Consider the following 110,912-nt stretch of genomic DNA (forward strand, 5'->3'; position numbering starts at 1 on the left):
GCTGAAGCGGCGGGTGGCCGAGTTCGCCCATCGCCGCCGCTTCTGGCAGCGCTTCGCGCTGGCGGCGTGGGCGGACCCCGACCGCACACCGGTCGCGGCGGACTTCGAAGCGCTGCTGGAGAGCGCGCCGGAGGTTCCGGGCAGCGTCACGCTGGTCGGCGCCGGCCCGGGCGATCCCGAGCTGCTGACGCTGAAGGCCGTCCGCGCGCTGCAGTCGGCGACGGTCATCCTCTACGACGAGCTGGTCGGCCCCGAGGTGCTGGAGCTGGCTCGGCGTGAGGCGCGGCGGATCGCGGTGGGCAAGAAGGGCCATGGGCCGAGCTGCTCGCAGCGCGACATCAATCGGCAGATCGTCGAGCTGGCGGAAGCCGGAGAGACGGTGGTGCGCCTGAAGGGCGGCGACCCGCTGGTATTCGGCCGTGCGACCGAGGAGATCGACGCCTGCAAGGTGGCGGGCGTGCCGGTCTCGATCGTGCCGGGGATCAGCGCCGCGCAGGGCGCCGCCGCCGCGCTCGGTATCTCGCTGACTGAGCGTCGTTGGGCGCGGCGGATCCAGTTTGTGACGGGCCACGGAGCGGACGGCAGGCTGCCCGCCGACATCGACTGGGGCGCGATCGCCGACAAGGCAGCGACCACCGTGCTCTACATGCCGCGCAGGACGTTCCCAGAGTTCGTCCGGAAGGCTCTTGCCAAGGGCCTGAACGCCGACACGCCGGCGGTCGCCATCGCCTCGGCGACCTTGCCGACCCAGACGCGCTCGGCTGCACCGCTTCATTCGATCGTCGAGGCTGCCGCCGAGCTACCGGACGGTGCGCCGGTGCTCGTCATCATCGGCTGGATCGCGCGCGACCTGGTCGCACCGACCGCCGCCATCATCCCCTTCGAGCAGGCCCTCGCCTCATGAACGCCCCTTCCGCTTTCCGCACCCGTGCCCTGACCCATCTCCAGACGCTCGAAGCCGAGAGCATCGAGATCATGCGAGAAGTGGTGGCGGAGTGCGAGCGTCCGGTGATGCTCTATTCGGTGGGCAAGGACAGCGCCGTCATGCTGCACCTGGCCCGCAAGGCGTTCTTCCCGGCGCCGCCGCCGTTTCCACTGCTGCATGTCGATACCACGTGGAAGTTCAGGGCCATGTACGAGCTTCGCGACCGGGTGGCGGCCGAGAGCGGGATGGAGCTCATCGTCCACCACAATCCCGAGGCGCTCGCGCGCGGCATCAACCCGTTCGACCATGGCGCGCTCCACACCGATTTGTGGAAGACGGAAGGGCTCAAGCAGGCGCTCGACCGGCATGGCTTCGACGCGGCGTTCGGGGGCGCCCGGCGCGACGAGGAGAAATCGCGCGCCAAGGAGCGGATCTTCTCCTTCCGCTCGGCCAGCCACCGCTGGGACCCGAGGAACCAGCGCCCCGAGCTGTGGGACCTCTACAATGCCCGCAAGGGCCGCGGCGAGAGCATCCGGGTGTTCCCGCTCAGCAACTGGACCGAGCTCGACGTCTGGCAGTACATCGACGCGCAAGGCATCCCGATCGTCCCCCTCTACCTCGCCGCGCCGCGCCCGGTGGTCAAACGCGACGGGCTGCTGCTGATGGTCGACGACGAGCGCTTTCCCCTGCGCGCGGGCGAAGAGCCCGAGCTCCGCTCGGTCCGCTTCCGCACGCTCGGCTGCTATCCGCTGACCGGCGCGGTCGAGAGCAAGGCGGCGACGCTGCCGCAGGTCATCCAGGAGATGCTGGTCGCTACCACGTCGGAGCGGCAGGGGCGGGCGATCGACCATGATGGCGCGGGCTCGATGGAGCGCAAGAAGCAGGAGGGGTATTTCTGATGCGACGGCGCGCGTTCCTTCCCACCGCCCGTCATCCTGAACTTGTTTCAGGACCCACCTCGCCGCCACTCCCGCCGTCGCTCGCAAGGCCATGGGTGCTGAACCGCGTTCAGCATGACGGACAAAGGTAATGGCGACCTCGCCTGACCTTGCCGCCGCCACGACGGCCCGGGCCGAGCTCGACGTCTATCTCGCCCGGACCGCCAGCCGCTCGCTGCTGCGGTTCATCACCTGTGGCAGCGTCGACGATGGCAAGTCGACGCTGATCGGGCGGCTGCTCTACGACAGCAAGCTGCTGTTCGAGGACCAGCTCGCCGCGCTGGAGAGCGACAGCCGGCGGCAAGGCACGCAGGGCGAGAACATCGACTTCGCGCTGCTGGTCGACGGGCTCGCGGCCGAGCGCGAGCAGGGCATCACCATCGACGTCGCCTACCGCTACTTCGCGACCGACCAGCGCAAGTTCATCGTCGCCGACACGCCGGGCCACGAGCAGTACACCCGCAACATGGTGACCGGCGCCTCGACCGCCGACCTTGCCGTCATCCTGGTCGATGCGCGCAAGGGCGTGCTGACCCAGACGCGGCGACACAGCTATCTCGTCCACCTGCTCGGCATTCGCCAGCTGGTTCTGGCGGTGAACAAGATGGACCTGGTCGGCTTCGACCAGGCCCGCTTCGACGCCATCGTCGCCGACTACCGCGCCTTCGCCGAGCAGGCCGGCATCCAGCGCTTCACCGCCATCCCGCTCTCAGGCCTGACCGGCGACAACGTCACCACCCGCTCCGAGCGCATGCCCTGGTACGAAGGCCCCGCGCTGCTCGAGCAGCTGGAAGGCGTGCCGGTCGCCGCCCGAGTCACCGAAGCGGCGCCGCTGCGGATGGCGGTCCAGTGGGTCAGCCGGCCGCATCAGAATTTCCGCGGCTATGCCGGGCGGCTTTCGAGCGGCCGGGTACGCCCCGGAGATGCGGTGACCGTGTTCCCGTCGGGGCAGCGGTCGACGGTCCGGCGGATCGTGACGCTCACCGGCGACCTGCCCGAGGCGACAGTCGGTCAGTCGGTGACCCTGACGCTGGCCGACGAAATCGACATTTCGCGCGGCGACCTGCTGGTCGGCGGCGGCGACGCCGCGACTCCGGCCGACCGGCTTTCCGCCACGCTCGTCTGGATGAGCGACGAGGCGCTGGTGCCGCATCGCAGCTACTGGCTGAAGATGGGGGCGCAGACCGTCTCCGCGAGCATCGACGCGCCCGAGGCGATCGTCGACGTCAACACGCTCGAGCGGCACGGCGGCGCGACGCTCGAACTCAACGACATCGGCGAGGTGACGATCGGGCTCGACCGCGCCGTTCCCGCGGTGCGCTATTCCGACAACCGTCGGCTCGGCGGGTTCATCCTGATCGACAAGCTCAGCAACGCCACGGTCGCCGCGGGGCTGGTGCGCGACTCCAGCCTGCGCAACGCGCGGCACGCAGCGACCGAGGACGGCGGGATCGTCTGGGTGCTTGGCGAGAAGCGTGCCGACTATGCCGCGCGGGCGCAGCGGCAGCTGAAGGCGAGCGGCCGCGCCGTCGCCGTGCTGGACGAGCAGGCACTGGCAGGCTTCCCCGGAGCCGATGCGGCGCCAGCGGATCTTGCTCGCGAGGTGGCCCGTCTGATGAGCGCCGCCGGGGTGCAGGTGCTGATCGCACTCGACGTCGCTGGCGAGCAGGCGACCCCCGGGGGCCGGATCATGGCCAGCAGCGGCGACCCGCGCGGTGACGACGAATGGGTGATCTGAGCTCCCTCCCCGATCCTCTTCCAGCAGGCCGACCGATGACCATCCACGCTCCTCTTGCCGAAAGCTCGCTGACGATCGAGCAATGGCAGCATGTGGAGGCGCTCGCGCGCAGCGTCACGCCGGTGCAGGCGCGCTGGCTAAGCGGCTACTTCGCTGGGATCGACGCGGGGCTGCTGCGGGCTGGCGAGGGCGAACCGGTGGCAGCGGCGCTCGCGCGAACGCTGACCATTCTCTACGGTACCGAGACCGGCAATGCGCGGGATCTGGCCAAGCAGCTGGCGGCGAGCGCGACCGAGCGCGGGCTGGCGCCGAAGCTGGCCGATCTCGCCGACTACAAGGCGCGCGGGCTGAAGGACGAGCAGGACCTGCTGTTCATCGTCTCGACCGGCGGCGAGGGCGATCCGCCCGCACCGGCGATCGGCTTCTTCGAGTTCCTGGAGGGGCCGCGCGCGCCGAAGCTGCCGGACGCGCGCTTCGCGGTGCTCGCGCTCGGGGACTCGACCTACGAGCAATATTGCGAGGCGGGGAAGCGGGTCGACAGGCGGATGGAAGAGCTGGGCGCGACCCGGCTCGCCGAGCGGATCGACTGCGATATCGACTATGAGGAGCAAGCCGCGGCGTGGAGCGACGCGCTGCTCGACCGGTTGCTGGCGGAGCTGGCTGCTGCGGGCTCCCCGGCCCAGGCGTCGGCTCGCCCGGTCACGGCGGCTGCGAGCGCGACGCATGACAAGCGCAACCCGTTTGCCGCCACTGTGCTCGAGAACATCCGCATCGTCGGGCGGCACTCGACCAAGGAGACCCGGCACGTCGAACTTGACCTGACCGGGTCGGGGCTCGCCTACCAGCCGGGCGATGCGCTGGGGGTGGCGGCGCAGAACGGCGCGGGTGCAATCGAGGACCTGCTCGGCGCCTGTGGACTGGGCGGCAGCGAAGAGGTGGCCCTCAAGGGTGCCACCATGCCGCTCGCCGATGCGCTGAGAGATCGCTTCGAGATCAGCACCGCCTCACCCCGTTTCGCCGAGCAATGGGCGACGCTCAGCGACGCGGCGGAGCTCAAGGCGCTGGCGGCGGGCGAACCGCATGTGCGGCACGCCTTCCTCGAACAGCATCATGTCGCCGACATCGTCCGCCGCTTCCCCGTGCCTGGGGTCGGCGCGGACGCGCTGCTTGCCGGCCTGCGTCCACTTCAGCCGCGGCTCTACTCGCTCGCCTCCTCTCAGGCAGCGGTCGGCGACGAGGCGCACCTGACCGTAGCGCCGGTCCGCTACCAACTGCACGGCTCCGACCGCGGCGGGGTGGCGTCGACCCAGATCGCCGATCGGCTGGAGATGGGCGCGACCGTGCCGGTCTATGTCCAGGAGAACCCGCACTTCCGCCTTCCGGGCGACGAGGTTCCGGTAATCATGGTGGGGCCCGGGACCGGGGTCGCGCCGTTCCGTGCCTTCCTCCAGGAACGCGAGGCGCGCGGCGCACCGGGTCGCAACTGGCTGTTCTTCGGGGAGCGCAACTTCCGCTCCGACTTCCTCTACCAGGTCGAGTGGCAGGAGTGGTTGGAGAAAGGCCCGCTGACCCGCCTCGACGTCGCCTTCAGCCGCGACGCCGGCGAGAAGGTCTATGTCCAGCACCGCATGCTCGAGCGCTCGGCCGACCTCTACGCGTGGCTTGAGGAGGGCGCGCATTTCTATGTCTGCGGTAACGCCAAGGCGATGGCGGCGGACGTGCACGGGGCGCTGATCTCCATCGTCGAGCGCGCCGGCGGCCGGACCCGCGAGGCGGCCGAAGACTATGTCCGCGAGCTTACCGCCAACCACCGCTACAGCCGCGACGTCTACTGAGAAGACCCATGACCGACACCAGCACCATCGACCGCAGCAAGGACGTCAGCCAGCCCGTCGAGCGGCTCGGCCCGGACGAAGCCCTCAAGCTGCACAGCAACTATCTGCGCGGCCATATCGACGAGGACCTGCTCGACCGGATCACCGGCGGCGTGACCTTCGCGTCCAACAAGCTGATGAAGTTCCACGGCATCTACCAGCAGGACGACCGCGACATCCGCGACGAGCGGCGGCGGCAGAAGCTGGAGCCGGCGCACAGCTTCATGGTCCGGGTCCGCCTTCCCGGTGGGATCTGCACGCCCGAGCAATGGCTCAAGGTCGACGAGCTCGCTCGCGCCCATGGCGGCAACACGATCCGGCTGACGACCCGCCAGACCTTCCAGTTCCACTGGATCGTCAAGGAAGACATCAAGCCGACCATCCAGGGCTTGCAGCAGGTGCTGCTCGATACGGTCGCGGCGTGCGGCGACGACGCGCGGACGGTGATGGCAACCGCCGATCCGCTCGACAGCGACGTCCATGCCGAGGTGGCGGCCCTGTCCCGGCAGCTCAGCGACCATGTCATCCCCAAGACCCGCGCTTATGCCGAGATCTGGTACGGGCAGGAGAAGGTCGCGACCACCGACGACGAGGAACCTTTCTACGGCCGGACCTATCTTCCGCGGAAGTTCAAGATCGGCTTTGCGGTCCCGCCGTTCAACGATATCGACATCTACACGCAGGACATGGGGTTCATCGCCATCGTCGGCGACGAGGGCGTGGAAGGTTTCAACCTGACGATCGGCGGCGGCATGGGCCGCAACGACCAGGACTTGAACACCTATGCCCGGCTCGGCGACGTGGTCGGCTATTTTCCCAAGGAGCGGTTGCTTGCCGTCGCCGATGCGGTGATGAGCGTCCAGCGCGACTACGGCAATCGCGCCGAGCGAAGCCGCGCCCGGTTTAAATATACGGTCGACGACAAGGGCCTCGGTTTCATCGTCGCGGCCATCGAGGAGCGCAGCGGCGCCCCGCTTGAGCCGGTCCGGCCCTTCGCGTTCGAGAGCAATGGCGATGCCTATGGCTGGCGGGTCACCGACCGCGGCCTGTTCAACTATGGTCTTTTCATCGAGAACGGCCGGATCGCCGGGCGGATGATGGACGGAATCGCTGCGATTGCCCGGGTTCACTCGGGCCAGATCCGGCTCACCCCCAACCAGAGCCTGAACATCGCCGGGATCGAGCCGGCGCGAAAGCCGATCATCGAGGCGCTGCTGAGCGAATATGGGCTGCTGGGGAGCGATCAGGGCAGCGCTCTGCGGCTGAACTCGATGGCTTGCGTCGCGCTTCCGACCTGTCCGCTGGCGATGGCGGAGGCGGAGCGCTACCTCCCCGAACTCGTCACGAAGATCGAGGGCCTGCTCGCCGAGCACGGGCTCAGCGACGAGCCGATCACCATCCGCATGACCGGCTGCCCCAACGGCTGCGCCCGCCCCTATGTCGCTGAGATTGCGCTGACCGGCCGTGCGCCGGGCAAATATAATCTTTGGCTCGGCGCCGGTTTCCACGGCCAGCGGCTGAGCCGGCTGGTCGCGGAGAATATCGGAGAGGCGACCATCCTCGACATCCTCTCGGGCTATTTCGCCGCCTTCGCCGAGCGGCGCAAACCGGGGCAGCATTTCGGCGACTTCGTCGATTCCGAGCTCGACCGGGCGGCGGATCTCAGCGCCTTGACCGTGTGACGGCCGGGTGGGAGGGAACGGCATGTTCGTCCCGCCCGACCTTGCCGACTTCGCGCTCGAGCTGGCGCGGCTCGCGCGGCGCGAAACGCTGCCCCGCTTCGCCGCCGGCGTCGAGGCCAGCGACAAGGGTGGCCGCGAGTTCGACCCGGTCACGGAGGCCGACCGCGAGGCCGAGCGGGCGATGCGCGAGGCCATTGCTGCGCGCTTCCCCGATCATGGGATCCGCGGCGAGGAGTTCGGCGACCGGCCGGGCGACAGCCGGTGGAGCTGGTCGCTCGATCCGGTCGACGGCACCCGCAGCTTCATCTGCGGCCTGCCGAGCTGGGTGACTCTGATCGCGCTGTTGGACCAAGGCCGTCCTGTTCTCGGCGTGATCGACGCACCGGTGCTGAATGAGACCAACCTTGGCCATGACAAAACCGCGCGGGTCGGCGACCAGCCGGCGAGCACCAGCGGCTGCGTGCGGCTTGCCGATGCGCGACTGTCGACCACAGACCCCTGCATGTTCGGTGGTGCCGACGCGTCGGGGTTCGATGCCGTTCGCCGCGCGGCCAAGGTCGCCCGCTATGGACTCGACGGGTACGCCTACGCCCGGCTCGCGGCGGGGCGGCTCGATCTCGTCATCGAGAACCAGCTCAAGCCGCACGACTACAACGCGCTGATTCCGGTGATCCGCGCGTCCGGCGGACATATCGGCGACTGGCGGGGCGGCGAGGATTTCGGGTCGGGCGCCGTCGTCGCGGCGGCGTCCCGCGCGCTCTACGACGAGGCGGTGGCGCTGCTGCGCTCGGCGTGACGTTCGCGGAGGATGGCGACCACCTCCTCCCATCGCATCCCCTTGGCCTCGAACAGCACGGCGAGGTGGTAGAGAAGGTCCGCGGTTTCCTCGGCGATCCCGCGATTGTCGCGCGTGACTGCAGCGAGCGCGATCTCGACGCCTTCCTCGCCGATCTTCTGCGCGATGCGCTCGGGCCCGCGCGCGAGCAACTTGCGGGTGTAGCTGGTCTCGTCGGCCAAACCGGCGCGAGCGGCGACGATCGCGGAAAGCTCCGCCAGCCACGCCGGCCCGGCCGGCTCGCTCCCGCCGAAGCAACTCGCCGTGCCCTCGTGGCAGGTAGGACCGACTGGATCGGCGATGACCAAGAGAGCGTCGCCGTCGCAGTCCTCGTGCACGGCGACGAGGTTCAGCAGGTTGCCGCTGCTTTCGCCCTTGGTCCAGAGTCGCTGCCTGGAGCGGCTGAAGAAGGTCACCCGGCGCGTCTCCAGCGTCGCTGCGAGCGCGGCCCGGTCCATATAGCCGAGCATCAGCACGCGTCCGCTCGCCCCGTCCTGAACGATCGCCGGAAGCAGCCCGTCCATCTTCGCCCATGCGAGCGCGTCGAAGGCGTCGGCGCTCAGCGGCGCATTTCGATCCCGCATGAGACCAGATACTCCTTGAGGTCGGGAATGGCGATCAGCCGGTCGTGAAACACGGTCGCGGCGAGCGCGCCGCTGCAGCCGATCGCGAAGGCTTCGCGAAAATGCCCGGGCTTGCCGGCGCCGCCACTGGCGATGACGGGCACGGTCACCGCATCGATCAGCGCGGCGGTGTGGGCGAGGTCGTAGCCGGTGCGAACGCCGTCCTTGCTCATGCAGTTGAGGACGATCTCGCCCGCCCCGCGCTCCGTCGCCTCGACCGCCCAGGCAATCGCCTCGCGCCCGCTGTCGCGCATCGCATCGGGGCTGCCGGTGTACTGCTTGACGAGGAAGCGGCCGTCGGGTGCGGCGAAACTGTCGATCCCGAGCACGACGCATTGGCTGCCGAAGTCGCGCGCTAGTTCCTCAATCAGCGCTGGCCGTTCGAGCGCGGGCGAATTGACCGACAGCTTGTCCGCGCCATGATCGAGGCAGGCGGCGCCCTGGTCGCGGGTGCGGATCCCGCCGGCGACGGTGAAGGGAATGTCGATGACCTTGGCGACTTGCCGAACCCAGTCGAGGTCGAGCGTGCGGCCTTCCGCGCTGGCGGTAATGTCGTAGAAGACCAGCTCGTCGGCGCCCTCGTCGCGGTAGCGCAGCGCCTGTTCGACGATGTCGCCGGCGTCGCGATGGTCGCGGAACTGGACCCCCTTGACCACCCGGCCGTCCTTGACGTCGAGGCAGGGGATGATCCTAGGCGCGGGCAAGGCCGAGCGCCTCCGCAAGATCGAGCTGCCCTTCCCACAAAGCCTTGCCGACGATCGCGCCGTCGGTGCGCAGCCGGCGCAGGTCGTTCAGCGAGGTCACGCCGCCCGAGGCCTGCACCTTCAGCTGCGGCAGGCGTCGGGCAACCTCCTCGTAGAGGGCGAAGTTCGGGCCCTGCAGCATGCCGTCAAGCCCAATGTCGGTGAGCAGCAGGTGGACGGCGGTCGGAAAGCGCGCGGCGACATCCCACAGGCTGAGGCCGGTGTCCTCGGTCCAGCCGCTGACCGCGACCATCGGGTTGCCGCCTGCCATCCGGACATCGAGCGAAAGGGTGATCCGCTCGGGCCCGAACTCGTCGATCCAGGCGGCGACGGTGTCGGGCTGCTTGACCGCGAGGCTCCCGATCACCACCCGGCCGACGCCCGCGTCGACCATGCGTGCGAGCTGGTCGCGGGTACGGAAACCGCCGGCGACCTGGAGCTTGAGCGGCGCCGCGCGGGCGAGATCGGCGATGAGGTCGTGCTGGCGCGGTTCGCCCGCCCGGGCGCCGTCGAGGTCAACGATGTGCGCCCAGGTCGCATCCGCTTCGGCGAACCCGCGCAGCGCCGCGATGGGTTCGGCGGAATAGGTGGTGCGATCGTCGAAGCGGCCCTGGCGGAGCCGCACGGCCGAGCCGCCCATCAGGTCCATGGCAGGGTAGAGGATCACGACAGGAAGGCTTTCAGGAAACGCGCGCCGGCCTCGCCGCTGCGCTCGGGATGGAACTGCGCGCCGAGCCAGTTGCCGGAGCGGACGACCGCGCTGATCGGGCGGACGTGCTCGGCCGACGCGGCGGTCGCGGGACCGATGTCGGCGGCATAGCCGTGCGCAAAGTAGAGATAGTCGCCGGTGTCGAGGCCGAGATCCTCGTCGCTGACCGACACTTTGCTCCAGCCCATGTGCGGCACGGGCAAACCCGGCGCCGGTTCGAGCGCGCGCACCCGGCCAGGGACAATCCCGAGGCCCTCCGTATCGGCTTCCTCGCTGCCGTCGAACAGCAGCTGCATGCCGAGGCAGATGCCGAGCGCGGGTTGCCTGAGCGTCGGCAGAAGACGATCCAGCTCCCGCGCGCGAAGCTGCTCCATCGCATGTCCCGCCGCGCCGACGCCGGGGAGGAGGACGCGGTCGGCCGAGGCGAGATCCTCCGGGTCGCCCGTCAGCAGCGGCTCGACTCCGAACCGTCCGAACGACAGCATCAGCGAGCCGATGTTGCCGCAGCCATAGTCGACGATGGCGAGCTTCACAGCACGCCCTTGGTGCTCGGAACGTCCTGGCTGGCGCCCGCGCCCTCGATCCGCACCGCCTGCCGGAGCGCGCGGCCGAACGCCTTGAAACAGGCCTCGACCTTATGGTGGTCGTTCTCGCCCTCGACCTTCACGTGGATCGCGGCACCGAGCGCGTCGGCAAGCGAGCGGAAGACGTGTGGGGTCATCTCGGTCGGGTAATCGCCGATGTGGCTGGCCTCGAACGCGCCCTCGAAGCGGGCCAACGGGCGGCCGGAAAGGTCGATCAGCACCTGGGCTTCCGCCTCGTCCATCGGCAAAGCGAAACCGAACCGGCCGATCCCGCGCCGCTCGCCGAGCGCGTCCTTGAGCGCCTGGCCGAGCGCGAGGGCGCAATCCTCGACCGTGTGGTGGGCGTCGATCTCGGTGTCGCCCTCGCAGGACAGGATAAGGCTGAAGCCGGCGTGGGCGGCAATCTGGTCCAGCATATGGTCGTAGAAGGGGACGCCGGTGTCGATCCGGCGCGGGGCCGACCGGTCGAGATCCACCGCCACCGCGATCTGGGTTTCCCCGGTGTCGCGGGTGACCTCGGCGCGACGGCTCGCTCGTTCGCCGAGCGGGACGCCGAGCGCGGCGAGCGCGGCCTCGTTCTCCGCGTCGGTGCCGATCGTCAGCCGGAGCCCGCCCGGTGCGGCGTTGGGGCGGAAGCGGATGCGGATGCCGAGCGCGCGGAGTTTCGTGGCGAGCGCGGCCGGCTCGTCGACCTCGAAGAAGAGGAAATTGCCGCCGCCGTTGCGGATGTTGCGGACGATCGGCGAGCGTTCGAGCAGCCCGGCGAGGCGGTCGCGGTCGGCCTTGATGCGGGCGATCCGCTCGGCGTGAATGGCGCGGCGGGATGGGGAGAGGGCGAGCATCGCCGCCTCGATCGACAAAGTCGGCAGCGGATAGGGCGGGAGCGCTCGGGCGGCCATGGCGATGACGTCGGGCGTGCCGATCGCGCAGCCGATCCGCGCGCCCGCCAAGCCATAGGCCTTGGACAGGGTCTTGAGCACGACCAGGTTGTCGCGCCCGCAAGCTTCGGCGGCGAGGCTCGGGGTCGAGGCGAAGTCGAGATAGGCCTCGTCGACCACCACGATCGTGTCGGGCAGCGCCTCGGCGACCCGGACCAGCTCTTTTGGCGCGATCTCGTTGCCGGTCGGGTTGTTTGGCGAGCAGATGAAGGCGAGCTTGAGGTCGGCCTCGTCCTTCAGCGCCGCGACGAAGGCGTCGGCGTGGAAGTCATAGTCGGAGTCGAGCGGGACCTCGATCACCCGGCCGCCCTGCAGCTTCACGAAATGCTCGTAGGCGGAGAAGCTGGGCGTGCAGATCGCGACGGCGTCGGTGCCGGGGCGGACGAAGGCGCGGATGAGGATCTCGATCGCGTCGTCTGCGCCGCGGGTCACGACGAGGTTGTCCGGCTCGACCCCGTACAGCGCGCTCATCGCCTGGACGAGACGCGCGGGCTGCGGCTCGGGGTAGCGGTTGACCCTGGTCGCCAGCGCGCCGTCGAGCAGCGGCGGATAGGGGTTCTCGTTGGCATCGAGCTTGATCGCGTCGCCGCCGAACGCGGCATTCGCCTTGGCGGCGATGTCGAACGGCTCGAGCGCGAGCACTTCGGGGCGGGCGAGGCGGGTGGCGAAGCTCATGCCGCGGGCTCCAGCCGGCAATCGGCCGAGCGGGCGTGGGCTTCCAGCCCCTCCATCCGGGCGAGGGTCGCGGCCGGGCCAGCAATGCGCGCGGCGGCGGCGGGGGTCACGGTCTGCACGCTCATCGCCTTCATGAAGCTGTAGACGCTGATCCCGCCCCAGGCGCGGGCGGCGCCGTCGGTGGGCAGGACATGGCTGGACCCGGCAAGATAGTCGCCAAAGGTCTCGGAGGCCGTGCAGCCGGCGAACACCGCGCCGGCGTTGCGGATCGCGGGCAGCAGCGCATCGGGATCGCTCACCGCGAGGCTGAGATGTTCGGGCGCATAGGTGTTGGCGACCTCGGCGGCGGCGGCGAGATTGGCGGTGAGGACGAAGCGTGCGGCCTTCAGCGAGCGGCGCGCGAGATCGGCGCGGGGGAGCGTGGCGACCTGCTGTTCGACCTGTCCGCGTATCGCTTCTAGCAGCGGCTGCGACGGCGTGGCGAGCAGTACCTGCGCGGCGGAGTCATGTTCGGCCTGGCTGAGCAGATCGGCGGCGACGGTGCGGGGGTTGGCGCGGTCGTCGGCGATGACCATCAGCTCGCTCGGACCCGCGGGCATGTCGATCGCGGGACCGTGCGCCATGCTGGCGACGAGCCGCTTGGCCTCCGCGACCCAGGCGTTGCCGGGGCCGCAGATCTTGTCGCAGCGGGGGATTGGGCCGGCGCCGAACGCCAGCGCGGCGATTCCCTGCGCGCCGCCGACGGTCCAGACCGTGTCGACTCCCGACAGTTCGGCAGCGAGCGCGACGACCGGGTCCAGCCCGCCTTGAGCCCGCGGCGGCGTGATCACCACCAGTTCGCGCACGCCGGCAGCCTGGGCGGGAATGGCCAGCATGAGGAGGGTCGAGAAGAGCGGCGTCCTGCCGCCCGGGACGTAGAGGCCGACCCGGTCGATCGCGCGCCACAGCTTGCGGACGGTGAGCCCGGGCATCGTCTCGACCGCAATGTCGGCGGGGCGGCTCGCCGCGTGGAAGGCGCGGACGTTGGCGGCGGCGAGCTCGATGGCGGCGACCTGTTCGGCTGCGAGCGTGCGGCGCGCCTCCGCCGCGATCGGCGAGACCGTGACCGGGCGCGGAGCTTCGCCGTCGATCCGCTCGGCGATGGCGGCGAGCGCATCCCAGCCGCCATCGCGGACCTGGTCGACGATGCTGCGCACGCCGTCCTGCAACGCGGGGTCGCTGCGCTGCGCCGGACGAGCGAGCGCCGCCTCGCGCTCGGCCGGGCCGAGCTCTTCCCAGACCAGCGTCTTCACAGCATCATCTTCTCGATCGGGACGACGAGGATCGCCGAGGCACCCGCGCCCTTGAGCTTCTCCAGAGTCTCCCAGAACACGGACTCTTGGCACACCGCGTGGACGGCGAAGTGGCCCGGGCGGTCGCGCAGTGGAATCACCGTCGGAGCGTCGGCCCCCGGCAGCAGCGCGGCGATCGCGCGCAGGTTCTCGCCCGCGGCGTTGAGCATGATGTACTTGCTGCCCTTGGTCGCGAGCACGCCGTTGATCCGGCTCAGCATCTGCTCGGCGATGAAGGCGCGCGCATCGTCGAACGGCTTGGTCGTGCGGATGAGGACGGCCTGGCTTTCCAGCACCGTGTCGACCGCCCGCAGATTGTTCGCCTCGAGCGTGGCGCCGGTCGAGACGAGATCGCAGATGAAGCCGGCGATTCCCAGCCGCGGCGCCAGCTCGACCGCGCCGCTCATCTTGACCACGCTGGCCTTGATCCCGTGCCGCGCGAGGAAGGCGCGGGTGAGCAGCGGATAGGAGGTGGCGATCCGTGCCCCGGCGAGCGACTGCGGCCCGTCGTAGGCGGTGCCCTCGGGCGCGGCGATGCGCAGGCTGCAGCGGCCGAAGCCCAATTCGGCAAGCACCTCGTAGCCGGGCTCCTCCTGCCCCGCCGCGAACTCCTCCAGCACGTTCTGGCCGACGATCCCGAACTCGCATACGCCATCGCTGACGAAGGTCGGGATGTCGTCGTCGCGGACGAACATCAGCTCGGCCGGGAAATTCTCGACCCGGGCGGTCAGGCTGTTCTTGCCCGACTGGATGCGGAACCCCGTTTCGCGCAGCAGGTCGCGGCTCTGGTCAGACAGGCGCCCGCTCTTCTGCAGGGCGATGTGGAGGCGGGAGCGGTCAGCGAGCATCGCCGGTTCCCAGCGCGTCGATGACGGAACGATAGCCCTGGTTCTGCTCCTGGCGGAGGAAGCGGCCGACCCGGACGATGGTCGTGGTCGAGACTCCGGTAGCCTCGTGGATCTCGCGGTAGCTGAGGTCAGAGCCGTCGAGCAGCCGGGCGACGTGGAGCCGCTCCGCGAGGGTGCGGATCTCGGCCGGGGTGCACAGGTCGAGCAGCAGGCGACGCATGGACTCCCGGTCGCGCGGGGTCAGCAGTGCGTTGCACAGGTCGCCGGTCAGCGCGGCAAGATCGCGCGTCGGCTGAAGCCTCGCGCCGGTGGTCGCGTCCATTCTTGTTGTTCCATCGTGCTAATACGATGAAACGCCAGATAGGCCGGGATCGGCGCGAGTCAAGCCTTGCCGCACCCGTCTTGCAAGCAAAGGCGAACTCTTGCCTCGTCCTCAACCTGGCGGGACTTGAGGATGCCGACAACTAGCGAAGCAGGGTGCGGAGCCGCTGCGCCAGCAGGTCGGCGGCACCTGGATCGGCGACCGCGATGAAGATGGTGTCGTCGCCGCAAATGTTGCCGACCATCTCCGGCGGGCCGGCCTCGTCGAGCGCGACGCCGACGAGGTGAGCCGATCCGGGCGGCGTCTTGAGGACGAGGAGGTTGCCCGCGACGGCGACCGAGCGGACCCACTCGCCGACGATCGCCGTCAGCCGGTCGCCGGCCTGCGATGGGCGCGGCGGCAGAGAGTAGCCCTGTCGTTCCTTGACGGCGCCGAGCTGCTCCAGGTCGCGCGACACGGTCGCCTGCGTGACGGCGAACCCGCGCTCGCGAAGCGCCGCGACGAGCTGCTCCTGGCTCGGATGAGCGCGGCTTTGGAGCAGCTCGGCGAGTGCCCTTCGTCGCTCTTCCGGCTGGCTGCGTTGAGTGGGCAATGCGCGTCTCCGGCTATTTTCATGCATAGTGTTGCATAACTATACAAAAAGGTGAATAGCGCGCCTCCCATGATTCGAATGGCCATTCTCGGGGCTTCCGGCTACGTCGGCGGCGAACTGCTGCGCCTCTGCGCGGCCCACCCGCAGCTGCGCGCGACACGGCTGTTCGGCGACAGCAAGGCCGGGCAGAGCGTCGGCGCGGTCCATCCGCACGTCGCGCCGGCCTACCGCGACGCGATCGTGGAAAGCTGGTCCGAAGCCGCGCTGGACGGGGTCGACCTCGTCTTCGCCGCCCTGCCGCATGGCGAGAGCAAGAAGCTCGCCGGCACGATCCTCGACCGCGGTATTCCCTTCGTCGATCTCGGGGCCGACTTCCGGCTGCACGATCCGGCCGATTACGAGCGCTGGTACAAGGAACCGCATGCGGCCGCCGATCTCCTGCCGAATTTCGTCTACGGCATTCCCGAGCTGCATCGCGAGACGATCCGCGGTGCGAAGGCGGTCGCAGCCGCCGGCTGCTACCCGACCGCCGCCATTCTCGCGCTCAAGCCGCTGGTCGAGGCGGGTATGGTCGAGCCAACGTCGATCATCGTCGATGCCGCCTCGGGGGTCAGCGGCGCCGGGCGCGCGCTGAAGGAAGGGACGAGCTTCAACACGGTCGACGGCAGCTTCGCCGCCTACGGGCTCCTCTCGCATCGCCACACGGCGGAGATGGAGCAGGAGCTCGGCGCCACCATCCTGTTCACGCCGCATCTCGTCCCGATGACCCGCGGAATCCTCGCCACCTGCTACGGCTCGGCGACCCGATCGATGAACCCCGACGCACCCCTTCAGGCGCTGCGGGATGCCTATGCCGACGAGCCTTTCGTCCATGTCACCGCCGATCCGCCCGCGACCAAGTGGGTCGCCGGCTCCAACGCGGTCCAGCTGACCGCTCGCTACGACGAGCGGACCGGGCGGGTGCTGGCGCTGTCGGCGATCGACAATCTCGGCAAGGGCGCCGCCGGGCAGATGATCCAGTGCGCCAACCTCATGCTCGGCCTCGACGAGGGCGCCGGGCTGTCCAACTGCGGAGTCTTTCCATGAGCGTCACCGCCGCCGAGGGCTTCGTCGCCGCCGGCTGCCATGCCGGGATCAAGCCGGAGCGTCCCGACCTTGCGCTTTGCCGGACCGAGGACTCCCGGCCGGTCCCGGCGGCCGCGGTCTTCACCACCAACAAGTTCACCGCCCCGCCGGTCGACGCCAGCCGCGAGCGGCTGCAGGCGAACGGCGGACGCGCGGTCGGCTTCATCGTCAATTCGGGCAACGCCAATGCGGGCACCGGCGACAAGGGGCGCGGCGCTGCGGAAGCCATGTGCCAGGCGGCGGCTGATGCGTTTGGCTGCGAAACCAGCGACGTGCTGGTCTGCTCGACCGGGCTGATCGGCTTCGAGCTGCCGATGGACAGGATCCTCGACGCCACGCCGACGCTTGCCGCGACCCTGTCGCGCGAGGGAGGTTCTGCGGCGGCCGAGGCGATCCTCACCACCGACAACCGGGCGAAGGAAGCGCTAGTCCGCGGCAACGGATTCACCGTCGGCGGCATGGCCAAGGGCTGCGGCATGATCGCGCCCAACATGGCGACCATGCTCGCCTTCATCACCACCGACGCGGAGCTCAGCGCTGAGGAGATGCAGCCGATGCTCCGCCGTGCGGCGGACGCGACCTTCAACGTACTCAGCATCGACGGCGCGACCTCGACCAACGACACCGTCTTCCTGCTCGCCAGCGGCCGCCGGGGGCGTCCCGACCTCGAGGAGTTCGAGGATGCGCTGAATCAGGTCTGCGAGGAGCTGATGCTGCAGATGGCGCATGACGGCGAGGGAGTCACCAAGGTCGCGCAGATCCATGTCGCCGGCGCCGCCAGCGACCGCGACGCACGGACCATCGCCAAGGCGATCAGCAACAACATGCTGATCAAGTGCAGCTGGGCGGGCGGCGATCCCTACTGGGGCCGCATCCTCGGCGCGGCGGGCAGTTGCGGCGCCGAGTTCGACAAGGAAGACGCGTCGGTCGCCTACGGCGGGATCACCGTCGCGCGCGGCGGGATCGAGATCGAGCACGACCGCGCGGCGGTTGTCGCGCACATGGCGCAGGACGAGATCGAGATCCTCGTCGACCTCGGGCTCGGCACCGGTTTCGGCCGCGCGGTCGGGGTCGACCTCGGCCCCGGCTACATCAAGGAAAACGTCCAGACCTCATGACCGCGCTCACGCCCCCGCAGACCGCCAACATCCTCGTCGAGGCGCTGCCCTACATCCGCCAGTTCGCCGGCAAGGTGGTGGTGGTGAAGCTCGGCGGCTCCTCGATCGACCAGGAGACGCTCGACCGCGCGCTGGCGCAGGACGTGCTGCTGCTGCGCAGCGTCGGGGTGCGCTGCGTCGTCGTCCACGGCGGCGGCCCGCAGGTCAACGCGCTGCTCAAGCGGCTCGGCAAGGAACCGAAGTTCGAGAACGGCCTCAGGGTCACCGACGAGGACACGCTCGAGGTGGTCCGAATGGTGCTGGTCGGCAAGATCAACCGCGACCTGGTCGCGACGATCAACGGGCAGGCCGGCACGGACCCGGCGGCGGTCGGCATCTCCGGCGAGGACGCCGGGCTGCTGACGGTTGAGGCGATCGACCCCCGCCTGGGCTTCGTCGGCAGCGTGACCGAGGTCCGCGCCGCCTATCTCCACCGGCTGCTCGACGAAGGCTTCGCGCCCGTCGTCTCGACCATCGGCTCGGACGTGTCCGGCCAGCCGCACAACATCAATGCCGATGATGCGGCCCGCGCGATTGCGGTGGCAATGGGCGCGGAGAAGCTGGTCTATCTGACTGCGGCTCCGGGCTTGCTCGAGGACGTCAACGACGAGGGCAGCCTCGTGCCGGCGCTGTCAGCCGAGGATCTTCGCCGCCGGATCGGCGATGCAAGCATTAGCGCGGGCATGATCCCCAAGCTCCAGGCCTGCCTAGAAGCGGTCGAGGGCGGGGTCGGCGCCGCGCACATCATCGATGGCCGCGTTCCCCATGCCTTGCTGATCGAGCTGCTCACCGCCAAGGGCGTCGGCACCAAGGTGACGCTGGAGCCGCAAGCATGAACGACCTGCTGACGATCGCCGCGCTGAGCCGCGCCGATATCGACCGCATCTTGTCGCTGGCCGAGATGCCGATCGGGTCCGCGCGCCCGCTCGAGGGCAAGGGCGTAGCGCTCTATTTCGAGAAGCCGAGCGCGCGCACCCGCAACTCGACCGAGATGGCGGCGGTCCAGCTTGGCGGCCATCCCATCTATCTGCAGCCGGCGGAGCTGGGCATCGGCACCCGCGAGACACCCGAGGACGTCGCCCGCACCCTCGCCTGCTACCATAGCCTGATCTGCGGCCGGGTGTTCGACCACAAGGTGCTGGAAGCGATGGCGACGGCGACGCCGGTGCCGGTGCTCAACATGCTGTCCGACCGCGACCACCCGCTCCAGGCGCTGGCCGACCTGCTCACCATCCGGCAGCTGATGGGGCGGATCGAAGGCGTCAAAATTGCCTTTATCGGCGAGGCGAACAATGTCTCGCGCTCGCTTGCCGATGCCTGCGCGCTGGTCGGGTCCGAGCTGCGGGTCGCCTCGCCCGCGGGCTTCGGCTTCGCGCCGGGAACCCCGGCGGTGACCCAGTTCGTCGACCCGCACGAGGCGATCGAGGGCGTCGACGTCGTATACACCGACGTCTGGGTGTCGATGGGAGATCCCGAAAGCGACGAGAAGCGCGAGGCGTTCGAACGCTTCCAAGTCAACGAAGCGCTGATAGCGCTGAGCCCGCACGCCCACTTCCTCCATTGCCTCCCCGCGCATCGCGGCGAGGAGGTCACCCATGCGGTGATGGAGGGACCGAACTCGGCGGTCTGGCGTCAGGCCGAGAACCGCATGCACAGCGCGCGGGGCGCGCTCCACTGGATGATCGAGGGTTAAGACAACGATGGCGGACAAGAAGCTGAAGGTAGTGCTGGCCTATTCGGGCGGGCTCGACACCTCGATCATCCTCAAGTGGCTGCAGACTGAATATGACGCGGAGGTGGTGACCTTCACCGCCGACCTCGGCCAGGGCGAGGAGGTCGAGCCGGCGCGGCGCAAGGCCGAGCTGCTGGGGGTCAAGCCGGAGAACATCTTCATCGACGACCTGCGGGAGGAGTTCGTCCGCGACTTCGTCTTCCCGATGTTCCGCGCCAACACCGTCTATGAGGGTCAGTATCTGCTCGGCACCTCGATCGCCCGGCCGCTGATCGCCAAGCGCCAGATCGAGATCGCGCGCCAGGTCGGCGCCGACGCGGTGTGTCACGGCGCGACCGGCAAGGGGAACGACCAGGTCCGCTTCGAGCTCGGCTATTACGCGCTGGAACCCGACATCCGCGTGATCGCCCCGTGGCGCGAATGGCAGTTCGCCAGCCGCGAGCAGCTGATCGACTTCGCCGAGAAGAACCAGATCCCGATCAGCAAGGACAAGCGCGGCGAAAGTCCCTTTTCGATCGACGCCAACCTGCTTCATTCGTCGAGCGAGGGAAAGGTGCTGGAGGATCCGGCGCAGGAAGCGCCGGAATATGTCCACCAGCGCACCATCTCGCCCGAAGAAGCGCCGGACCAGCCGACCATCGTCACCATCGGTTTCGAGAAGGGCGACCCCGTTTCGATCGACGGCGAGGCGCTGTCCCCTGCCGCGCTGCTGACGAAGCTCAACCAGCTCGGCCACGACAATGGGATCGGCCGCCTCGACCTCGTCGAGAACCGCTTCGTCGGCATGAAGTCGCGCGGCGTCTATGAAACCCCGGGTGGGTCGATCCTTCTTCCGGCCCATCGCGGGATCGAGAGCATCACGCTCGATGGCGGGGCGATGCACCTCAAGGACGAGCTGATGCCGCGCTACGCCAAGCTCATCTACAACGGGTTCTGGTTCTCGCCCGAGCGCGAGATGCTGCAGGCGCTGATCGACAAGAGCCAGGAGCATGTCACCGGCACGGTCACGATGAAGCTCTACAAGGGCAATGCGACGGTGATCGGGCGGGAAAGCGCCCACTCGCTCTACGACGAGGACCTCGTCACCTTCGAGGAAGGCAGCGGCAGCTACGACCAGCGCGACGCCGCCGGGTTCATCAAGCTCAACGCGCTGCGGCTGCGGATCGCGGCGCAGCGGGAGAAGAAGCTGGCGAGATAATTGATACCTCTCCGTTGCGAAGCAATGGGGAGGTATGAGGGTAGCTAAATTCCCAGTTCCGCCCTCGCTCGTGCGACCTGCTCGCGCACCCGGACGGGAGCGGTCCCGCCATAGCTCGTCCGGCTGGCGACGCTCGCCTCGACCGTCAGCACGCCGAACACCCGCTGGTCGATGCGGTCGTCGATCTCGCGCAGTGTGGCCAGTGGCAGTTCCGGCAGGTCGCAGCCGCGCTCCTCGGCCGCCTTCACCGCTCGGCCGGTAATATGGTGGGCCTCACGGAACGGCACGTTCGCCTCCCGCACCAGCCAGTCGGCAAGGTCGGTGGCGGTGGAGAAGCCGGTCGCCGCTGCGGCGCGCATCCGCTCTGGCACGAAGGCGCACTCGGCGACCATCCCGGTCAGCGCCTGCAGGCACAGCATCAAGAGATCGTGCGCCTCAAACACCGGCTCCTTGTCGTCCTGCATGTCCTTGGAATAGGCGAGCGGAAGCCCCTTCATCGTGACCATCAGGCTGGTCATGCAGCCCATGATCCGCCCGGTATGCCCGCGCACCAGCTCGGCCGCGTCGGGGTTACGCTTCTGCGGCATGATCGAGCTGCCGGTCGAGTAGCTGTCGGGCAGGCGGACGAAGCCGAACGGCGCCGAGGCCCAGATGATCAGCTCTTCCGCCAGTCGCGATAAGTGCAGGCTGCACTGGACCGCGGCGGTCAGGTAATCGAGCGCGAAGTCGCGGTCCGAAACGCTGTCGAGGCTGTTGGCCGTCGGCCGGTCGAACCCGAGCGCCGCCGTCGTCTTGTCGCGGTCGAGGGGGAAGCCGGTGCCGGCCAGCGCCGCGCTGCCCAGCGGGCACTCCCCGGCCCGCGCCAGCGCATCGGCGAAGCGCGAGCGGTCGCGCCGGAGCATCTCGAAATAGGCGAGCATGTGGTGGCCGAGCGTCACGGGTTGCGCGACCTGCAGGTGGGTGAAGCCAGGCATCACCGTGTCGGCGTGCTGCTCGGCGACCTCGACCAGCACCATCTGGAGGTCGCGGATCGTCTCGCCCGCCGCTTCCAGCGCGCCGCGCACCCACAGCTTGAAGTCGGTCGCCACCTGGTCGTTGCGCGAGCGGGCGGTATGAAGCCGCCCCGCCGCGGGCCCGATCAGCTCGGCGAGCCTGCTCTCGGTCGCCATGTGGATGTCCTCGAGCGCGAGGTCGTCGGGCAGGTTGCCGGCGGCATAGTCGCGCTCGATCCGGTTGAGCCCGTCGATGATCTCCCGGGTGTCGTCGGCGGAGAGGATGCCTTGGTCGCCGAGCATCCGCGCATGGGCCTTCGACCCCGCGATGTCCTCGCGCCACAGCGCCTTGTCGAACGGGAGCGAGGCGTTGATCCGCTGCATGATCCGCGCCGGCTCGGCGGCGAAGCGGCCACCCCACATCTTGTTCGACTGGTCCTGGGTCATGGGCGGGCTTTGTCATGCACGGAACGCCCCCGCAACCTTCCTCCGTGCTGCCGGTTGAGCGCGTGCGGATGGGATTGTTGCAAGGAACAGGAATGAACGCCGAACGCGGCACGCTGAAGGCTGCGGTCCAGACCGGACCGGGGCGGATGGACACTCGCGAACTCGAATTGCCGGAGCCAGGCGCCGGCCAGGTGCGCGTGAAGATCGAAGGCTGCGGCGTTTGCGCCTCCAACCTCACGCCGTGGAGCGGGCCGGAGTGGATGAGCTTTCCCGGCGAGCCCGGAGGGCTCGGCCACGAGGGCTGGGGCACGATCGAGGCCGTCGGCGAGGGTGTCGACGGGTTCGCCGTCGGCGACCGCGTGGCCGCCCTCTCCTACCACAGCTATGCCAGCCACGACCTGGCCGACGCCGACAAGATCGTGAAACTTCCGCCCGAGCTCGCCGGCCAGCCCTTCCCCGGCGAGCCGCTGGGCTGCGCCTTCAACATCTTTCGCCGCGCCGACATCCACGCCGGGCAGACCGTCGCCATCGTCGGCATCGGCTTTCTCGGCGCGATCCTGACCCGGCTGGCGACCGACGCCGGCGCACGGGTGATCGCCATCTCGCGGCGCCCCTTCTCGCTCGACGTCGCGCGGCAGTTCGGCGCGGCCGAGACGATCCCGATGGAGGACCATCACGGGATCATCGAACGGGTGAAACAATTGACCGCCGGCAAGTTTTGCGCGCGCGTCATCGAGGCGGTCGGCAAGCAGTGGCCGCTCGATCTCGCCGCCGAGATCACCGCCGAGCGCGGCAAGCTGATCGTCGCCGGCTACCACCAGGACGGGCCGCGCCAGGTCAACATGTGGCTGTGGAATTGGCGCGGCATCGACGTGATCAACGCCCACGAACGTGATCCTCAGGCCTATGTCGAGGGCATCCGCGAGGCGGTCGACGCCGTCGCAAGCGGTCGGCTCGACCCCTCCCCGCTCTACACCCACAGCTACCGGCTGGAGGAATTGGGGCAGGCGCTCAACGACACCCGCGACCGCCCCGACGGCTTCCTCAAGGCGATCGTTCGCCCATGACGGCCAAGCCGCAGCTCGGCTTTCTCGGCACCGGCTGGATCGGCCGCCACCGGATGGAGGCGATGCTCGCGACCGGCGCGATCGAGGCGGTCGCAGTCGCCGAGCCCGACGACGAGAGCCGCGCCGCGGCGATCGGACTGGCGCCGGCCGCCATGCCGCTCGAGACCATCGACGAGCTGCTCGCGCAGGATCTCGACGGGATCGTCATCGCCAGCCCCAGCGCGCTTCACGCCGAGCAGTCGATCCGTGCGCTCGAGAAAGGGTTCGCGGTGTTCTGCCAGAAGCCGCTCGGCCGCAGCGCGGACGAGGTGCGTGGCGTGGTCGAGGCGGCTAGGACGGCGGACAAGCTGCTCGGGGTCGACCTCAGCTATCGCCACACGGCCGGCATGCAGGCGATCCATCCGCTGCTGCAGGGCGGCGAGCTGGGGCGGATCTTCGCCGCCGACCTCGTCTTCCACAATGCCTATGGGCCGGACAAGCCGTGGTTCTACGACCCCGCCCAGTCGGGCGGCGGCTGCGTGATGGATCTCGGTGTCCACCTGGTTGACCTCGCGCTGTGGGCGTTGGACTGGCCCGAGGTCATCGACGTCCAATCGCACCTGTTTGCCGACGGCGAGCCTCTGCGCGACCCGGCCGCACGCTGCGAGGATTATGCGGTCGCGACCATCACGCTGGCCGGGGGCGCGGTCATCCGGCTGGGCTGCTCGTGGCGGCTGCAGGCGGGGGTCGAGGCGGTAATCGGCGCGGACTTCTACGGAACGCAGGGCGGCGCGTCGCTTCGCAACGAGGCGGGGAGCTTTTACGACTTCACCGCCCACCGTCTCGCCGGCACCCAGTCCAGCCCGCTTGCCGGGCTGGAGAGCGACTGGGGCGGCCGGGCGGCGACGGACTGGGCCCGGCGCCTTGCGGCCGGAGAAGGCTTTGCGGCTGAGGTGGAGCGACTAGTCGACGTGTCCGGCGTGCTCGACCGCATCTACCGCCGCGACTAGCGCGTCCAGCTTCGCTTCCATCTCGTCGGCAGCGGCGCGATTGCGGTCGGCTTCGGCCGGCCAGTGGCCGAGCATGTCCGCCGATAGCCGATGCGCGCCGATGCGGAAGGCGGCATAGGCGCGGAGCATGAAGTCGAGCAGCGCCGGATCGCTGTTCAACGACCGCGCCAGCCGGGTCGCGTCGTCGCTTGCGAGATCCAGCTCGAGGATCGCCCCCGCCACGTCCCAGGCGATGTCCTGCGGCCCGACGAGATCGTGCGCGCAGTGGTGGTCGGTGGCATCGGTCTTGAGCAGTTGGCCGGACGGGACCCGAAGCCACTCGTGCCGCTGCATCCGCCCGTCGATCGCGACCGGACTGACGAGACTGGTCAGTCGCTTGGTGTCCGGCTGCCACTTGCCGAGCTGGCGCGGCGCGTTGTGGCGGGCCATGACGACGAGCTCATCGAGCGTGGCTCCGCTCGTCGCCGGCAGCGCGGCTCGAACCTGCAGATAGGCGGCGAGCTCGTCGATCGTCGGGGCCGACGCGACGGCGTCCTCGTGCCAACGCTGCACCAGCCAGCCATAGGCTAGCCCGGCTGTCTCTGCGCCAAAGCCGGCATGGTGGAGCCGGCGGGCGAGCGCGAGGCGCTGCTCGCCGAGTTTGCCGATCCCGGCGAACCGCACCTGCCATGCGCCATCGGCGGTCCTGACCCGGTACTTGGTGGCTTCCCACATCGGGTTGATCGCCGGCCAGCCGAACTCGGCCAGGCCGCCCTCCGCCCGCCAGGCGCCTCCCGACAGGTTGACGAGCGGCTCGCGGAGTTCGCCGACTTGGGAGGTGACCCAAGTGGGCAGCCGTGGGCCGAGCAGCGCATTCGGTTCGATTATCGGCCGCTGCGCCCGCGCCCAGCGCTGACGATGACGCTCGCTCGCCTGTGCGCCAAGCGGACCGGCGTGACCGGGAAGGAAGGCAATCCGCTCCTCGGGAACGCCGTGCGACGCCAGCCAGTCCGCCACCGCGCCAAAGCTGCTGCCGGAGAGGCCGGGCCCCTCGTCGACCACGACATAGTGCGCCACGCCGTCGAGCAGCTTGGCCGACAGTTCGGCGTCGATCCTCAGTTCGCGGGCGAAGGGATCGCCGCTCGGTCGCAGCGTGGTCGGTCGGTCGGCATCCAGCACCGCAGCGGCCATGCAGGCAAGCCCGGAGCCGATGCTGCGCAGGCCGATGATCCGCGGCGGAGCGAGCAGTTGGAGCTGTTCGGCGGCGAGCGCATAGGCCTCCGGGTAGAGGACATAGAAGGCATGCCCCTCGGCCAGCCGGATCCGAACCTCGTCACCCGGGAAAAGCACCTTTGGCAGCGAGGGTATCGGCACCGCGTCGGCAAAGTCCGATTGCCAGCTGCGGACCAGCGCATGGCCGAGCGAGACCAGCCCGTCGAGAAGCGCCGCCTCCGTCGGCCGCGCCCGGTCCTCGCCAGCTGCTGCGAAGTCGCGGTCGGCGACACCCTGCGCGAGACCGGCGAGGCCGATGAACAGTCCTGCTAAGGCTGCATGGCGCTCAAGGCCCGGGCTTAGGCAATTGGCCCGCTCGCGCCGGTCGCGAAGCTCGTCGAGGCGCGCGTCGGCGGAGACCGTCTCTTCATGGTCTCCGTAGACGAGCATTCACTCGGCGGCGGCGAGCGTCGGCTGCTGCTGCTGGTGCGCGGCGCGGGTCGCCTCGTCGCTGAGTTCCTGCTGGAAGTAGGACATGGTCGCCTCCAGCCCGGCCTGAAGGTCGACGCGCGGTTCCCAGCCGAGCAGGCTTGCGGCCAGCGAGATGTCGGGCTTGCGGCGGCGCGGGTCGTCGGTCGGAAGCGGGAGATAGGCCACTTCGTTGCCGCTGCCCGCGAGCGCCAGCACCCGTTCGACCAGATCGCTGACGGTAAGCTCGTTCGGGTTGCCGAGGTTGACCGGGCCGGGCTGCGGGCCCTCGAAGGCCATCAGCCGCTCGATGCCGTCGACGAGGTCGTCGACGTAGCAGAAGCTGCGGGTCTGGCTTCCATCGCCGTAGATGGTGAGCGGATTGCCCGAGATCGCCTGGCAGATCACGTTGGAGACCACCCGGCCGTCGCACGGGTCCATGCGCGGGCCGTAGGTGTTGAAGATGCGCACCACCCGAACGTCGGCACGGCCCAGCCGGTCGAAGTCGAAGATCAGCGCCTCGGCCGCCCGCTTCCCTTCGTCGTAGCAGGCCCGCGGACCGGTGCAGCTGACCCAGCCGCGATATTCCTCGCGCTGCGGATGCACCTCCGGATCGCCGTAGACCTCGCTCGTGGAGGTCTGGAGGAAGCGGGCGCCGGTGCGCTCGGCCAGCCGCAGCAGGTTGCGGGTGCCGACCACATTGGTCAGCATCGTGTGCTCGGGATCGACCTGATAGTGCGGCGGCGAGGCCGCGCAGGCGAGATTGTAGATGTGGGTGAAGCGAGTGTTCGACACTTCCGGCGGAAGATCGTCGATCACGTCCGCGGTAACGATCTTCAGACCGGCCTTCGTCCTAAGATGCGCCAGGTTGACGAGGCGCCCGGTCTGGAGATTGTCGAGCACCACGACCTTCGCACCCTCGCCGAGCAGCCGCTCGACCAGGTGGGAGCCGATGAACCCCGCTCCCCCGGCGACCAACGCGGTCTTGTCGCTCGTCATGCGGTTACTCTCCATGTTCATGAAAGGGCGAGGGCGGGACGCGTCGACCGCACCTGCTCCGAGGATACCAAGAGATCACGTTCCAGTTCCGCGGCCCGATGTCCAGCGGTGTGCGATTCCAGGATGACGTGCCGCGCGGCAACACCCATGTTCCGGCGAGCGGCGTCATCGAGCGCCAGCGCTGCCAGTACATCGTTGGTCCGCCTGGCAAGGATGATCTGCTCGCCTGGCCGGAACAGCTGGTCGAGCCCTGGCCAGATGTCGGAGATGACCGGCGTCGCGCAGGCGGCGGCTTCGAACAGTCGGACCGAGGGCGACCAGCCAGCGGCGATCATGTCGGCCCGGGTCACGTTGAGGGTGAGGCGAGAGGCGGCGTAGAAGGCGGGGTGTTCGGCAGGCGGCACATGCTCGATCCGCTCGACATTGGCCGGCCAGTCGATCGTCGCCGGATACTGCGGACCGGCGACGCAGAAGCGGCGCTCCGGGGCCAGCCGGGCGGCTTCGACCAGCAGCGCGTCGAGGGTCGGCTGGCGATCGTCGCTGTAGGTGCCGAGATAGGAAAGATCCCAGCGGGGTTCCGCAGGAAGGGGGCGATAAACCTGCTCGTCGACCGAGCAATAGAGCGCACGCGCGGCCGGGGAGCGGTACTGCTCCTCGAGGAAGCGCAGGGTCGGACCACCGGTAAAGCTGAAATAGACGTCGTAGTTGGGGATCAGCTCGGGCGCGAGATATTCGAAGTCGCCGCGCGCTAGCTTGGCGAGGGTGACCGGCGTGTCGATGTCGTAGAAGCAGCGGACGCCTTCTGCGGTCTCCTGCACGAACCGCCCGACCGCGACGCCGTCAGGGACGTAGGAGCCGACCATGACCGCATCGGCATCGCGGATTTCCGCGGTCCAGCGCTTCAGCTCCTCGAGGTCCGAGTAGAAGCGCAGGGTGCAGAAATCGGGATCGGGCAGGTCGCGCTGGTTGCGGTACCAGGGCACGTCCCGCTCAAGGAACAGGATATCGTGGCCCCGCTCGGCGAAGGCGCGGAGCAGCGCCCGGAAGGTGGTGGCGTGGCCGTTGCCCCAGCTGGAGGACAGCGAGAGGCCGAGAACGACGAGCTTCATGCCGCCACCATCTCGCGCTTGGCGGCAAGCTCGCGGCGCAGGATCGCGTCGACCTGCTCGCCCCTGAGCGCATAGGTATGGTCACGCGACACGCGGCGCAACGCGGCGTCGCCGATGGCCCGCGCACGCTCGGGGGTGAGCGCCTGGAGGTGTTGGGCGACGTCCTGACCGTCGCGAGCGACCAGCACTTCCTTGTCAGGGGCGAGGAACTGCTCGATCCCCTCCCAGGCGTCGGTGATCAGGCAGGCCGCCGCACCGGCCGCCTCGAACACCCGAGTGGCGGGCGAGAAGCCGATGTTCGCCATGCTGTCGCGGGCAACGTTGAGCACGGCCAACGGCGTGCAGTTGAAGGCATTGTGGTCGGCGGTCCCGACATGGCCGATCCCGCGAACGTTCGCCGGCATCGCCTTGGTCTCCCACCCGTTGCCGCCGATCAGGAAGGGGCGGTCGGACAGCAGCGCGGCGGCGCGAAGGAAGAACTCCTCGACGCGGACCTCGCGGTCGGGAAGGCGGTTGGCAAGGAAGTTGAGATCGGCCTGGAAGCGCGCGTTGGGCGGGACCGGGTGATGGGTCGCCGGGTCGAGCGCGTTGTACACGGGAATGCACTGGCGCGCACCGAAGCCGGTGTAACGCTCGACGACCGGCGGACCGCCGCCGTAGGTCAGCACCAGGTCGAACTCCGGCAGGCGACGGCGCAGCGGATGGTCGGACTGGCCGGCGATCTCCTCGAGCGTCGCCGCGGCATCGACGTCCCAGTAGATGCGGAGCGCGCCCGGCGCCGCTTGGTCGAGCACGCCCTCCAGGAGTTCGTCGTCGAACACCCCGACCCCGCTCGCCTTGACGACGGCATCGGCCTCGCCGGCGCGCGCCAGCACAGCGCGGCAGGCCTCGGGCGTTGCATCCCACACGACCACCTCCGCCCATTCTGGCGGATCAATGTCGCGGTGCTGCTGGCGATCGAAGGCGTCGGGCTCGAAGAAGGTGATCCGGTGCCCGCGCCGGGCCAGTTCGCCAAGCACGCCGCGGTAATAGGTCGCGGCGCCGTTCCAGTAGCTGCTGAGGAGGCTGGAGCCGTAGAAGGCGATGTTCATGCGGGGACGGGTTCCTTGATCGGGGCGCCGAGTCGCCCGGCGATCGCCAGCAGCTCGTCGACGCGGTGCGCGCAGCTGTGGCGCGCGTGGATGGTGGCGAGGCCGTGCGTGACGAGCGACCGGCGCAGGTCTGGGTCGGCGGCGAGCGCGCGCAGGTGACGCGTCATCTCCGCCCCGTCGCGCGCGACCAGATAGTCCTCGCCCGGCGTGAACAGCTGCTCGCAATCGTCCCACGGCGCGGAGACCAGCGGGATGCCGCAGGCCAAGGCCTCGAACACGCGGATGGTCGGAATGCCTGGCAGCAGCGTGGTGTAGAAGCGGCGCGGAACGTGCACCGTCGCGAGGTGATGCGCGAACACCTCCGGCGCGCGGGCATTGGGCAGCCAGCCGCGGAAGTTCACGCCGTAGCGCTCGAGCGTCGTCAGTGCCTCGGGCGGGTAGCGGACGCCGAAGATGTCGAGCGGGAGCCCGGCCTCCTGCGCCGGGCGGAACAGGTACTCCTCCAGCTCGGCCGAGCGCTCGCCGTCGCCCCAGTTGCCGATCCACACCAGTCCGTCGCGGTCGACCGGCTCGGCCGGCGGGTGGAACAGCCGCGTATCGGCCGCCTCGTGCCAGACGAACACCCGACCTTCCCAGCCCCAGCGCCGATAGACTGCGGCCAGCGTCTCGCCGAACGCCAGCACCCCGTCGTAGCCGCTGAGGTCGAAGGCGCGGATTGCCTGCTCTTCGCTGACCGCCCGGTGGTGGGTGTCGTGGAACAGGATGGTGAAGGGAGCGCCGCACCGGCGCTGCTCACCGATCGCCGCGACCAGTGCCGGGTCATTCCACTCGTGGACGATGACGAGGTCGGCGCCGTCGGTCAGCGCGGCGAGATCGGCGTCGGGCTCGAAGCTGCGCGATTCGAGCTCTGGATAAGCATAGCGGTAGGCGTGCAGTCCCTCCGGCCCATGGTCGGCGAGCAGGTTCTGCAGGCTCCACGCCCCGGCCGGCTCGTAAGCGCGGACGTCGTGCCCGCGGGCGATGAGTTCGCGCAGCACGCCGCGGAGAAAGTGGGCGTTGCCGTGGTTCCAGCAGCTCGCCAGCGAATGGGTGAAATAGACGACCCTCATGCCGCCACCCGAGCATCGGCGCCGATGACCGAACGATAGTGACCGAGCATGGCGGCAGCGGTCGCCCGCGGGGTGAAGCGCGCCGCGCGGGCGCGGGCCGCTGCGCCCAGCCGGTCGCGCTCTTGAGGATCTTGCAGCAGGCGCTCGGCTGCCTCCGCGAAGGCTGCGGCGTCACAAGCCGGCACGAAGGTCGCGGCGCCGTCCCACAGTTCGCGGAAAACCGGGGTGTCGGCGAGCAGAAGCGCGCAACCGGCCTGAGCCGCCTCGAGCACCGCCAGCCCGAACGGCTCATAAAGTGCCGCCGAGGCGAAGACTGGGCGAGCCGCGAGCTTCGCCGCCAGCGCGTCGTCGCTCAGCCGGCCAAGCGCCACGGCATGATCGAGAGTCACCCCGCCGCCATGCGGCTCGCGGAGGCTGCCGGCGGCTTCGAGCGGCACGGACAGAAAGGCTGCGGCGCGATCGAGGGTCGTGACATTCTTGCCCTCGTCGCCGAGCCGCCCGGCGGTCAGCACCGTGTCGCTGCGAGGAAGCCCGGACGGCAGCGGCAGCGGCGAGCGGCCGTTGTGAACGACTTGCGGCAGGACGCCGTAGCAGCGCTCGACCGCGGCGGCGAAGGCGTGGCTCGGCGCTACCGCGAGGATGGAACGGCGCAGTCCCTCGGCGACCAGCGCCGCGCGCCAGGCAAGGTCGACCGGCAGCGGGCCGTCCTTAACCGCTTCCCACCAGCTCGCGACGCAGCTGTGGATCAGCGCGACGACCGGGACCGCGAAGTCGGCGCAGGCGAGCGCCGGCGAATGGATTTGCACCAGGTCCGCGCCGCGCTCCCGCGCCAGCCGGGCGAGGGCAGCGGCGGCATCGCGCACCGCAGCTTCGTCCGCGGCCAGCCAGTCGAGCGGCAGGCCGGTATCGACGAGGGCAAGCGCGGCATGATCGAGCCCGGCCGGCACCGGACCCATCAGCGCGACGAGGACGTCGACCCCCGCCGCGCCGAGCGCGTCGGCGAGATCGCGGGTATAGGTCCAGACACCGCCCACCGCATCCGTGGTGAGGATCAGCCTCAATGCGCCGCCCCGGCCGCCATCGGCTCGCGCGCCCCCAGCGACAGGCCGCGTTCCCCCGCCAGCCACTCGGCCAGCGCGGTCACGCCCGAGCGCCATTCGACCGGCGCCTTGAGCCCGAGCTCGCGGCGGACCGCGCGCCCATCGGCGACGAAGTAGCGCTGGTCGCCCGCACGCCAGTCGTCAAAGCGGAGGTCGACCTCGCGCCCGGTCAGCTCGCCGATGAAGCCGATCAGCTCGCGCAGCGACACCGCGTTGCGCGGGCCGCCGCCGAGGTTGAAGGCTCGCCCGCTAACACGGTCGATGTTGCGCCAGACCGCCATGTAGGTGTCGACCGCGTCCGACACGTCGAGGATGTCGCGGACCTGGCAGCCGTCGCCATAGAGGGTGATCGTCTCGCCCTCGAGCGCCTTGATGAGGAAGTGCGCGACCCAGCCCTGGTCCTCGGTTCCCATCTGCCGCTCGCCATAGATGCAGCTCATCCGCAGCACCGCGGTGGGCAGGCCGAAGCTACGGCCATAGTCGAGCACATACTGGTCGGCGGCGCCCTTGGAGCAGCCATAGGGCGTGTGGAAGTCGAGCGGCCGGGTCTCGCCGATGCCATGGTCGCGGACGGCCGGATCGACCGGGGAGTAGCGCTCGTCCTCGAGCCTCAGGTCGACATCGGCAAGATCACCGTAGACCTTGTTGGTCGAAGCGAAGATCAGCGGCACGCGCCGGCCGCCGGTGCGCAGCGCATCGAGCAGGTTGAGCGTGCCGAGGATGTTGACCGAGAAATCATCGCGCGGGTCGACCAGCGAAGTCGTGACGGCGACCTGCGCGGCCATGTGGAAGACGGCGGACGCCTCTTTGGCCGCGGCGACCACCGAGTCCTCGTCGCGGATGTCGGCGACGACGCTGCTAATCCGCTCGGGATGGCGACTGGTCAGCCAGGCGAGGTTGCGTTCGACCCCGGCGCGGGCGAGCGCGTCGTAGACCAGCACGTCATGGCCCTCGCCGGCGAGCCGGTCGGCGATGTTGCAGCCGATGAAGCCTGCCCCGCCGGTGACGAGGATCGGCCGGCGGCTCACGCCACCAGTCCCCGCTTCTCGAGCTCGGCGCGGGCCTGATCGACCCTGTCGACCGCCTCCTCCTCGGCGACCCAGCCGGCCAGCTCGGCGAGCCCTTCCTGGAAGTCGCGCTCCGCCCTGAAGCCGAGCCGATCGGCCGCGAGGCTCCCGTCGCAGAAGCAGTGGCGGATGTCGCCCACCCGGGTCTTGCCGACCACTTCCGGTTCGATGTCGTTGCGGTTCATCGCCGCGCCGAGCGAGCGGGCGACTTCGGTGACCGAGCGATCGTGGCCGGAGCCGATATTGAACACGCCGCCGACCGCCTCGGGCTTCTCCAGCGCGTCGGCGAAGGCGCGGGCGACGTCGCCGACATAGACGAAGTCGCGGCGCTGCTCGCCGTCCTCGAAGACCATCGGCTTCTGCCCGTTGAGCAGCCGCGACGCGAAGATCGCCAGCACGCCGGTATAGGGATTGGATAGCGCCTGCCCGGGGCCGTAGACGTTGAACAGGCGGAGGCAGACCCCTTCCATGCCGTAGGCCTCGGCCATGATCATGGTCGTTCGCTCCTGCACGAACTTGTTGAGCGCGTAGATCGAGGCGAGCGCCGGCTGCTTCCATTCCGGCGTCGGCACCGGGCTGAGCGGCCGACCCTGGTCGTCGAGCGGCTCCCAGCTCTGGCTCTCCGACCGGCGCGGCTGGCGGATGGCGTTCTCGACCAGCTTGCCGTCGACGTCGCGGTACAGCCCCTCCCCGTAGATGCTCATGGAGGAGGCGGTGACGATCCGCCGCACCGGGCGCTCGATCAGCTTTTCGGTGAGCACCGCGGTGCCGACGTCGTTGACGCTGGTGTAACGTTCGACCGCATACATCGACTGGCCGACCCCGACTTCGGCGGCGAGATGGATCACGCTGTCGACGCCGTCGAGCGCCTTCGTCACCGCGTCGCCGTTCCGGACGTCTGCGCGGATCAGCTCGGCCTCGCGGTTCAGCGCGGCGGGCCGCTCGGTGTCGCCGTGGACCTGCTCGATCAGACTGTCGAGAACCCGGACCTTGTGGCCCCTGCGAAGCAGCTCCTCGGTCACAAATCGGCCGATGAAGCCGGCACCGCCCGTGATCAGAACCGTCTCGCCCAATATCCTTGCTCCCCACCGGAACGACGCGGCACCGGAACAATCCGACCGCGAAATGAATTGTTCGTCTGTCCAATGAAGCTTGTTCATCTTTGTTCCCGGGGGCGCGACCCTTGCCGGGCAAGCCAGCCGTTTTCTTTTGCTACCGGCATGAGGGAACAAAGCTTCGTGGAGCGCTGTTGAGGGGCCGAAACAAGGGGAGCCCGTTGACAGCGTCCGTTCTACTTATCCGTCACGCCGCGCATGGCGACCTGGGCGAGCGCCTGTCGGGACGCGGTCCGGCGCCGGGTCTGACGGAGACCGGACGCGGGCAGGCCTTGGCGATGGCGACAATGCTCCGGGACGAGCCGATTGCCGCGCTTCACGCGAGCCCGCGGGCGCGCGCGCTGGAAACGGCGGCCGCGCTGGCCGACGCGGCTGGCCTCGAGTTCGACACGGTCGCCGCCCTCGACGAGGTGGATTTCGGCGCCTGGACGGGCTGCCGCTACGAAGAACTGGATGGACAGCCCGATTGGGACCGCTGGAACGCCGAGCGGGCGTCGGCGCGGACGCCGGGCGGCGAGTCGATGGCGGAAGCGGCCGACCGGGCGCTCGACCATGTTCGCGACACCGCGCGGAGCCACCCGGGGCAGACAGTCGCGATGGTCAGCCACTGCGACGTAATCCGCGGCGTGCTGGCCCGAGCGATGGGCCTGAGCCTGGACAAGATCCTCAACTTCGACGTCGACCCCGCCTCGGTCAGCCGACTGGCGGTCGGCGACTGGGGCGAGCGGGTCGTCAGCATCAACGAACGGGCCGCCGCATGAACGCCACCCTCGCCAGCCCCGCCGCGGACCGCGACGGGCTGAAGAAGCGAGTGGAGGAGCTCGGACCCTGGTTCCACAATCTCGAGCTCGACGGCGTGCAGACGGCGCCGGAGCATTTCCTGCCCGACTATCCGCGCTCGAAGTTCCGCCGGTTCGAGCGGCTGCTGCCGGCCGATCTCACGGGCAAGAGCGTGCTCGACATCGGCTGCAACGCGGGCTTCTACAGCTTCGAGATGAAGCGGCGCGGCGCGGCCCGCGTGCTCGGCATCGATCATGACCCGCGCTATCTCGAGCAGGCCCGCTTCGCCGCCGGCGTTCTCGGCTTCGACGACGTCGAGTTCCGTCCGGGCGAGGTATGGGACGTAGGCGCGCTCAGCGAGCGGTTTGATCTCGTCGTGTTCATGGGCGTCCTTTATCACCTGCGCCATCCGCTGCTCGCGCTGGACCTGATCCGCGAGCATGTCGCCGACGACATGCTCCTCTATCAGTCGCTGACGGCCGGTTCGCGCGAGGTCGTGCAGCCGGAGCCCGACTATGAGTTCCACGAGGGAGTGGAGGCGCTGACCGGCGAGGGCTGGCCGGCCATGTACTTCGTCGAACACCGCCTCGCCCGCGATCCCACCAACTGGTGGGTGCCCAACATGGCCTGCAACGGTGCGATGCTCCGTTCCGCCGGCTTCGAGCCCGTCGGCCAAGCCGACGAGGACGTTTTCTTCTGCCGCCTCGCCGACCACTCGGTCGCGCACGGCGGCGCCGTCTATCCCGCGAAAGGACCGGCCGCTTGATCGAAGCCGCGATGATCTGGAACGAACCCAACAACAAGTCGCATTGGGATCCGGAGGTCGACCCCGACTGGTCGAAGTTCGCGCAGATGGGCATCCTTGCAGCGGAGGCGATCCATGCCGCCAATCCGGCGGTCAAGCGCGTGCTCGGCGGCATCTCGCCGATTGATCCGAGCTTCATCCAGCGGCTGCAGGGTCATGGGCTGATCGATCATCTCGACGTGATCGCGATGCACGGCTTTCCGCTTGACTGGAACCTGTGGAACATCAACGAATGGCCGGCCAAGGTCGACGAGATCCGCGCCGTCGTGCCGAACCACGAGCTGTGGGTCAGCGAGGTCGGGGTCGGATCGTTCGGTGCCGAGGAGGTGCAGGAGTTCGGGGTCAAGCGCACCGCCGAGCTGCTGATCGGCAAGGTGCCGAGGATCTTCTGGTATTCGCTCTACGATCTGCCGCGCGAGTGGGAGGCGACTACCCGCCACAAGGAGGCGGAAGGCTCGAGCTACTACCGCCATTTCCACATGGGGCTGCTCGACCAGTCGGGGCGGCCGAAGCTCGGGCTCGAGGCATTCCGCCCTCATGCCGCCGAGCTGGGCCTGATGCAGTGGTTCCACTTCGAGGACCACCGGCTCGACGAGGCGGTGCGCTGGCTCAAGGAGCTGGGCGTGACCCGGCTGCGTACCGGCCTGAGCTGGGCCGACCGTTTCCGCCCCGGCGCGCTCGACTGGTTCGACCGGCAGATGGAGGCACTCGAGCCGTTCGAGGTGACGGCCACCTTCTGCTTCACCCCGGAGCATCTCGGGATCGAGCCGCACCACACCAGCGCGCCGAGGGACCCGCAGATGTTCGCGGATTTCTGCGCCGAGATGATCGAGCGCTATGCGCCGGCGGAGTCCGCCGCGATCGCCGCCGAGTAAGGACGAGTAGCCATGGATTCGACGATCAACATCGCCATTGCCGGGGTCGGCAACTGCACGTCCAGCCTGGTCCAGGGCATCGCCTACTACCAGAACGGCGGGGCGAACGAGCAGATCGGGCTGATGCACTGGGATCTCGGCGGCTACCGTCCGAGCGACATCAAGGTGGTCGCCGCCTGGGACGTCGACAGCCGCAAGGTCGGCAAGGATGTCGCCGAGGCCATCTTCGCCGAGCCCAACTGCACCGAGGTCTTCTGCGCACATGTGAAGCCGACCGGCGCCATCGTTCAGATGGGCAAGCGGCTGGACGGGGTGGCCGAGCACATGGCCGACTACCCGGCCGAGCGCAGCTTCATGCTTGCGGACGGGGCGGAGCCGAGCCAGGAGGAGGTTGTCCGCGCGCTCAAGGAAAGCGGCGCGCATGTGCTGATGAACTATCTTCCCGTCGGCAGCCAGGAAGCGACCGAGTTCTACGCCGAGTGCGCGCTCGAGGCCGGCGTTGCCTTCGTCAACTGCATCCCCGTCTTCATCGGCAGCGATCCCGCCTGGGCCAAGCGGTTCGAGGAGCGCGGCATCCCGGTGATCGGCGACGACATCAAGGCGCAGCTCGGCGCGACCATCGTCCACCGAGTGCTGACCGACCTGTTCGCCAAGCGCGGCGTGCGGCTCGACCGGACCTACCAGCTCAACACCGGCGGCAACACCGACTTCCTCAACATGCTCGAGCGCAAGCGGCTCAAGAGCAAGAAGGAGAGCAAGACGGAGGCGGTCCAGTCGGTCACCGACCGCCGGCTCGACGACGAGAACATCCATGTCGGACCGTCCGACTATGTGCCGTGGCAGAAGGACAACAAGCTCTGCTTCCTGCGCATGGAAGGGCGGATGTTCGGCAATGTCCCGCTCAATCTCGAGCTGCGCCTGTCGGTCGAGGATTCGCCCAACAGCGCCGGGGTGGCAATCGACATGATCCGCTGCGCCAAGCTGGCGCTCGACCGCGGGCTGGGCGGGGTGGTCGAGGCACCCGCTGCCTTCTTCTGCAAGCACCCGCCCAGGCAGATGACCGATGACGAGGCGCTCCGCGCGACCGAGGAGTTCATCCACGAAGGTCCGCTGGTCCATTGAGGGTGCGGTCGGGATCCCGGATTTTCGCCGGCGCGCTGGCCGGCGGTGCTTGACAAGCACCGCCCCGACGCGCTTTTGAGTCGGCGGTGAGCAGGCTCCTTCTCTCCGCATCGGCAACCGCCGCGCCGCGCTGGCGCTGGTGGCGTTTGGCTGCTCGCGCGGCGCGATGGCGTGGCTGGTAATCCCAACGGATCCCAACCGCTTCCGCGACCCGCCCAACGGCGGGTTTTTTATTGCCAAGGTTCCCCGATGACCGACGCCGCCGCCACGACTGCCTCCGCCCTGCCCTTGGTTGACCATGGGCCGGTGCCCAACCCGTTGCCCAAGCTGCTGACCGGCGAGGACCTGCCCGCCGCCGACAGCCAGCACCTGTTCGAGCGGCTGGTGCTCGGCCGGCTCGAGCCCGCCGAGATCGCCGGCATGCTGATTGCGCTGCGCATGAAGGGCGAGACCGCCGAGGAGATGATCGGCGCCGCCCACGCGCTGTCCGCCGCCTCGCTCCCCTTCGCCCGCCCCGACTATCTCTATGCGGACTGCTGCGGCACCGGTGGGGACGGGTCGGGCCTGATCAACGTGTCGACCGCCGCCGGGTTCGTCGCCGCGGCGTGCGGCCTGCCGATCGCCAAGCACGGCAATCGCAGCATCAGCTCGCGCTGCGGCTCGGCCGACGTGCTCGAGGCGCTGGGGGTGAGAATCGAGATCAGCCCGGAGCGCGCGCGCAAGCTGCTCGACGAGATCGGCTTCTGCTTCCTGTTCGCGCCGGAGTATCACCCGGGCATGCGGCACGCGGCGCTGGTCCGACGCCAGCTGTCGGTCCGCACCGTGATGAACCTGCTCGGCCCATGCATCAATCCGGCGCGTCCGCCCGTGCAGCTGCTCGGAGTCGCGGATGCTCGCATGCTGCGCCGGATCGCGTTGACCCTCGACGCGCTCGGCGTGCGCGACGCGCTGGTGGTGCACGGCTCCGGGCTGGACGAGATCGCGCTCCACGGCGAGACCCGCGCCCTGCGGCTGTCGAACGGGATGATCGAGGAACTGGAGATCGCGCCGGAGGACGCCGGCCTGGTCCGTGCGCCGCTCAAGGCGGTGACCGGCGGGAGCGCCGAGGAGAATAGCCGTCGCCTGACGGCGCTGCTCGGCGGCGGCGGCGAGCTGGCCGAGCAAGACATCGTCGCGCTCAACGCCGGCGCGCTGCTGATGACCGCCGGGCTTGCCCATGACCTCCGGAGCGGGGTCGTCCAGGCGCTCGACACGTTACGCTCCGGCGCGCCGCTGCGCACGCTCAAGACCTATGCGGAGGCCAGTCATGGCTAATGTCCTCGCCGAGATCGTCGCCAACAAGCGCCGCGAGGTCGCTGAACGGCTGGACGACTTCGACGGCAGCGCCGCCGTCCCCACCACCCGCAGCCTGCGCGCGGCGCTGGCCCGGCCCGGCGCCCGCTTCATCATGGAGGTCAAGCGCGCCTCGCCTTCTGGACATCGCGGCAAGCACTCGATCGAGGATGCGGCGCGCGCCTACGCCCCGATCGCCGATGCTGTGTCAGTGCTGATCGACCGGAAATATTTCCACGGATCCATCGGCGATCTGCGCGCCGTGCGCAGGCTCTTCGACGGTCCGATCCTCGCCAAGGACTTCGTCGTCGATCCCCGCCAGGTCACCGAGGCGCGGCTGGCCGGCGCGGACGCCGTGCTGGTCATGCTGTCCGTGCTCGGGGACGAGGAGGCGCGGGTCGTCCTGGCCGAGGCGGCACTGCTCGGAATGGACGCGATCGTTGAAGTTCATGACGAGGCCGAGATGGCGCGCGCCGCCGCGCTCGGCGCCGCGATCATCGGGATCAACAACCGCGACCTGAAGACACTGCGGACCGACCTCGTCGTCACCGAGCGGCTGGCAGCGCTGGCGCCCCGAGACGCGCTGCTGATCAGCGAGAGCGGGATCGCCGAGCGCGCCGATATCGAGCGGCTCGCCCGCCATGTCGACGCCTTCCTCGTCGGCTCCTCGCTGATGGCTGCGGACGACATCGCCGAGGCCGCACGGTCGCTGGTGTTCGGCCGGGTCAAGATCTGCGGGCTGACCCGCGCCGTCGACGTCGAGGCAGCCGCGCTGGCCGGAGCCAGCCACGCGGGCTTCATCTTCGTGCCCGACACGCCGCGCCACCTGACCCCGGCGGCGGCGGCCGGGCTAGTCGAGCAGGCGCGGGACGCCGGCATGAAGCCGGTCGGCGTGTTCCGGGATTGTCCACCCGACGAGGTGGTGCGGACGGCCAACGAGCTGGGGCTCGGAGCCGTGCAGCTGCACGGTAGCGAGAGTCCCGAGCAGATCGCCGCCGTCCGGTGCGGGCTCGCTCCCGACGTCGAGCTTTGGGCGGCTCAGGACGGGGATCGCCTGTCGGCATCTCGCGAGGGCTGCGATCGCACGCTGTTCGACAGTCCCGGCGGGGGGTCGGGCCGATCGTTCGACTGGTCGCACCTGTACGACCGGCAGGACCTCAGCCATGGCTTCGTGGCCGGAGGCATAGGCCCCGACAACGCCGCCGACGCCGCTCGCCTCGGCGCCTACGGCATCGACGCCAGTTCGCGGCTCGAGAGCGCCCCCGGAATCAAGGATCACGCCAGCATCGCCGCGATGATGGCCTCGCTTCGAACCCCGACGAGAGAACAATGAGACAGCAAGGCCGGTTCGGCGACTATGGGGGCTGCTTCGTCCCGGAGATCCTGGTGCCCGCGCTCGAGCAGCTCGAGGCGGCCTTCCTCGACGCCGAGGAAGATCCCCGCTTCCGCGCCGAACTTGACGAGCTGCTGGCGACCTATGCGGGACGGCCGACGCCGCTCACCCTGTTGCGCAATCTCGGGGGCGAGCATGCGCGCATCTACCTAAAGCGCGAGGATCTGCTTCACGGCGGCGCGCACAAGACAAACCAGGTTCTGGCGCAGGCGCTGCTCACGAAGCGGATGGGCAAGACGCGCCTGATCGCCGAGACGGGGGCGGGGCAGCATGGCGTTGCGACCGCGCTGGCCGGCGCGCTGTTCGGGCTCAAGACCGAGATCTACATGGGCGCCGACGATGTCGCCCGGCAGCAGCTCAACGTCTTCCGGATGGAGCTGATGGGCGCCAGGGTGATCCCGGTCACCGCCGGGACGCGGACGCTCAAGGACGCGGTCAACGAGGCGCTGCGCGACTGGAGCGCGAGCTTCGCCGACACCCACTACATACTCGGCACCGCGGCCGGCCCGCACCCCTTCCCGACCATGGTCCGCCAGTTCCAGCGGGTCATCGGCAAGGAAGCGCGGGCGCAGCTGCTGGAGGCGGAGGGCCGCTTGCCCGACGCGGTGATCGCCTGTGTCGGTGGCGGCAGCAACGCCATCGGCATCTTCAGCGACTTCATTTCCGACGAAGGCGTTCAGCTGGTCGGCTGCGAGCCCGCGGGCAAGGGGCTCGACGGGCACGAGCATGGGGCGACCATCCTCAAGGGCAGCGTCGGCATCTTCCACGGCGCTCGGACGCTCGTGCTTCAGGACGGCGACGGGCAAATCAGCGACAGCTGGTCGGTCTCGGCGGGGCTCGACTATCCGGCGGTGGGACCGGAGCATAGCTGGCTGCGCGACAGCGGCCGCGGGACCTATGTCGGCGTCACCGACCAAGAGGCGCTCGACGCCTTCCAGTTGCTGGCCCGCTCAGAAGGGATCATCCCCGCGTTCGAAAGTGCGCATGCGGTGGCGCAGGCGCTGAAGATGGCGGAGGCGGCGACGAAGGAGACCGTGCTCGTGGTCAATCTGTCGGGCCGCGGCGACAAGGACATGGTGCAGGCGCAGAAGCTGCTCGGAGGCCGGGCATGAGCCGCTACGACGCGATGTTCGCCCGGCTCCACAACGAGGGCGCGCTCGGGGCCTTCCTGATGCTCGGCGACCCCGAGCTTGCGACCAGCGCGAGGCATCTGGACGCGCTGGTGGAAGGCGGCACCGACATGGTCGAGGTCGGCATCCCCTTCTCCGACCCGGTCGCCGACGGTCCGGTCATCCAGGCGGCGGCCGAGCGGGCGCTCAAGGCGGGCGTTCGGGTCGACGATGCGCTCGAGCTGATCGCGGGCTTCCGCAAGCGCCATCCCGACGTGCCGCTCGGAATCCTGACTTACGCCAACATCGTCGAGGTGCGCGGTCGCGAGCGGTTCATGGCCGACGCGGTGACGGCGGGCGCGGACAGCCTGCTGGTGGCGGATGTGCCGAGCCTCGAGGCCGAGCCCTACTCCGCGCTGGCCCGGGCGACCGGTATCGACCTCGTCATGATCGCCGCGCCGAACACCGGCGAGGAAGCGCTCGACCGGCTCGCACGGCTGTCATCGGGCTACACCTATTGCGTCGCCCGGGCGGGAGTGACGGGCGAGCGGAGCGACTTGGCGCTCGATCACCAGCAGCTGTTCGGCAAGCTGAAGGAGCGGAACGCACCGCCGGCCGTGCTCGGCTTCGGCATCTCCAGTCCCGAGCAGGTCCGCGCCGCGCTCGACAGCGGGGCGGCGGGAGTGATCGTCGGCTCGGCAATCGTTCGCATCGCCGCCGAGGGCGGCGACGTGGCTGGCTTCGTTGACAGTCTGAAGACAGCCACTAGGCGCTGAGCGCCATGGCAATCGATCTCAGCGGCCGCACGGCCATCGTCACCGGAGCCGGCGCGGGTCTCGGCCGCGCCCACGCCCTGCTGCTCGCCGAAGCCGGCGCGGCAGTGCTCGTCAACGACATGAACGGCGAGGCGGCGGAGGCGGTCGCGGCGGAGATCGTCGCGGCGGGCGGCAAGGCGCTGGCGCACGCCTGCTCGGTCACCGACTATCCGGCGGTGCAGGCGATGGTCGCCCGCGCCGAGGCGGAGCTCGGGCCCGTCGACATCCTCGTCGCCAACGCCGGGATCCTGCGCGACAAGAGCTTCGCCAAGATGGAGCTCGACGACTTCCGGCTGGTCGTCGAGGTGCACCTGATGGGCTCCGTCCATTGCGCCAAGGCGGTGTGGGACGGAATGCGCGAGCGCGGCTTCGGACGGATCGTCTTCACCACCTCGTCGAGCGGGCTCTACGGCAACTTCGGGCAGAGCAACTACGGTGCGGCGAAGATGGCGCTGGTCGGGCTGATGCAGACGCTGAGCCTCGAAGGGGCCAAGTCCAACGTCCGGGTGAACTGCCTCGCGCCGACCGCGGCCACGGGGATGACCGAGGGGCTTCTGCCCGCGCCGATCTTTGAGAAGCTGGGGCCGGAGAAGGTCAGTCCGGCGCTGCTCGCGCTGGTCGCGGACGAGGCGCCGACCCGGACCATCCTCGCCGCCGGCGCGGGCGCGGTCGAGCAGGCGCATGTCACGCTGACGCGCGGGATCGTCGCGGCCAGCGATGGCATCGCGGCGGGAGCGGATATTCTTGCCCGGATGGCCGAGATCGCCGACCGGGCCGACGAGACGGTGCCGGCGCAGGGGAGCGATCAGGGCCAGCTCGAACTCGCGAAGGTGATGCGCGCCGAGGGGCGCTAGTGGCACTTGAATCGATCGAACGGCTCCAGGCATTCGCGGCAGCGCCATTGCGCCTTGCACGGCGTGGAGCCGAACCGGCTGACTTCCTCCGTATCCGTCGAGCCGCATTGCGGGCAGGCCACCGTCGACGAGCGTTCCGGCGGGGCGATGCCGTAGCGGCGGAGCTTGTCGCGGCCGGCCTCGCTGATCCAGTCGGTCGACCAGGGCGGTGACAGGATTGTGCGGATGCCGACTTCGCCATAGCCGGCGGAATCGAGCGCGGCGCGGATGCTCTGCTCGATCGCCAGCGTCGCCGGACAACCCGAATAAGTCGGGGTAATCAGCACTTCGCCGTCCCCGACCGCGCGGACGATCCCGAGGTCGACCACCGAGACAACCGGGATCTCCGGGTCCGGGACGCCTTCCAGCACTTCCCAGACGCTGGCCATCAGACCTTCTCGACGAGCAGCGCGATGCCTTGGCCGACGCCGATGCACATGGTGGCAAGGCCGTAGCGGCCGCCGCTGCGCTGGAGCTCCTCGGTCAGGGTCAGCGCCAGCCGGGCGCCGGACATGCCGAGCGGGTGGCCGAGCGCGATCGCGCCGCCGTTGGGGTTCACCTGCGGCGAATCGTCCGGGATGCCGAGGTCACGGAGCACCGCAAGACCCTGCGCGGCGAAGGCCTCGTTGAGCTCGATGACGTCGAGCTCCTCCAGCCCGACCTTCTGCCGCTCGAGCAGCTTGCGGGTGGCGGGGGCGGGGCCGATGCCCATGATCCGCGGCGGAACCCCGGCGACGGCGCCGCCGACGATCCGGGCCCGCGGCGTGAGACCGTGGCGCGCCGCCGCCGCCTCGCTGGCGACGATCAGCGCGGCGGCGCCGTCGTTGACGCCCGAGGCATTGCCGGCGGTGACCGTCCCGTCCTTGCGGACGATCGGCTTCAGCCTCGCCAGCGTCTCGAGGTCGGTGAGCCGGGGATGTTCGTCGCGATCGACGAGCTTCGGATCGCCCTTGCGTTGGGGAATCGCAACGGGAACGATCTCGGCGTCGAAGCGGCCGTTCTTCTGCGCCTCGGCGGTCTTCTGCTGGCTACGCAGCGCGAAGGCGTCCTGGTCCTCGCGGCTGATCGAGAATTCGTCGGCGACGTTCTCGGCGGTCGAGGGCATAGTGTCGTCGCCATAGGCGTCGCGCATCTTCGGGTTGACGAAGCGCCAGCCGATGGTGGTGTCGTAAAGCTCGGCGTTGCGGTCGAACGCGCTCTGCGCCTTGGGCATGACGAAGGGCGCGCGGCTCATGCTCTCCGAACCGCCGGCGATGACGAGGTCGGCGTCGCCCGAACGGATCAGCCGCGCCGCCATCCCAACCGCGTCGAGCCCCGAACCGCACAGCCGATTGAGTGTCACGCCCCCCGAGCCATGCGGCAGGCCGGCGAGCAGCCCCGCCATCCGGGCGAGATTGCGGTTGTCCTCGCCGGCCTGGTTGGCGCAGCCGAGGATCACGTCGTCGAGCGCTTCCCAGTCGACGTCGCCATTGCGCTCGATCAGCGCTCGGATCGGGATGGCGGCGAGATCGTCGGCGCGGACCGACGACAGCGCGCCGCCGTAGCGGCCGATCGGAGTCCGGACCGCGTCGCAGATGAAGGCGTCTGCCATGCCGCTCAGATCACCCCGCGGCGCATCTGATCGAGCTCGATGGACTCGAACAGCGCCTTGAAATTGCCCTCGCCGAAACCCTCGTTGCCCTTGCGCTGGATGAGCTCGAAGAAGATCGGGCCGATGACGTTCTGGGTGAAGATTTGCAGCAGCAGCCCCTGCCCCTCGGTCGGCGCGCCATCGACGAGGATGCGGCGCTTCTCCAGCTCGGTGGTCGGCTCGCCATGGCCTTCGACGCGCGTGTCGACCAGCTCGTAATAGGTGTCAGGCGTGTCCTGAAAGGCGATGCCGCGGCCGCGCAATATGTCGACCGAGGAATAAATGTCGTCCGAGCCGAGCGCGATGTGCTGGATTCCCTCGCCCTTATATTCGCGGAGGAACTCCTCGATCTGGCTCTTGTCGTCCTGGCTCTCGTTCAGCGGGATCCGGATCTGGCCGCAGGGCGAGGTCATCGCCTTGGAGAAGAGACCGGTCTGCTTGCCCTCGATGTCGAAGTAGCGGATCTCGCGGAAGTTGAAGAGCCGCTCGTAGAACTCGGCCCAATGGCTCATCCGGCCGCGGTTCACATTGTGGGTGAGGTGGTCGATGTAGGTGAGGTGGCTGTCCGCCTCGGCCATCTGCGCTTCCCACCCGTCATCGAACCGGAAGTCGATGTCGTAGATCGACCCGGCCGAGCCGTAGCGGTCGACGAGGTAGAGGCGCGAGCCGCCGATTCCCTCGATCGCCGGGATGTTGAGCTCCATCGGGCCGACGTCGCCCTCGACCGCGGTGGCGCCAAGCTCAAGCGCCCGGCGGAAGGCGGCGCCGGCATCCTTGACGCGGAAGGCCATGGCGCAGGCCGAGGGGCCGTGGTCGCGCGCAAACTGCTGCGCAAAACTGTCGGGCTCGGCATTGATGATGAAGTTGATCCCGCCCTGGCGGTGGAGCGTGACGTCCTTGCGCTTGTGGCGGGCGATCGCCGGGAAGCCCATCTGGGTGAACAGCGAGCGCAGCAGCTCGGGATCGGGCGCGGCATATTCGACGAACTCGAAGCCGTCGGTGCCCATTGGGTTCTCGAGGCCCAGGGGCCCGAGTTCAAGCGTGGCGGTAGCCATGTGAAATTCTCCTCAAGCAGCCCAACTGCGCTCGCCCGGCGTGCGTTTCAAGGCCTCGAATGGTCCCAAAGGTCACACTGTCGAACCCCGCCGGCGGCGTTGTGGCGCCGCCCGCGCGGGCGAGACTTACGGGTCTGGACGCTGTAGGTCCGATCGCGGGCTGTAGGACAGGAGAAACGGCGGTGGCGATGGAGGACGGGTGGCGCGAGGCGGACGGCGCCCTGCTGAAGAGCTTTCGTTTCCGGGACTTCTCGGAGGCGTTCGGGTTCCTCGCCCGGGTCGCGCTGCATGCCGAGAAGGTCGACCATCACCCCGAGTTCACCAGCGTGTGGAACCGCGTCGACTTCCGGCTGACCTCGCACGACCGTGGCGGAGTGACCGAGCGCGACCATGCGCTGGCGGCGGCGATCGACGCGCTCGATCAGCGGACCAGCGCGTAGCCGAGCGCGACCCCGGCCAGCGAGCCGAACAGCGACGCCGCGGCATAGGCGAAAGCCCCCGCCCAGGCGCCGCGCTGCATCAGCGTGAGCGCGTCGAGGCTGAAGGCGGAGAAGGTGGTGAAGCCGCCGAGCACGCCGGTCATCAGGAAGACCCGGGGCGGCTCGGCCATGCCGCGGTGGGTGGCCCAGCCGGCGACCAGCCCCATGACGAGGCAGCCAACCAGGTTGACCGCCAGAGTCGCCGCGTAGGGCGGTTGCCCGAGCAGCAGCGCGAGCCGGCCGGCGAGATAGCGGAGAACCGCGCCGGCGCCGCCGCCGACGAAGACCAGCAGCGGCGGGATCAATGCGCGGTCCCGCGGGCCCGGTGGACGAAGTCGACCAGCTGCGCGAGGACGGCTCCGACCAGCGCCCCGACGGTCGCCGAGAGCAAAGCCCCGGTGAGCCACTCCCCCGCGCCGCCGAGCGGTCCGAGCGCCTCGCCCGCCCTGACGGCGACATCATGGACGAGGTGCGGCAGCGTGTCGTGCCCAAGCTCCTCGACCGCGTGGATCAGGATGCCGCCGCCAACCCACAGCATCGCGGCAGTGCCGACAACGGAAAGCGACGCGAGGAGCCTGGGCACGATGTGGACCAGGCCCCGCCCGATCGCCCTGGTGGTCCCGTTCTCCCGCCGGCACATGTGCAGGCCGATGTCGTCCAGCTTCACGATCAGCGCGACGACGCCGTAGACGGCAATGGTGATCAGAACGCCGACCAGCAGCAGCGCCGCCGCACGCAGACCGAAGCTGCTCGCCTCGAGCGAGGCGAGCGCGATGACCATGATCTCGGCCGACAGGATGAAGTCGGTGCGGATCGCGCCGGCGACCTGCCGCTGCTCGAGTTCGGCCGGCGTGTCGGCCTCCATCAGCTCTTCCTCGCGATGATCGTCGCCGCGCAACGCCTCGATGATCTTCTCGGCCGCCTCGAACGAGAGATAGGCGCCCCCGGCGAGCAGCAGCACGTTGATCAGCACCGGGGCGAAGGCCGAGAGGAGCAGCGCCACGGGGAGGATGATCAGCAGCTTGTTGCGGATGCTGCCCCAGGCGATCTTGGCGATGATCGGCAGCTCGCGCTCGGGGCTCAGCCCGGTGACGTAGCGCGGGGTCACCGCGGTGTCGTCGATCACCACGCCGGCCGCCTTGCCGCTCGCCTTCATGGTCGCGGCGCCGACATCGTCGATGCTGGAGGCGGCCAGCTTGGCGAGGGTAGCGACGTCGTCGAGGAGCGCGATCAGTCCGGAGGGCATGGGCGGATCCCTACCCCGCGCCGGGTCAGGCGTCGACCCGGCCCTCGATCGCCTCGACGAGCGCATCGAGCCGGGCCGGCACCGCCCGCTTGGCGGTCGGGCGATGCTCGATCGCGGCGAGCGCGGGCGGGGCGGCGATCGGCGCGCCGGTGATCGGCTCGATCACGTCGGCGAACTTGAAGGGGTGCGCGGTGGCGGCGACCAGCCACGGGCGGTCGGCGCGCTCGGCCTCGGAAAGACGGGCATAGGCCTCCGCCGCGCAGGCGGAGTGCGGGCACCAGATATAGCCGCTCGCCTCGAAGTCGGCACGGATGCGGCGGGTGATGGCGCCGTCGTCGACCAGCTCGACGCGCAGGCCGCGGTCACGAATGGGGAGTGCGACCAGCCGCTCGAAATTGCTTGGTGCGCCGACGTCCATCGCGTTGGCGAGCGTCGCGACCGAGGCGCGCGGTTCGTAGCGGCCGTTCTCGTACCAGTCGCGCAGTGTGCGGTTGGCATTGGTGGCGAGCAGCAGCGGGCCGACCGGCGCCCCCATCGTCCGGGCGAGCAGGAAGGAGAAGCCCTGCCCGAGGTTGCCGCTGGGCGCGACCACGCCGGGGCGGATCCGCGATCCGGTGAAGCTTTGAAGGACCGCGTGCGCGGCATAGGCGGCCTGCGGCAGGAGCCGGCCGATGTTGATCGAGTTGGCCGAGGTGAGGCGCAGCGCGTCCGAGAGCGGGCGATCGTTGAAGGCGGCCTTCACCAGCCGCTGGCAATCGTCGAAGTCGCCGTCCACCTCGAGCGCGTCGACCGGCTCGCCCCAGCAGGTCAGCTGCTTTTCTTGGAACGACGAAACCCGGCCCCTGGGAAAGAGGATGGTGGCGCGAACCGCCGAGCGGCCCTCCGCCGCGCACCCGACCGCCCCACCGGTGTCGCCGGAGGTCGCGACCAGCACGTGGAGCGGCGCCGAACGGTCGCCGATCCGGTCGAAGCAGGCGAGCAGGAAGCGCGCGCCGAAATCCTTGAAGGCACCGGTCGGCCCGTGGAAAAGCTCGAGCGCGGACAGGCTCGGTTGGGCGGGATCAGGGGCGACCAGTGGGACCGGAAAGTCGAACGCCTCGGCGCAGATCGCCGGCAGCTCGGACTCGAGCGCGTCGCCCGCGAACCAGGGCTTCAGGAACTCGGCGGCGAATGCGGCGAGCGGCACGTCCGGATCGAGGCGGGACCAGTCGGGAGCGGGAATCCGCTCGGGCATGTAGAGGCCACCGTCGGGCGCTGCGCCGTGGCGGATCGCCTGGCTGAGGGTGGCGGGCGGCGCCGAGCCGCGGGTGGAAACGAACTTCATGACACGGTCTCGTCGAGCTTGAGGAGCTGGACGCCGGGCGAGTCGACCGGCGCACGATAGGCGCGGGCGGCGAGACCGGCGTCGACGAAGGCCCAGCGCATCGCTTCCTCGACCTCGGCTGCGTCGGCGTCGAGCGCCCAGGCGAAGACCGACGGGCCGGAACCGGAGAAGGTGCAGCCGAGCGCTCCGGCGTCGCGGGCGGCGCGCTGGACCGCGGGGAGGACGGGAAGGAGGTGGGTGCGCTGGGGCTCGACCAGCACGTCCTCCAGACCGGCGCGGATCAGGCGCGGGTCGCTGGCCGCACAGCCGGCGACGAACGCGGCGACTCGGCGGCTGTGCTCGACCGCGGTGCGCAGCGAGACGCTCGGCGCGAGGATCGCGCGGGCCATGCGGGTCTCGATCTTGACCGCCGGGTGGAAGAGGATGGCGGTGATCTCGCGCGGGGTCGGCAGCCGCTGGAGCAACGGCGGACGCTCGCTGGCGGCGAGGACGAGGCCGCCAAGCAGGCTGGCCATGACATTGTCCCAGTGCGGGGGGTCGGAGGCGACGCGCTCGCCCTCCAGGGCATGGGGCAGAAGCTGGTCGAGCGTGAACGGTTCGCCGAGGAGGGCGTTGGCGGCAGCCGCGCCGGCGACGGCGGAGGCGGCCGAGCCGCCCATCCCGGCGGCCATCGGCACGCCCTTGTCGATGTCGAGCCGGACCCCGCAAGGCGCGCCGGCGGCGTTCAGCACCGAACAAGCGGCGGCCAGCGCGGTGTTGGTCGCCGGGCTGTCGGGCAATGTCCGGAACAGGCCCGACACCTTGCCGAGGCGGACTCCGGGCGTCTCCTCGCGGTGCGCGGTGACGGTGTCGCGCGCGGCATCGAAGGCCTGGCCGAGAATGTCGAAGCCGACCCCGACATTGCCGATACTCGCGGGCGCGCTGGCGGCGGCGCGATCGAGGGAAGCGCGGATCATGCGGTCAGCCGGAGCGGATCCGTCGCGGCGCGCGGTTCGGCGCGGCCGAGCAGCGCCCGCTGCGCGTCCATCACGTCGGCGAAGACCGCCAGCGCGGTCGGCCATCGTCCCGCTCCCTTGCCGAACACCCTGGTTACCGTCCCTGCGCCGTCGGTGAGCAGGAAGCAATTCTCCTCGCGCTGCGGCGCGGCAAGCGGGTGCTCCGCGGGCAGCGCGACGATCTGGACAGACGCGTCGAGGCTGCCGTTCCCATAGTGGCGGCAGGAAGCGACCTGCTTCAGTACCTCGCCACGAGCGGCGGCAGCGGCAATCGTCGCCGGGGTGATCTCGCGCAACGACTGCCTGGCGATTCGGTCGGGGGCGAGCGCGATCCCGAACGCCTCGCGGATGAGGATGGCGAGCTTGTCGGCCGCGTCATGCCCGTCGACGTCGCCGCTCGGGTCGGCCTCGGCAAAGCCCATCGCCTGCGCCTTAGCCAGCGCGGAGTCGAAGCCCCGCCCCTTGCCCATCAGGCCGAGGATGAAGTTGCAGGTGCCGTTCATCACGCCCTCGATCTTGGCCAGGTTGCGGCAGCGACGCACCGTCTCGATGATCGGGACGCCGCCGCCGACCGCGGCGGAGTAGCGCAGCTCACCGCCGCCCCGGCTCGCACAGGCATGGAGCGAGTCCCAGTGCCTTGCCACCGCGGCCTTGTTGGCGGTCACCACCTGGATTCCGTCCAGCAGCGCCGAGCGCATCAGGTCGGCCGGCCCGTCGGCGCCGCCCATCAACTCGATGAGAATGTCGGGGCGCGGGGCAAGCGCCTCCTCGACGGTGGCGGTGAAGAGCCCGGGCCCACGCGACGCGGCCAGGTTGCGGACCAGGACGGGCGCCAGCTCGAACTGGTCGGGCCTTGCCCGGAGCAGTTCGAGGACGCCGCCGCCCACCGCCCCGCAACCGAGCAGGGCCACCCGCAGCCTGCGCGGTTCGGCATCGGCTCGATCGGGATTGGCCGTCGGAGCTTCGGCGACGACGCTGACCGACTCGCGCGAGAAGCCCAGCCGGTCGAGACAGTCGGTCAGCCGCGTGCTTGCATCGGGCGCCACGGCAAGGACGCGCTCGCCGCGACGCCAGCAGTCATAGATGACCGAAGCGGCACCGAGCAGGTCCTGCTCCTGCTCGAGCGGTCCGTCGAACCGCAGCAGGCGCGGGAGCGCCGCCTCTCCTCCACCCGTTGCGTCGACCTTGCCCGCGCTCATCGCCTTGCCTTCGCCCTCATGAAAAGACCCGCCCTCCGGTTGCCGGGGAGCGGGTCGGTGATCCTGGTTGTTCTCGTCGGAGAACCGTCAGCCGATGCCCCCTGGCGCGAGCCGGGTCATAATGATCCTCGTCATCATGGCTTGGCCGCGCACCGCTCCGCTGCCGGGAACCGGCGACCATGCGAGGCGGTGAGAAATACAGTTCATGGGATCCCAAATCGCACGAGCCGGGCCCGAGCGTCAACGGGAGAAATTCGCACAAGCCTAAGCGGGGGACCGGCTTGACCCCGATCATGGGATACAATCAGGGGCGCACCTGCCCGGAACCGCGCAGCTGATACTTGAAGCTGGTGAGCTGCTCGGGTCCGACCGGGCCGCGGGCGTGGAGCTTGCCGGTGGCGATCCCGATCTCCGCCCCGAAGCCGAACTCGCCGCCGTCGGCGAACTGGGTCGAGGCGTTCCAGATGACGATCGCGCTGTCGACCTCGGCGAGGAACTTCTCGGCCGCCGCGGTATCGGCGGCGACGATCGCCTCGGTATGGCCGGTACCGTAGCGACCGATGTGGTCGACCGCCTGTTCGAGGTTCCCCAGCACCTTCACCGCGAGGATGGGCGCGAGATACTCGGTGCTCCAGTCGGCCTCGGTCGCCTCCTTCATCGGCACGATGGAGCGGGCGAACTCGTCGCCGCGCAACTCGCAGCCGTCGAGGGCCCCGGCGATTTGCGGCAGCAGCCCGGGCGCGACCGCCGCGTCGATCAGCAGCGTTTCGGTCGCGCCGCACACCGAGATCCGGCGGAGCTTGGCGTTGCGGACGATGTCGATCGCCATTTGCGGGTCGGCGCTGGCGTGGACGTAGGTGTGGCAGACGCCCTCGAGATGGCCGAGCACGGGCACCCGCGCCTCGCGGCTGACCCGCTCCACCAGCGCCTTGCCGCCGCGCGGGATGATGAGGTCGATCGTGCCGCCCAGGCCGTCCAGCATCATGCCGACCGCGGCGCGGTCGGTGGTCGGAACGAACAGCACCGGCGGGACGGTCAGCCCGGAGTACCGAAGCGCCCGCTGGATCGCCGAGTAGATGGCGAAGCAGCTGTTGAGCGCCTCCGACCCGCAGCGCAGGATGATCGCGTTGCCCGAGCGGAGCGCGATCGCGGCCGCATCGGCGGTGACGTTCGGGCGGCTCTCGTAAATCATGCCGATCACCCCGATCGGCGTCCGCACCCGGCTGATGTCGAGCCCGTTCGGGCGGGTCCAGCGGTCGATCACCGCGCCAACCGGGTCGGGCAGGTTGGCGATCTGCTCGACCGCCGCGGCCATCGCCTCGACCCGCTCCTCGTCGAGCATCAGGCGGTCGAGGAGCTGGGTGGCCGCCGCCATGTCCTGCGCGTTGGCGGCCAGAATCTGGTCGCGGGCGCGGCGGATCTCGCCGGCCATGGCGCGGATCGCCTCGCTTCGCTGATACGCGCCCGCGTCGCGCAGCCGATTGGCCGCAAGCCGTGCCGCGGTGCCGAGCTTCGGAAGGTCTTCGGCGATGTTCACATCAGCACCAGGTCGTCGCGGTGGATCACTTCGTCGGGCCCCGCATACCCGATCCGCGCCGCGATTTCGCCGCTGGCGATGCCGCGGATCGCGCCAACCTCGGCGGCCGAATAGGCGCTGATCCCGCGCGCGAGCTCGCGGCCCTCGACCGTCAGCACCTTGAGGCAGCTGCCGCGCTCGAAGCCGCCGGCGACGGCGCGGATGCCGGCGGGGAGCAGGCTCTTGCCGGCGAGCAGCGCGGCCGCCGCGCCGGGATCGATGGTCAGGCTGCCGGCGGGAACGAGGGTGCCGGCGATCCACTGCTTGTAGGCGCGCGCCGGGGAGCCGGCGGCGGCGATGACGGTCGAGCGTGCGCGATTATCACCGAGCGCGGCCAGCGGATGGGCGTCGAGCCCCGACGCGACGATCGTCGCGCAGCCGAAGCCGCGGGCGATCCGCGCGGCGGCGATCTTGGTCCGCATCCCGCCCGAGCCGACTCCGGTCACTGAGGCCTCTCCCGCGAGCGCCTCGATCGCCGGCGTGATGTCCGGGATGTGAGGCAGATGCTCGGCGGTGGGGTCCTTGCCCGGATCGGCCGAATAGACGCCGTCGACGTCGGAGAGGAGGATGAGAAGGTCGCTCCGCATCAGCTGGGCGACCCGGGCCGACAAGCGATCATTGTCGCCGTAGCGCAATTCCTCCCGCGCGACGCTGTCGTTCTCGTTGACGATCGGCAGCGCGCCGGCACCGAGCAGCACTTCCATCGTCGCCCGGGCATTGAGCCAGCGGCGCCGCGATTCGGTGTCGTCGAGCGTGAGCAGCAGCTGCGCCGCCGGGATCCCGTGCGGGTCGAGTGCGCGCTGCCAGTGTGCCATCAGCAAAGGCTGGCCGGCCGCCGCCGCCGCCTGCTTGAGCTCGAGCCGGGGCGAGCGCCTGAGCCCTAGGTGGCCGCGGCCGAGCGCCACCGCGCCAGAAGAAACGACCGCAAGCTCTTTGCCGTCGGCGCGGAGAGCAGCGAGGTCGGCAGCGAGTGTCGCCAGCCACTCGGCGCGCATGCCCTGCCCGTCCGCCGCGACCAGCAGCGAGCTGCCGACCTTGACGGTGATCCGCCGCGCAGCCGCGATCAGCGCGGCGGCCGGCGCGTCCTTCTGTTGCACCTCGGGCATCGCCAAGCCTTTATCTTGGGATCCCATTGACAGGCAAGGCGGCTTGGGTCACTGCTCCGGTCGATCGCGGCTCCGCAAGGGGCCGGCGGGCCTTTCTTCGGAGCCACCGACGATGAGCAAGGCAGCTGACCTCATCTCCTCGCGTCCGCGCGGCTCCTTCGCCCTTGCCTGGTTTAGCAGCCGGTTCGCCTGAGGGCGGCCGGGCTTTTCCAACCTTCACCTGACAGGTAGGCCGCCCGTTGCCAGGGCGGCGGCAAGAGACGAGACGATGACCGAACAGCAGAGCCGGCGGCTCGCGGAACTCCGCGGCGAGCTAGACCGCATCGACGACCAGATCCTCGACCTGATCGAGCAGCGGATGGCGGCGGCGAGCGCGATCGCGCGGGCCAAGGACGACGAGGGCGACCAGCGGCTGAAGCTGCGGCCGCGGCGACAAGCGCAGATCGTCGAACGGCTGCACGCGCGGGCGACCAGTGCCCGCCCCGAGCTGATCGCCAATGTCTGGCGCGAGATCATGGCGCACAGCCTGCAGGCGCAGGCGGCGACCGAGATCGTCCTGGCGCCGAGCGACACGCCCGAGCTGCTCGAGGCGCGCGCACGGGCGCATTTCGGGTCGGCGGCGGCGATCCGCTTCGCGGTCAGCGCGGCGCAGGCGCTCAAGGCAGCGCTGAGCGGCGAGGCGATCGCGGTGCTGCAGGAGCCGATCAGCGGCGACGATCACCTGCGGCTATTCGACATGGTGCTGGGCGAGGACCGCCAGCCGCTCGGCTTCGCGATCGGGCGCGTCGCGGCGGAAGACGCGCTGGCCGAGGAAGCGCCGGAAAAGAAGCGGCGGGTCCGCTTCGCCGATCACCAGAGCCCGAGCGACTGGACCCCGGTTGGCTGGCGCGAGCGGCGCGCCGAGCAGCAGCCCGACTATCCCGACGCGGGCGCGCTGCAGCGGGTCGAGCGGCGGCTGGCGGGCAGCGCGCCGCTGGTCGAGGTCGCCGACATCATCCACCTGCGCGCCTCGCTGAGCCAGGTCGCGAACGCCCAGGGCTTCATCCTCCAGGGCGGCGATTGCGCGGAGAGCTTCGCCGAGTTCAACGCCGAGAAGGTGCGGACCACCTACAAGCTGCTGCTGCAGATGGGGGCGCTGCTCCGCTCGGCGACCGCGGGCGAGGTGGTGCACCTGGCGCGGATCGCCGGCCAGTTCGCCAAGCCGCGCAGCGCCGGCAGCGAGACGATCGGCGGGGTAACCCTGCCGAGCTACCGCGGAGACGCGGTCAACGGGCCGGCCTTCACCGCGGCGAGCCGGACCCCCGACCCCCGCCGGCTGCTCGACGCGCACCGCCAGGCGCAGGTCACGATTGAGCTGCTCCACGCCTACGCCTCGGCGAGCTACGCCGACCTGGCCGAGCTGCACGCGGAGACGGGGCTGGAGGGACCGCTCCGGCCGGTGTCGATGTTCACCAGCCACGAGGCGCTGCTGCTCAACTATGAGCAGGCGCTGACCCGCTGGGACGCGCCGAGCGAGAGCTGGTGGGCGACCACCGGGCACATGCTGTGGATCGGCGATCGTACCCGCCAGCTCGACGGCGCGCATGTCGAGTTCTGCCGCGGCGTGGCCAATCCGATCGGGCTGAAGTGCGGACCGTCGCTGAAGGTTGACGAGCTGCTCCGGCTGGTCGAGCGGCTCGACCCCGAGAACCGCGCGGGGCGGCTGGTGCTGATCGGGCGGTTCGGCTCGGCGAAGGTGGCGGAGCATCTGCCCGAGCTGATGCGGGCGACCCGCCGCGCGGGGCGGAACCTCGTCTGGACGATCGACCCGATGCACGGGAACACCCGGAGCGCCGGCGCGCGCAAGACTCGGCTGGTGAGCGACATCCTCGCCGAGATCGCCGCCTTCTTCGCGATCGCCCGGGCGGAGGGCGTGCACCCGGGCGGGATGCACCTCGAAATGACCGGCGGCGACGTCACCGAATGCCTCGGCGGCAGCGCGAGCCTGGTCGAGGAGGATCTCGAGCGGCGCTACCTCACCCATTGCGACCCGCGGCTCAACCGCGGCCAGGCGATCGACGTCGCGGCGGCGGTCGCCGGGCTGCTCGCGCCCGAGCGGCGATCGGACGCGGCATGAGCGTCACGGCGATGAGCCGGGCCGAGCTGACCGGGTCGCCGGGCGGTCCCTTGCGGGGCCGGATCGCAGTGCCGGGCGACAAGAGCATGTCGCACCGCGCACTGATTCTCGGCGGGCTGGCGGATGGCGAGACCCCGATCAGCGGCCTGCTGGAAGGCGACGACGTGCTCGCGACGGCGCGCGCGGTGGCGGCGTTCGGGGCGAGCGTTGAGCGGCTCGGGCCGGGCGAATGGCGGGTCACCGGCGCGGAGTGGACGAGCCCGGCCGAGTCCGTCGACTGCGGCAACAGCGGGACCGGGGCGCGACTGCTGATGGGCGCGGCGGCGGGCTTTCCGCTGACCGCCACCTTCACCGGCGACGCGAGCCTCAGCGGACGGCCGATGGAGCGGGTGCTCGGGCCGTTGCGCCAGATGGGCGCCGTCACCGAGGGCGCCACCCTGCCTGTCACGATCCGCGGCGGCGGTCTGCACGGGATCCGCTTCGTCAACGCCAAGGCCTCGGCGCAGGTCAAGTCGGCGATCCTGCTCGCCGGGTTGCGGGCAGAGGGCGAGATCATCGTCGAGGAGCCGGCGCGCAGCCGCGACCATAGCGAGAACATGCTTCGGGCGTTCGGCGCGGAGGTGGAGGTCGCTGCGGACGGCACCGTCCGGCTCGGCGAGAAGCGGGCGTTGACGGGAACCGACGTCGCCGTCCCGGGCGACCCGAGCAGCGCCGCCTTCCCGCTCGTCGCGGCGCTGCTGGTGCCGGGATCGGAGGTGCGGATCGAGGGCGTGATGCTCAACCCGCTGCGCACCGGCCTGTTCGCGACCCTCGTCGAGATGGGCGCGGACCTCATCGTGAGCGGCGAGCGCGATGTCGGCGGCGAGCGGGTCGGCGACCTCCTTGTCCGGGCGTCGGCGCTGCGCGGAGTCGAGGTGCCGGCGAGCCGCGCGCCGTCAATGATCGACGAATATCCGATCCTTGCCGTCGCGGCGGCCTGCGCCACCGGACGGAGCGTGATGCACGGGCTGGCCGAGCTCAGGGTCAAGGAGAGCGACCGGCTGGCCGCGATCATCGCCGGCCTCAACGCCTGCGGCATCGAGGCCTGGGACGAGGGCGACAGCCTGATCGTCGTCGGAGCCGGCGGACCGCCGGCGGGCGGCGGGTCGGTGCAGGCGCACCACGACCACCGGATCGCGATGAGCTTCCTCGTGCTCGGGCTCGCCGCGCGGGCACCGATCGGGGTCGACAGCGCGGCGATGATCGCGACCAGCTTCCCGACCTTCGTCCCGCTGATGCAGGGCCTCGGCGCGGGGATCGCGTGAGCGTCGCCTACCAGGGCGCGCCCGGGGCGTTCGGCCATGCCGCCTGCCGCCGCTTCCTGCCCGGGCACGAGCCGGTCGCCCGCCCCAGCTTCGCCGAGGTGATCCGCGCGGTGGAGGCGGACGAGGCGGACCTCGGCATGCTGCCGCTGGAGAACAACCATGCCGGGCCGACCGGCGCGGGTCCGCTGATCGCGGGATCGACGCTGCGGATCGTCGCCGAGCACGACCTTCCGGTGCGGATGCACCTGCTCGGGTTGCCGGGGACCGAGCTTCGCGACATCCGGCTGGTGCGCAGCCACCCCGTCGCGATCCGCCAGTGCGCGGCGACGCTCGGCGGGCTGGGGCTGGCGAGCGAACCCGCGGAGAACACCGCGGTGGCCGCGCTGGCGCTCGCCGACCGCGGCTGCGCGGTGCTGGCGAGCGAGGAGGCGGCGGCGCTCTACGGGCTGGCGATCCTCCGGCGCGACGTGCATGACCGCCCCGACAACGCCACTCGCTTCGCGGTGGTCGCCAAGGGAGCGGCATGAGCCTCAACAGCTTCGGTCACCTGCTGCGCTTCACGACCTGGGGCGAGAGCCACGGGCCGGCGATTGGCGCGGTGGTCGACGGCTGCCCGCCGGGCCTGCAACTGAGCGAAGCGGACATTCAGCCCTGGCTCGACCGGCGCCGTCCGGGCACCAGCCGCTTCACCACACAGCGCCGCGAGCCCGACCAGGTGCGGATCCTGTCCGGCGTGTTCGAGGGCCGGACCACGGGCACCCCGATCAGTCTGTTAATCGAGAACGAGGACCAGCGCTCCAAGGATTATTCGGAGGTGGCGCAGGCTTATAGGCCGGGACACGCCGACATCACTTACGACGCCAAGTACGGGCTTCGCGATTGGCGCGGCGGCGGGCGGAGCAGCGCGCGGGAGACGGCGTCGCGAGTGGCAGCAGGCGCGGTGGCGCGGCTGGTGATCCCCGAGGTGAGCATCCGTGCCTATCTGGTCGAGCTCGGCGGCGATCCGATCGACCGGGCCGCCTTCGACGAGGCGCAGATCGAGGCCAACCCCTTCCACTGCCCCGATGCGGCGGCGGCGGAGCGCTGGGCTGAGGCGGTCGACGCCGCTCGCAAAGACGGATCGTCGCTGGGCGCGGTGGTCGAATGTGTCGCGACGGGCGTGCCGGCCGGCTGGGGCGCGCCGCTCTACGCCAAGCTCGACGCCGAGCTCGCGGGGGCGATGATGGGGATCAACGCGGTCAAGGGCGTGGAAATCGGCGACGGGTTCGGCGCGGCGCGGCTGCGCGGCGAGCAGAACGCCGACCCGATCCGCCCCGGCCCCGCATTCGACAGCAATCATTCGGGCGGGATCCTCGGCGGCATCTCGACCGGCCAGCCGGTGGTCGTGCGGGTCGCGTTCAAGCCGACCTCGTCGATCCTGACGCCGGTGCCGACCATCGGGCGCGACGGACAAGCCACCGAGATCGCGACCAAGGGACGGCATGATCCCTGCGTCGGGATCCGGGGCGCGCCGGTGGTCGAGGCGATGATGGCGCTGGTTCTCGCCGACCAGAAGCTGCTTCACCGCGGCCAGTGCGGATGATCAAGACCATCCCCGTCGAGCTCGGCGATCGCGCCTACGAGGTGCGGATCGGCGACGGGCTGCTCGGACGCGCCGCCGAGCAGCTAGCCCCTTTCGCGCGCGGCGGGCGGCTGATCGTCGTCAGCGACGAGACGGTGTGGGCGGCGCAGGGGGACGCGCTTCGGACCGGCGCCGAGGGGCTGGCACTCGAGCCGGTGCTGGTGCCCGCGGGCGAGGAGAGCAAGGGCTGGGCGGGGCTGGCGTTGGTCTGCGACCGGCTGCTCGCGCTGGGGATTGAGCGGAAGGACCATCTCGTGGCGTTCGGCGGCGGCGTGATCGGCGACCTCGCCGGCTTCGCCAGCTCGGTAGTCAATCGGGGTTGCGGCTTCGTGCAGGTGCCGACCACCCTGCTGGCGCAGGTCGACAGCTCGGTCGGCGGCAAGACCGGGATCAATGTCGCGGCAGGAAAGAATCTGGTCGGCGCCTTCCACCAGCCGAGCCTGGTACTGATCGACCCCGAGGTCCTCGCATCGCTCGACCCGCGGCAGGTCCGCGCCGGCTATGCCGAGATCGCCAAATATGCGCTGATCGAGGATGCCGAGCTGTTCGGCTGGCTCGAAGTCGATGCGCCGGCGGTGCTGGCAGGCGACCCGGAAGCACGGCGGCGGGCGATCGCCGCGGCGGTCGCGGGCAAGGCGCGGATCGTCGCCGAGGACGAGCGCGAGACCAGCGGCCGGCGGGCGCTGCTCAACCTCGGCCATACTTTCGGTCACGCGCTGGAGGCGGAGACCGGCTATTCCGACCGGCTGCTCCACGGCGAGGCGGTGGCGCTGGGAACGGTGCTGGCGTTCGCCTACTCGGCGTCTCGTGGGCTCTGCCCGGCGGTCGATGCCGAGCGGGTGCAGGCGCACTTCGAGGCGGTCGGCCTGCCCACCCGCCTGTCGGAGGTTGGACTCGATGCAATGGGCGCGCGGCTCGCCGGGCACATGCGACTCGACAAGAAGCGTGAAGCCGGGCGGGTCGCCTTCATCCTTGCCCATGGAGTCGGCCAGGCGTTCGTCGACAAGGGCGTCGAGCTGGACGAGGTGGCCGCCTTCCTCGACGGGGCGCGCTGATGCGCTTCGCGGAGGTCATCGGCGACCCGGTCGCCCAGTCCCTGTCCCCGGCGATCCACCGCCACTGGCTCGAGGCGCTCGGGATTGACGGCGATTACCGGGCGAGCCGGGTGTCGCCCGACGAGCTGCCCGACTGGCTGGCGAAGCGGCGCGCCGATCCGGACTGGCTCGGCTGCAACGCGACCATCCCGCACAAGGAACGGGTGCTCGCGCTGCTCGACGAGGTCGAGCCCGATGCGGCGGCGATCGGAGCGGTCAATTGCCTCTACCGGCGGGGTGACAAGCTCGTCGGGGCCAACAGCGACGTCGAGGGAATCGCGGCGGCGCTCGACGACACGAAACTGGAGGGCGAGCGGCTGGCGCTGATCGGCGGTGGCGGGGCAGCCCGGGCAGCGATCGCCTATGCCGCGCGGCGCCGGGTCGCTGCGCTGGCGGTGGTGGTTCGGGATCCCATCAAGGCACAGGCGCTCCGCTCGATCGCACCGCATCTCGAGCTCACGCTGCTGACCGTCGCCGAGGCCGACGAGGCGTTCGACGGCGCGGCGGCGATCGTCAATTCGACCCCGCTCGGCATGGCGGGCGCGGCGCCGATGCCGCCCGACCTGCTCGCCGCGCTCGGCAATCATGGCGGCAGCGCGACACTGTTCGACATGGTCTACAAGCCTCGCGCCACGCCATTTCTCGCGCTGGCAAAGGGATCCGCCGAGCGGCGGGTGGAAGGGCTGGTCATGCTGGTCGGTCAGGCCCGCCGCGCCTTCCATCTCTTCTTCGGCGCCGAACCGCCGGCCGATGACGCCGCACTGCGTGACCGGCTCGCCACGCTCACCGGCGGTTCAGCCGGCTAGTGCGATCCCGAGCGCGCAAATCGATTGACAGGATCCCAATCTGGGTCTTGGGAGAGACGAGATGATGTCGAACGCCGTCCTTGCCCATCGTGGCCGCGCCCTGCGCGGAACCTCGGCGTTCGCCTTTACCACCTATTATTACGGATCCGCCCGGGCGGAGACGGACTGACGCGCTAGCTAGCCAAGCTCGACAGGAACCGAACCCCGCCCGGACCGTCCGGCGGGGTTTTTTCTTGTCCAAGGAGATGAGGACCCCATGAGCAACCCCATTGAACAAAAGGACGCAGCCGCCAAGCATGGCGTGCTCGCCTCCCCCGTGCCGCCGCCCGAGGCGGCTGCCGACTGGACCGTGCCCCAGCATTGGGAGGAGCTGACCGCCGAGGACCACTGGGTATGGGACACGCTCTACGCCCGGCAGAAGACGCTGCTCCACAATCGCGCGGTGCATGCGTTCGAGGAAGGGCTGGACGTCCTGTCGCTCTCGCGACCGGGTGTGCCGAACCTCGACGAGCTCAACGAGAAGCTCGGGGCGCGGACCGGCTGGAAGGTCGTCGCCGTGCCCGGGTTGGTGCCCGACGACGTGTTCTTCCGCCACCTTTCCGAACGCCGCTTCCCGGCCGGAAACTTCATCCGCGAAGCCAAGCAGCTCGACTATCTGGAGGAGCCGGACGTCTTCCATGACGTGTTCGGCCATGTTCCGCTGCTGTCGAACCCGGCGGTCGGCGACTTCATGCAGGCGCTCGGCGAGCTTGGCCTACAGGCGATCGATCGCGGCGCGCTGCACCGACTGGCGCGGCTCTACTGGTACACGGTGGAATTCGGGCTGGCGCGCGAGGACGGGCGACTGAAGATCTATGGCGCGGGAATTCTCTCCAGCTTCGGCGAGAGCCACTATTCGCTCGAAAACCCCAAGCCGCACCGGCTTACGTTCGACTTGAAGCGGGTGCTGCGAACGCGCTACCGGGTCGACAATTTCCAGCAGAGCTACTTCGTGATCGACCGCTTCGAGGACCTCCTCAAGCTCGTCGAGCGCAGCGATCTTCCGTCCCTCTACGAGGAACTGGCGACGCTGCCCGACATCGACCCGTCGGTGGCCGACCCAGAGGAGCGGCTCGCCGCATGAACGATTGGACGCGCGTCACCCCTTCCCGCTATGAAGCTGGGGAGGAGAAGAGTGGTGACGGGCAAGGCAGAGGGCGCCGCGTGGACAGCCGCGTAGCGCAGCGCATCCGCGAACTGATTGTCGAGGGCGTCCTGCCGCCGGGCAGCCGGGTGGCGGAAGCCTCGATCGCCGAGCGGCTCGGAGTCTCGCGCACGCCGGTCCGCAACGCGCTTCCGGCGCTCGCCACCGAGGGGCTGCTCGAGCCCGCGGGCAAGCGCGGCTATGCCGTTCGCGCCTTCACCACCGAGGACAGCTTCAAGGCCACAGAGATCCGCTGTGTGCTGGAAGGCTATGCCGCGCGCGAGCTGGCGTCGAGGCCGGACCGAACGCTCATCGTCTCTCAGCTCCGGGAAGTGCTGAAGGAAGGCGATGCGATCTTCGCCAAGGGCCATGTCGTCAAGGACGACGAAGAGGCCTACGCGCGAATGAACGGCCGTTTCCACGACCTCATCAACGAGGGCGCGCGGGATACATTGCTGGGCGAGCTGATCCAGCGGGTCTACTCGGTCCCGTTCGTCGCGCCCAACGTCGTCGCCTTCAACCGGGTGCCGCTGGACGAGATCTTCCCGATCCTCGTGTCGGGCCATCACCAGCATCACGCGATCGTCGATGCGATCGAATCCGGACAGGCCGACCTTGCCGAGACGCTGATGCGCGGACACAGCAAGCCAGCAGCGCGGAGCCTGGGGCTGGAAGGTGGGTCCGCTTCGGTCAAGGAATGACTTGACCCAGAGTGATTGGATCCCATAAGAACGACTCCGTTCGGTCCAGCACCGGACAAGCATCAAGAGTGGACGGACGGCCAACAGGCCCGATGCCCACGCCAACCTGCCCAGCCCGGGCAAGGTGGCGGTCCTCACGGGACGATGCGGCCGACCAGGCAACCAAGCGGGTCACGAAGCCACATCATCCCCGAACGACGAAGAAGGGGAAGATGACGCTGTCCGTCCTGTCACCGCGATCGCTGGAGCTGAACGACGCAAGCGTCGAGGCCGAGTGTCGGCCCGCGCCCGTCGTTCTTCACGAGGTTCCGCTGCCGGTCGAGCTCGCCCGTTACGGCGACAAGGTCCGCGCCGCGCTGGCCGGCAACCCGCTCGGCGAGCCGGTGGTAGTGCTGGGCGGCATCTCCGCCGATGCCTGCCCTCTGGTCCGCCCCGATGGTCGGGCCGGCTGGTGGCCGCGCTTCGTCGGTCCGGGCGGTGCCGTCGACCCGGCGCTGCACCGGATCATCGGGCTCGACTTCGCGGCCGACGAGAGCGGTGACTTCGCGCCCTCCACCGCCGACCAGGCCGACGTGGTGCTGGCGGCGCTTGATGCACTGGGGAGCGAGCGACCCGTCGCCTTTGTCGGGGCCTCCTACGGCGCGATGGTCGGGCTGGCGTTGGCCGAGCGCGCTCCGGAGCGGGTGGCCCGGCTGGTGGTCATCTCCGCCGCCTGTGCCCCGCATCCCGCCTCCACCGCCATCCGCGAGCTGCAGCGGCGGGTCGTCTGCATGGGGCTGCGCAACGGCTGCGGCGAGGAAGCGCTGACCATCGCCCGCGGCATGGGAATGATGACCTACCGCACGCCGCAGGAGTTCGCCGAGCGGTTCGAAGGCGGGATCGAGGCGGCGGAGAGCCGCAGCTGCTCCGCGCCGGGCGATTATCTCCGCAGCCGCGGCGATGCCTTTCTTTCGGTCATGTCCCCGGGACGCTTTCTCAGCCTGTCCGCCTCGATCGACCGCCACCGGATCGACCCGGCCCGGATCGGCGCGCCGACCCTGCTGATCGGGGTGACGAGTGACCAGCTGGTCAGCACCGCGCAGATGGAGACGCTCTCGCGCCGGCTCGGCGGGCCGGCCGAGCTCCACTTCATCGATTCCCTTTACGGCCACGACGCTTTCCTCAAAGAAGCGGATCGCATGGCCGAGATCGCCCGCCCCTTCCTGGCCCCCGCCGCTTGAGCAGCCCGCGCGACCCCGCGACGGTGGTCGCCGGCGCACGCCCGGACCGCAGCGACGGTGGCGTCGTGCCGCCGCTGTGGATTTCGGACACCTACCGCTGGGCATCGCCGGACGAAAAGCCGGACTATGACTATTCGCGGACGGTGAACGCCAACCGCACATTGCTGATCGAGGCGCTTGCGGAGCTGGAGGGTGCAGCCGGCGGAGTGGTGACGGGGAGCGGCCAGTCCGCCGCACTGTTGGCGCTGCTGCGGTTGCCGGCGGGTGCGCGGGTGATTGCCCCGCATGACTGCTACGGCGGGACTTACCGGCTGCTCGATGGTCTGCAGAAGCAGGGCAAGCTCGTTGCCCACTTCGTCGACCAGGGCGACGCGGCAGCGGTGGACGCGGCAATGGCGGAGCAGGTCGACCTGCTGTGGATCGAAACCCCGAGCAATCCACTGATGCGGGTCGTCGATATTGTTGCCTTGGCAGCTCGGGCGAAGGCGGCCGGCGCGCTGACGGTCGCGGACAACACCCTGCCAACGCCCTTGCGCCAGCGACCGCTCGAGCTGGGCTGCGACCTCGTCATGCATTCGACGACGAAGGCGCTCAACGGGCACAGCGACCTGTTTGGCGGCGCGCTGCTGGCGAAGGATGCGGCGTTGGCCGAAGAACTCGCTTGGTGGAGCAACGCGGCGGGTCTGAACGCCTCGGCGTTCGACGCGTCGCAGATCCTGCGTGGGCTGCGGACGCTCCCGTTGCGAGTGGACCGGCAGGAGGAGACCGCAATGCGCCTCGCCGCCTGGCTGGCGCAGCAGCCGGCGGTCGAGCGGGTCCATTATCCGGGCCTTGCCGATTATTCCGGCCATGCGCTGGCGGTCCGCCAGCAGCGCGGGCCGGGCTTCCTGATGAGCTTCGAACTGCGGGATGCCGGCGCCGCGTCCCGCTTCCTCGGCGGACTGAGGCTGGTCACCCTCGCCTCGTCGCTCGGCGGCTTCGCGACGCTGATCTGCCAGCCGTCCACCATGACCCACCGCGGCATGCCGCCAGAAGCGCAGGCGGCGGCGGGGATCCGACCCGACCTGCTCCGCCTGTCGGTCGGGCTGGAGGCGGCCGAGGACCTGCAGGCAGACTTCGAGCGCGGTTTCGCGGCGCTGGCATGAGGCTGACCCTTGTCTTCTTCGGCCGACTGGCCGACGTTGCCGGGCGCGAGCTGCCGTTCGACAGCGCGGCACGGAACGTCGGCGGATTGCGAAGGGAGCTGGCCGGACGCTTCCCCGGGCTTGCCGAGGATCTCCTGGGCAGTCGCGTCCGGATCTGCATTGCCGACTCGCTCGTCAGCGACGATGAGGCGCTTCACGATGGACAGCGGCTCGACATCCTCTCCCCGCTCAGCGGCGGCTGACCCGCGCCGCCGTGCGCGGCTCGCGCATGGCGCGTTCGACCCCGCGGCCGAGCTCGAGGCTCTGATCGCCGCCAGCGACGGCGCAGGGGCGGTGGTGAGTTTCACCGGGCTTACCCGGGGCCATGCGGGCGCAGTCGGCATGCTGGTCCTCGACCATCACCCGGTGCTGACCGAGTGTTCGCTGCAGGACATTGCCGCTGAAGCCCTCGCCCGGTTCGACATCGGCGCGGCGTGGGTGGTCCATCGCTGCGGCGCGGTCCCCGCGGGCGAGCCGATCGTCTTCGCCGGCGCCGCGAGCCGCCATCGCCGCGCGGCGTTCGAGGCGGCCGACTATATGATGGACCGGCTGAAGACCGACGCCGTGTTCTGGAAGCGCGAAGTGGGACCGGCCGGCGAGCGCTGGATCGAACCCACGGCCGGCGACTATGACGACCGCTCACGCTGGAACCGAGACGATGCCGGGAATTGACGAGAGCCTGATCTTCCACCCGCTGCGGATTGCGGTGCTGACGATCAGCGACACGCGGGACGAGGCGACCGACAGGTCGGGGGCGCTGCTCGCCGAGCGGCTGACCGCGGCCGGCCATGCGCTCGCCGACAAGCGGATCGTTACGGACGAGGTGACGGCGATTCGCGGAGCAATCGAGCCGTGGATCGCCGACGAGGGCGTCGACGTAATCGTCACTACCGGCGGCACCGGCTTTGCCCCGCGCGACGTGACTCCGGAGGCGGTGAAGCCGCTGTTCCGGCGCGAGATGGACGGCTTCTCGGTCGTGTTCCACCAGGCGAGCCTGGAGACGGTCGGCGTGGCGACTCTCCAGTCGCGGGCCTTCGCCGGGCAGGCGGGGGACACGTTCATCTTCTGCCTTCCGGGCTCGACCGGCGCCTGCCGCGACGGGTGGGACCGGGTGCTCGCCTTCGAGCTCGACAGCCGCCATCGTCCCTGCTCGCTGGCCGGGCAGATCCCACGGCTGCGGGACCACTGCGCATGAGCCGGCTGACCCATATCGACGCCGAGGGCCGTGCGCGGATGGTCGACGTATCAGGCAAGCCGGACACGGCGCGAGTGGCGCGGGCCGCCGCGACCCTGCTGTGCGAGCCGGCGACGCTTGCCGCAGTGATCGAGGGGCGCGCACCCAAGGGGCAGGTGATCGCCACCGCCGAGCTGGCCGGCGTGATGGGCGCCAAGCGAACCAGCGATCTCATCCCGCTTTGCCACCCGCTGGCGCTCAGCAAAGTGGTGGTGACGATCGAGCCGGATGCGGCGCTGCCGGGTTTCCGGATCGCTGCCGAGGCGCGGACAACCGGGCCGACCGGGGTCGAAATGGAGGCGCTCACCGCCGCCTCGGTGGCGGCGCTGACGCTGTACGACATGCTAAAAGCGCTCGATCGCGGGATGCGGGTCACCGACCTCCGGCTGCTTGCCAAAAGCGGGGGTCGGTCGGGCGACTGGACCGCCGAATGATCGGGTTTGACGAGGCGAGCGCGATCCTTGCCGCCGTTTCCGAGCGAACGCCGGTTGAGACGGTGCCGATTGCCGAGGCCGCAGGGCGGGTGCTGGCGGCCGCGCTCACGGCGGCGCTCGACTCTCCGCGCAGCGACGTTTCGGCGATGGACGGCTATGCCGTTCGCTCGGACGACCTGTCCGCGCTTCCCGCACGGCTGCCGGTCGACCTGGTCAGCTATCCCGGCGGACCCGGTCTGCCTCCGCTCGGACCGAGTCAGTGCGCGCGGATCTTCACCGGGGCGCCGCTGCCGCCGGGCGCCGACCGGGTGATCATGCAGGAGGATGTCGAGCGCGAGGGAGATGTGGCGGTGATTGCCGGTCCACCCGGTCCCTCTCCGCACGTTCGAGCGCGAGCCTCCGACTTCGCTGCCGGGACCGAGCTGCTGAGCGCCGGTACCCGCCTCACTCCCACCGCGATCGTCACCGCCGCCGCTGCGGATGCGGCGAGCCTGCCGGTGCACGGACGACCGCGGATGATCATCCTCGGGACCGGCGACGAGCTGGCCGCGCCGGGCACCGCGCGCGAGCGGCCACGCGCGATCCCCGAAAGCCTGTCGCTCGGGGTCGCCGCCATGGCCGAGCGCTGGGGCGCGACCTGCCTCGCCATCCGTCGCCTTCCCGACGAGCCGGCGACCCTGGAGCGCGCCGCGGCCGAGGCGCTCGAAGAGACCGACATCGTCGTCGTGACCGGCGGCGCTTCGGTCGGCGAGAAGGACTTTGCCAAGGCGATGTTCGCGCCGGCAGGGCTCGAGCTCCTTTTTTCCAAGGTCGCGATCAAGCCGGGCAAGCCGGTTTGGCTTGGGCGAGCGCGCGGACGGCTCGTGCTCGGCCTGCCGGGCAATCCCAGTTCGGCGATGGTCACCGCCCGGCTGTTCCTCGTCCCGCTGCTGCTGCGGCTCTCAGGGGGGGACCCCGCGGAAGGCCTGCGCTGGCGGCCGGTCCCGCTCGGTGCCGCGCTGCCGGCGGGCGGCGCGCGCGAGGAATTCGTCCGCGCCGCCTGGCGGGACGGGGCGGCCGAACCGCTCGGCGACCAGGTCAGCGGCTCGCAGCGGCCACTCGCCAATGCCGAGCTTTTGCTCCGGCGACCCGCGGGCTGTGACGCCACGGAGGCGGGGTCGAACGTGCCGGCCCTCTGGTTCGAGTGAGATGCTTCGAAGGCCGATCTTTCCGTTTGCGCTGCAAGCTGGCAGGAGCGCGCGCGTGACCCGGCAATCCTCCAACTGCGACTAAACCGTCGATGCGCGCCATCATCCTCAGCGCCGGGCGCGGCTCGCGGCTGCTGCCGCTGACCGAGCTGATGCCCAAGTGCCTCGTCCCGGTGGGCGGCCGGGCGATCCTCGACCATCAACTGCGGGCGCTCGCCGAGGCCGGGGTCGAGCGGGCGGTGGTGGTCGCTGGCTACCGCTTCGATCAGGTCGGCGCGCACCTGGCCCTGCACGCCCCGCCATTGCCGGTCGAGCTTCGCTTCAATCCCTTCTGGGCGGTGTCGAGCAGCATCGGCAGCGTATGGGCGGCGCGCGACCTGCTGGACGAGGCATTCTGCCTGATGAACGGGGACACCACCCTCGATGGGGAGCTGCTCGGGCGCGCGTTCGCGGCGGCAGGTCGCGGCGTCGGCCTGGTGGTCGAGCCGCTCGCCGAGCCGCACTCCGATGACATGCTGGCGACGGTCGAAGGACGCAAGGTCACCGCGGTCGCCAAGTCGCTCGATCCGGCTTCGGCGACTCACCGCTCGCTGGGGGTCGTGGTCGCCGGGGCGAGCAGCGACTACCCGATCGTGCTGGAACGGGTGATCGCGGGCACCGACGGCATCAACGCCTACCACCACGACGTGGTCAACGCGCTCGCCAGCCAGGGCGAGGTGGAGGCGATCGTCGAGGACAGCGGGTCGTGGCAGGAAATCGACCGGCCCGAGGACATCGAGCGCTGGTCGGCCCGGGCGAACCGCCGCGAATGAGGCGCCGGGTCGCCTTCCTGTTCCTCGGCGAGACCCTGCTCATCCCGCACCTCTTCCCAATCGTCGAGGCGCTTGCCGGGCTTGATCCCGGGCTGCCGATCGACCTGTGGGTGGCGACCTCGGTGCACGAGGATCTGCTGACGCGCTGGACAGCCGAGTTCCGCTCGGTGCGGATCCGCCGCGCACCGGGCTTCCGGACCGTGCGGGCGAGCGACGGCCGCAACCCGCCGTTGCCGCCCAAGCTGCCGATACTGCTGCGGCTGGTACCATACCTGCTCCGAACGCCCGTGGCGGTCTGCGCCGAGCAGACCAGCCTGTGGATCCCCCGCGTCCTGCCCTGGTTGCCGACCCGGTTCGTCAAGACCTCGCATGGCGTCGGATCGATGAGCGCGCGCGACGACCGGCGGCGGATGGCGGCCTTCCACACGCTGGTGCCGAGCGAGCAGGAGCGGCGCACCTATCTCGACCGGGGAATGGCGCCCGAGCGGATTATCGCCACCGGCTACGTGAAGGCCGCGTTTCGCCAGCGCACCCCGGCCAAGGCGCTGTTCGCCGATGAGCGACCGATCCTCCTCTACACGCCGCATTGGCAGGCGCACCGCTCGTCGTGGCCGGCATGGGGGCGTGCCGTGGTCGAACAGCTGGGTGCGCAACGGGACTGGAACGTCATCCTTGCTCCACACCAGCGGCTGGTCGAGACCGCCCCGGAGGTCCGCGAGGTACTGGCGGGGGTGTCCGGGCTGCCCCACGTACACGTCGATCTCGACAGTTTCGCGATGGTCGACGGCAGCTACACGGCGGTGGCCGACCTCTATCTTGGCGATACCTCAAGCCAGCTGATCGAATATCTGGTGCGTCCCCGCCCGGCGCTGTTCCTCGACCCTGCCGGTCGCGACTGGCGAGCCGATCCGGGCTACGCGATGTGGGCGGCGGGAGAGGTGGTGACCGACCTCGCCGATCTCGCACCCGCGATCGCGCGGGCGCCGGAGCGGCATGCCGGCTTCCTGGCGGCCCAGACGAGGACCGCCGCCGACGCGGTCGGCGACACCAGCGGCGCCGGTGCCGGGCGCGCGGCCGAGGAGATACTGCGCGTTCTCGCCATGGCGTGAGCTTTGGGCTAACGGGCCGCCCGATGGAGCCTTTCCGACAAGCCCGTAATCTTCCCGTCATCTTCGCCGTGGGCGACAACCCGGTTCCGATCTGGGGAATGAGCGCACGCGAGCGGCTGCGGCGGATCGCCGCGGCGCAGGATTTGCCTTTCGAAGCGGGCGCCGCGGACACGCTGATCCTTGCCAATCTCGCGTTCGTCTTCGACCCGTCGTGGCTGGCCTGGCTGCGGAACCGGCCAGGCACTGTGCTGACGCGTGGCGGCGTTCCGGTGCTGGCTCATGTGGCGGAGCGTGATCGCGCGAGGGTGAGCCATGCCATGGAGAGCGGCGGCGAGGCTCCCGCGGGGCTGGAGGAAATGCCGGCCGAGCGCGAGGAAGGGATTTTCAACGAGGCGCTGCGCAAGCGCGAGCGGCCATTCGCCGAGCGGCTGGTGCCGGAGAACGTGCCCGCGATCGAGCGCGCGACCTATGTCGGCGCCTACAAGGGCGTCACGGACCTGCTCACCAAATATCTCTGGCCGGAATGGGCCTTCTGGCTGACCCGGCTTGCCGCCCGGGTCGGTCTCTCGCCCAACGGCGTGACCGCGATCGGCTCGCTGCTGTGCATCGTCGCCACTATCGCATTCTGGAACGGATGGTTCTGGAGCGGGCTGGCGGTGGGTCTCGTCTTCATGGTGCTCGACACGGTCGACGGAAAGCTCGCCCGCTGCACGATCACCTCGTCCAAGCTCGGCAATGCCTGGGACCATGGGGTCGACCTTGTTCACCCACCCTTTTGGTGGTGGGCGTGGGCGACCGGCTGCGCCGCTTACGGTCGGCCGCTGTCGGACGAGACCTTCTGGTTGGTGATCGCCGCCATGCTGTTCGGCTATGTCGCGCAGCGGCTGATCGAGGGCGCCTTCATCGTTCGCTTCAAGATGCACATCCACGTCTGGGAGCGGTTCGACAGCCAGTTTCGGCTGGTCACCGCGCGGCGCAATCCGAACATGGTGATTCTGTTCGCTGGGCTGCTGGTCGGTCGTCCCGACTGGGGGATCGTCGCGGTCGCGGCGTGGACGATGCTGAGCCTTGTCGTCCACCTCGTCCGCCTTCTGCAGGCGATGGGGCGCGGCCGGCGGGGCGAGCCGATCGTCAGCTGGCTGGCCTGACCTCAGACCCGTCCGCTGCGCGGGCGAAGCGGAGGACGTTGAGGCCCAGCAGCAGCGCACCGAGCAGCGAGGCCGCGAAGACTCCGATGCTCGCGCCCTCCGCGCCGATCCGCGGCAGGAGCCAGACCATCAGCAGCAGCTGCAGCGCTACGCCGGCACCACGGCTGGCGACCGCGCTGCCGGACCGATTGACGGCGAGCAGCACGGGCTCGAACGCGACCACCGCGAGGTCGATCGCGCCGGCCGCCGCAAGCCACAGCAGCAAGGGGTAGGCCTCGCCGTAGACATGGTTGCCGCCGACCAGCACCAGACCCGGCCGGCCGACCAGCGCGACGAGCAGGAGAATGACGAACCCAGCCGCCGCGCTGGCCCAGAACAGGCGGTTGAGCACCCCGCGCAGCGCGGACCCGGTCACCCCGCGGACCGCACGCACGACCTCGGGAAAGGCGGCACGGCTGATCAGCTGGGACAGCTTGGCAAGCGCCTGCGCGAGCTGCGCGGCCAGCCGGAACCCGCCAGCGGCGGCCGGCCCGACGAACCCTCCGACGAACAGCAACGGCAGCTGCTTGGTGGCGAGGCCGAGCGTCGAGGCGATGTTGGTGCTGACGAGGAAGCGTCCGAACTGCGGGTTTTCACGGCGGACCAGGGCAAGGCTGAACGGCGCGCCGAACGCCAGCGACAGGTCGCCGCTGCGCCCGAGCAACAACCAGTAGGCCGCGGCGGTCGCCACCTCCGCTACCGCCCAGGCCCAGAGAAAGCCGTGGAGGTCGGGCGCGAACAGCGCCGCGGCGAGCGCGCCGAGCATCCGCCCCAGCGGGGTCACGCTGTCGGCCGCGGTAGCGTGACCGAATCGGTCGTTGAGCCGGAGCACCCCGAGCGCGGCGGAGCGGAGCGAGACCAGTTCGGCGACCATCAGCACGATCGTGTCGCGCAGCAGCGCCGGGGTGATCCCGAGCTCGTCGCGCCAGACGACAATGATCAGCACCGCCGCGACCACGCCGACGATCGCGCTGACAGCATCCAGCAGCATGCAGGCGCGGTACAGCCGGCCGAGCGCCGCCTCGTCACCGCGAGAACGATGGTCGATGCCGTAGCGGACCACCACCTGCCAGGTCTGGAAGCCGACCAGCACGCCGAGCGACTGCGCCGCGCCGGTGACTAGCGCGAAGCGGCCGAAGTCGGTGACCCCGAGCGTCCGCGTCGCGATGCCGAGGTAGAGAAGCGACAGCACCGCCACCACGCCGCGGCCGGCGAGCAGCCAGCCGAGGTTGCGCACCGCCGCGCGAACCCCGCTGACGCGCGGCTGATCCGATGCTGTCGAAGGTTCGCCCACCGGCAGCGGCGTAGAAAGCGCGGCGGACCGCCGCAAGCCCGCGGCGACTACTGGTAGTCGACCGTGACCTGGATGGTTCCGCTGTAGAGCCCGCCGGTGGTCGTCGCCGGAAGGTCGATCCGGCCGCCGACGTTGAAATCGTTCCCTGGGACACCCGAGCTGGTCAGGGTCACCGACGCGGGTGCGCTGGGCGTGAAGCTGATCCTGCTGCCGTCGCTCTGGTTGACGAGTTGGCTGGCCGCCGTGCTGATGAGCACGACCATCTTGTTGGTGCCTTGAACGTTGAGGGTCGCGGCAGCGGGTGCGCCGGCACAGCTGAGCCCGGCGCCGCAGCTGACCACCCCCGCCTGGCTGATCGACACGCTGCTCGCGGCAGCGACCTGCGGCAGGACGATGGTGCCGAAGTTGAGGTCGGACTTGCGGGTGAGGACCAGCGGCTTCACCACCGAGGCGGTGGCCGAGACGCTGATCGTCGCGGCATAGGCGGGCACCCCGGCCAGCAGCAGCACCGCCGCAGCCGGCCAGCAACAGACACGCTGGCGCCAACTTCCCATGCCGTCGGCCTTAAGGTCGCGCGGTAAAGAAGCGTTTAACTATAGACCAGGCGAATACGGCTGGCCGCGGCGACCGCCAGCGCCTTGGCTTCCTCGACCGACTTGGCCCTGGCGAGCGCGACAGCCATCCGCCGGTTCTTCAGCGTCCTCGGCTTGGCGAACAGCCGTACATCGACCGGTGCGGCAGCGCTGCCGAGTGAGAGCGCCTCGGCGACCCCCTCGAAGCCGAACGAAACGCTTTCCCGGTCGGCCAGCACCACCGCGGAGGCGGCGGGGCCGGCGCTTTCGATCGCCGGGATCGGCAGGCCAAGGATCGCGCGGAGGTGAAGCTCGAACTCGTTCGGACTCTGTCCGATCAGCGTCACCATGCCGGTGTCGTGCGGGCGCGGGCTGAGTTCGGAGAAGATCGCCTGATCGCCGGCGATGAAGAACTCCACACCGAACAGCCCTTGTCCGCCGAGCGCGCGAACGACCGTCTCGGCCTGTCGCTGGGCACTCTCGACCACGGCCGGGGAGAGCGCCGCCGGCTGCCAGCTCTCGCGATAGTCGCCGCCTTCCTGGCGGTGGCCGATGGGTGGGCAGAAGAGCACGCCGTTGCGGGTAGCGACGGTCAGCAGGGTAATCTCGCTGTCGAAGCGGATGAACTGCTCGACGATTACCCGCGGGCGGTCGCCGCGCATGTTGGAAACCGCATGGTCCCAACCGGCACCAACCTCGTCCAGCGTCGCGGCGGTGCTCTGGCCCTTGCCGCTGCTCGACATAACCGGCTTGACCACGACCGGGAGCCCGATGAACTCCGCCGCGGCGACCGCCTCCTCGCGGCTTTCGGCGAACCGGTACTGCGAGGTGGTGAGGCCAAGCTCGCGCGCCGCGAAGTCTCGGATCCCGTCGCGGTTCATCGTCAGCTGCGCGGCCCTGGCTGAAGGCGCGACCCGCCATCCCTCCTGCTCCAGCGCAACCAGGGTCGCGGTGTCGATCGCCTCGATCTCGGGAACGATCACGTCTGGACGGTGCTTCTCGACCGCCGCTCGGAGCGCCGCGCCGTCGAGCATCGAGAAGACCTCGCCCGCGTCAGCGACCTGCATCGCAGGCGCATCGTCGTAGCGGTCGCAGGCGATCACCCGGCAGCCGAGCCGCTTGGCGGCGATGGCGAATTCGCGGCCGAGCTCGCCGGCGCCGAGCAGCATGAGTCTGGCAAGATACATGGCGGACCGTTAGCGTGGCGTCCGACGATCGTCACGTCTTCGGGGGAGTTCGACCATGCGCCTGTTCTTTGCCGCGTCCGCGCTGGGCTTGCTTGCTGCCGCTCCGGCCCCGGCCCCGAGCAAGGATCAGACCCCGACCGACATCGTCAACGCCGCACCGGTCGCCGCCTGGCGCGCCATCCCCGCCGACGACCTGATGCTGATCGACTTCGAGGGCGGCGGGCAGGCGATCGTCCAGCTCGCGCCCGACTTCGCACCAGTCCATGTCGCCAACATCCGGGCGTTCGCTCGCGGCGGCTATTGGACCGGCGCGACAGTCTATCGGGTGCAGGACAATTACGTCACCCAATGGGGAACCAACGACGACAAGAAGGGATTTCCGGCCGGCGTCGTGGCCAAGCCACCGCGCGAGTATGAGCGGCCGGTCCGCGGCCTGGCGCCTGTCTCGCTCCCCTATCCCGACAGCTATGCCGCTCGGGTCGGCTACTGGCATGGCTGGCCGCTCGCCTGGGATCCGCGGCGCGGCATGGCGAACCTCACCCACTGCTACGGCATGGTCGGTGTCGGGCGCGACCTCTATCCCGACACCGGAGCGGCGGGCGAACTCTACACAGTGATCGGACAGGCGACCCGCCAGCTCGACCGCAACATCGCGCTCGCCGGGCGGGTTGTCGAGGGCATGACCCTGCTGTCGGCCCTGCCGCGTGGGACGGAGGCACTGGGCATGTACAAGGAGGGAACAGTTGCCCGGCGCATTGTCCGGGTGCGGTTAGCCAGCGAACTGCCGACACACGAGCGGCCGTCGTTCGAGTATCTCGACGAGCGAAGCCCGAGCTTCGCCGCCTATGTCGCCAAGCGGGCGAACCGGAAAGACGCGTTTTACGAGGTGCCGATCGGCGGCGTGGACCTGTGCAATGCGCCGGTGCCCGTCAGGCGGACACCGGCACAAGCGGCACGCTGACCGGGGTCAGCAGTAAATCAGGCCGCCCAGGCGTGCGAGCGGTTTTGGTTCCGATGCGAGATGATGGCCGGTCCGTTATGGTGGCGCGTGCTGGCCTCCGCGAGCGGAAGCGCCGTGGCGCAGAAGGCGCACTCGGCTGACATCCGGCCGATCAGCCAGTGGGTTCGGCCGCAGCCGGGGCAGTGGTTGACTTCATGCTCGCGGTACACCGCGTGATAGCCCCGCCCAGCCAGATCGTGCTTCAGCCCAAATTCGCCCAACGTCGGGAAATTCGTCATCGCCCTGTTCCTTTCGCGGGGGGATGAACGACCTGACGCCCATTTCGGTTTCATTGCAGGACACTAAAGCGAGCGCAGCGCCTCCGCCGGCCGGGCGCGAAGAGCAGGCCAAGCGGCAGCCATCGCGACCAGGATCGCGAGCGCCACACCAGCGAGCGGAAGCAGGACCAGTTCGCCCCAGCCGGGCTCGAACCCGAAGTCGAACAGCTTTACCACCAGCAGCCAGGCGGCGAACGCGCCGAGCCCGAAGGCAGCCAGCGCAATCACCCCGCTCATCGTCGCGAATTCGACCAGCTGGGCGGCGAGCACTTGGCCGCGAGACGCGCCGACCAGCTTGAGCAGCACGGCCTCGCGCTGCCGTTCGCGGCGGGTCGCCGCGACCGCTCCGGCCAGGACGACGATGCCGATCAGAATGGCGAGCGCGGTAGCGAGCCGGATCGCCACCTCCAACGCGGTCAGGATGGCGGTGACCCGTTCGACGACGTCGCCGACCCGGATCGCGCTGACCATCGGGAAGTCAGATGCCACCTGCCTTTCAAAGGCAAGGGTCGAGACATGCGGCCCAGGCGCGACTGTCGCCATCATCGTGTAAGGAGCCTGCTCGAGCGTCCCAGGCGCGAAGATGATCGCGAAGTTGAACCCGAGCGAGCGCCAGTCGATCTCGCGCAGCGACGCGATCCGGGCGACGATCGGTCGGCCGAGCACGGAGACGGTGAGCGTGTCGCCGACCTTGAGCTTGAGCGCAGTCGCAGCCGCGACGTCGAGCGAGATGAGCGGCGGCCCGCTGTAGTTCGCCGGCCACCATCCGCCCGCGACCACGCGGTTGCCGGGTGGCAGGGTGCGCGCGAAGGTCAGCCCGCGATCGCCATTGAGGATCCAGGCGCCCTCCGGGATGTCGTGCATCTGGCTGACTGGGGTTCCGTTCACCGCGGTCACCGGTCCGCGAAGCGATGGGACGAGGCGGAGCTCGGCGCTCGGCAGCAGGCGCTGCGCCAGCCCGGCGAAGCGTTGCTGCCCGGCAGCGGGGATGTCGAGCAGGAACAGCGCGGGAGCCTTGGCCGGGACGGTGGTGCGGAGCTCCGCAAGAATGCTCGCGCCCGTTCCCGCCAGCGCGATCAGCAGGGCCAGGCCAAGCCCGAGCGCGACGCTCAGCCGCACGGTCGCGGCCCCCGGGCGATGCAGCGCGGCGAGCCCGAGACGCGCGACCGGGCTTCCCCGGTGCGACACCGCACGAGCGCCCCGCGCGATCAGCCGGCCGAGCCCCGCGAACAGCAGGGCGAGGAACAACGCCGCGGCGACCACTTCCAGAGCGAAGCGATGGTCGCTCGTCTGCAGCACCGCGATCCCGACCGCGCCCAATCCGGCGACCAGTGGAACGAGGAGATGACCGCGTCCGGTCGCGGTTTCGACCGCCCCGCGCAGCACCGTGGCGGGAGGGTCGCCGGCGGCGCGGGCGAGCGGCGCCCACGCCGCGGCGAGGGTCGCCAGCGCGCCCACCAGCGCGGAGAGGCCGAGCGCGCGCCATTGCGGGTGGGGATCCGGGACCACCGGCAGCAGTCCGGCGGCGGCGCGCCCGACCAGTTCCGGCGCGAGCGCGCCGAGCAGCAGCCCGCCGACGATCGCACCCACGCCCAGCAAGCCGACCTCGCCAAGAAGCATCAGCAGCAAGGTCCGCCGGCTCGCTCCGTGGATCTTGAGGATGGCGATGGTCGGTCGCCGGCTCGCCGCGAAGGCCGCCACCGCACTCGAGATGCCGATCGCGCCAATGCCAAGCGCGCCGAGCGCGATCAGCAGCAGTAGTTGGGCGGTCCGGTCGGTGAAGCGCCGCATGCCCTGCGCTGCGTCACCGCGGTCGCTTGCCCGCCAGCCGCCATCGGGGAAGCGGGCCTGGAAGGCCTTGCCTAACGCTTGGCCGTCGGCGCCGTCGGGTAGCCGCAGCCGGTAGGCGGAGGAATAGAGACTACCAGGCTGGAGCAGGCCGGTGGCGGCCAGCCCATCGCGGGTGACCAGCACTGGCGGGGCAAGCGCGAAACCCGCTGCCGAGGGCATCTGGTCGATGACCCCGCTGACCCGCAAATCCGCATTGCCGATCCGCACCGCGGCGCCGGGTTGAAGGCCGAACCGCTCGGCAAGGTCGCGCCCGATCGCGGCGGTTCCACCATCCAACGGCATCCCGCCGGCAACGAAGCTGACCGACCCGGCCGCCGGCCAGGGCCGGTCGGTCCCGCTCAGCTCGACCAGCGAGGCATCGCCCCTCGCGGTGCGGAGCATGGCCCGGAGCGTCGCGCTGCCGCTGACCGGGCCCAAGCGCCGCATCGCCGCCAGCTCTTCCGTCGTCGCCTCGCGTTGGCTGGTGACCAGCAGCAGGTCGCCGCCGAGCAGGTCGCGGCTCTTGCCGTCGATGGTTGCGCCGATCGCGCTCGCGAGGCTGGTGACACTGGCGAGGCCGGCGACCGCCAGCAGCAGGCAGGCGAACAACAGCCAGAGGCCGCCGGCGCCCCCCGCAAGGTCGCGCCGGGCGAGCCGCAGCGCGGCGCTCACGCCTCACTCAGCCGGCCGTCGGCCATGCGCAGGATCCGCCCGGCGCGTGCCGCGACGGCGGGATCGTGGGTGATGACGAGGAGCCCCGCCTCGGCGGCCGAAGCGCGGTCGAACAGCAGTTCGATGATCGCCTTGCCGGTCGCCTCGTCGAGGTTGCCTGTCGGCTCGTCGGCGAGCAGCAGCCGCGGACGGCCAGCGGTCGCGCGGGCGATCGCCACCCGCTGTTGCTCGCCGCCCGACATCTGCGCCGGATAGTGGCTAGCGCGGTGACCAAGACCGACTGCCACCAACTCGTCTCGGGCCCGCGCAAACGGATTTGCCGCGCCGGACAGTTCGAGCGGCACCGCGACATTCTCGAGCGCGGTCATGGTCGGGAGGAGATGGAAGGCCTGGAGCACGACCCCGATCGAACGGCCACGCAAGCGCGCCAGCTGGTCTTCCCCGAGCGAGGCGAGGTCCTCGCCGAGAACCCGGATCGAACCACCGTCCGGCCGCTCGAGACCAGCGACGATCGAAAGAAGGCTGCTCTTCCCCGATCCCGAGGCGCCAAGCACGGCGACGGTCTCGCCTGGCTGGAGCGCGAGATTGACGCCATGCAGGATCTCGGTGCGGACGTCGCCGCGACCGAGAGTCAGGTTGAGGTCGCGAGCGTCGATCAGCGGTTCGGCCATTGGCTGCCCGAGCTAGGGACGTTGCCCCTGCGCTTCAACCGATTACATCGACGGGCATGCTTCGGACCCTTTCCGCCCTGCTGCTGCTCGCCGGTGCCTCGCCGGTCGCGGCAGCCCCGCCCCGTCCCCTGATCCTCGCCTTCGGGGACAGCCTCACCGCGGGCTATGGCCTGGGTCCGGGCCTCGGCTTTGCGCCGCAGCTGCAGGCGACGCTCCGGCGTAATGGGGTCGCTGCCACGGTCGCCGACGGCGGCGTGTCGGGGGACACGAGCGCGGCAGCGCAGGCGCGGCTGGGCTGGACCCTGCAGGGCCTCCCGCGGAAACCGGACCTGGTGATCGTCGAACTCGGTGCCAACGACATGCTGCGCGGGCTCGACCCGCAGGTCACCGCGAAGAACCTCGACGCGATCTTGGCCGAACTGAAGCGCCGCAACATCCGGGTTCTGCTCGCGGGCATGCTGGCGTCGCGCAATCTCGATCCCGGCTACCGCGCCCGCTTCGAGCCGATCTACCCATCGCTCGCCAAGCGCTATGACGCGCGGCTCTACCCCTTCTTCATGGATGGTGTCGCGCAGAACCGAGCGCTGCTGCAAGGCGACGGAATGCATCCGACGCTACGCGGCGTTCAGACGGTAGTGACCCGGATCCTGCCGATGGTCACCGCGACGCTGAAGGACTAGTCCGCCGAGGGTGGCAGGCTGTCGGCGGGCAGCGGATCGGTGAACTCGGCCCCGAGCTTGCCCGCGGCGGTCCAGCGGACGACCGCGTTGGCGCGTTCGCGACCCGGAAGCATGAGCCAGACCCGCGCGCCGACCTCGAAGTCCTCGTCGACCTCGGCCATGAACCCCGTCTCGGAGATGTTGACGACCCGCGCCTCGCTGCCGGCGGTGCCCAATTCCCGGAGCTTGGCCTCAATGTCGACGGGGAGCCGCTCGGAACGCCGCCGCTCGGGCCCGCCCCGGTCTTCCGCAATGCGCGCCCTGATCATGACCCTGCCACCACCTTCGCCGTCGCTCCGGCGATCGTCGCCTTCGAAACCCCAATCGGTCCCGCGTGCAGCAAACATGTCCAAGGTTCATTCCCCGTTCAAGACGCTACAGCGCGGAGCCGCCCTTCCCCGATGTGGCATCGCGCGCCGTGGTTCAACCATCGCGCAGCGCTGCTTAAGATATTCTTTGCGGCAAACCGAGCGACTGTGTCCACGCCGACACTGGAACAGCCCGTTCAGCTTTGGTAATGTTGCAATCCTGCACTCGCGACAGGCGAATTCGTCGCGAACTGAGCAACTTGGGGTGGGGTGAAGAGCGTGAGGAAATTGTTTCTGCTGGCTGCGGCCGGCACCGTCCTGCCAGCTGTCACGGCGGTCGCCCAGACTCAGGTGACGCCGAGCGGGCAGGTGCTGCCACGTCGCCCGTCGATAAGCGCGCCCGTGGTCACCCCGCGCCCCGTCGCGCCGGTTGCCGCGCAGCCGGTGCCCGACGAGTTGGCGCCGACCCCCGATCCGACCCTGCCGCCTGCGACCAATGCCGTCCCGGTACCGGCCCCGCTCGACCTGCCGCCGCCGCCATGGAATCCGCGCGACGCGGCCGAACTGCTGAGCTTCGTCAACCAGCTCGGCGCGGAAGGCCTCTCGCCCGCCGACTATGACCCAGCGACGCTTTCCGCGGCGTTGCGGGCGGGCAATCCGCTCCAGCTCAACAAGGCGGCGACCGACACTTTCCGCAAGGTCGCGCGTGACTTGGCGCTCGGCCATGTCCGGATGGACTCGCGGCAGGATTGGCACGTCAAGGATCCGGACCTCGACGGCGACCGTCTCTCGCTCCTGCTCGCCACCGCGCTCGACCAGCACAGCGTGACCGCGACGCTGCGCGGACTGCTGCCGACCCATCCGCAATATGGGGCGCTGAAGGCTGCGCTGGCGCTGACCCCGGCAACCGACACCAACAAGCTGAACCGCATCCGCCTCAACATGGACCGCTGGCGCTGGCTGCCGCGCGATCTCGGGCAGAAGTACATTATCGTCAACGTGCCGAGCTTCTACGCGACGTTGGTCGAAAACGGGCAGACCCGCTGGAAGCAGCGGGCGATCGCCGGCGCGATCAAGACCAAGACGCCGCAGCTCAATGCGCTGGCGACCGGCGTCATCCTCAATCCCTGGTGGGAGGTTCCACCCTCCATCTCGGGCGAGGTCAGCGGCAAGAAGGGGTTTGTCGCGGTCAAGGGCAAGGACGGCAAGGTCCAGCGCTGGCGCCAGCCGCCGGGACCGTCGAACGCGCTCGGACAGCTCAAGTTCGTGATGCCCAACCAGTACAACATCTATCTGCACGACACGAACGCGCGCAGCCGCTTCAACAGCGAGGTCCGCGCGCTCAGCCATGGCTGCGTGCGGACCCAGCATGTCGTCGATCTCGCCACCGAGCTGCTCGGTGACGACAACGGCGAGTGGACGGGCGACCGGGTGCAGGCGACGCTCGCCAGCGGCAAGTCGGTCCAGGCGAGCTTCGTCAAGCCGGTGCCGGTCTATATCGTCTACTTCAGCTCGGCCGCGCTCAACAACGGCGACATCGTTGATTACAGCGACCTCTACAAGCGGGACGGGCTGGTGATCTCCGCGCTGCTCAACAAGGGCGGGTCGAGCATGGTCGCCAAGAAGGCGGAGGACGCGACCAAGGCCAAGGACAATCAGGAGCGGGCGAAGGAAGCGGCCGACTCGAGGCAGACCGCCTTGCGCTGATTAGTTCTCGGCCTGCTTCCTGGCGCCGTCGAGCTCTCCCGCCATGGCGAGCAGCAGGTCGATCTTCTCGTGCAGGCTGGCGATCTCCGCCTCGGAGCGAAGGTTGGTCTCATAGTCGAGCCGCGCCTCGAGCCGGTCCTTCGCTGCTTGGCGATTCTGGCTCATCATGATGACCGGCGCCTGCAGCGCCGCGAGCATCGAGAGCATCAGGTTGAGGAAGATATAGGGGAATGGGTCGAAGGCCCGGCTTGCGAGCACCACCGTGTTGAAGATGGCCCAGCCAAACAGGAACAGGCCGAAGGCAATGATGAAGCCCCATGAGCCGCCGACCGCGGCAACCCGGTCGGCGAGGCGCTCGCCGACGGTGAGGCGCTCCTCGAACATCCGGTTGACGTCGGGGACACGGACATCTCGGCCGAAGGTACCAGCCAGGAAACGGAACGCTGTATTCATCACTCACCTCGTGCGACCACGCCCTTCGGCAGCGGCGGCAGGGGAGTGACCGGGTCAGCTCATCCGCGCGGTGCCACCGACAGGCACGGTCCTTCGACTATGATCGTTGTCGGGCATTGGTCCCTCGGGAGGGTGGCGGAACGAGGCTCGGTGAGAGCCTTGCCGGGACTTGGGTCGTCCCGGTGGAGCCGTCAATTGGTCTGCGGATGAGAAATCGGACAGGTGCCGCGCTGCTCAGGCGGCGATCTTGCTTCCCGGTGCCGCACCGGCTTCGTCTCGGAGCGCGCCGAGCGCGCCGCTAGCGCGCGCCTTGCGGCCGTAGACCCACTCAAACAGCGGCGAGGCCATGAGCGTCGTCAGCACGGCCATTAGGACGAGGATCGAGAAGAGGCCCGGGCCGATGAGCCCCTTCTGCAGCCCGATGTTGATGATGATCAACTCCATCAGCCCGCGGGCGTTCATCAGGGCGCCGATCGCCAGCGCCGTGTCGTTCTTCTGCCCGGTGAGCCGCGCGGCGGCCCAGCAGGCGCCGAACTTGGCGAGAATCGAAGCGGCCAGGATGCCGAGTGCGGCGAGGAGCAACGCCGGGTTGGCGATCAAGTCGAGCTGGGTGCTGAGCCCGGAATAGGTGAAGAAGATCGGGAGCAGCAGAACGACGGTGATCGGCTCTAGCTTGGCGCGGAGCTCGCGGGTCAGCACACCGCGCGGCATGGCGGTGCCAAGAAGGAAGCCGCCGAAGACCGCATGCATCCCGACCCAGTCCATCGCGAAGGCGCAGAGGAGGAACAGGATGAGCACGGTCGCGAGCAGCGAATGGGTGAGCTCGCCCGACCGCTCGGCCAGGCGTCCGAGCGGCGCCAGCAGCCGCGGACCGAAGCCGATCATCAGCGTGGCGAACAGCGCGGCACCGACGATCGCCTTGATCGCAACCCCGGGACCACCGCCGAAGGAGGCAAGCACAATCGCCAGCACCGTCCAGGCGCCGGCATCGTCGATTGCCCCGGCCGACAGCGAGAGCGAGCCGAGTGGTGAATTGGATAGGCCGCGCTCGTGGATGATCCGGGCCAGCATCGGGAAGGCGGTGATCGAGATGCAGGCACCGAGGAACAGCGTCGACTGCACCGTGGTCAGCTGCGGCGCAAACAGGCCTGGGTGGCTCATCAGCCAGGGGGTGAGCAGCACCGCGACGAGGAAGGGGGCGGCCATGCCGGACAGCGAGACGGCCCCGGCACTCCTGGCATTGGCGTGAAAGTGCGAGCGGTCGAAGCCAAGCCCGACCAGGAACATGTAGAGCCCGACGCCAAGCTGCGCGCCGACGTAGAGGATCGACTTTGCTTCCTTGGGGAAGAGGGAAGCCTCGACATGCGGAAAGAGAAGCCCGAGCAGTGATGGGCCGAGGAGGACGCCGGCGATCATCTCGCCGACGACTTGCGGCTGCCCGAGAAAGCGCTGGCACAGCCACCCGGTGGCGCGCGCCGCGGCGAGGATCGCCGCCAGTTCGAGGAAGAAGGTGAAGCTGAGCTGCGCCGGTGTCATGATACGCCCCCGAGAACCGTCACCGGGTCTGGCATGACGGGAGGACCGGCGCAACGGCCCCCGTCACGGTCGTTCAAGCGATCTTGTCGGCGTAGATCATCCGGCCGCCGGCGAGCCGCCGCATCACGGCGTCCTGGCTGGCCTTGCCGAACGCGAAGCAGCCTTCCGACCGGCCGAGCTTGCCGTGGCTCGCGATCATGTCGGGCTCGGCGTACCACGCGTTGTGGATGACGATGGCGCGCGCCATCGCATTGTTGTTCGACGTGTCGAGCCCGGCAACCCGCAGGCTGAGACCGTACTTGCCATTGTAATAGTCGGCCGTCGTGTAGGCGCCGCTCGAGGTGGCGTTGCTGCCAAAGTCGTTGCTGAACCGCTCGACGAAGCCCGAGTGGTCGGGATCCGAGCCGCGACCGTGGGCGACGAGGAAGCTTTCAACCTCGCCGCTCATCAGGTTGACCAGATGGAAGCGCGGGTCGCTCGACACCTTCGAGAAATCGGCGATGCCAATCCAGTCGCGCGCGGCGACCTGGTGCTGATCGAGCGCCGCCTTGGCGCGAGCGAACAGCGCCGGGTTGATCCCGCCCGGCGCCGGAGTGGCCAGCGGGGTCGAGGTGGTCGCCACTACCGGTGCGGGGGTGACCGGCGCCATGGACGGCAACGGTGCGAGCGGATCCGCATCCGGAACAGTGCGGAAGGCCAGCGCCGGCAGCCCGGAGGTCGCGGCGGAGGACAGCATGGCGCCGCCTGCGCCAATCGCAGCCCAACGCAGCATCTCACGGCGATTCATCGTCATTGAAGCCCCTCGCTCAATTGAGTAGGCGTTCTACACGATCGGAAGTTAACCGCCGATAAGCATGTTAGCCTATCTAAACCGTTCATCCTGTTGGACTTTCGACTCATCGCGGAGCATGGATCAAAAGGGCCAGCTTGTATTCTCCTCCCTGTCCGTGTAGTGGGCCGCCCTCTCGGCGCCGGCATGTGCGGGCGACGGACCAAACATCATGGTTTCAGCGGCCAGTGATTCGGTGCCCCTCGGCCCCGGTCGCGAGACCGCCAAGGCTCAAGGGAGTGTGACGGCACTTTATGCAGATCATCGTTCGCGACAATAATGTCGACCAGGCGCTGCGGGCGCTCAAGAAGAAGCTGCAGCGTGAAGGCGTCTATCGCGAGATGAAGCTTCGTCGTCACTACGAGAAGCCGAGCGAGAAGCGGGCCCGCGAGCGGGCCGCCGCGATCCGCCGCGCCCGCAAGCTGGAGCGCAAGCGGATGGAGCGCGAAGGCGCCCGCTGAGGCGTCTTCGTGATCGCCTGATCCGATGAGCAACATCACCGCTGTTCCGCTTCGCCCGGTCGAGCGCTCGACCGTCACCCGACTCGTCCTCGGGCTGGTGCTGATCCTCGGCGCCGCCTTCCTGCTCGCCTTTGCCGGCACCAAGCCGCTACGTGGCGTGAAGACGCCGGGCGGCGTGATCGTCCGCACCGTCAAGGCGGGCACCGGCCCCAAGATCGGCGTCAACGATGGCGTGCTGATCGAATATACCGGCAAGCTGACCGATGGCACGGTGTTCGACCAGACGCAGGGTCAGCCCGTACCGATGCTGGTCGGGCGGGTCGTTCCCGGCTTTTCGGAGGCGCTGCAGCAGATGCAGAACGGCGGCTCGTACCGGATCCGGATTCCGTCCAAGCTCGCGTACGGCGCCTCCCCGCCGCCGGGTGGACCGATCCCGCCCAACGCCGACCTAGACTTCGACGTGAAGGTTGCACGGGTCGTGCCGAACGCCGCGGTGATCGCCGCTCAGCAGCAGATGCAGCAAATGATCCAGCAGCAGCAACAACAGCAGGGTGCTGCCGGTGCGCCCCAGCCGCCGACGGAGCAGGCGCCGCAGTAACGGCAGCGTCTCCAGCACAACGATCAGGCGCCCGCCTGCCACCCGGCAGGCGGGCGTTTTCGTGCATGGGTCCTAAGCGGGTCCGGTCAGGCGTTTGTAGAGCCCGAGAAGCTGCTCGCTGGAGCCTCACAGGCGAATGGTCAGCGGCACTTTCAGGAACGACGGCGCGGTAGCTCTAGCCCGCCGGCATGGCGGCCAACGAGCCGATCGAGCCCGAGCTCAGATCCCGCCCTTACCTCGCAGCGACCCGCCCGAGCGTCCCGTGCGGAAGGCGTGCAACCAGCTGAGCGGATTGAGGAAGCTGCTGTCGCCGTTCATGCTGAAGGTGATGAACTCGGCGCGGCCGCCGATATTCTCCCACGGCACCGGACCGCCGAGCCCGTTCTCCGGCGCGCCGAGCGCAAAGCGGCTGTCGGCGCTGCGGTCACGATTGTCGCCCATTAGGAAAAGGTGGCCGGCGGGGACCTGGACGGGACCATAGTCGTCCCCCGGGCTCGGTCCCAGGTCGATGGTGTTGTAGCTGACGCCGTTCGGTAGCGTCTCGCGCACGAGCGGAAGGCGGCAGTAGCGCTTGCCGCCCGGACCATCGACAAGGTTGCCGGGGAACTCGAGCAGGTCGCACGGCGCGTTCGCGTCGACCGGGACCATGGCCGGCGGGATCACCTGCGAGGGCACACGCACGCCGTTCAAAATCAGCCGGCCGCCCTTCACCTCGATCGTATCGCCAGGAAGGCCGATCACCCGCTTGATGTAATCGTCGCTCTGCCCCGGCGGGGTGACGATCACCACGTCGCCGCGCTTGGGGAGGCGCCCGAACAGCCGCCCCTGCCAGTGCGGCAGGACGTGAAAGCTGGGGCTGACCCACGACCAGCCGTAGGGATATTTGCTGACCACAAGCCGATCGCCCTTGAGCAGGATCGGCATCATCGATTCCGACGGAATGTAGAAGGGCTTGGCGACGAAGCTGTGGAAGGCGAGCACGGCGAGGAGCACCCAGGCAACGCCCCTGACCTCGCGCCACAGCACGCTGCCCTTGTCCTCGCGGACCGTCTCGGTCGCGTTCGCCTCGTCCCGGGCGGCCACGGCCTGAACCTCGTCGCTCATTCGAACTCCAGTCTGCGGGCTTCGAGGATCACGAACGCCTGGGCCCAGGGATGGTCGTCCGTCATCGTCAGATGGACATGGATGGCGTGGCCCGCCGGGATCAAGGCGTCAAGCCTCGCCCGAGCACCGCCGGCGAGCTCCAGCGTCGGCGCGCCGGAGCGCAGGTTCACCACCCCAATGTCCTTCATGAACACGCCCCGGTTGAACCCGGTGCCAACCGCCTTGGCGAAGGCCTCCTTAGCGGCAAAGCGCTTGGCGAGCGTTCCCGCCGCGGTGAACGGCCGGCTGGCAGCCTTGCCCTGCTCCGTCGCGGTGAACACGCGGCGGAGAAATCGGTCGCCGAAGCGGTCGAGCGAAGCCTGGATCCGCTCGATGCTGCACAGGTCCGAGCCGAGGCCGACGATCACCGCGCCGAGTCCATTGCCTCTCGCATCCGCCGGATGCTCTCGCCAAGGCCGACGAAGATCGCCTCGCCGATCAGGAAATGGCCGATGTTGAGCTCGGCGATCTGCGGGATGGCGGCGACCGGGCCGACGTTCTCAAACGTCAGCCCATGACCCGCATGCGGCTCGATCCCGTTCTTGGCGGCGAGCGCGGCCATGTCGGCGATCCGCCGCAGCTCTTCCGTCCGCGCTGGCCCGGAGCGATGCGCATAGCGGCCGGTGTGAAACTCGACTACCGGCGCCCGCAGCGCGATCGCCGCCTCGACCTGGCGCGGATCCGGTTCGATGAACAGGCTGACGCGGATACCAGCCGCGGACAGTCGCTCGATCAGCGGCCGGAGCGTGTCGCGGTGCCCGTCGGCGTCGAGCCCTCCCTCGGTGGTCCGCTCCTCGCGGCGCTCAGGAACGATGCAGGCGGCGTGGGGGCGATGGCGGAGCGCTATGGCGGCCATCTCGTCGGTCGCCGCCATCTCCAGATTGAGCGGCACGGGGATGGCGTTCATCAGCTGATCGATGTCGTGATCGGTGATGTGCCGGCGATCCTCCCGCAGATGAGCGGTGATCCCGTCGGCGCCCGCTTCCACCGCGATCAGCGCGGCACGCAGCGGATCCGGATGCTCGCCGCCCCGCGCGTTGCGAACGGTCGCGACATGGTCGATGTTGACCCCGAGCCGGAGACCGGCGCGCGCCTCTCCCGCGCTCATGCCGTGGCGGCCCGGCTGCCCGGCTTTACCGCCGGGACCGCCGCTAGCTCGGGCGGAAGCGAATCGGGCTGGTAGGTGGGGACATCGATGCGGATCAGCGCCGTGTAGGGCACTCCAAGATCGACGTTGCCGCCAGAGCGATCGACCAGACTCGCGGCACCGATCACCTCGCCGCCCGCCTCGCGGATGGCTCTGATCGCCTCGCGGCTGGACAGCCCGGTGGTCACCACGTCCTCCACCATCAACACCTTCTCGCCCGGCCGCAGCGCAAAACCGCGCCGGAGGTGGAACACGCCGTCCGGCCGCTCGACGAACATGGCCGGTCGACCGAGCGCACGGCCCATCTCGTGGCCGATGATGACCCCGCCCATCGCCGGCGAAACGACCGCGTCCACCTGCGAGCGGATGGCCTCCGGGAGCTTGTCGGCCAGCGCCCGCGCCAGCCGCTCGGCCCGCGCGGGGTCCATCAGCACTCGGGCGCATTGCAGGTAGCGGGGGCTGCGCAGGCCCGACGAGAGGATGAAATGGCCGTCGAGCAGGGCATCGGCAGCCCGGAACTCGGCGAGGATCTCGTCGTCGGTCATGGTCATGGCCTGAGCTGAATAGGGATGCCCCCGCTCCGCTTCAATGCTTCCCAACTGCCGCTTGAGAGACTGGGTGCCTCTGCCTATAAGGCCGCCGATCTCCGTTCCGCCCCTCGGCGGACCGGCAACCCACGCAAGCCAGGGGCATCGGGGCTGGAATGAAACTTATTGGATGGGCGATTGCGCTGGCGGCCGCCGGACTGACTCCAGCCGCCATGGCGCAGAACGCACCCGCGGCAGCAACCGCGGCGAGCCCGGCTCCCGCGGCCACACCGGCCACCGCGGTGGCACCGGCCGGGACCGACACGGCCAAGGCCATGACCCCGGGTGTCGCCCCGGCAACGGCGGCCACTCCGGGTGCCGCCGCCGCGGCGGTGACCAAGCCGGCCACCGGCGCGGCCTCGCCGCCGACCTCTACCGGCGGGATCGAGGAATATGCCCCGACCCCGGGCGTCGGCCAGCCGGACGGGCGCTACGGCACGCAGGAGCAGTTCACGCCGATCGGCCATGAAGCGGCGGCCTTCCACAATCACTGGCTGCTGCCGCTGGCGACGATCATCAGCGTCGTCGTCCTCGTCCTCCTGCTCTACACGCTGGTGAAGTTCCGCCGGGGCGCTCATCCGACCCCGTCGAGGACCAGCCACAACACGGTGCTCGAGGTCGTCTGGACGCTCCTGCCAGTGCTGATCCTGGTGACGATCGCGATCCCCTCGATCCGTCTTCTGCGCCACCAATATTCGCCGCCGCCGGCCGATCTCACGGTCAAGGTGATCGGCAACCAGTGGTTCTGGACCTACCAGTATCCCGATAACGGCGGGATCGAGCTGGTCTCGAACATGCTGAAGGAAAAGGACCAGGTGAAGGCGGGCGAGCGCTTCCGCAACGACCGCGACGGGCCCAAGCTGCTCGCCGTCGATGAGCGGATGGTCATTCCTGCCGGCAAGGTCGTTAAGTTCATCGTCACCTCGAACGACGTGATCCATTCGTTCGCGATGCCGGCCTTCTGGATCAAGATGGACGCCAATCCGGGCCGCCTCAACGAGACCTGGGTCAAGGTCGATCGGCCGGGCGTCTACTTCGGCCAGTGCTCAGAGCTTTGCGGTGCGCGCCACGGCTTCATGCCCATCTCGATCCATGGTCGTCCCGCCGGCCGAGTTCGCCCGCTGGGTCGCCTCGAAGGGCGGCACCATGCCGGGCGCCCGGCCCGCGGCGACGCCGGACAGCACCGCGGCCACGACGGTCACCCCGTCGGCGGTCCCGGCAGCGGCTCAGCCCGCTCCGGCGGCGGCCGCGGCAACCAATGCCGCGGCGCCTGCCGCTCCGTCCGCCAAGCCCACCACCGCGCCCACCCAGGGCGCGACGAACAACAATTAAGGCGAGCCCAGTCATGGCCACTACCGCCCCATCCGGCACCGTCAGCCCGCTCACCGGACACGACGCGCACGACCATCACCACGACGCGGACCACAAGCCGGGCTTCTTCGCCCGCTGGTTCATGTCGACCAACCACAAGGATATCGGGACGCTCTACCTGATCTTCGCAATCATCGCGGGGATCATCGGCGGCGGGATCTCGGGCATCATGCGCGCCGAGCTCGCCCACCCGGGCATCCAGTATCTGACGATGGCGTGGCCGATCGGCGCGGGTGCCACCGCGACCTTCGACGAAGCGCTGCACCACTGGAACGTGCTGATCACCGCCCATGGCCTGATCATGGTCTTCTTCATGGTCATGCCGGCGATGATCGGCGGGTTCGGCAACTGGTTCGTTCCGATCATGATCGGCGCGCCGGACATGGCCTTCCCGCGGATGAACAACATCAGCTTCTGGCTGCTTGTCCCCGCCTTCCTGCTGTTGCTCGGTTCGACCTTCGTCGGCGGCGGCACGGGCGCGGGCGCGGGCACTGGCTGGACGGTCTACGCTCCCCTGTCGACGGCGGGCTCTGCCGGTCCGGCGGTCGACATGGCGATCTTCGCGCTCCACCTCGCGGGTGCCAGCTCGATTCTCGGCGCGATCAACTTCATCACCACCATCTTCAACATGCGCGCGCCGGGCATGACCCTGCACAAGATGCCGCTCTTCGTCTGGTCGGTGCTGGTCACCGCCTTCCTGCTGCTGCTCGCGCTTCCGGTCCTCGCCGGCGCGATCACCATGCTGCTGACCGATCGTAACTTCGGCACCACCTTCTTCGATGCCTCGGGCGGCGGCGACCCGCTGCTCTATCAGCACCTCTTCTGGTTCTTCGGACACCCGGAGGTGTACATCATGATCCTGCCGGGCTTCGGCATCGTCAGCCAGATCGTCGCCACCTTCAGCCGCAAGCCGGTGTTCGGCTATCTCGGCATGGCCTACGCCATGGTGGCGATCGGCGTGATCGGGTTCGTCGTGTGGGCGCACCACATGTACACCGTCGGCCTCGACGTGAACACGAAGATGTACTTCACCGCCGCAACGATGATCATCGCTGTCCCGACCGGCGTGAAGATCTTTTCCTGGATCGCCACCATGTGGGGCGGCTCGATCAGCTTCGAGACGCCGATGCTGTGGGCGATCGGGTTCATCTTCCTGTTCACCGTCGGCGGCGTCACGGGCGTGATCCTGTCGAACGGTGGCGTCGACAACTACATGCACGACACCTACTATGTGGTGGCGCATTTTCACTATGTGCTGTCGCTCGGTGCCGTATTCGCGCTGTTCGCGGGCTTCTACTACTGGTTCCCGAAGATGAGCGGGAAGATGTACAACGAGTTCCTCGGCAAGCTTCACTTCTTCGTGATGTTCGTCGGCGTGAACACCATCTTCTTCCCGCAGCACTTCCTTGGGCTGGACGGCATGCCGCGCCGCATTCCGGACTACACGCCGCAGTTCGAGCACTGGAACACGGTGTCGACCTACGGCTACATGATTACCGCGGCGAGCATGGTGGTCTTCTTCGTCAACGTCGCCATCAGCTTGGCGGCGGGCAAGAAGGCGCCGGACAATCCATGGGGCGAAGGCGCGACCACCCTCGAGTGGACGCTGTCCAGCCCGCCGCCCTTCCACCAGTTCGAGACGCTGCCCAAGATCGACTGATCAGGACCGCGAGTCGCAACGAAGACGCCTCGGCAGAAATGCCGGGGCGTTTTTCATGACACCGATGTAAATCCGGTTTGGCTGCGTCCCAGGCTGAAACCGGAAAGAACCTGGCCTTTCGATTGCGTCGTTTCGGTGGCAGATAGCACCCTGTTCAAAGGGGAGCTGTCGTGTTGGTTCATTCCGCGTCGAACGCGCAGAAGCTGGCGGTCGTCCTCGCCATGCTTCAGGGCGCCTTGTTGATCCTGGACGAAGCGAAGGCGCCGCTGGAAATCGGGGCGCGGCTAAGCGATCTGACGATCCAGCTCAGCGCCCATCTTCAGGAGGGGCATACAGCGCACTAGTGTCGAGCACGGACCGGACCAGTTGTTCCCCGTCCGCACTGATCCGAACCAGCGGATCTTCCTCGTCATCAGGCATACGGTCGAGCAGCCCGCGCGACTGCAGCGCAGCCACCCAGCGCTCAATGAGCGGCACCGACGAGCCCAGCTCGCCAGCTGCCTGGACCAGGCTCAGCGACCGCTGCTCGGCGGCAGCGATGAAGAAGGTGAGCAGAAGCTCCCACGCCGGCTCCCCAAACAGATCAGCACCGAACCGCTGATCCCTGTTCCGGCGAACGGCGATAAAGCGCCGCGCCAGTTCTTCCGCTTGCACGTGGGCCTCCCGAGCACTCGTCGACTGGACTGCCCCACGCCAACGCCAAGATGATGTAACCGCTTTCAGTTGTTGCCGCTACGGCAAGGCGGGCCGGACGCCAAGCCTTAAGCTTGCGTCAGGGAAGCCGGGTGACCTTCAGCACCTTGACCGGCTTGGCCAACATCTGCCCCTTGAAGTAGTTGTCGCCCTTTGCGGGATCGATCGGCGCTGCCAGGATCGCCTTCACGACATCGAGCCCCTCGACCACGTGGCCGAACGTAGCGAATCCCGGGTCGCCGGCCTTTGCGTCGAAGCCGGGGATCGGGCCGGCAAGAATGAAGAAGGTGGCCCGCGCGGTGCCCGGCGTGGTCATTGCCATCGAGATGGCGCCAGCGTCGTGATGCAGGCCGGTCTGCTCGGTCGACTCGAATTTGACCGGCGGGTAAAGCTTGGCGGGATCGGTGATCCCCGACTGGATCATGCCGTTGCCCGGCTCACCATAGGGCATGGCGCGATAGAAGCTGATGCCATCGAAGCGGTGCGCATCGACGTAACGGAGGAAGTTGGCGACCGTTGCCGGTGCCCGACCGCGGTCGAGCGCGAGCACGATCCGCCCCTGCTCCGTTTCCATAGCCACCCGGACCAGGTCGGACTGGGCCGCCGCAGCGGCCGGCGGGGTGGTGGGCACGGCCGGTGTCAATGGCGCGGCTGTCTGGGCAAGGAGCGGCGTGGCGGAGAGCAGCGCGAGCGCGGAGGTGATTCGCAGGAACATTTCCGCAGCATAGCTCGGCCGCCGCTTCGGCAAGAGGGCTTTTCCGCCTGCCTCCAGCAAGTTATAGCGCGCGCCGATCATGACTCCCGCCATCACCGCATCGACCCTCCCGGCCGATTGGCGCGACCTTCTCGCGCTGACCAAGCCGCGCGTCATGAGCCTCGTGGTGTTCACCGGCCTGTGCGGGCTGCTGGCCGCGCCGGTGCCGGTCCACCCGGTGCTCGGATTCGCCGCCATCCTCTGCATCGCGCTGGGCGCAGGCGGCGCGGCGGCGCTCAACCAGTGGTACGAGGCCGACCTCGACGCCAAGATGAAGCGAACCCGCAATCGGCCGTTGCCCGCCGGTAGGCTGGACCGCCAGTCCGCGCTTCACTTTGCGGTCGGGCTCAGCGTCTTCTCCGTGATCCTGATGGATCTCGCCGCCAATCATCTCGCCGCCTTGTGGCTGGCTATCTCCATCCTCTTCTACGTCGGCGTCTACACCGTCTGGCTGAAGCGCCGGACGCCGCAGAACATCGTCATCGGCGGCGCGGCCGGCGCTTTTCCGCCGTTGATCGGCTGGGTCGCGGCGACCGGGCATGTCGACCTGCTGCCGATGTTGCTGTTCGCATTGATCTTCCTGTGGACGCCGCCGCATTTTTGGGCGCTGAGCCTGTTCGTCCGTTCCGACTACGCCAACGCCGGTGTGCCAATGTTGCCGGTCGTTGCCGGTTTCCAGCATACCCGCCGGCAAGTAGCACTCTACACGCTGCCGATGAGCGCCGCCGCCGTGGCTCCCTGGGCGCTCGGGCTGACCGGGCCGATCTACGGCGTCGCTGCGACCCTCCTCTCGGGTGCCTTCCTCCTGCTTGCGCTGCAGGTTGCCGCAAGCCGGGAGACCGATCCTGCGGCGATGCGACCCGAGCGGCGGCTGTTCGCCTTCTCGATCATCTACCTGTTCGCGATCTTCGGCGCGCTGGTCGTCGATCGTTGGCTGCTCGCATGAGCGAGCCGCAGCACGACTATGAGGACCTGGTCCGCGCGCGCCAGCAGAGCCGGGCGCGCGTAACCGCCATCCTGCTCGTCCTGTTCGTCGCGCTGGTCTTCGCCATCACGATCGCCAAGATGACGGTCAACAGGTGACCACGCTTGCAGCGCGCAAGAACCGCACCGCGCTCTACGCGGCCGGGTTCGTCGCGTTCATGCTGGCACTCGCCTTCGCCTCGGTCCCGCTCTACCGCATGTTCTGTCAGGCGACCGGGTTCGAAGGTACGACTCAGCGAGCGAAGCGGGCCCCAGGTGCCGATCTCGCCGCCGGCATGATGCAGGTGCGTTTCGATGCGAACGTCGCGCCCAACCTGCCGTGGAAGTTCGAGCCCGAGCAGGCGACGGTCGAAATTCGGCCCGGCGCGCGCACGCTGATCTACTACCGGGCCAAGAACCTCGCCGCGCGGGCGATTACCGGGCAGGCCGCCTACAACGTCTCGCCCGACCAGTCCGGCATCTATTTCAACAAGATCCAGTGCTTCTGCTTCAACGAGCAGACGCTCGCCGCCGGCCAGGAAGTCCGCATGCCGGTGGTCTTCTACGTCGATCCCAAGATCCGCACCGACGAGACGACGCGGGACGTGCACGAGATCACCCTCTCCTACACGTTTTACCCAGTGGAAAAGTCCGGCGCGTCCGGCTAGGTCCAGCGGCAAAAGACACTCGAGGAACGCTCATGGCCGCTTCGACCAAGAACCATCAGTACCATATCCTTCCGCCGAGCGCGTGGCCGCTGATCGGCTCCTTCTCGGCGCTCGCCCTCACCGGCGGCGGCGTGATGTGGATGCACAGCAACCCGTACGGCAAGTTCGTGCTGCTGCTCGGCCTGATCGGCGTTCTGGCCACGATGTTCAGCTGGTGGAGCGACGTCATCAAGGAGGCGCATGCCGGCGACCACACGCCGATCGTGCAGCTCCATCTGCGCTACGGCATGATCCTGTTCATCGCCTCGGAGGTGATGTTCTTCCTTGCCTGGTTCTGGGCCTTCTTCGACGCCTCGCTCTTCCCCAGCGCGGTCGACGCGGTCGGTGGCGTGTGGCCGCCCAAGGGGATTACCCCGCTCGACCCTTTCGCCTTCCCGCTGCTCAACACGCTGATCCTGCTCTGCTCGGGCACGACCGTGACCTGGGCGCACCATTCGCTGATCCATGGCGATCGCCGGGGGCTCAAGACCGGGCTGCTGCTGACGATCATGCTCGGCCTGCTGTTCACCTCGATCCAGGCGTGGGAGTACATCCACGCGCCGTTCGCGTTCAAAGGCAACATCTTCGGCGCGACCTTCTTCATGGCGACCGGTTTCCACGGTTTCCACGTGATCGTCGGCACCATCTTCCTGATCGTGAACTACATCCGCGCCGTGAAGGGCGACTTCACGCCGCGGCAGCACTTCGGCTTCGAGGCGGCAGCCTGGTACTGGCACTTCGTCGACGTGGTGTGGCTGTTCCTCTTCACCACCATCTACGTCTGGGGTGGGTGGGGCGCGACTCCCCACGGCTGATGGCCGACCAGCCCCCGCTCGGCACTGTCCTGCGTGGACGGTGCCCGCGCTGCCGGGAAGGTCGGCTGTTCGCCGGCGTCGTCCGCTTCGCCGAGCGCTGCAGCCACTGCGGTCTCGACTTCAGCCGTTACAATGTCGGCGACGGCCCGGCGGCCTTCCTGATCCTGGTGGTCGGCGCAATCCTCACCGGCGGCGCGGTCTGGCTTGAGCTGGCCATCTCGCCACCCTTCTGGGTCCATGCGATCTGGATCCCGCTGGGATTGGGGCTGACGCTTGGTGGGCTGCGGCTGGGCAAGGCGTGGCTGCTGGCGCAGGAATATGTCCATGACGCGCGCGAGGGCCGGTTGAGCCCATGACCCGACGCTTCCCAGTGGTCGCCACCTTGATCGTGGCGATCGCCGTAGCCACCATGATCGCACTCGGAGTCTGGCAGATCAGCCGGGCCCACTGGAAGGAGGCGCTGCTCGCCCGCTACGAGGCTGCGCAGAACCTTCCGCCGGTCGCCTTTCCCATCGCGCCGACGAGCGCCGACCTCCCCCTCTATCGACGGGCGAGCGGGCTTTGCCTGCAACCGGTCAAGCAGCAGGCGATCGCCGGCGAGAATGCCGCGGGCGACCCGGGCTTCAGCTTTCTCGTCGACTGCCGGACCGGTGCCGAAGGGCCGGGCATGCGGATCGACATCGGCTGGTCCAACAATCCCAACGCCGGCAAGGGCTGGCGCGGCGGGGCAGTCAGCGGCGTGCTCGCCCCCGATCGCGACTTCCGGGTCCGGTTGGTGTCCGGCCAAGGGCTTGCGGGCCTTGCCGCCAGCCGTGTCCCGAGTGCCCACGACCTCCCCAACAATCATCGCAGCTACGCCCTGCAATGGTTCCTGTTCGCGGCGGCGGCGCTGGTGATCTACGTGCTTGCGCTGCGCCGGCGCCTGGCGGAGACGCGGCAATGAGCGCCAGGCTGCATCGGCTGCCCAACGGCGTCACCCTCCTGTGCGACCCGGTGCACGGGGCGCAGTCGGCGGCGGTCGGCGCCTACCTGGCGGTCGGTTCGCGGTTCGAGGCGGAAGGGCTCGGCGGCCTCGCCCACATGGTCGAGCATATGCTGTTCAAAGGCGCGGGGCAGCGTGACGCCAAGGCGATCGCGGAAGCCATCGAGGACGTCGGCGGCTCGCTCAACGCCTGGACGGCGCGGGACCAGACCGTCTTCCATGCGCGGGTCCTTCCGGCCGATGTCGAGCTGGCGGTCGAGCTGATCGCCAGCCTGTTGCGTAGCCCGCACCTCGATGGCGAGGAACTCGAGCGCGAGAAGAATGTCGTCTTGTCCGAGCTGGGCGAAATCCATGACACGCCGGACGATCTCATCGGCGACCTCCTGTTTGAGGCGGCCTTCGGCGACCATCCGCTCGGCCGACCCGTGATCGGGACCGAACCGAGCATCCGGGGCTTTTCGCGTGCCGACCTGACGCACTGGGTGAGCGACCAATTCGTGCCGGGGCGGCTGATGCTGGTCGCAACCGGCAAGGTCGACGAGCAGGCGCTGCTCCGGCTCGCGGAGCGTCACTTCGGCGACATGGCAGCGACGGTGGTCGAAGAACCGCGCAAGGCACGCTTTTGCGGTGGCCGCAAGCTCGATCGTCGGTCGTTCGATCAGGCGCACTGGCAGTTCGCGCTCGCGGGTGTTCCTGCGACCGACCCCACCGCACCAGCGCTCAGCCTGTTCACCCAGGCGGTCGGCGGCGGCATGTCGTCGCGCTTGTTCCAGCAACTCCGTGAGGAGCGTGGGCTCGCCTACTCCATTTTTGCCTGGAACCAGGGCTTTGCCGACACGGGCCTGTTCGCGATCGGGTGCGCGACCGACAAGGGCACTGCCGGCGAGACACTGGCCCTCAGTCGGGACATTCTCGCCCGCGCGGTGGACGAACTGAGCGAGGCCGAGGTCCGGCGCGCACGGGCGCAGATCGAAGCATCGCTGCTGATGAGCCTCGAGACGGTCCAGGGCCGAGCCGATCATCAGGCGCGGATGGTCGAGCTGTTCGGGCGAGTGGTGCCGCTCGAGGAGAGCCTCGCCGAGCTCCGGGCGGTCGACGTTGCGGCGGCGCGTGCGGCCGGTCGCGCCTTGCTCGACGGACCATCGGCGCTGGCGGCGATCGGCGGCGGCAGGCTCGCGCTCGCCGCATGAAGGGCCTCACGACGATCGTTGCCGAGCCTTGGGACGACTGGGGACTGGTCGACAGCGGGCACGGCCGCAAGCTCGAGCGTTATGGCAAGGTGCGCGTGATCCGGCCCGAGCCCCAGGCCATGTGGGCGCCCGCCACCGCCGACTGGCACGCCGACGCCACCTTCATCCCCGGCTCCGACGAGGAAGGCGGTGGTCGCTGGGTACAGGATCGCCCGGTGCCGCGCGACTGGCCGCTCGCGCGCGGACCGATCCGCTTCCACGCCAGTCTCACCCCGTTCCGCCACCTCGGCTTCTTCCCGGACATGGCGCCGCAATGGGCCTGGATGCGCGAGCGCGCGGTCGACGCCGATGTCCTCAACCTGTTCGGCTACACCGGCGTCGGGACCCTGCTGCTGAGCGAGGCCGGCGGCCGGCTGGTCCATGTCGACGCGTCGAAGAAGTCGGTCGAAGGCGGGCGGCGCAACGCCGAGCTGTCGGGCCTCTCCGACCGTCCGATTCGCTGGATCGTCGACGACGCGGCCAAGTTTACCGCCCGCGAAGGCCGGCGCGGACGTCGCTACGACGGCATCCTGCTCGACCCGCCCAAGTTCGGCCGTGGACCTGAAGGCGAAGTATGGCGGCTGGAAGAGCATCTCGCGCCGCTGCTGCAAGGGTGCCGGGCACTGCTCGACGCGGACAGCCGCTTCCTCGTCCTCACCGTCTACGCGGTGCGGATGAGCGCGCTGGCGATTGGCGAACTGGTCCGGCAGACGCTTGCCGACCTGGGTGGCACGGTCGAGTGCGGCGAGATGGCCGTCCGCGAGGAGGCCCGCGGACTTCTTCTCCCGACCGCCATCTTCGCCCGCTGGAGCCGCTAGCTTCGCCCCGCACGAAACGCCGCCCCGGCGACGAACGGCGCTGCGGCGCAAAGGAACAGCGACACGGCCGCTTCCAGCTTGAGCGCCCCGCTGGCCGCGTCGCCGCTCGCCGCCGCCGCGAAGATCAGCAGCGGAATGGCGAGCGGGAGGAGCAGCAGGCCACCCAATGCGGAACCCGCGCGGACGCCCGAGGTAAGGGCGGCAACCCCCACCGCCAGCGCGGCAAGGCCGGGCGTTCCGACGGCAAGGCTGACCAGCGCCCGGCCGAGTGCCGCCCCGTCGAGGCCGAGCAACGCCGCTCCCGGGACGGCGGCGAGCAACAGCAGCGGCCCGAAGCTCAGCCAATGGCCCAGCGCCTTGGCGAAGGCGACGGCCTCCTCGCTGACCCCGCGCAGGCTGAGCTGGTCTAGCACCCCGTCGGCACGGTCCGGCTCGACCAGCCGCTCGACCGGGAGCAGCGCGGCGGTCAGTGCCGCCACCCACAGTGCGCCGCCGCCGATCCGCGATAGCAGCGTCGGGTCCGGCCCCACGGCAAAGGGGATCAGGGTCGCGACGATCAGGAAGAACACGACCGGAAGGAAGGCCGCTCCGCCGATGGCACGTCGCCATTCCCGCGCCACCAAGGCGCGGATCACCGGCCAATCTCCAGCGAGCGCCAGCCGTTGCCCGCGAGCGGCAGGTGCGAGGCGACGACCACCGCCCCACCCTGCCTCCTGTGTCTCGCGATGGCTAGGTCGAGTAGGCCGACGCTTGCCGCATCAAGCCCGTTAAGCGGTTCGTCCAGCAGCCACAGCGGCGCGCCCGAAGCCGCCACCCGCGCCAGCCGGGCCCGGCGCGCCTGCCCGGACGAGAGCATCCGCACGGGCACGTCCGCGAGCGCGGTCAGCGCGAACGCATCCAGCGTCGCCGCGAGGCGCTCCACTCCGCCGTCGAGACCAGCCCAGAAGCTCAGCGCGCGTGCCAGCGGAAGCTCGCGATCAAGGGCCAGTGCGTCGTCTGCGAGCGACAGGGCAGCTTGGCGCTGCACCTCGCCCTCGTCGGGCTCGAGCAGCCCGGCCGCGAGCCGCAGCAGGCTGGACTTTCCCGCTCCGTTCGGACCGGTCACCAGCAGCGCATCACCGCTCCCGACGACAAGATCGATTTGCTCGAACAGGCGCCGGCCGCCCCTCTCCAGCGCCACGTCCGCGAACCGCAGCAGCGGGCTCAAGCCTGCTCCTTGAGACGGTGCATGTCCTCGTCGGACAAGCCAAGGTGATGGCCTGCCTCGTGGATCAGCACATGCGCGACCAGCCGCTCCAGGCTGTCGTCACCGCCTGCCCACTCATCAAGGATCGGGCGGCGGAACAAGCGGATCCGGTCGGGCGGGCGGCCGCTGTCGCTGACGCTCCGCTCACCGATCGGCACGCCTTCATAGACCCCGGTCAGCTCGAACGGGTCCTCGATCCCCATTTCGGCCAGCAGCTCGTCGTCGGCGAACTCCTCGACCATCAGGACCACGCCCTTCAGGGCAGACGCGAACGGTTCGGGCAGGCCGGTCAGCGCATCACGCGCGAGCGCTTCCATCTCGTCGGCGGAAGGCGGCTGTCCGAAGTTGCGCATTGCCGACGCATACGGCCGTGCGACCGTCCCCGGCAAGGTTGCGGCGCCCGGCCGTTCCGCCTAGAGGAGCGCGATTCCAGGTATCCAAGTGCGGAGCGGTGGCCGAGTGGTCGAAGGCGCTCGCCTGGAAAGTGAGTATACGGCAAAACCGTATCGAGGGTTCGAATCCCTCCCGCTCCGCCATTCTCCCATTGCTGGACCGGCGCCGCTCTGCTCTTGAGGGCCGTGGATCGAACCTGGTCATTCGCCATCGATCGGGGTGGCACCTTCACCGACATTGTTGCGAGCAGTTCGGACGGACGGCGGCGGGTCGCCAAGCTGCTGTCGGAAGATCCCGGGCGCTATCCCGATGCTGCGCTCGAGGGCATTCGGCGGATCCTCGCCGATGGGGGCGGGACGCTGGGTCCGGTGCGGATGGGGACGACGGTCGCCACCAATGCGCTGCTCGAGCGCAAGGGCGAGCGGACAGCGCTTCTGACCACACGCGGCTTCGCCGACGCGCTGCGCATTGGCTACCAGGCGCGGCCAGAGATCTTCGCCCGGCACATCATCCTGCCCTCGATGCTGTACGACACGGTGATCGAGGTGGAGGAGCGGGTCGGCGCGACCGGGGATGTCATATGCCCGCTCGACGAAGCGGGCGCGCGAGCCGCATTGCACGAGCTTCGGACAGCGGGTTTCGACAGCCTGGCAATCCTGCTGATGCACGGCTGGGCCTTTCCCGATCATGAGCGACGGCTCGTCGAGGTCGCCCGCGAATTCGGCTTTGCGCAGGTGTCGGCGAGCTACGAGGTGGCGCAGCTAATCAAGCTTGTCAGCCGCGGCGATACGACCGTTGCAGACGCCTATCTCTCCCCCGTGCTCCGCCGTTACGTGGACCGGGTCGCAGCCGGGCTTTCCGAAGGTGCCGAGCTCCACTTCATGCAATCCAACGGCGGCCTCGCTGAGGCGCGGGTATTTCGCGGCAAGGACGCGATCCTGTCCGGGCCGGCCGGCGGCGTCATGGGGATGATCGCCGCCAGCGCCGCGCACGGAGGCGAGCGGCTGATCGGGTTCGACATGGGCGGGACGTCGACCGATGTCTCCCACTATGCGGGCCGCGCCGAGCTGGCCGAGGAAAGCGTGGTCGCCGGCGTCAGAATCCGCGCGCCGATGATGCAGATCCACACGGTCGCTGCGGGCGGGGGATCGGTCTGCCGCTTCGATGGCATGCGGTTCCGGGTCGGACCCCAGTCGGCGGGGGCGCAGCCGGGGCCGGCCTGCTACCGCAACGGCGGCCCGCTCACCGTGACCGACTGCAACCTGCTGCTCGGACGGATCGTCCCTGGACTGTTTCCTACGGTGTTCGGGCCGGACGGCGACCAGCCGCTCGATCCCGCCGCCTCCCGGGCGCGAGTCGACGAGGTGGTCCGCGCGGTGGAGGCGAGGGGCGGGCGCAGGCTGACGGCGGAGGAGGTTGCCGAGGGGTTCCTCGCGATCGCGGTGGAGAATATGGCGGCGGCGATCCGCAAGATCTCCACGGCGCGAGGCCATGACGTCAGCCGCTACACGCTCGCCTGTTTCGGCGGCGCCGGCGGCCAGCACGCCTGCCGGGTCGCCGACCGACTCGGCATGCAGCGGATCCTCGTTCACCCGCTCGCCGGAGTGCTGTCCGCCTACGGGATCGGCCTCGCCGAGGTGAAGGTGCTGCGCGAGCAGAGCTGGCTTCGGCCGCTGGAAGAGGTCCGTGATGGGGGCTTCTCCGCCCTCGAGGCGGAAGCCGTTGCGGCGCTCGCCGAGCAGGGCGTCGCGACGGCTCCGCGCCTCGCCCACCGCCTCCGCCTGCGACTGGCCGGCAGCGACAGCTCGCTCGAGCTTGAGCGCGCTGCATGGCAAGCGCTGGTGCGGGACTTTCACGAGCAGCATCGCCAGCGGTTCGGCTATGCCGACGAGGCCGCCCCCATCATCGTCGAATCGCTGATCGTCGAGGCGACCGCCGGAACCTCATCCGCCGTCCCGATCACCGCGCCGGCCGGGCCGGGAGCGCGTCCGGTCCGGCATGGCGGGTGGGACGGCTATGCCCGCGCCGAGCTCGCCGACTGGCAGTGCATCGCCGGCCCCGCGCTGATCTTCGACGAGTCCTCCACCACGGTCGTCGAACCGGGCTGGAGCGCGGAGCGAACCACGGATGGAACGCTGGTGTTGAGCCGCTCCGCCCCGCCAGCCCGGGTCCGGGCGGCGGGCGCCGACGTCGATCCGGTCCGGCTGGAGATCTTCAACAACCTGTTCATGGCCATTGCCGATGAGATGGGGGTCGCGCTGCAGGCGACCGCCACCTCGATCAACATCAAGGAACGGCTCGATTTTTCCTGCGCGCTGTTCGACCGCGACGGGGCGCTGATCGCCAACGCGCCGCACATCCCAGTCCATCTCGGGTCGATGGGCGAGAGCATCCGCACGGTGATCGACTCGCGCGGCGGCGACCGCGACGGGCGCGGCATCCGGCGTGGCGACGCCTATGTCCTCAACAATCCCTACCGCGGCGGCACCCACCTGCCCGACATCACGGTCATCGTCCCGGCGTTTCTCGGCGATGGCGACAAGCCCGCCGCGTTCGTCGCCGCCCGGGGCCACCATGCCGACGTCGGCGGCATCGCGCCGGGATCAATGCCGCCCGAGAGCCGGACCATCGCCGACGAGGGCGTGCTGATTGACGACTGGCTGCTGGTTGACGAGGGCCGCTTCCGCGAGGCGGAGATGCGGGCGCTGCTCGGCTCGGGCGCGTGGCCGGCGCGCAACCTCGACCGCAACATCGCCGATCTCCGCGCCCAGCTTGCCGCGTGCAGCCGCGGCGCCCGGCTGCTCGAGCAGACCGCGACGGAGCACGGCCCGGAAGTGGTCGAGGCCTACATGGGCCATGTCCTCGCCAACGCCGAGGAGTCGGTCCGGCGGCTGCTCGACCGGCTCGACGACGGCGCCTTCGCCTACGAGATGGACAATGGCGCGCAGGTCCGGGTCGCGATCCGGATCGATCGCGCCAGCCGCTCGGCAGTGTTCGACTTCGCCGGCACCAGCGAGCAGCGCCCGGACAATTTCAACGCTCCTCGGGCGATCAGCCGGGCCGCCTCGCTCTATGTCGTGCGCACGCTGATGGACGACGACATCCCGATGAACGACGGCTGCCTTCGGCCGATCCGGATCGAAGTGCCCGACGGCTCGATGCTCAGCCCGCGCTTTCCGGCCGCGGTGGTCGCCGGCAATGTCGAGACCAGCCAAGTCGTCACCGACGCGCTGTTCGCGGCGAGCGGACGGCTCGCGCCAAGCCAAGGCACGATGAACAACTTCACCTTCGGCAATGCGCGGGTGCAATATTACGAGACGATCGCCGGCGGCTCGGGCGCCGGCTCCGACCATGACGGCACGGCGGCGGTGCAGACCCACATGACCAACAGCCGGCTGACCGACCCGGAAATCCTGGAAACCCGCATGCCCGTCCGGCTCGAGCGGTTCGCCATCCGCCATGGCTCGGGCGGTGACGGCCGACACCGCGGCGGGGACGGCGTCATCCGCGACATCCGCTTCCTGGAGCCGGTCCGCGCCAACATCCTCGCCAATCGTCGCCGGGTCGCCCCCAAGGGGCTGGCCGGCGGTGCCGACGCCCTACCCGGCCGCAACCGGGTGGAGCGCGCCGACGGGCGGGTCGAGCATCTCGGCGCGACCGCTTCGGCCGAGATGCTGCCCGGGGACCGCTTCGTGATCGAGACGCCCGGCGGCGGCGGCTATGGAGAGCCCGAATGAACTACTGGCCGCTGCTCGGCATCCTGCTGGTGGTCGCCGGCTTCGCGCTGCGGATGAACCCGATGCTGGTGGTTACCGCCGCGGCGCTGGCGACCGGGCTGCTCGCCGGGCTCGACCCGGTCGCGGTCGTCTCGACCTTCGGCAAGGCGTTCAACGACAACCGGATCATCGCGATTGTCTGGATCGTGCTGCCGGTGATCGGCCTGCTCGAGCGGTTCGGGCTGCAACAGCGCGCGGCGGCGCAGATCCGGGGGATGCGCCGGGCGACCGCCGGCCGGCTGCTGCTCTTCTACCTCGGCTATCGCCAGCTGACCGCGGCGATCGGGCTGCAGGCGACCGCCGGCCATCCGCAAACGGTCCGACCGCTGGTCGCGCCGATGGCGCTTGCCGCGGCCGAGCAGCAGCACGGCGAGCTCGACGCGGACACGGCGGACAAGGTGAAGAGCTTCGCCGCCGCCACCGACAATGTCGGGCTCTTCTTCGGCGAGGACATCTTCCTCGCGATTGGCTCGATCGTGCTGATCCAGCAGACGCTCGCCACCTATGGCGTGCAGCTCGCCCCGCTGCAGCTCGCGCTGTGGGCGATTCCTAGCGCGATCGGCGCCTTCCTGATCCATGGCGCGCGGCTGCTGTGGCTCGACCGGTCGCTCCGCCGGGCGAGCCAGCGATGATCACGCTCCACTGGCTCTATGCGTTGGCCGGGCTGATGTTCGCCGGCTTCGCGCTGCTCAGCGCGTTCGACCGCAGCAACGCCAAGCGGCTGGGCAACGCCGCCTTCTGGGGGCTGATGGCGCTGAACCTGCTCGCCGGCGACTGGATCGGCAGCTTCGGCAACGGGCTGCTGGTGCTCGGGCTGGCCGGGCTGTCAGGCTTCGGGCTGGTCGGGCGCGGCGACCCGCCGACGACCGGCGAAGCGGAGCGCGAGGCCTCCTCGGCCCGGCTCGGGAACCGGCTGTTCCTTCCGGCGCTGGTGATCCCGGCCGTCGCGCTCGCCGGCACCCTCCTCTGCAACTACACGCCGCTCGGCTCGCTCGGGCTGTTCGAAGCGAAGCGCGAGACCTACGGCCTGCTCGCGCTGGGCGTGCTGGCCGCGCTGGCGCTGATCTTCGCCTGGCTTCGGCCGCCCGCGCTCGCGCCGCTGCAGGAAGGCCGGCGCCTCATCGATTCGATCGGCTGGGCGGTGGTTCTGCCGCAGATGCTCGCGGCGCTCGGCGCGCTGTTCGCCGCCGCGGGCGTCGGCGATCTCATCGGCGGGCTGGTGCAGTCGGTCATCCCCGACGGCAGCCTGTTCGCCACCGTGCTGGTGTTCGGGCTGGGCATGGCGCTGTTCACCATCATCATGGGCAACGCCTTTGCCGCCTTTCCCGTGATGGCCGCGGCGATCGGCGTCCCCTTGCTGATCCGCCGCTACGGCGGCGACCCGGCGGTGGTCGGCGCGGTGGGCATGCTGGCCGGCTTCTGCGGGACCTTGCTGACGCCGATGGCCGCCAACTTCAACCTCGTGCCGGCCGGCCTGCTGGAACTCAAAGATCGCTATGGGGTGATCAAGGCGCAGGTCGGGACCGCGCTCCCGCTGCTCGCGCTTAACATCCTCCTCATCTACGGAGTCGCTTTCCGATGACCCGGCTCGACGCCGCCACCGCCGCCCGCTTCGCCGCCATCGCGCTCGGCCATGTCCGGCAGGGATATCCGCACAAGCTCGACCATGTTCTGCTCGTCGACGAGGACGCGCGGCCGCCGCGCGAGCTTCACCCGATCTTCTTCGGCAGCTTCGACTGGCACAGCTGCGTGCACGGCTGGTGGACGCTGCTGACGGTGGCGCGGCTGTACCCCGGGTCGGGCGAGACGGCGCGCATCGCCGCGCTGGCGGACGACAGCTTCACCCTCGCCAACGTGGCTGTCGAGCTCGCCTATCTCGACCGGCCGCAATCGGGCGGGTTCGAGCGGCCCTATGGCTGGGCGTGGCTGCTGATGCTCCATCTTGAGGCGACCCGTCACCCGGATCGCCACTGGGCCGAAGCGCTCGATCCGCTCGCTCGCGCCTTCGCCGAGCGGCTTCGCCGGCACCTGCCCGTGCTGACCTATCCGATCCGCACCGGGACCCATTTCAACACGGCCTTCGCGCTGGTGCTGGCGAGCGAATGGGCGCGCGCGTTCGACCCGACGCTGGCGGAGCTGGTCGGCGAGCGGGCGTGGCACTGGTTCGGCGGCGACCGCGACTGCCCGGCGTGGGAGCCGAGCGGCGACGACTTCCTCTCGCCCGCGCTGGTCGAGGCGCTGTGCCTGATGCGGACCGCTCCGCCCGAGCGGTTCGGGCCGTGGCTGCGCGCCTTCCTGCCCCGGCTCGGCGAGGGCGAGCCCGCGACCCTGTTCCGCCCGGTCACCGTCAGCGACCGCTCCGACGGCAAGATCGCCCATCTCGACGGGCTGAACCTCAGCCGGGCGTGGTGCTGGCGCTCGCTGGCGACCGCATTCGAGCCCGCCGGGCGCGACGAGGCAGAGCGGGTCGCCGACACTCATCTCGCCGCCGCCCTGCCGCACCTCTGCGGCGACTATGCCGGCGAGCACTGGCTGGCGACCTTCGCGCTGCTCGCGCTGCTCGCCTGAGCGCCGCGCCGGCGGCGGCCCTAGTGGAAGTCGTGGCTGCGGATGCGGACGGCTTCCTCGGGGTCGCAGCCGGTGCGGAACGGGGGATGGTAGAGGCTGCGCGGCTTGGGCTTCCACCCCGGCTCGCCGCGGTCGGGCGGCCCGGCGTGGGTCGCGCCGTCGCCCGGGCTAGTCAGCCGCGGCAGCTCCATGTCGCCGACCTGGCGGAGCATGCCGGTGAGGTCGTGCAGCCGGTCGGCGATGACGTGGATCACCTCGCCCTCGCGCTGGACCTTGCCGACGACGCTGATCATCGCCGAGCTCATCACCACCGTCCGCTGCGCCTCGAACCGGTCGGGCCAGAGAATGATGTTGGCGACCCCCGTTTCGTCCTCGATGGTGATGAACAGCACGCCCTTGGCGCTGCCCGGCTTCTGGCGGACGAGGATGATCCCGGCGACCTCGATCTTGCGCCCGTCCTTGACGTGGCGGAGCGCGCCGCAGGGAATGATCCTGCGGCTGGCGAGCTCGTCGCGGAGGAAGAAGACCGGGTGCTGGCGCAAGGTCAGCTGGGTCGCGCGGTAATCCTCGACCACCTCGCGACCCGCAGTGAGCGGGAGCAGCATGACCGGCTCCTCGCGCCGCTCGGCCGCCTTGAGCAGCGGCAGCGGCGCCTCGCCGAGCCCGCGGATCGCCCACAGCGCCTGCCGCCGGTCGAGCCCCAGCCCGCGGAAGCCGTCGGCCTTGGCGATCTTCTCCAGCGTCGCCAGCGGCACCCGGGCCCGGCGCCAGAGGTCCTCGACCGAGGCGAACGGCCGCGTTCCGCGCGCCTCGATGATCCGCGCCGAGTCGACTTCGGCCAGCCCGTGGACGACCTTGAACCCGAGCCGCACCGGCAGGCACGCGCCGCGCCCCTCCAGCCGGGAGTCCCACTGGCTTTCGTTGACGCACACCGGGTGGATCGCCACGCCGTGCTCGCGCGCGTCACGGACGATCTGGGCGGGGGCGTAGAAGCCCATCGGCTGGGCGTTCAGAAGCGCCGCGCAGAAGACGTCCGGGTGGTGGCACTTCATCCACGACGAGGCGTAGGCGATCTTGGCGAAGCTCGCCGCGTGGCTTTCCGGAAAGCCGTAGGAGCCGAACCCCTCGATCTGCTTGACCAGCCGCTCGGCGAACTCGGGATCGATCCCGTTCGTCGCCATGCCGGCCATCAGCTCCTCCTTGAACTGGCCGACGCCCTGCGTGTATTTGAACGTCGCCATCGCCTTGCGGAGCTCGTCCGCGCGGGCCGGGGAGAAGCCCGCGCCCTCGATCGCGACCTTCATCGCCTGTTCCTGGAACAGCGGCACGCCATAGGTCTTGGCGAGCACCGCCTTCAGCTTCTCGGACGGATAGTCGAACTCGATGGCGGGGTTGCGCCGCTTCTGGTCGCGGCGCTTGAGATAGGGATGGACCATGTCGCCCTGGATCGGCCCGGGGCGGACGATCGCGACCTGGATGACGATGTCGTAGAACTCCGTCGGCAGCATCCGCGGCAGCATCGCCATCTGCGCCCGGCTCTCGATCTGGAAGGTGCCGAGCGTGTCGGCGCGCTGGATCATCCGGAAGGTCTCCGGATCGTCGGTCTGCATCTCGGGCGAGGCGAGCGTCAGGCGCAGGCCCTTGTGCTCCTCCAGGAGATCGAAGGCGCGGCGCATGCAGCCGAGCATGCCGAGGCCGAGGATGTCGACCTTCATCATGCCAAGCTCCTCGATGTCCTCCTTCTCCCATTCGACCACCCAGCGGTCCGGCATGGCGGCGGGCTGGACCGGGACCAGCCGGTGCAGCGGGTCGCGGGTGAGGACAAAGCCGCCGGGGTGCTGCGACAAGTGCCGCGGGGTGCCGATCAGCTCGCGGGCGAGCTCGAGCGTGAGGCCGAGGCGCGGGTCGGAGCGGTCGAGGTTGAGCGCATCGACATGGCTGTCGGCCACCCCCTCGCTCGACCAGCCCCACACCTGGCCGGCGAGCGCGCCGGTCATGTCCTCGGGCAGTCCCAGCGCCTTGCCCACCTCGCGCACCGCGCCGCGCGCGCGGAAGCGGCTGACCACCGCGGTCAGCGCGGCATGGTCGTGGCCGTAGGTGCGGTAGATCCACTGGATCACCTCCTCGCGCCGCTCATGCTCGAAGTCGATGTCGATGTCGGGCGGCTCGCGCCGGTCGGGGGAGATGAAGCGTTCGAACAGCAGCTGGTGCGCGATCGGGTCGATCGAGGTGATCCCGAGCACGAAGCAGATCATCGAGTTGGCCGCCGAGCCGCGCCCTTGGCAGAGGATGCCCTGGCTGCGCGCATAGCTGACGATCGAGTTCACCGTCAGGAAATAGGGCGCATAGCCCATTCGCTCGACCAGCCGCAGTTCATGTTCGAGGAGGTCGAGATAACGCTGGTCGGGGATGCCGTCGAACGGCGACCGGGCGAACAGCTCGCGAAGCGCGGCGCGCGACAGTTCGGCGAGCGCGGCCTGCGGCGACTTGCCGCTCATCACCAGCTCCTCGGGATATTGGTAGCGCAGCTCGCGCAGCGAGAAGGTGCAGCGCTCGGCGATGGCCTGGGTGGCGGCGATCGCCTGCGGGTGGCGGGCGAAGCGGCGCGCCATTTCCTCGGGCGGGTGGAGGCAGCGGTCGGACGAGCGCTCGCGCCGAAGCCCGAGCTCGTCGATGGTGCATTTCTCGCGGATCGCGGTGACCACGTCCTGCAGCATCCGCCGGCTTGGATGGTGGTAGAGCACGTCGCCGGTCGCCAGCGGGGTGAGGCCGAAGCGCCGCGCCTCCGCTTCGGTCCGGTGGAGCCGCCGGCTGTCGTCGGGGCGGCGGTTCTGGGTCAGGCAGACATGGCCAGCATCGGTGCCGAAGATGTCGGCCATCCAGCGTAGCTCTGCCTTGGCGACGCCGTCCGCGCCGGGAACCAGCGCCCCGACCAGCCCCTCGGCCGCAGCGGCGACATCCTCCCAGTGGAGGAAGCAGCGGCCCTTCTCCCCGGCCTTGGGATCGGCGCGGTTGTTGCCGCGGGTCAGCATGGCGGTCAGCCGCGACCAGGCGGCGAGGTCTTCCGGCCAGACCAGCAGCGAAGCCCCGCTGACGAGGTCGAGCCGGCACCCGGCGACGAGCTTGACCTCGAGACCCTGGTCCTGGCGGATCTGCTCGCTGGCGTAGAGCGCGCGGACCAGCCCGCCGACCGAGTTGCGGTCGGTGACTCCGATCGCGTTCATCCCCATCAGCGCGGCGGTCGAGAACAGCTCCTCGCACGACGACACGCCGCGTAGGAAGCTGAAGTGGGTCGAGACTTGGAGTTCGGCGTAGGTCATCCGACCCGGCCGTGGAGGAACCAGTTGAGGTCGCCGGTCTCGCCGTGCACGCCGTCGCCGCGGCGGTAGAGCCAGAAGCGCTGGCCGTCCTCCACCTCGACCCGGAAATAGTCGCGCACCGCCTGCCGCTCGGCCGGGCGGCGCCACCATTCGCCAGCGATCCGCTCCGGCCCTTCGGCGCGCACCACGCGGTGACTGACCCCGCGCCAGGTGAAGCGCCGGGGCGGCTGGTCAGGCAGTTCCGCCAGCACGTGGTGGACCGGCTCGGGCCGGCTCAGCAAGCGCACCGGGCGCGGCCAGCGCGTGTGCCAGGGATGATCGGGCGGACGCTCGTCCAGACGCCGCACGTCGTCGCGCCTCAGCGCCGCTGCCCGCGGGGGCGGCGGAGTCAGCGGCGAGGTGGGGACCAGCGAGCGCTCGGGAACGTCGCTGTCGACCGGCGCCACCCGCCACAGCCGGTCCATCCCGATCCGGTTGGCGAGCGCGTCGACCAGCGGGGCAAGGTCGGGCTCGCCCTCGTCCGCCAGAGCCGGCGCGAGCGACTGTGGGCCGAGCGGATCGGCGCGGCGGACGTGGAGCAGCAGCGCATCGATCCCGTAGCCGGGCTCGACCTCCTCGATCCGCCTGACCGCCAGTCGAAGCATGTGCGCGGCGTCGCGGGTCGGGCGGGCGAAGCCGAGGCGGAGACGCTGCGGCACCCCGTCGACCCGTTCGGCGATCAGCTCGACCGCGCGCGCGCCCCGCCCGGCCTCGGCCAGTGCCCTGGTCAGTCGCGGCATCAGCGTGCCGAGCCAGTGCTCGATCGCCTCGGCGGTGGCGATCGGCTCGAAGAAGCGCTGCTCGACGAGCACCGGGACAGGTGGGACGACCGGGTCGAGCGGCTCGGGCGCGCGGCCGGTCGCCTGGTCGAGCCGGCCGACGATGCCCGGTCCGAAGCGGCGGACCAGCGGCGCGCGGGGCAGCTCGGCGAGCTGGCCGATGCGCTCGACTCCGAGCCTCGCCAGCAGCTCGAGCGCCGCCGGCGCCAGTCGCAGCGCGGCGACGGGGAGCGGCGCGATTGCCTCGACCTGCACGCCCGGCGGGACGATGGTCACGGCCGCCGCCGGTCCCATCCGGGCCAGCGCCCAAGCCGCGCCGGCAGTGTCGGCGATCGCCAGCCGGGCGGTGATCCCATGGCGGGCGAGCAGCCGCACCAGCCGCGCCGCGAAGCGTGCCTCGCCGCCGTGGAGATGCGCGACCCCGCTCAGGTCGACGAGGATCCCGTCCGGGTCGGAGACCGCGACGATCGGGGACCAGCGCCGCGCCAGCAGCTCGGCGAGCTCATGGAGTTCGGCCCGGTCGCCGTCGGGGTCGGCGGGGCGGACCTCCAGCCCCGGCGCCTGCGCCCGGGCCATGGTCAGCGCCATGCCGCGATGCAGCCCGAGCCCGCGCGCGGCGGGGTTGGCGGCGGCGATCTCGACCCGCGAGCCGATCTTGTGCGCGATGACCAGCGGCGGCTCGTCGGGCGGAGCCAGCATCGCCGCCGCCGGCTCCTCCTCGCGGCAGATCCGCGCCACCACGCTGCCCAGCGTCCGCCCAGTCTGGAAGAAGCGACCCTCGCCATAGCTCGGCGCGGTCGGCTCGCTCTTGCCGTGATTGTCGGGGTGCGGCCCCTCGCCGGGGAACTGCACCGCGGGCATGGCGGCGAGCTGGGCGAGGCTGGGGGGCGCGATGTAGCCCGCCTCGCCGCCGTGCCCGTCGCGCGCGCTGCGCCGGGGCGCGCGATGGTCGCGCTGGGCGGCCCGGGCGGCTATGTCCTCGCCTGGGAACTGGACCGACGGCAGCGCCGCGGCCTGCGCCAGCGACAATCGGGGAGCCGGCGCCTCGTTGCGATACCGCTCCCGGGCCTCTCCGCGCAGCGCGGCGCCGCGTCCTGCCTTGGCGGGGGAGTCCTCGCCGGGGAACTGGAGCGGCGGCAGGGGAATGTGGCGGCCCGTCTCCGCCTCGTCGGTGGGCAGCGGCCGGAACGGATTGTCGGTCACCTCGCTGCGCCGCGACAGCTCCTGGAAGGAGGGCCGCTGGTGCGCGGGGAGCGCGTCGATCGCCGCCTTCACCGCCTCGCCCCCAGGCGCCCAGCCGCGCGAGCCGGGCCGGAACGGATGTTCGGCCGCCTCAGTCCGGCGCGACAGCTCGCGCAGCGGCGCGGGCGGCGCGACCCGCTCCTCGGGCGGGCGGGACAGGCCATGCGAGCCTTTGAAGGGGTTGTCGGCCGCCTCGCTGACCCGGCCGAGCTCGCGCTGCGGCGGGCGGCGGTGCGCAGGAAGTGCCTCGACCGCGGCCTCCACCTCCTCGCGCGAGCCGGCCAGCCCGCTGCTGCCGCCGCCGTCCGTATCGCTGCGCGCCCAGC

At 69.7% G+C, this 110,912-nt stretch carries 108 protein-coding genes, 1 tRNA gene, 1 pseudogene and 1 riboswitch (2 of these 111 running past the window's edge); of the genes and pseudogenes, 61 read left to right on the forward strand and 49 right to left on the reverse strand.

The window, feature by feature from the left end:
* The 6 genes from cysG to HMF7854_RS00590 form a co-directional block, all read left to right on the forward strand.
* A protein-coding gene (cysG, locus tag HMF7854_RS00565; protein ID WP_126717331.1) for a siroheme synthase CysG crosses the window boundary here: on the forward strand, nt 1-904 show its 3' portion. It extends 476 nt beyond the left edge of the window; 904 of the gene's 1,380 nt are visible here — the last part of the coding sequence; its start codon lies beyond the left edge, outside the window; it ends in the stop codon at nt 902-904.
* Entirely contained in the window at nt 901-1,824 is a 924-nt protein-coding gene (gene cysD, locus HMF7854_RS00570; protein ID WP_126717332.1) for a sulfate adenylyltransferase subunit CysD, read from the forward strand. The genes cysG and cysD overlap by 4 nt, the downstream gene beginning before the upstream one ends.
* A gap of 130 nt (nt 1,825-1,954) precedes the next feature.
* The gene (cysN, locus tag HMF7854_RS00575) at nt 1,955-3,601 is read left to right on the forward strand and encodes a sulfate adenylyltransferase subunit CysN (protein ID WP_126717333.1); all 1,647 of its coding nucleotides are present in this window, start codon (nt 1,955-1,957) and stop codon (nt 3,599-3,601) included.
* 35 nt (nt 3,602-3,636) lie between these two features.
* Complete coding sequence (locus HMF7854_RS00580; RefSeq protein ID WP_126717334.1) at nt 3,637-5,436, forward strand: assimilatory sulfite reductase (NADPH) flavoprotein subunit; 1,800 nt, start codon at nt 3,637-3,639, stop codon at nt 5,434-5,436.
* Between the two features lie 8 nt (nt 5,437-5,444).
* Nucleotides 5,445-7,157: an NADPH-dependent assimilatory sulfite reductase hemoprotein subunit gene (locus HMF7854_RS00585; RefSeq protein ID WP_126717335.1), complete on the forward strand. Its 1,713-nt coding sequence runs from the start codon at nt 5,445-5,447 to the stop codon at nt 7,155-7,157.
* 22 nt (nt 7,158-7,179) lie between these two features.
* Nucleotides 7,180-7,953, forward strand: a complete 774-nt coding sequence (locus HMF7854_RS00590) for an inositol monophosphatase family protein (RefSeq protein WP_126717336.1) — start codon at nt 7,180-7,182, stop codon at nt 7,951-7,953.
* Here the strand turns inward: HMF7854_RS00590 and hisIE are convergent.
* The 9 genes from hisIE to HMF7854_RS00635 form a co-directional block, all read right to left on the reverse strand.
* Nucleotides 7,917-8,576, reverse strand: coding sequence for a bifunctional phosphoribosyl-AMP cyclohydrolase/phosphoribosyl-ATP diphosphatase HisIE (gene hisIE / locus HMF7854_RS00595; protein WP_126717337.1), 660 nt, complete (start codon nt 8,574-8,576; stop codon nt 7,917-7,919). The genes HMF7854_RS00590 and hisIE overlap by 37 nt on opposite strands.
* The gene (gene hisF, locus HMF7854_RS00600; RefSeq protein ID WP_126717338.1) at nt 8,552-9,319 is read right to left on the reverse strand and encodes an imidazole glycerol phosphate synthase subunit HisF; all 768 of its coding nucleotides are present in this window, start codon (nt 9,317-9,319) and stop codon (nt 8,552-8,554) included. Before hisF ends, hisIE begins: the two co-directional genes overlap by 25 nt.
* The gene (locus HMF7854_RS00605) at nt 9,306-10,025 is read right to left on the reverse strand and encodes a 1-(5-phosphoribosyl)-5-[(5-phosphoribosylamino)methylideneamino]imidazole-4-carboxamide isomerase (protein ID WP_126717339.1); all 720 of its coding nucleotides are present in this window, start codon (nt 10,023-10,025) and stop codon (nt 9,306-9,308) included. Before HMF7854_RS00605 ends, hisF begins: the two co-directional genes overlap by 14 nt.
* Entirely contained in the window at nt 10,022-10,600 is a 579-nt protein-coding gene (gene hisH / locus HMF7854_RS00610) for an imidazole glycerol phosphate synthase subunit HisH (protein ID WP_126717340.1), read from the reverse strand. Before hisH ends, HMF7854_RS00605 begins: the two co-directional genes overlap by 4 nt.
* Entirely contained in the window at nt 10,597-12,264 is a 1,668-nt protein-coding gene (gene hisC / locus HMF7854_RS15895; protein ID WP_221766392.1) for a histidinol-phosphate transaminase, read from the reverse strand. Before hisC ends, hisH begins: the two co-directional genes overlap by 4 nt.
* The gene (gene hisD, locus HMF7854_RS00620) at nt 12,261-13,556 is read right to left on the reverse strand and encodes a histidinol dehydrogenase (RefSeq protein ID WP_126717341.1); all 1,296 of its coding nucleotides are present in this window, start codon (nt 13,554-13,556) and stop codon (nt 12,261-12,263) included. The genes hisC and hisD overlap by 4 nt, the downstream gene beginning before the upstream one ends.
* Nucleotides 13,553-14,443 (reverse strand): ATP phosphoribosyltransferase, encoded by an 891-nt coding sequence (hisG, locus tag HMF7854_RS00625; protein ID WP_126717342.1) that lies wholly within the window; start codon nt 14,441-14,443, stop codon nt 13,553-13,555. Before hisG ends, hisD begins: the two co-directional genes overlap by 4 nt.
* The gene (locus HMF7854_RS00630; RefSeq protein ID WP_126717343.1) at nt 14,433-14,765 is read right to left on the reverse strand and encodes a YerC/YecD family TrpR-related protein; all 333 of its coding nucleotides are present in this window, start codon (nt 14,763-14,765) and stop codon (nt 14,433-14,435) included. The genes hisG and HMF7854_RS00630 overlap by 11 nt, the downstream gene beginning before the upstream one ends.
* A gap of 142 nt (nt 14,766-14,907) precedes the next feature.
* Nucleotides 14,908-15,357: an arginine repressor gene (locus HMF7854_RS00635; RefSeq protein ID WP_221766393.1), complete on the reverse strand. Its 450-nt coding sequence runs from the start codon at nt 15,355-15,357 to the stop codon at nt 14,908-14,910.
* A 69-nt stretch (nt 15,358-15,426) separates the two neighbouring features.
* Here HMF7854_RS00635 and argC point away from each other — a divergent pair, with 69 nt between their 5' ends.
* From argC to HMF7854_RS00660, 5 genes are read left to right on the forward strand one after another with little or no spacing between them, the layout of a single operon-like run.
* Nucleotides 15,427-16,443 carry an N-acetyl-gamma-glutamyl-phosphate reductase gene (gene argC, locus HMF7854_RS00640; protein ID WP_126717345.1) on the forward strand — a complete coding sequence of 339 codons (1,017 nt, stop codon included), beginning with the start codon at nt 15,427-15,429 and terminating at the stop codon, nt 16,441-16,443.
* Nucleotides 16,440-17,600, forward strand: a complete 1,161-nt coding sequence (gene argJ / locus HMF7854_RS00645) for a bifunctional glutamate N-acetyltransferase/amino-acid acetyltransferase ArgJ (protein WP_126717346.1) — start codon at nt 16,440-16,442, stop codon at nt 17,598-17,600. Before argC ends, argJ begins: the two co-directional genes overlap by 4 nt.
* The gene (argB, locus tag HMF7854_RS00650; protein ID WP_126717347.1) at nt 17,597-18,475 is read left to right on the forward strand and encodes an acetylglutamate kinase; all 879 of its coding nucleotides are present in this window, start codon (nt 17,597-17,599) and stop codon (nt 18,473-18,475) included. Before argJ ends, argB begins: the two co-directional genes overlap by 4 nt.
* Nucleotides 18,472-19,332 (forward strand): ornithine carbamoyltransferase, encoded by an 861-nt coding sequence (gene argF, locus HMF7854_RS00655; RefSeq protein WP_126717348.1) that lies wholly within the window; start codon nt 18,472-18,474, stop codon nt 19,330-19,332. The genes argB and argF overlap by 4 nt, the downstream gene beginning before the upstream one ends.
* 7 nt (nt 19,333-19,339) lie before the next feature.
* Complete coding sequence (locus tag HMF7854_RS00660; RefSeq protein ID WP_126717349.1) at nt 19,340-20,569, forward strand: argininosuccinate synthase; 1,230 nt, start codon at nt 19,340-19,342, stop codon at nt 20,567-20,569.
* Between the two features lie 44 nt (nt 20,570-20,613).
* On the opposite strand, the gene argH is transcribed toward HMF7854_RS00660, so the two are convergent.
* Entirely contained in the window at nt 20,614-21,984 is a 1,371-nt protein-coding gene (gene argH, locus HMF7854_RS00665) for an argininosuccinate lyase (RefSeq protein WP_126719979.1), read from the reverse strand.
* 116 nt (nt 21,985-22,100) lie between these two features.
* Here argH and HMF7854_RS00670 point away from each other — a divergent pair, with 116 nt between their 5' ends.
* Nucleotides 22,101-23,075, forward strand: a complete 975-nt coding sequence (locus HMF7854_RS00670) for an MDR/zinc-dependent alcohol dehydrogenase-like family protein (RefSeq protein ID WP_126717350.1) — start codon at nt 22,101-22,103, stop codon at nt 23,073-23,075.
* Nucleotides 23,072-24,064, forward strand: coding sequence for a Gfo/Idh/MocA family protein (locus tag HMF7854_RS00675; RefSeq protein ID WP_126717351.1), 993 nt, complete (start codon nt 23,072-23,074; stop codon nt 24,062-24,064). The genes HMF7854_RS00670 and HMF7854_RS00675 overlap by 4 nt, the downstream gene beginning before the upstream one ends.
* Here HMF7854_RS00675 and HMF7854_RS00680 read toward each other — a convergent pair.
* The 8 genes from HMF7854_RS00680 to HMF7854_RS00715 are packed head-to-tail and all read right to left on the reverse strand — an operon-like array spanning nt 24,017 to nt 33,271.
* Nucleotides 24,017-25,705: a hypothetical protein gene (locus HMF7854_RS00680; protein ID WP_126717352.1), complete on the reverse strand. Its 1,689-nt coding sequence runs from the start codon at nt 25,703-25,705 to the stop codon at nt 24,017-24,019. The two genes, HMF7854_RS00675 and HMF7854_RS00680, sit on opposite strands and share 48 nt — an antisense overlap.
* Nucleotides 25,706-26,722 carry a UDP-glucuronic acid decarboxylase family protein gene (locus tag HMF7854_RS00685; protein ID WP_126717353.1) on the reverse strand — a complete coding sequence of 339 codons (1,017 nt, stop codon included), beginning with the start codon at nt 26,720-26,722 and terminating at the stop codon, nt 25,706-25,708.
* 17 nt (nt 26,723-26,739) lie between these two features.
* Nucleotides 26,740-27,831, reverse strand: a complete 1,092-nt coding sequence (locus HMF7854_RS00690) for a CgeB family protein (RefSeq protein ID WP_126717354.1) — start codon at nt 27,829-27,831, stop codon at nt 26,740-26,742.
* The gene (locus HMF7854_RS00695) at nt 27,828-28,922 is read right to left on the reverse strand and encodes a CgeB family protein (RefSeq protein ID WP_126717355.1); all 1,095 of its coding nucleotides are present in this window, start codon (nt 28,920-28,922) and stop codon (nt 27,828-27,830) included. The genes HMF7854_RS00690 and HMF7854_RS00695 overlap by 4 nt, the downstream gene beginning before the upstream one ends.
* Nucleotides 28,919-30,031, reverse strand: a complete 1,113-nt coding sequence (locus HMF7854_RS00700) for a CgeB family protein (protein WP_126717356.1) — start codon at nt 30,029-30,031, stop codon at nt 28,919-28,921. Before HMF7854_RS00700 ends, HMF7854_RS00695 begins: the two co-directional genes overlap by 4 nt.
* Nucleotides 30,028-31,092, reverse strand: a complete 1,065-nt coding sequence (locus HMF7854_RS00705) for a glycosyltransferase (protein ID WP_239016776.1) — start codon at nt 31,090-31,092, stop codon at nt 30,028-30,030. The genes HMF7854_RS00700 and HMF7854_RS00705 overlap by 4 nt, the downstream gene beginning before the upstream one ends.
* The gene (locus HMF7854_RS00710) at nt 31,089-32,159 is read right to left on the reverse strand and encodes an SDR family NAD(P)-dependent oxidoreductase (RefSeq protein WP_126717358.1); all 1,071 of its coding nucleotides are present in this window, start codon (nt 32,157-32,159) and stop codon (nt 31,089-31,091) included. The genes HMF7854_RS00705 and HMF7854_RS00710 overlap by 4 nt, the downstream gene beginning before the upstream one ends.
* On the reverse strand, nt 32,156-33,271 hold the full coding sequence (locus HMF7854_RS00715) for an SDR family NAD(P)-dependent oxidoreductase (protein ID WP_239016777.1): 1,116 nt from the start codon (nt 33,269-33,271) through the stop codon (nt 32,156-32,158). The genes HMF7854_RS00710 and HMF7854_RS00715 overlap by 4 nt, the downstream gene beginning before the upstream one ends.
* Nucleotides 33,272-33,474: 203 nt before the next feature.
* Here HMF7854_RS00715 and HMF7854_RS00720 point away from each other — a divergent pair, with 203 nt between their 5' ends.
* The 9 genes from HMF7854_RS00720 (at nt 33,475) to HMF7854_RS00760 (ending at nt 42,398) form a co-directional block, all read left to right on the forward strand.
* Nucleotides 33,475-34,074, forward strand: coding sequence for a histidine phosphatase family protein (locus tag HMF7854_RS00720; RefSeq protein ID WP_185829104.1), 600 nt, complete (start codon nt 33,475-33,477; stop codon nt 34,072-34,074).
* Nucleotides 34,071-34,859 (forward strand): TIGR04290 family methyltransferase, encoded by a 789-nt coding sequence (locus HMF7854_RS00725; RefSeq protein WP_126717361.1) that lies wholly within the window; start codon nt 34,071-34,073, stop codon nt 34,857-34,859. Before HMF7854_RS00720 ends, HMF7854_RS00725 begins: the two co-directional genes overlap by 4 nt.
* Nucleotides 34,856-35,773: a beta-xylosidase gene (locus tag HMF7854_RS00730; protein WP_126717362.1), complete on the forward strand. Its 918-nt coding sequence runs from the start codon at nt 34,856-34,858 to the stop codon at nt 35,771-35,773. The genes HMF7854_RS00725 and HMF7854_RS00730 overlap by 4 nt, the downstream gene beginning before the upstream one ends.
* A gap of 12 nt (nt 35,774-35,785) precedes the next feature.
* The gene (locus HMF7854_RS00735) at nt 35,786-36,895 is read left to right on the forward strand and encodes an inositol-3-phosphate synthase (RefSeq protein ID WP_126717363.1); all 1,110 of its coding nucleotides are present in this window, start codon (nt 35,786-35,788) and stop codon (nt 36,893-36,895) included.
* Between the two features lie 249 nt (nt 36,896-37,144).
* Complete coding sequence (gene trpD, locus HMF7854_RS00740) at nt 37,145-38,209, forward strand: anthranilate phosphoribosyltransferase (RefSeq protein WP_126717364.1); 1,065 nt, start codon at nt 37,145-37,147, stop codon at nt 38,207-38,209.
* Nucleotides 38,202-39,560: a bifunctional indole-3-glycerol-phosphate synthase TrpC/phosphoribosylanthranilate isomerase TrpF gene (gene trpCF / locus HMF7854_RS00745; protein WP_185829105.1), complete on the forward strand. Its 1,359-nt coding sequence runs from the start codon at nt 38,202-38,204 to the stop codon at nt 39,558-39,560. Before trpD ends, trpCF begins: the two co-directional genes overlap by 8 nt.
* The gene (gene trpB / locus HMF7854_RS00750) at nt 39,557-40,732 is read left to right on the forward strand and encodes a tryptophan synthase subunit beta (RefSeq protein ID WP_126717366.1); all 1,176 of its coding nucleotides are present in this window, start codon (nt 39,557-39,559) and stop codon (nt 40,730-40,732) included. Before trpCF ends, trpB begins: the two co-directional genes overlap by 4 nt.
* Nucleotides 40,729-41,505: a tryptophan synthase subunit alpha gene (trpA, locus tag HMF7854_RS00755; RefSeq protein WP_126717367.1), complete on the forward strand. Its 777-nt coding sequence runs from the start codon at nt 40,729-40,731 to the stop codon at nt 41,503-41,505. The genes trpB and trpA overlap by 4 nt, the downstream gene beginning before the upstream one ends.
* A gap of 5 nt (nt 41,506-41,510) precedes the next feature.
* On the forward strand, nt 41,511-42,398 hold the full coding sequence (locus tag HMF7854_RS00760; RefSeq protein WP_126717368.1) for an SDR family NAD(P)-dependent oxidoreductase: 888 nt from the start codon (nt 41,511-41,513) through the stop codon (nt 42,396-42,398).
* On the opposite strand, the gene paaD is transcribed toward HMF7854_RS00760, so the two are convergent.
* From paaD to hppD, 3 genes are read right to left on the reverse strand one after another with little or no spacing between them, the layout of a single operon-like run.
* Nucleotides 42,395-42,826, reverse strand: a complete 432-nt coding sequence (paaD, locus tag HMF7854_RS00765) for a 1,2-phenylacetyl-CoA epoxidase subunit PaaD (RefSeq protein WP_126717369.1) — start codon at nt 42,824-42,826, stop codon at nt 42,395-42,397. The genes HMF7854_RS00760 and paaD overlap by 4 nt on opposite strands.
* Nucleotides 42,826-44,028 (reverse strand): 3-oxoadipyl-CoA thiolase, encoded by a 1,203-nt coding sequence (gene pcaF, locus HMF7854_RS00770; protein WP_126717370.1) that lies wholly within the window; start codon nt 44,026-44,028, stop codon nt 42,826-42,828. The genes paaD and pcaF overlap by 1 nt, the downstream gene beginning before the upstream one ends.
* Nucleotides 44,029-44,033: 5 nt before the next feature.
* Nucleotides 44,034-45,122, reverse strand: coding sequence for a 4-hydroxyphenylpyruvate dioxygenase (gene hppD, locus HMF7854_RS00775; protein WP_126717371.1), 1,089 nt, complete (start codon nt 45,120-45,122; stop codon nt 44,034-44,036).
* A gap of 188 nt (nt 45,123-45,310) precedes the next feature.
* Between hppD and HMF7854_RS00780 the strand changes: the two genes are divergently transcribed.
* Nucleotides 45,311-45,562, forward strand: a complete 252-nt coding sequence (locus HMF7854_RS00780; protein WP_126719980.1) for a 4a-hydroxytetrahydrobiopterin dehydratase — start codon at nt 45,311-45,313, stop codon at nt 45,560-45,562.
* Here the strand turns inward: HMF7854_RS00780 and crcB are convergent.
* The 7 genes from crcB to proB all read right to left on the reverse strand — a co-directional run bounded on the left by crcB (nt 45,544) and on the right by proB (nt 53,047).
* Nucleotides 45,544-45,906: a fluoride efflux transporter CrcB gene (crcB, locus tag HMF7854_RS00785; protein ID WP_221766395.1), complete on the reverse strand. Its 363-nt coding sequence runs from the start codon at nt 45,904-45,906 to the stop codon at nt 45,544-45,546. The genes HMF7854_RS00780 and crcB overlap by 19 nt on opposite strands.
* Nucleotides 45,903-46,847 (reverse strand): DUF808 domain-containing protein, encoded by a 945-nt coding sequence (locus tag HMF7854_RS00790; protein WP_126717372.1) that lies wholly within the window; start codon nt 46,845-46,847, stop codon nt 45,903-45,905. The genes crcB and HMF7854_RS00790 overlap by 4 nt, the downstream gene beginning before the upstream one ends.
* A 25-nt stretch (nt 46,848-46,872) precedes the next feature.
* Nucleotides 46,873-48,171 (reverse strand): threonine synthase, encoded by a 1,299-nt coding sequence (gene thrC, locus HMF7854_RS00795; RefSeq protein WP_126717373.1) that lies wholly within the window; start codon nt 48,169-48,171, stop codon nt 46,873-46,875.
* A complete protein-coding gene (locus HMF7854_RS00800; RefSeq protein ID WP_126717374.1) occupies nt 48,168-49,127 on the reverse strand; it encodes a homoserine kinase in 960 nt (319 codons plus the stop codon). The genes thrC and HMF7854_RS00800 overlap by 4 nt, the downstream gene beginning before the upstream one ends.
* Nucleotides 49,124-50,365, reverse strand: a complete 1,242-nt coding sequence (locus HMF7854_RS00805; RefSeq protein WP_126717375.1) for a homoserine dehydrogenase — start codon at nt 50,363-50,365, stop codon at nt 49,124-49,126. The genes HMF7854_RS00800 and HMF7854_RS00805 overlap by 4 nt, the downstream gene beginning before the upstream one ends.
* 304 nt (nt 50,366-50,669) lie before the next feature.
* On the reverse strand, nt 50,670-51,902 hold the full coding sequence (locus HMF7854_RS00810) for a glutamate-5-semialdehyde dehydrogenase (RefSeq protein WP_126717376.1): 1,233 nt from the start codon (nt 51,900-51,902) through the stop codon (nt 50,670-50,672).
* Nucleotides 51,899-53,047 carry a glutamate 5-kinase gene (gene proB, locus HMF7854_RS00815; RefSeq protein ID WP_126717377.1) on the reverse strand — a complete coding sequence of 383 codons (1,149 nt, stop codon included), beginning with the start codon at nt 53,045-53,047 and terminating at the stop codon, nt 51,899-51,901. The genes HMF7854_RS00810 and proB overlap by 4 nt, the downstream gene beginning before the upstream one ends.
* 268 nt (nt 53,048-53,315) lie before the next feature.
* Here proB and HMF7854_RS00820 point away from each other — a divergent pair, with 268 nt between their 5' ends.
* The 18 genes from HMF7854_RS00820 to HMF7854_RS00905 all read left to right on the forward strand — a co-directional run bounded on the left by HMF7854_RS00820 (nt 53,316) and on the right by HMF7854_RS00905 (nt 70,200).
* Nucleotides 53,316-55,163 (forward strand): 3-deoxy-7-phosphoheptulonate synthase, encoded by a 1,848-nt coding sequence (locus HMF7854_RS00820; RefSeq protein ID WP_126717378.1) that lies wholly within the window; start codon nt 53,316-53,318, stop codon nt 55,161-55,163.
* Nucleotides 55,160-56,467, forward strand: a complete 1,308-nt coding sequence (gene aroA / locus HMF7854_RS00825) for a 3-phosphoshikimate 1-carboxyvinyltransferase (protein WP_239016778.1) — start codon at nt 55,160-55,162, stop codon at nt 56,465-56,467. Before HMF7854_RS00820 ends, aroA begins: the two co-directional genes overlap by 4 nt.
* Entirely contained in the window at nt 56,464-56,994 is a 531-nt protein-coding gene (locus tag HMF7854_RS00830) for a prephenate dehydratase domain-containing protein (protein WP_126717379.1), read from the forward strand. The genes aroA and HMF7854_RS00830 overlap by 4 nt, the downstream gene beginning before the upstream one ends.
* Nucleotides 56,991-58,049 carry a chorismate synthase gene (gene aroC / locus HMF7854_RS00835; RefSeq protein ID WP_126717380.1) on the forward strand — a complete coding sequence of 353 codons (1,059 nt, stop codon included), beginning with the start codon at nt 56,991-56,993 and terminating at the stop codon, nt 58,047-58,049. Before HMF7854_RS00830 ends, aroC begins: the two co-directional genes overlap by 4 nt.
* Nucleotides 58,049-59,143 (forward strand): 3-dehydroquinate synthase, encoded by a 1,095-nt coding sequence (aroB, locus tag HMF7854_RS00840; protein ID WP_185829319.1) that lies wholly within the window; start codon nt 58,049-58,051, stop codon nt 59,141-59,143. Before aroC ends, aroB begins: the two co-directional genes overlap by 1 nt.
* On the forward strand, nt 59,143-59,988 hold the full coding sequence (locus HMF7854_RS00845; protein WP_126717382.1) for a shikimate dehydrogenase family protein: 846 nt from the start codon (nt 59,143-59,145) through the stop codon (nt 59,986-59,988). Before aroB ends, HMF7854_RS00845 begins: the two co-directional genes overlap by 1 nt.
* A 256-nt stretch (nt 59,989-60,244) precedes the next feature.
* Nucleotides 60,245-61,111 (forward strand): phenylalanine 4-monooxygenase, encoded by an 867-nt coding sequence (phhA, locus tag HMF7854_RS00850; RefSeq protein WP_126717383.1) that lies wholly within the window; start codon nt 60,245-60,247, stop codon nt 61,109-61,111.
* A gap of 80 nt (nt 61,112-61,191) precedes the next feature.
* On the forward strand, nt 61,192-61,872 hold the full coding sequence (locus tag HMF7854_RS00855) for a GntR family transcriptional regulator (RefSeq protein ID WP_221766396.1): 681 nt from the start codon (nt 61,192-61,194) through the stop codon (nt 61,870-61,872).
* 54 nt (nt 61,873-61,926) lie between these two features.
* Nucleotides 61,927-62,048: riboswitch (SAM-I-IV-variant riboswitch) on the forward strand.
* Between the two features lie 36 nt (nt 62,049-62,084).
* Nucleotides 62,085-63,092, forward strand: coding sequence for a homoserine O-succinyltransferase MetX (gene metX / locus HMF7854_RS00860; protein WP_185829106.1), 1,008 nt, complete (start codon nt 62,085-62,087; stop codon nt 63,090-63,092).
* The gene (locus HMF7854_RS00865; protein ID WP_185829107.1) at nt 63,089-64,237 is read left to right on the forward strand and encodes a PLP-dependent transferase; all 1,149 of its coding nucleotides are present in this window, start codon (nt 63,089-63,091) and stop codon (nt 64,235-64,237) included. Before metX ends, HMF7854_RS00865 begins: the two co-directional genes overlap by 4 nt.
* The gene (locus tag HMF7854_RS00870; RefSeq protein WP_126717386.1) at nt 64,234-64,479 is read left to right on the forward strand and encodes a MoaD/ThiS family protein; all 246 of its coding nucleotides are present in this window, start codon (nt 64,234-64,236) and stop codon (nt 64,477-64,479) included. Before HMF7854_RS00865 ends, HMF7854_RS00870 begins: the two co-directional genes overlap by 4 nt.
* Nucleotides 64,421-64,948, forward strand: a complete 528-nt coding sequence (locus HMF7854_RS00875; protein ID WP_239016779.1) for a molybdenum cofactor biosynthesis protein MoaE — start codon at nt 64,421-64,423, stop codon at nt 64,946-64,948. The genes HMF7854_RS00870 and HMF7854_RS00875 overlap by 59 nt, the downstream gene beginning before the upstream one ends.
* Nucleotides 64,935-65,471 carry a molybdenum cofactor biosynthesis protein B gene (moaB, locus tag HMF7854_RS00880; protein WP_126717387.1) on the forward strand — a complete coding sequence of 179 codons (537 nt, stop codon included), beginning with the start codon at nt 64,935-64,937 and terminating at the stop codon, nt 65,469-65,471. The genes HMF7854_RS00875 and moaB overlap by 14 nt, the downstream gene beginning before the upstream one ends.
* Nucleotides 65,468-65,944 (forward strand): cyclic pyranopterin monophosphate synthase MoaC, encoded by a 477-nt coding sequence (moaC, locus tag HMF7854_RS00885; RefSeq protein WP_126717388.1) that lies wholly within the window; start codon nt 65,468-65,470, stop codon nt 65,942-65,944. The genes moaB and moaC overlap by 4 nt, the downstream gene beginning before the upstream one ends.
* Nucleotides 65,941-67,131, forward strand: a complete 1,191-nt coding sequence (locus HMF7854_RS00890; protein ID WP_126717389.1) for a molybdopterin molybdotransferase MoeA — start codon at nt 65,941-65,943, stop codon at nt 67,129-67,131. Before moaC ends, HMF7854_RS00890 begins: the two co-directional genes overlap by 4 nt.
* Before the next feature lie 92 nt (nt 67,132-67,223).
* Nucleotides 67,224-67,943 carry a phosphocholine cytidylyltransferase family protein gene (locus tag HMF7854_RS00895; protein WP_126717390.1) on the forward strand — a complete coding sequence of 240 codons (720 nt, stop codon included), beginning with the start codon at nt 67,224-67,226 and terminating at the stop codon, nt 67,941-67,943.
* Nucleotides 67,940-69,052 (forward strand): hypothetical protein, encoded by a 1,113-nt coding sequence (locus HMF7854_RS00900; RefSeq protein WP_126717391.1) that lies wholly within the window; start codon nt 67,940-67,942, stop codon nt 69,050-69,052. The genes HMF7854_RS00895 and HMF7854_RS00900 overlap by 4 nt, the downstream gene beginning before the upstream one ends.
* A 98-nt stretch (nt 69,053-69,150) precedes the next feature.
* Nucleotides 69,151-70,200: a CDP-alcohol phosphatidyltransferase family protein gene (locus tag HMF7854_RS00905; protein ID WP_239016780.1), complete on the forward strand. Its 1,050-nt coding sequence runs from the start codon at nt 69,151-69,153 to the stop codon at nt 70,198-70,200.
* On the opposite strand, the gene HMF7854_RS00910 is transcribed toward HMF7854_RS00905, so the two are convergent.
* The 3 genes from HMF7854_RS00910 to purT are packed head-to-tail and all read right to left on the reverse strand — an operon-like array spanning nt 70,184 to nt 73,274.
* Complete coding sequence (locus tag HMF7854_RS00910) at nt 70,184-71,533, reverse strand: lipopolysaccharide biosynthesis protein (protein ID WP_126717393.1); 1,350 nt, start codon at nt 71,531-71,533, stop codon at nt 70,184-70,186. The genes HMF7854_RS00905 and HMF7854_RS00910 overlap by 17 nt on opposite strands.
* Nucleotides 71,534-71,580: 47 nt before the next feature.
* Nucleotides 71,581-72,087 carry a DUF4402 domain-containing protein gene (locus tag HMF7854_RS00915; RefSeq protein ID WP_126717394.1) on the reverse strand — a complete coding sequence of 169 codons (507 nt, stop codon included), beginning with the start codon at nt 72,085-72,087 and terminating at the stop codon, nt 71,581-71,583.
* Between the two features lie 35 nt (nt 72,088-72,122).
* Nucleotides 72,123-73,274, reverse strand: coding sequence for a formate-dependent phosphoribosylglycinamide formyltransferase (purT, locus tag HMF7854_RS00920; protein WP_239016781.1), 1,152 nt, complete (start codon nt 73,272-73,274; stop codon nt 72,123-72,125).
* 73 nt (nt 73,275-73,347) lie between these two features.
* On the opposite strand from purT, the gene HMF7854_RS00925 reads away from it, so the two are divergent.
* Entirely contained in the window at nt 73,348-74,253 is a 906-nt protein-coding gene (locus tag HMF7854_RS00925; protein ID WP_126717396.1) for a peptidylprolyl isomerase, read from the forward strand.
* Between the two features lie 17 nt (nt 74,254-74,270).
* Here the strand turns inward: HMF7854_RS00925 and HMF7854_RS00930 are convergent, their stop codons facing one another.
* From HMF7854_RS00930 to HMF7854_RS00940, 3 genes are all read right to left on the reverse strand, one after another.
* A complete protein-coding gene (locus HMF7854_RS00930) occupies nt 74,271-74,531 on the reverse strand; it encodes a hypothetical protein (RefSeq protein WP_126717397.1) in 261 nt (86 codons plus the stop codon).
* A gap of 63 nt (nt 74,532-74,594) precedes the next feature.
* Nucleotides 74,595-77,072: an ABC transporter permease gene (locus HMF7854_RS00935; RefSeq protein ID WP_126717398.1), complete on the reverse strand. Its 2,478-nt coding sequence runs from the start codon at nt 77,070-77,072 to the stop codon at nt 74,595-74,597.
* Nucleotides 77,069-77,743, reverse strand: a complete 675-nt coding sequence (locus tag HMF7854_RS00940; protein ID WP_126717399.1) for an ABC transporter ATP-binding protein — start codon at nt 77,741-77,743, stop codon at nt 77,069-77,071. Before HMF7854_RS00940 ends, HMF7854_RS00935 begins: the two co-directional genes overlap by 4 nt.
* A 56-nt stretch (nt 77,744-77,799) precedes the next feature.
* Between HMF7854_RS00940 and HMF7854_RS00945 the strand changes: the two genes are divergently transcribed.
* A complete protein-coding gene (locus tag HMF7854_RS00945; protein ID WP_126717400.1) occupies nt 77,800-78,423 on the forward strand; it encodes an arylesterase in 624 nt (207 codons plus the stop codon).
* Here HMF7854_RS00945 and HMF7854_RS00950 read toward each other — a convergent pair.
* Nucleotides 78,420-78,731, reverse strand: a complete 312-nt coding sequence (locus tag HMF7854_RS00950) for a PilZ domain-containing protein (RefSeq protein WP_185829108.1) — start codon at nt 78,729-78,731, stop codon at nt 78,420-78,422. The genes HMF7854_RS00945 and HMF7854_RS00950 overlap by 4 nt on opposite strands.
* A 318-nt stretch (nt 78,732-79,049) precedes the next feature.
* Here HMF7854_RS00950 and HMF7854_RS00955 point away from each other — a divergent pair, with 318 nt between their 5' ends.
* Complete coding sequence (locus HMF7854_RS00955; protein WP_126717402.1) at nt 79,050-80,477, forward strand: L,D-transpeptidase family protein; 1,428 nt, start codon at nt 79,050-79,052, stop codon at nt 80,475-80,477.
* Here the strand turns inward: HMF7854_RS00955 and HMF7854_RS00960 are convergent, their stop codons facing one another.
* The 3 genes from HMF7854_RS00960 to HMF7854_RS00970 all read right to left on the reverse strand — a co-directional run bounded on the left by HMF7854_RS00960 (nt 80,478) and on the right by HMF7854_RS00970 (nt 83,259).
* On the reverse strand, nt 80,478-80,930 hold the full coding sequence (locus HMF7854_RS00960) for a DUF1003 domain-containing protein (RefSeq protein WP_126717403.1): 453 nt from the start codon (nt 80,928-80,930) through the stop codon (nt 80,478-80,480).
* 234 nt (nt 80,931-81,164) lie between these two features.
* The gene (locus HMF7854_RS00965) at nt 81,165-82,466 is read right to left on the reverse strand and encodes a cation:proton antiporter (RefSeq protein WP_126717404.1); all 1,302 of its coding nucleotides are present in this window, start codon (nt 82,464-82,466) and stop codon (nt 81,165-81,167) included.
* 73 nt (nt 82,467-82,539) lie between these two features.
* Nucleotides 82,540-83,259: a murein L,D-transpeptidase catalytic domain family protein gene (locus HMF7854_RS00970; RefSeq protein WP_239016782.1), complete on the reverse strand. Its 720-nt coding sequence runs from the start codon at nt 83,257-83,259 to the stop codon at nt 82,540-82,542.
* 290 nt (nt 83,260-83,549) lie between these two features.
* Here HMF7854_RS00970 and rpsU point away from each other — a divergent pair, with 290 nt between their 5' ends.
* Both rpsU and HMF7854_RS00980 read left to right on the forward strand, forming a co-directional pair.
* Nucleotides 83,550-83,756 (forward strand): 30S ribosomal protein S21, encoded by a 207-nt coding sequence (gene rpsU, locus HMF7854_RS00975; RefSeq protein WP_119533862.1) that lies wholly within the window; start codon nt 83,550-83,552, stop codon nt 83,754-83,756.
* 25 nt (nt 83,757-83,781) lie between these two features.
* Nucleotides 83,782-84,354 carry an FKBP-type peptidyl-prolyl cis-trans isomerase gene (locus tag HMF7854_RS00980; RefSeq protein WP_126717405.1) on the forward strand — a complete coding sequence of 191 codons (573 nt, stop codon included), beginning with the start codon at nt 83,782-83,784 and terminating at the stop codon, nt 84,352-84,354.
* A 219-nt stretch (nt 84,355-84,573) separates the two neighbouring features.
* Here HMF7854_RS00980 and lepB read toward each other — a convergent pair whose 3' ends face one another.
* Genes lepB through pyrE form a run of 4 tightly spaced genes read right to left on the reverse strand, consistent with a single transcriptional unit; the run spans nt 84,574 to nt 87,189 of the window.
* A complete protein-coding gene (gene lepB, locus HMF7854_RS00985; protein WP_126717406.1) occupies nt 84,574-85,458 on the reverse strand; it encodes a signal peptidase I in 885 nt (294 codons plus the stop codon).
* The gene (acpS, locus tag HMF7854_RS00990; RefSeq protein WP_126717407.1) at nt 85,455-85,865 is read right to left on the reverse strand and encodes a holo-ACP synthase; all 411 of its coding nucleotides are present in this window, start codon (nt 85,863-85,865) and stop codon (nt 85,455-85,457) included. Before acpS ends, lepB begins: the two co-directional genes overlap by 4 nt.
* The gene (locus HMF7854_RS00995) at nt 85,862-86,605 is read right to left on the reverse strand and encodes a pyridoxine 5'-phosphate synthase (protein WP_126717408.1); all 744 of its coding nucleotides are present in this window, start codon (nt 86,603-86,605) and stop codon (nt 85,862-85,864) included. The genes acpS and HMF7854_RS00995 overlap by 4 nt, the downstream gene beginning before the upstream one ends.
* Complete coding sequence (pyrE, locus tag HMF7854_RS01000; RefSeq protein ID WP_126719986.1) at nt 86,602-87,189, reverse strand: orotate phosphoribosyltransferase; 588 nt, start codon at nt 87,187-87,189, stop codon at nt 86,602-86,604. The genes HMF7854_RS00995 and pyrE overlap by 4 nt, the downstream gene beginning before the upstream one ends.
* 215 nt (nt 87,190-87,404) lie before the next feature.
* Between pyrE and coxB the strand changes: the two are divergent.
* Together coxB and ctaD are read left to right on the forward strand one after the other, a co-directional pair.
* Nucleotides 87,405-88,563 (forward strand): annotated as a pseudogene (gene coxB / locus HMF7854_RS01005) (cytochrome c oxidase subunit II).
* Between the two features lie 13 nt (nt 88,564-88,576).
* Nucleotides 88,577-90,262, forward strand: a complete 1,686-nt coding sequence (ctaD, locus tag HMF7854_RS01010) for a cytochrome c oxidase subunit I (RefSeq protein ID WP_126717409.1) — start codon at nt 88,577-88,579, stop codon at nt 90,260-90,262.
* Nucleotides 90,263-90,568: 306 nt separating this feature from the next.
* On the opposite strand, the gene HMF7854_RS01015 is transcribed toward ctaD, so the two are convergent.
* Nucleotides 90,569-90,916 (reverse strand): hypothetical protein, encoded by a 348-nt coding sequence (locus tag HMF7854_RS01015; protein ID WP_126717410.1) that lies wholly within the window; start codon nt 90,914-90,916, stop codon nt 90,569-90,571.
* Between the two features lie 118 nt (nt 90,917-91,034).
* Nucleotides 91,035-91,670: a peptidylprolyl isomerase gene (locus HMF7854_RS01020; protein ID WP_126719987.1), complete on the reverse strand. Its 636-nt coding sequence runs from the start codon at nt 91,668-91,670 to the stop codon at nt 91,035-91,037.
* A gap of 79 nt (nt 91,671-91,749) precedes the next feature.
* Between HMF7854_RS01020 and HMF7854_RS01025 the strand changes: the two genes are divergently transcribed.
* Genes HMF7854_RS01025 through HMF7854_RS01055 form a run of 8 tightly spaced genes read left to right on the forward strand, consistent with a single transcriptional unit; the run spans nt 91,750 to nt 97,223 of the window.
* Nucleotides 91,750-92,655, forward strand: coding sequence for a heme o synthase (locus HMF7854_RS01025; RefSeq protein ID WP_126717411.1), 906 nt, complete (start codon nt 91,750-91,752; stop codon nt 92,653-92,655).
* On the forward strand, nt 92,652-92,792 hold the full coding sequence (locus HMF7854_RS15620; RefSeq protein WP_185829109.1) for a hypothetical protein: 141 nt from the start codon (nt 92,652-92,654) through the stop codon (nt 92,790-92,792). Before HMF7854_RS01025 ends, HMF7854_RS15620 begins: the two co-directional genes overlap by 4 nt.
* On the forward strand, nt 92,789-93,340 hold the full coding sequence (locus HMF7854_RS01030; protein WP_126717412.1) for a cytochrome c oxidase assembly protein: 552 nt from the start codon (nt 92,789-92,791) through the stop codon (nt 93,338-93,340). Before HMF7854_RS15620 ends, HMF7854_RS01030 begins: the two co-directional genes overlap by 4 nt.
* A gap of 32 nt (nt 93,341-93,372) precedes the next feature.
* Nucleotides 93,373-94,194 (forward strand): cytochrome c oxidase subunit 3, encoded by an 822-nt coding sequence (locus tag HMF7854_RS01035; protein WP_126717413.1) that lies wholly within the window; start codon nt 93,373-93,375, stop codon nt 94,192-94,194.
* Nucleotides 94,194-94,550, forward strand: coding sequence for a DUF983 domain-containing protein (locus tag HMF7854_RS01040; RefSeq protein WP_126717414.1), 357 nt, complete (start codon nt 94,194-94,196; stop codon nt 94,548-94,550). The genes HMF7854_RS01035 and HMF7854_RS01040 overlap by 1 nt, the downstream gene beginning before the upstream one ends.
* A complete protein-coding gene (locus tag HMF7854_RS01045; RefSeq protein ID WP_126717415.1) occupies nt 94,547-95,137 on the forward strand; it encodes an SURF1 family protein in 591 nt (196 codons plus the stop codon). Before HMF7854_RS01040 ends, HMF7854_RS01045 begins: the two co-directional genes overlap by 4 nt.
* Nucleotides 95,134-96,366 carry a M16 family metallopeptidase gene (locus tag HMF7854_RS01050; protein WP_126717416.1) on the forward strand — a complete coding sequence of 411 codons (1,233 nt, stop codon included), beginning with the start codon at nt 95,134-95,136 and terminating at the stop codon, nt 96,364-96,366. Before HMF7854_RS01045 ends, HMF7854_RS01050 begins: the two co-directional genes overlap by 4 nt.
* On the forward strand, nt 96,363-97,223 hold the full coding sequence (locus HMF7854_RS01055) for a class I SAM-dependent methyltransferase (RefSeq protein ID WP_126717417.1): 861 nt from the start codon (nt 96,363-96,365) through the stop codon (nt 97,221-97,223). The genes HMF7854_RS01050 and HMF7854_RS01055 overlap by 4 nt, the downstream gene beginning before the upstream one ends.
* On the opposite strand, the gene HMF7854_RS01060 is transcribed toward HMF7854_RS01055, so the two are convergent.
* From HMF7854_RS01060 to HMF7854_RS01070, 3 genes are read right to left on the reverse strand one after another with little or no spacing between them, the layout of a single operon-like run.
* Nucleotides 97,220-97,858, reverse strand: a complete 639-nt coding sequence (locus HMF7854_RS01060) for a heme exporter protein CcmB (protein ID WP_126717418.1) — start codon at nt 97,856-97,858, stop codon at nt 97,220-97,222. The two genes, HMF7854_RS01055 and HMF7854_RS01060, sit on opposite strands and share 4 nt — an antisense overlap.
* Complete coding sequence (ccmA, locus tag HMF7854_RS01065; RefSeq protein ID WP_126717419.1) at nt 97,855-98,430, reverse strand: heme ABC exporter ATP-binding protein CcmA; 576 nt, start codon at nt 98,428-98,430, stop codon at nt 97,855-97,857. Before ccmA ends, HMF7854_RS01060 begins: the two co-directional genes overlap by 4 nt.
* Entirely contained in the window at nt 98,427-98,822 is a 396-nt protein-coding gene (locus HMF7854_RS01070) for a metallopeptidase family protein (RefSeq protein WP_126717420.1), read from the reverse strand. The genes ccmA and HMF7854_RS01070 overlap by 4 nt, the downstream gene beginning before the upstream one ends.
* Nucleotides 98,823-98,914: 92 nt before the next feature.
* On the opposite strand from HMF7854_RS01070, the gene HMF7854_RS01075 reads away from it, so the two are divergent.
* From HMF7854_RS01075 to HMF7854_RS01095, 5 genes are all read left to right on the forward strand, one after another.
* Nucleotides 98,915-99,005, forward strand: a tRNA-Ser gene (locus HMF7854_RS01075).
* Nucleotides 99,006-99,047: 42 nt separating this feature from the next.
* Nucleotides 99,048-102,599, forward strand: coding sequence for a hydantoinase B/oxoprolinase family protein (locus tag HMF7854_RS01080; RefSeq protein ID WP_126717421.1), 3,552 nt, complete (start codon nt 99,048-99,050; stop codon nt 102,597-102,599).
* Nucleotides 102,596-103,270, forward strand: coding sequence for a DUF969 domain-containing protein (locus HMF7854_RS01085; protein ID WP_126717422.1), 675 nt, complete (start codon nt 102,596-102,598; stop codon nt 103,268-103,270). Before HMF7854_RS01080 ends, HMF7854_RS01085 begins: the two co-directional genes overlap by 4 nt.
* Complete coding sequence (locus tag HMF7854_RS01090) at nt 103,267-104,220, forward strand: DUF979 domain-containing protein (protein WP_126717423.1); 954 nt, start codon at nt 103,267-103,269, stop codon at nt 104,218-104,220. The genes HMF7854_RS01085 and HMF7854_RS01090 overlap by 4 nt, the downstream gene beginning before the upstream one ends.
* Nucleotides 104,217-105,206 (forward strand): DUF2891 domain-containing protein, encoded by a 990-nt coding sequence (locus HMF7854_RS01095; protein ID WP_126717424.1) that lies wholly within the window; start codon nt 104,217-104,219, stop codon nt 105,204-105,206. The genes HMF7854_RS01090 and HMF7854_RS01095 overlap by 4 nt, the downstream gene beginning before the upstream one ends.
* A 20-nt stretch (nt 105,207-105,226) precedes the next feature.
* Here the strand turns inward: HMF7854_RS01095 and HMF7854_RS01100 are convergent, their stop codons facing one another.
* Nucleotides 105,227-108,526 (reverse strand): error-prone DNA polymerase, encoded by a 3,300-nt coding sequence (locus tag HMF7854_RS01100; RefSeq protein WP_126717425.1) that lies wholly within the window; start codon nt 108,524-108,526, stop codon nt 105,227-105,229.
* Nucleotides 108,523-110,912, reverse strand: the 3' portion of a protein-coding gene (locus HMF7854_RS15955; protein ID WP_239016783.1) for a DUF6504 family protein. Its footprint extends 190 nt past the window's final position; 2,390 of the gene's 2,580 nt are visible here — the last part of the coding sequence; its start codon lies beyond the right edge, outside the window; it ends in the stop codon at nt 108,523-108,525. Before HMF7854_RS15955 ends, HMF7854_RS01100 begins: the two co-directional genes overlap by 4 nt.

The sequence above is a fragment of the Sphingomonas ginkgonis genome (assembly GCF_003970925.1).
Lineage (GTDB): Bacteria > Pseudomonadota > Alphaproteobacteria > Sphingomonadales > Sphingomonadaceae > Sphingomicrobium > Sphingomicrobium ginkgonis.

Coding starts and splice junctions, on each gene's coding strand:
- cysD (WP_126717332.1), top strand. CDS start 901: ATGAACGCCCCTTCCGCTTTCCGCACCCGTGCCCTGACCCATCTCCAG.
- cysN (WP_126717333.1), top strand. CDS start 1,955: ATGGCGACCTCGCCTGACCTTGCCGCCGCCACGACGGCCCGGGCCGAG.
- HMF7854_RS00580 (WP_126717334.1), top strand. CDS start 3,637: ATGACCATCCACGCTCCTCTTGCCGAAAGCTCGCTGACGATCGAGCAA.
- HMF7854_RS00585 (WP_126717335.1), top strand. CDS start 5,445: ATGACCGACACCAGCACCATCGACCGCAGCAAGGACGTCAGCCAGCCC.
- HMF7854_RS00590 (WP_126717336.1), top strand. CDS start 7,180: ATGTTCGTCCCGCCCGACCTTGCCGACTTCGCGCTCGAGCTGGCGCGG.
- hisIE (WP_126717337.1), bottom strand. CDS start 8,576: ATGCGGGATCGAAATGCGCCGCTGAGCGCCGACGCCTTCGACGCGCTC.
- hisC (WP_221766392.1), bottom strand. CDS start 12,264: ATGAGCTTCGCCACCCGCCTCGCCCGCCCCGAAGTGCTCGCGCTCGAG.
- hisG (WP_126717342.1), bottom strand. CDS start 14,443: ATGCTCGCTGACCGCTCCCGCCTCCACATCGCCCTGCAGAAGAGCGGG.
- HMF7854_RS00630 (WP_126717343.1), bottom strand. CDS start 14,765: ATGGACGCGACCACCGGCGCGAGGCTTCAGCCGACGCGCGATCTTGCC.
- argC (WP_126717345.1), top strand. CDS start 15,427: ATGATTCGAATGGCCATTCTCGGGGCTTCCGGCTACGTCGGCGGCGAA.
- argJ (WP_126717346.1), top strand. CDS start 16,440: ATGAGCGTCACCGCCGCCGAGGGCTTCGTCGCCGCCGGCTGCCATGCC.
- argB (WP_126717347.1), top strand. CDS start 17,597: ATGACCGCGCTCACGCCCCCGCAGACCGCCAACATCCTCGTCGAGGCG.
- argF (WP_126717348.1), top strand. CDS start 18,472: ATGAACGACCTGCTGACGATCGCCGCGCTGAGCCGCGCCGATATCGAC.
- HMF7854_RS00660 (WP_126717349.1), top strand. CDS start 19,340: ATGGCGGACAAGAAGCTGAAGGTAGTGCTGGCCTATTCGGGCGGGCTC.
- argH (WP_126719979.1), bottom strand. CDS start 21,984: ATGTGGGGTGGCCGCTTCGCCGCCGAGCCGGCGCGGATCATGCAGCGG.
- HMF7854_RS00670 (WP_126717350.1), top strand. CDS start 22,101: ATGAACGCCGAACGCGGCACGCTGAAGGCTGCGGTCCAGACCGGACCG.
- HMF7854_RS00675 (WP_126717351.1), top strand. CDS start 23,072: ATGACGGCCAAGCCGCAGCTCGGCTTTCTCGGCACCGGCTGGATCGGC.
- HMF7854_RS00680 (WP_126717352.1), bottom strand. CDS start 25,705: ATGCTCGTCTACGGAGACCATGAAGAGACGGTCTCCGCCGACGCGCGC.
- HMF7854_RS00685 (WP_126717353.1), bottom strand. CDS start 26,722: ATGACGAGCGACAAGACCGCGTTGGTCGCCGGGGGAGCGGGGTTCATC.
- HMF7854_RS00690 (WP_126717354.1), bottom strand. CDS start 27,831: ATGAAGCTCGTCGTTCTCGGCCTCTCGCTGTCCTCCAGCTGGGGCAAC.
- HMF7854_RS00695 (WP_126717355.1), bottom strand. CDS start 28,922: ATGAACATCGCCTTCTACGGCTCCAGCCTCCTCAGCAGCTACTGGAAC.
- HMF7854_RS00700 (WP_126717356.1), bottom strand. CDS start 30,031: ATGAGGGTCGTCTATTTCACCCATTCGCTGGCGAGCTGCTGGAACCAC.
- HMF7854_RS00725 (WP_126717361.1), top strand. CDS start 34,071: ATGAACGCCACCCTCGCCAGCCCCGCCGCGGACCGCGACGGGCTGAAG.
- HMF7854_RS00735 (WP_126717363.1), top strand. CDS start 35,786: ATGGATTCGACGATCAACATCGCCATTGCCGGGGTCGGCAACTGCACG.
- trpD (WP_126717364.1), top strand. CDS start 37,145: ATGACCGACGCCGCCGCCACGACTGCCTCCGCCCTGCCCTTGGTTGAC.
- trpCF (WP_185829105.1), top strand. CDS start 38,202: ATGGCTAATGTCCTCGCCGAGATCGTCGCCAACAAGCGCCGCGAGGTC.
- trpB (WP_126717366.1), top strand. CDS start 39,557: ATGAGACAGCAAGGCCGGTTCGGCGACTATGGGGGCTGCTTCGTCCCG.
- trpA (WP_126717367.1), top strand. CDS start 40,729: ATGAGCCGCTACGACGCGATGTTCGCCCGGCTCCACAACGAGGGCGCG.
- HMF7854_RS00760 (WP_126717368.1), top strand. CDS start 41,511: ATGGCAATCGATCTCAGCGGCCGCACGGCCATCGTCACCGGAGCCGGC.
- paaD (WP_126717369.1), bottom strand. CDS start 42,826: ATGGCCAGCGTCTGGGAAGTGCTGGAAGGCGTCCCGGACCCGGAGATC.
- pcaF (WP_126717370.1), bottom strand. CDS start 44,028: ATGGCAGACGCCTTCATCTGCGACGCGGTCCGGACTCCGATCGGCCGC.
- hppD (WP_126717371.1), bottom strand. CDS start 45,122: ATGGCTACCGCCACGCTTGAACTCGGGCCCCTGGGCCTCGAGAACCCA.
- HMF7854_RS00780 (WP_126719980.1), top strand. CDS start 45,311: ATGGAGGACGGGTGGCGCGAGGCGGACGGCGCCCTGCTGAAGAGCTTT.
- HMF7854_RS00790 (WP_126717372.1), bottom strand. CDS start 46,847: ATGCCCTCCGGACTGATCGCGCTCCTCGACGACGTCGCTACCCTCGCC.
- thrC (WP_126717373.1), bottom strand. CDS start 48,171: ATGAAGTTCGTTTCCACCCGCGGCTCGGCGCCGCCCGCCACCCTCAGC.
- HMF7854_RS00800 (WP_126717374.1), bottom strand. CDS start 49,127: ATGATCCGCGCTTCCCTCGATCGCGCCGCCGCCAGCGCGCCCGCGAGT.
- HMF7854_RS00805 (WP_126717375.1), bottom strand. CDS start 50,365: ATGAGCGCGGGCAAGGTCGACGCAACGGGTGGAGGAGAGGCGGCGCTC.
- proB (WP_126717377.1), bottom strand. CDS start 53,047: ATGCCCGAGGTGCAACAGAAGGACGCGCCGGCCGCCGCGCTGATCGCG.
- HMF7854_RS00820 (WP_126717378.1), top strand. CDS start 53,316: ATGACCGAACAGCAGAGCCGGCGGCTCGCGGAACTCCGCGGCGAGCTA.
- aroA (WP_239016778.1), top strand. CDS start 55,160: ATGAGCGTCACGGCGATGAGCCGGGCCGAGCTGACCGGGTCGCCGGGC.
- aroC (WP_126717380.1), top strand. CDS start 56,991: ATGAGCCTCAACAGCTTCGGTCACCTGCTGCGCTTCACGACCTGGGGC.
- HMF7854_RS00845 (WP_126717382.1), top strand. CDS start 59,143: ATGCGCTTCGCGGAGGTCATCGGCGACCCGGTCGCCCAGTCCCTGTCC.
- phhA (WP_126717383.1), top strand. CDS start 60,245: ATGAGCAACCCCATTGAACAAAAGGACGCAGCCGCCAAGCATGGCGTG.
- metX (WP_185829106.1), top strand. CDS start 62,085: ATGACGCTGTCCGTCCTGTCACCGCGATCGCTGGAGCTGAACGACGCA.
- HMF7854_RS00870 (WP_126717386.1), top strand. CDS start 64,234: ATGAGGCTGACCCTTGTCTTCTTCGGCCGACTGGCCGACGTTGCCGGG.
- HMF7854_RS00875 (WP_239016779.1), top strand. CDS start 64,421: ATGAGGCGCTTCACGATGGACAGCGGCTCGACATCCTCTCCCCGCTCA.
- moaB (WP_126717387.1), top strand. CDS start 64,935: ATGCCGGGAATTGACGAGAGCCTGATCTTCCACCCGCTGCGGATTGCG.
- moaC (WP_126717388.1), top strand. CDS start 65,468: ATGAGCCGGCTGACCCATATCGACGCCGAGGGCCGTGCGCGGATGGTC.
- HMF7854_RS00890 (WP_126717389.1), top strand. CDS start 65,941: ATGATCGGGTTTGACGAGGCGAGCGCGATCCTTGCCGCCGTTTCCGAG.
- HMF7854_RS00895 (WP_126717390.1), top strand. CDS start 67,224: ATGCGCGCCATCATCCTCAGCGCCGGGCGCGGCTCGCGGCTGCTGCCG.
- HMF7854_RS00900 (WP_126717391.1), top strand. CDS start 67,940: ATGAGGCGCCGGGTCGCCTTCCTGTTCCTCGGCGAGACCCTGCTCATC.
- HMF7854_RS00905 (WP_239016780.1), top strand. CDS start 69,151: ATGAGCGCACGCGAGCGGCTGCGGCGGATCGCCGCGGCGCAGGATTTG.
- HMF7854_RS00915 (WP_126717394.1), bottom strand. CDS start 72,087: ATGGGAAGTTGGCGCCAGCGTGTCTGTTGCTGGCCGGCTGCGGCGGTG.
- purT (WP_239016781.1), bottom strand. CDS start 73,274: ATGCTGCTCGGCGCCGGCGAGCTCGGCCGCGAATTCGCCATCGCCGCC.
- HMF7854_RS00925 (WP_126717396.1), top strand. CDS start 73,348: ATGCGCCTGTTCTTTGCCGCGTCCGCGCTGGGCTTGCTTGCTGCCGCT.
- HMF7854_RS00930 (WP_126717397.1), bottom strand. CDS start 74,531: ATGACGAATTTCCCGACGTTGGGCGAATTTGGGCTGAAGCACGATCTG.
- HMF7854_RS00940 (WP_126717399.1), bottom strand. CDS start 77,743: ATGGCCGAACCGCTGATCGACGCTCGCGACCTCAACCTGACTCTCGGT.
- HMF7854_RS00945 (WP_126717400.1), top strand. CDS start 77,800: ATGCTTCGGACCCTTTCCGCCCTGCTGCTGCTCGCCGGTGCCTCGCCG.
- HMF7854_RS00950 (WP_185829108.1), bottom strand. CDS start 78,731: ATGATCAGGGCGCGCATTGCGGAAGACCGGGGCGGGCCCGAGCGGCGG.
- HMF7854_RS00960 (WP_126717403.1), bottom strand. CDS start 80,930: ATGAATACAGCGTTCCGTTTCCTGGCTGGTACCTTCGGCCGAGATGTC.
- HMF7854_RS00965 (WP_126717404.1), bottom strand. CDS start 82,466: ATGACACCGGCGCAGCTCAGCTTCACCTTCTTCCTCGAACTGGCGGCG.
- HMF7854_RS00970 (WP_239016782.1), bottom strand. CDS start 83,259: ATGACGATGAATCGCCGTGAGATGCTGCGTTGGGCTGCGATTGGCGCA.
- rpsU (WP_119533862.1), top strand. CDS start 83,550: ATGCAGATCATCGTTCGCGACAATAATGTCGACCAGGCGCTGCGGGCG.
- HMF7854_RS00980 (WP_126717405.1), top strand. CDS start 83,782: ATGAGCAACATCACCGCTGTTCCGCTTCGCCCGGTCGAGCGCTCGACC.
- lepB (WP_126717406.1), bottom strand. CDS start 85,458: ATGAGCGACGAGGTTCAGGCCGTGGCCGCCCGGGACGAGGCGAACGCG.
- HMF7854_RS00995 (WP_126717408.1), bottom strand. CDS start 86,605: ATGAGCGCGGGAGAGGCGCGCGCCGGTCTCCGGCTCGGGGTCAACATC.
- pyrE (WP_126719986.1), bottom strand. CDS start 87,189: ATGACCGACGACGAGATCCTCGCCGAGTTCCGGGCTGCCGATGCCCTG.
- ctaD (WP_126717409.1), top strand. CDS start 88,577: ATGGCCACTACCGCCCCATCCGGCACCGTCAGCCCGCTCACCGGACAC.
- HMF7854_RS01020 (WP_126719987.1), bottom strand. CDS start 91,670: ATGTTCCTGCGAATCACCTCCGCGCTCGCGCTGCTCTCCGCCACGCCG.
- HMF7854_RS01025 (WP_126717411.1), top strand. CDS start 91,750: ATGACTCCCGCCATCACCGCATCGACCCTCCCGGCCGATTGGCGCGAC.
- HMF7854_RS15620 (WP_185829109.1), top strand. CDS start 92,652: ATGAGCGAGCCGCAGCACGACTATGAGGACCTGGTCCGCGCGCGCCAG.
- HMF7854_RS01035 (WP_126717413.1), top strand. CDS start 93,373: ATGGCCGCTTCGACCAAGAACCATCAGTACCATATCCTTCCGCCGAGC.
- HMF7854_RS01040 (WP_126717414.1), top strand. CDS start 94,194: ATGGCCGACCAGCCCCCGCTCGGCACTGTCCTGCGTGGACGGTGCCCG.
- HMF7854_RS01045 (WP_126717415.1), top strand. CDS start 94,547: ATGACCCGACGCTTCCCAGTGGTCGCCACCTTGATCGTGGCGATCGCC.
- HMF7854_RS01050 (WP_126717416.1), top strand. CDS start 95,134: ATGAGCGCCAGGCTGCATCGGCTGCCCAACGGCGTCACCCTCCTGTGC.
- HMF7854_RS01055 (WP_126717417.1), top strand. CDS start 96,363: ATGAAGGGCCTCACGACGATCGTTGCCGAGCCTTGGGACGACTGGGGA.
- HMF7854_RS01070 (WP_126717420.1), bottom strand. CDS start 98,822: ATGCGCAACTTCGGACAGCCGCCTTCCGCCGACGAGATGGAAGCGCTC.
- HMF7854_RS01085 (WP_126717422.1), top strand. CDS start 102,596: ATGAACTACTGGCCGCTGCTCGGCATCCTGCTGGTGGTCGCCGGCTTC.
- HMF7854_RS01090 (WP_126717423.1), top strand. CDS start 103,267: ATGATCACGCTCCACTGGCTCTATGCGTTGGCCGGGCTGATGTTCGCC.
- HMF7854_RS01095 (WP_126717424.1), top strand. CDS start 104,217: ATGACCCGGCTCGACGCCGCCACCGCCGCCCGCTTCGCCGCCATCGCG.
- HMF7854_RS01100 (WP_126717425.1), bottom strand. CDS start 108,526: ATGACCTACGCCGAACTCCAAGTCTCGACCCACTTCAGCTTCCTACGC.